This window comes from Evansella halocellulosilytica, assembly GCF_002335745.1.
Taxonomy (GTDB): Bacteria; Bacillota; Bacilli; order Bacillales; family Salisediminibacteriaceae; genus Bacillus_CA; species Bacillus_CA halocellulosilytica.
In genome coordinates, this window is record NZ_NIST01000001.1 from 1,460,039 (window position 1) to 1,575,381 (window position 115,343).

Sequence of the window (115,343 nt, forward strand, 5' to 3'; positions counted from 1 at the left end):
TGGATGATAGAGTTATTTTTCAAGTGGATTAAACAGCACCTAAGATTAACCAAAATTTGGAGTACAAAACCGCAAGGTATTTGGAACCAAATGTTTCTCTCTTTAATTGCATATGGATTATCTTTAATCGTCAAACTTCAAACAAACTCTAATAAGTCTGCTTGGGAATTCTTTAGACTCCTTCAAACTTATCTCTTTAAAACCGTTGGCTCATTTAAAAGAGCTTTAAAACGGAAAAAGAAAAGAACATCTAAGGGGAGACAAAAAGTGCCCATACCAAAGCCAAAAGTGAAGCCAGATTTTGGGGATGTAGCTCTAGATAAAACAGAATTAAAGAAGAAAAAGCACAAGTAACTTAATGATTTAGACAATTGTAAAAAAAAGGGAACAAGGTCGAAACACTACCTCGTTTCCCTTTTTTCTTCATAAGGACAAAAGTTACTTGAAAAAATTTACATATATTGAATTTAAAAACAATTGTGCAACACCATTGGGCACCTGGATATTTCTGGGTTTAGTTTGATGCTTCTTCTAGCTGCAGTTCTTCCCATTGTTCCATATAGGTTTCAATCTTTTGCTTCGCTTCTTCGATGTTTTCATTCAATTTCATTGATTTTTCATGATCTTGGTACACTTCTGGGTCACATAGCTCTTCTTCCCATTCGGCGATGTTCATTTCAGCCTGTTCAATCATTTTTTCAAGTTCGTCAATTTTCCGCTGGCGTTGGCGAGCTTTTTTCTTTAGCTCTTTCTCACGTTCGTAATCTTGTTTCGACTGCTTTTCGTTCGCGTCGAACCCTTCAACCGAAGCATCGACACGCTTTGAGGCTTCAAGCTCCTCCCATTCAGCTTGCTCAAGCTTTTTGGCAATATAGTAATCATAATCACCTAAATAGTTCGTAATCTCTGTTGAGGAGAGCTCGACGACACGGGTTGCCATTCGGTTCACGAAATAGCGGTCATGAGAGACGAAGAGCAACGTACCTGGATAGTCAATTAAAGCATTTTCTAGCACCTCTTTACTATCAAGGTCAAGATGGTTGGTCGGCTCGTCCAAAATGAGCAAGTTTGCATTTTTCATCATCAATTTTGCAAGCGCAAGACGAGATTTTTCGCCTCCGCTTAAGTCTGAGACAATTTTGAGTACATCTTCACCGCTGAACAAAAAATTGCCGAGGACAGTACGAATATCTTTCTCGATGGTTTGAGGATACTCATCCCAAAGCTCTTGGAGTACGGTTTTATTTGACGTAAGCTCTGTCTGTTCCTGATCGAAATAACCGATAGACACGTTGCTTCCGTACTGGATATGACCATCGAGCGGCTTTATTTTTTCAGATATCGCTTTAATGAGCGTTGATTTTCCGATCCCGTTCGGCCCGAGTAACGCAACACTTTCACCACGTGTCAACTTCAAATCGAGGTTTTCGACTAAAGGCTTACTATCATAGCCGATGGCTAAATTTTGGATCGTTAACACGTCATTTCCGCTTTGACGAGTAATATCAAAACGAAATTTTGCCGATTTATCCTCATCTGTCGGCTTGGTCATCAAGTCCATTCGTTCAAGCTGTTTTCGCCGACTTTTTGCTCGATTGCTTGTTGATGCCCGGGCAATATTTCGTTGGACAAAATCTTCGAGATTTTTTACTTCTTCCTGCTGCTTTTCGTACATTTTCATTTCGAGCTCGAGCCGTTTTGCTTTTTCCTCTAAATAAGTGCTGTAATTTCCTGTATATTTCACCGTTTGATTAAAAGAAAGCTCGTACACATAATCGACAATCCGATCGAGGAAATAGCGGTCATGGGATACGACTAAGATCGCACCAGGATATCCAGCTAAATAATTTTCCAACCATGTTAATGTGTCAATATCAAGGTGGTTCGTTGGCTCATCCAAGATGAGAAGGTCAGGCTTTGTTAACAGCAGTTTACCTAATGATAACTGAGTTTTTTGCCCGCCGCTTAAGCTGGAAATCGGTGTATTATAATCAAAATCGGAAAAGTTTAAGCCAGACAAAATACTGCGAATGTCAGCTTCATATTGATAGCCGCCTTGATCTTTAAAATCTTGCTGTAGCTGATCGTACTCACTTAAAATTTTTTCATAGTTAGGTGTGTTTGGATTACTCATCTTTTCTTCTAGCTGGCGCAAGTTTTTCTCCATATGTTTCAAATGAGAAAACACACTCAACATTTCATCCCAAATCGATCTGTCCGAATGAAGACCGCTATGCTGAGCTAAATACCCGATTTCAACATTTTTCGGAATGATTAAATCGCCAGAATCGTGAGAAAGCTCGCCTGCGATAATTTTCAATAGAGTAGATTTACCGGCACCGTTACGGCCGACGAGCGCAATTCGTTCACGGCTTTTCACTTCTAATTTCACATTTGATAATATCGTTTCAGCCCCGAAGGACTTCGTTATTTGCACACATTGTAGTAAAATCATCTTCGTTCATCCTCTTAGAATATTCCGTCATATCAATAATGTAAGTGTACATGACTCCTCGGTAAAGTAGCAACATTCTCACGCTACATACGTGCAAGTTTTTTATACTATAAAAATCTGATGAAAAATCGGATAACGCCAACTAAGGCTTGTACAAGAGGATAGGAGTTTCTAGGGAAGAATCCATTAGCATGCAGAGAAACTCTTTATCGATAAAGCCAAGTTTTTTTACGAAAAGTGTAGGGTTGTGCAGATTTTACAACAATGGTGTACAATAGAAGAAGACAATAAAGGGGGATCAAAATGGGTTCGTTCACACATTTTAATGACCAAGGCAGAGCGAAGATGGTCGACATTTCTGAAAAACAAGAAACGGTCCGAACCGCTATTGCAAAAAGCAGTGTCCAAGTGTCAAAAGAGATTTATGAAGGAATTACGGGCGGAACGATGAAGAAAGGCGATGTTCTATCCGTTGCACAAGTAGCAGGGATTATGGCTGCAAAAAACACATCACAGTTGATTCCGATGTGTCATCCTTTATCACTGTCAGGTGTGAATATTCATTTTGAATGGGAAGTAAGTGATGAGACATATGTTCTTCACATCGAGTCCAGCGTAAAAACGAAGGGTAGCACCGGTGTTGAGATGGAAGCGCTAACATCTGCATCTGCTGCGGCATTGACCGTCTATGATATGTGTAAAGCATTAGATAAAGGAATGGTCATTGGTGAAACCTATCTGCTTGAAAAAACAGGTGGAAAAAACGGTGATTATAAAAGATAAATAAAAAACTGCCAAAGGATGAGGAGGACAAAGAATGGATATCGATCAAGCAAAAATACCTCAAGCAACGGCAAAGAGACTGCCATTATATTATCGATTTTTAGAGAGTTTGCAAGCATCAGGAAAGCATCGCGTTTCTTCAACAGAATTAAGCGAAGCAGTAAAAGTTGATTCAGCGACAATACGTAGAGACTTCTCCTATTTTGGAGCTTTAGGAAAAAAAGGTTACGGATATAATGTCAATTACTTACTAACCTTTTTTAGAAAGACGCTGGATCAAGATGAAGTAACGAAAGTAATTTTAGTTGGAGTTGGGAATCTCGGTACCGCATTATTGAATTATAACTTTACAAAAAGCAATAACATGAGAATTGAAATGGCGTTTGATGTTGAAAAATCAAAGATCGGCCAAAATATTGGAAGCGTTCCCATTTATCACTTGGATGAATGTAAAGAGCGTATTTCCGGTGTAGCGGAAGTAGCGATCTTAACTGTGCCTGCCCCGGCTGCGCAAGGGATTGCCGACGAGTTAGTCAAATCAGGTATCAAGGGGATTTTAAATTTCACACCTGCGAGACTTTCTGTACCAGACAATGTCAGGGTGCATCATATCGATTTATCAGTTGAGCTTCAATCACTCATTTATTTTTTAAAGCACTACCCATTGTAATAACAATAAGCTGTTCCAAAAAGCGCAATATCTCGTGCTGATGGGACGGCTTTTTTATAAGGTAAGAAAGTATATAAAATTTCAATTTCTCGATTATTGTCTAGACTAGCAGGCACGAGCGTTTCCTACACGAGCTTCCACACGGATGTGGTGGCTTCGGCGTTCCCGCAGGACGCGGGGGTTTTAGCCGAAGATCTTATCTTACGAGTTGTCTCGACGGACAGGACGTCCTAATGCCGGGCATGCCACAGGACGTGGCGTATTGCCCGGTTGACGGATATAGCTTCAAAGTGATACTAGAAGTGGAAGAGACAGCGCTTTTCGCCGATAGGCGGGCGCCTTTCGCTTTTCTTGTAAGTTAAAGATTGATAAAACCGATGGGCGAGCGTATTAAAACGACTAAGCTTTGCACGAAAATATAAACGTTTCTAGAAAGTACAATTCGTTTGCCAAGAAACGCTTTAACGACAAGCCTAGTTTTGTTTATGGAAAAAATCGTTCCGAATATCAAAGCGAAATTCTCGTCGCACCGAGCCTGAGAATTTGGTATAGTAGAAGTAGATATTTCGAGTATCGAACTTTAGAGAAATCAGGTGAGAGAATGAGTAAAGTTCCACATAAATGGATCGTATTATTTTCCGTACTATTTGGGACGTTTACGGTCATATTAAATAACAGTATGTTAAACCCAGCAGTTCCGCATATTATGGAAGTTTTTGATGCGGATGCAGTCGCAGCAGGCTGGGTCATCACGATATTTATGGTAACAATGGGTATGACGATGCCATTAACTGGCTTTTTAAGTGATAAATTTGGCAAAAAAGAAGTTTATTTATTCGGTATCGCTCTGTTTATATTAGGGTCAATTCTTGGTTCATTATCTTGGAATCTATCATCTCTTATTTTTTTCCGTGGTCTTCAAGGAATAGGTGGCGGCTTCATTATGCCGCTTTCGATGGTGTTTATTTTTGAAGTATTTCCGAAAAAAGAGCGTGGAATGGCAACAGGAGTATGGGGAATCGCAGCGATGATGGCTCCAACCATTGGACCGACACTAGGTGGGACAATTATTGAGCTCGGTACATGGCAATGGCTGTTCTTATGTAATATACCAACAGGCTTACTCGGATTGACGTTATCAATCATTTATTTAAAACGGACGAAGAAAGCAGAGAACTTAATTTTTGACCGAGGTGGATTTGTGACCGTTACACTCGGTGTTGGTGCGATTTTACTTGGATTGGGCAGAATCAGTGAGCTTGCACATTTATATGACCCTATCAATCTGGCATTGTTAATTGTTGGTGTGGTCGCTCTCTTTGCTTTTGTTAAAATCGAAAACGGGAAACAACAGCCATTACTTGATTTGTCAATCTTTAAAATAAAAGCCTATACTTACAGCGTCTGGGTTGCAATTATTAGTTCGATCAGTTTATTTGGCGGTATTTTCTTAATTCCATTACTTGTTCAAAATGTTTACGGATATGGAGCGATTATGACGGGGCTCGTGTTTTTACCATCAGCTCTCTTATCAGGTATTTTTATGACGATTGGTGGACGAATTTTAGATAAGAAAGGTCCTTCAGTCGTTGTAACACTTGGACTTATTTTTACAACCGTCGGAACTGTATGGTTCGGATTTATTGATATGCAAACTGGACTTTGGATGCTCTTTTTCCTCAATGCTTTACGTGGAATCGGTATGGGCTTTAGTACGATGCCTGCCACGACGACAGGGATGAACTCTATACCTGAAAAATTCATTTCGCGTGGATCAGCGATGAATAATGTGTTAAGGCAAATGAGTTCGGCGCTAGGGATCGTATTTATGTCCGTTTATTTCGAAGTGCGGCGTGCACAAGTCATCGCATCCAACGGAATGACTATGGAGGAAGCGAGTCTTCAAGCAATAACGGAAGGGTTTCTCTTGATTGGGGTATTAACGCTCATATCGATTCCTGCAGGTCTCCTGTTAGGGAAAGAATATAAAAAGCAGCAAGAACAAGAAAAGCAAGAAGAAATGAAAGCTGAAGCTGCAAATGGATAAAACGGCCGCCTTTATTGGGGGCTTTTGAAATAATTTTTTCTGAATTAAGTAGGTTAAAGGATAGATAGATGAACGAATGTGAAGTTCGAAAGTGAAGGAGGGGAAAATATGAGTGACAATGGAAAAACTGATCATTTGCCATATTATGCAGTGATCTTTACATCACAACGTACAGAAGATGTTACAGGGTATGGGGAAATGGCAGATCGAATGGTAGAATTAGCTTCTCAGCAAGAAGGATTTTTAGGAGTAGAAAGCTCCCGAGATAACGAGCTTGGTATAACGGTTTCTTACTGGGAATCGTTAGAAGCTATTAAAAAGTGGAAAGATCATTCAACTCATCAAATTGCCCAAGAAAAAGGTAAAGAGCAATGGTATAAGCACTACAAGGTTCGAGTATGTAAAGTAGAGAGAGAATATTCTTTTACGATGTAAATTCATGTTTTACTTCAAAGAGGAAGTGAGGCTTTTTATGGAAGTAAACATAAATCCTTATTTAGGTCTGAAAAGAAAGAGGTTATATGAATGAATGCATCATTTCTCATCCGATTCAAAGCTTTTATGATCGATTACATTGTTATTCTCGTTTACTTACTCGTTATTGCGAACATCAATATCTTCCTGTTTCCATCGCTTCAACAATTCTTCCAAGGTTCATTAGTAACCGCTCAATTTACAGGTTTTTTAATGGTGACACTTCCTGTCTCCCTCTACTTTATTGTGTGCGATTCAAACATTGTCGGACAGTCTTTCGGAAAAAAGAAAGCAGGTATACGAGTTGTTCGACAAAACGGTGAAGCTATATCAGTGCTGCATAATACATTTCGGACAATCCTTAAGTTTTTACCGTGGGAGCTGTCACATTACTTTGTGTATCGTCTCGTTTATCTAGGTGATGGTGAGATGCCGTTTGCATATTATTTTATCGGTGGACTTATTTATGCACTCATCTTTGCTTATATATTGACTGCGATATTTACGAAAAAGAAACAATCACTCTACGATATCGTTGCGAAAACATCAGTAGTAAAAGTTTCTTCTTAGTAGTTGACGAAAGAAACCTTTACCTGAGTCCCTAAACAGTAGGCGGTTGAGTCAAATGAGGCAGTAGATAATATAGTTTTGAAGCAAAATAAATTCATGATAAAAACCTCTATTTAATTAATGGTTTCCGGAATGAAACGTGGGAAATGAAAAAATGATAGAATTGAATTGAACAAAAGTTAGCGTCGCATTTCCCTTCTAGGTGGAGGGGTTACTAACGATTTACTGAAAGTTGCAGAAAGGAACGTAAGCTGATGACACCTTTTACAGAAAAAGTGATTGATATTATTCGTCATATTCCTGAAGGCAGCGTAATGACATATGGGCAAATTGCCGGACTTGCAGGTAACCGCAGAGCTGCCAGGCAAGTCGTCCGAGTTCTTCATTCGATGAGCAGGAAGCATCGTCTCCCATGGCATCGGGTCATTAATGCGAAAGGACAAATTGCTATTCAACACGATGAAGCTTTTAATGAGCAAATGCTCCGCTTAAAAAACGAAGGTGTTGAAGTAGACGAAAATGGGAAAATTGATTTGACGGTTTATCAATGGCATTCTTAAAGCAGTATTATGCTTGTCGATAGTCATACACTTGATTTCACCGTAGTAACTTTGGGTTTGGTCATAGTAAAAAGTGTTTTAGTCATAGCAACTCCCCCTTTTGGGGCAACATCCCTGCTTTTCTACGCAACTTCTCTACTTTTTGGCGCAACATCCCTGCTTTTCTACGCAACTTCTCTATTTTTTGGCGCAACATCCCTGCCTTTCTACGCAACTTCTCTATTTTTTGGCGCAACATCTCTGCCTTTCTACGCAACTTCTCTATTTTTTGGCGCAACATCTCTGCCTTTTGACGCAAACTTCCCCATGCTTCCGCGCAACTTCTTCTCGTTTAGCCGCAACTTCACCTTTGTTCACCGCAACGACTATTTTGTCGTAAACATAACCTGCAGGTGAGGAGGTGGATCGGGCTCATAATCTGAAATATTGACCTCCATTACTGCTGGACAAGCTTCAATATAAAAATATTCTTCCTCGCATTGTACGACAATCGCTACTAAATACTTCTTTTCTCCATCTATGAAGCCATAACCAGTAACATGCTTGATCAATTTACGAGAAGGGAAATAACTGTTTTCCATTACGCTGATTCCATTATCGAGAGTAACGGAATCTATTTCATAAAAGGTATAGTTTAGAGGCTCTGGTGTTGCTCGATCGTGAAGTAAAAGAATATTATCGCCCATTTTAGTCTCTTTCCACTCTAAATACCAAAAACCTTCTTCTTTTAATGCTTGTGTATTTTCGTCATAAACAGCCCAATGTAAAAATGGCATTGAACAGAGGATTTGCAAAGTTTGTTCACCTTTCAAAATGCTAAATCGTTTACCTACAAGTTCAACTAGCATTTTTCCTTTCAAGCTCATCAGCTTTTCCCATTCTTTTTTCATCTTTATCTCCGCTCCTTTCAGCCACTAGCATTATCTATTCCTACATATCTTCATTAGTTTAATAAAGGGATTGCGTTAATGATCGGTTCCTCATAAGGATGAATCCTCTTAATGATCGTTTTTACTTCTTCTAGATCCTCATATAAACATCTAAATTCCATTTTACATTCAGTGCCATGAGAAACCTCACCGCTAATCCCGTTAAATGGGGAAGAGTTCGACAATGGTCTCCAATATCCTTTCACTCTAGAGTAAGAGATGACATGATCATAGTTTCCTACAGTTAAAAAGCCTGACTCGTTTAACTGATCTCTTAGCCTTACGACATATTCTTCTGGCAAAAGAACTTCTATTTTGACGAACGTAATTTCCATGTTTTCCCCTCCACTTTCTTAGTGTATCATGTTTCCATTAAATGGGTAATGCGTTTAACGTGTTTAGAGGACATGAGATCCGTTATGTAGAGGAAAAAACGTTATACGAAGGTGTTTGAGGACATCAGGTACGCTATTACTTGTAAATCATCAAAAATGAGGAGGAATATGCTAACATAACGGTACTGGTGTCCGCGAACATGCTGAAAGCATCGTTTTTTGATAAAATAACGGAACGAGTGTCCCCGTAGCGCTGCAGATCACAAATAGTCGTATTCATGATGACATAAATCACATACGAAAAAAGCCCCGGACTGTTTAAGGACCGGAGCTGTTGCTAAGTTAAAAAGCATCGTATTTTTCAAAGCGTTTTTCTAAATAGTTTTGTAAGACGGTCATGACTGAGCAGACTGCCCAGTAAATGAGCGCGACTAAAATAAACATCGTCATGTAATCCATTTCGCGGCCAGCAACGATCCGGGACATTTGAAAAATTTCCGGTACCGTAATCATCGCTGCGAGTGAAGAAGCCTTAATGAGATCAAGCATCACATTGGATAGCGGTGGAACAGCAATCCGAAACCCTTGCGGCAATATGACACGTCTCATCGTCATCCAATAAGATAATCCGAGAGAACGAGCAGCCTCCCATTGTCCTTTCGGAACCGCTGCGATCGCAGAACGATTAATTTCGGCCATGTATGCGGCACTGTTTAAACTAAAGCCGATAATGGCGGCGGTTACCGCATTAAATTCAATGCCAATATACGGGAAGCCGAAATAGAGTAAGAATAAGATAATGAGTATTGGGACTCCCCGCATAAAGGAGATGTACGTTCTTGCTGGCCAACGAAGCCACGTCCGAGAAGACGAACGGGCTAACGCTAAGAAAAGACTAATGAAGAGACCAATGGACATACTGACGAGAGAGATGAAGAGTGTATACCAAATGCCTTGCATGACATAGGGTAACGATTCGATCGCGAGCTGAGGATCAAAAATGTATTCCCATTGAATCTCACTCATGTTCATTCTCCTTTACTTTTCATCTGCGAAATCGATGTCAGGCTCCACTGAAACGTCCTGGCCACCGAAAAACTGTTCAGAAAGCTCCTGAATTGTACCATCTTCAAGCATTTCGTTAATAACCCGATTTAAGTTTTCCTGAAGTTCAGTTGAATCTTTTTTCATGATCATCGCCTGATTGTTTGGATGATAAAACAGGTCAGGGTGGATAACAACATCAATTTCAGGTAAAGCTTCGATTGCTAATGATTGTAAGTAATAGTCATTCATTACGACATCAAGACGACCGTTTTCAATATCGCGCAAGTATGTGTCATTTGTGACGTTCTCGTACGTGACTCCTTCAGCGCCATATTCTTCAGCAATTTGCATATAGATCGTCGTTGCAGCGCCACCGTGACGTTTTCCTTCAAGGTCTTCTAACGTTTCAATGCCAGAATGGTCATCAGGGCGAACGATCATCGCACCGTAAGAAAATTTATACGGATCTGAAAATAAGAAGTCTTCTTCACGACGTTCATTAATGTCGATATCATTTACAGCTAAGTCAACTTGACCGCTGTTAATCGACGTAAGCATACCGTCAAAGCCCATCTCTGTAAATTCAACTTCAAGGTCAAGGCGCTCCGCTGCTTCGCGAGCAATTTCAACTTCAAATCCAGTTAATTCATCCGTTTCATCTGAATGATAGGATGTTGGGTAAAGAGTGCCGGAAGTCGCAACTGTTAAAACGCCCTCTTCTTGTATTTCATCCCATTGGGAAGAGCCAGCTTCATCATTGCTGCCTCCGTCACCACATGCAGCTAGTATCATCGATACCGGTAAAATAGCCAATATGGACATTTTACGGATTTTTTCTCGTAACATTTGCATCTTTTTCCTCCTAGTTAAAAGTATCATTAGTGCATTAAAAACATAGCACGTAAAGGCTGACAATGGCAACGGCAATACTCACGAAAAGAATAAGTAAAAATCTTTCGTCAATTTGAGGGTGCTAATCATTTTTCAAGAAAGTATATGTTAATGGTAAGATGAACATAAGTGAATCATGTGCACGTTAGAAAACGAAGCAATATAATAGATTTATTCAATTGGAGATAATTAAGAACCTGGAACGACAGGAAACGATACATGTAAGTAGGTGAGCGAAATGGAAGAAGACGTTCGGATTTTGATCGTAGAAGATGAAGAACAAATTGCCCGTGTGATCAAGCTTGAGCTTGAGTACGAAGGGTATCAAACCGAGATGATTTATGATGGAAGTGAAGCTTGGCATCAAATACAAAGTCATCCTCAAAAGTGGAATTTAGTGTTGCTTGATGTGATGCTTCCGAGCTTGAGCGGGATGGAAATACTGAGAAGAATGAGAAAAGAAGGCATTGGCACACCTGTCATGATGCTGACGGCTCGGGATGCGATTGTCGATAAAGTGACAGGTCTTGATCAAGGAGCAGATGATTATGTCACGAAGCCTTTTGAAATCGAAGAATTATTAGCGAGAATTCGGGTACACCTTCGGAAAAATGGTGCAAGCTCTTCTGGGGATGGGCTCGATATGAATGAGACATTATCATTTGTTGATCTAAAAGTGAATATTTATTCTCGAGAAGTGACACGTGGCGGCACGATCATTGACTTAACTCCTAGAGAGTTTGATTTATTAGTCTATTTAATGAAAAACTTGAATCACGTCCTTTCTAGAGAACAAATTTTGGAACATGTTTGGGGTTTTGATTATTTTGGTGATACGAATGTTGTCGATGTATACATTCGTTATTTACGACAAAAAGTAGATCGTCCTTTTGAAACACCACTGATTCAAACTGTACGTGGGGTTGGCTATGTTATGAAGGAGTCGTCGGGATGAAGATCTCACAAAGAATTACGCTTTTTTCAACGATCATGCTGCTGATTCTATTACTCGTAGTGAATACGAGCATTTATTTTTTGTTTCAGCATTATACGGTCAATGCAGAAATGGACCGTGCTCAAGAGCAGTCAAGAACGATTGTCGAGGCACTTCAACCGACGTCTGCTGACTGGGCACCTGCTGAATATGTAAGAGCCTATGTTTCTGGTGAAGGGATGGTCCGGATCGTGACGGAAAATAATGAAGTCGCGATGTCTGTATCATCGAAAAATCCTCGATTAAATGAATTAGAATGGCAGTTTTCCACGATGGAAATGTCCGATCGAGTAACGTTTAACGGGACGTCATACGTCGTGGCACGAACACCAGTCATTTGGGAAAACGGAGATGTTGCAACACTTGAAGTGTATGAACCGATGACAATGCTAGAAGAGACATCAGCGAGGTTAAGAGTTATTTTATTGCTCGCTTCTCTGCTCATCCTCATTCCTTCCTTTTTTGCAGGCAGGTCATTAAGCCGGTTTATCCTTCATCCAATCCAGTCTCTCGTTCGAACGATGAATCAAATTCGTGAAGAAAAGACGTTCAAAAAAATTGATGTCGACGAAAAATCAACGGATGAATTGTCAGAAATGGGTCAAACATTCAATCACATGATTGATTTGTTAAAAGAAAATTATGAGAAGCAGCAGCAGTTTGTGTCTGATGCTTCACACGAATTAAGAACACCGTTAACAGTCATAAACAGCTATGCTCAATTGTTAAAAAGAAGAGGGCACGATAACCCGGAAGTGTTTGAAGAGGCTGTACATGCGATTACGTCTGAATCGAAACGAATGAAAGAGATGACGAATCAAATGCTTGCCTTAGCGCAAGGTGACGAAACGACAATGATGGAGCTCGAATATGTTAATGTGAAAAATGTGTTATTTGAAACGGCGAAACAAATGAAAGTTGCATATGGGCGTGACATCCATCTTCAAACGGGAGGCACTGGTGATTTTTCGATTCTTGGTAATGAAATGCAATTAAAACAGCTAGCTTATATTTTAATCGAAAATGGCTTAAAGTATAGCGAACGAGAATTGGATATCGATGTTACCCATGTACAAAACGTGTTAAGAGTCCGAATCCAAGATTACGGTATCGAAATGGCGAAAGACGACATTCCTCACGTTTTTGACCGTTTCTATCGAGTTGATAAAGCGCGAAGTCGGAAAACTGGCGGGAGCGGGTTAGGCCTTTCGATTGCGAAGAAAATCGTCAAAGCTCATCAAGGCACGATTCGAATAGAAAGTGAAGAAGGGAAAGGAACAACGTTTATCCTTGAATTTCCGGTGTTAACATCGAGAGGTGAGGCATGATGAATAAAAAAACAATTGTAATGATGATTAGCGGATGTTTACTCCTTTCGCTTGTTCTGATCTTTACATTTATCACTGATACGGAAGCAGCTCTGTCTGAAGCAGATGTTCAATCGATTTTAGAAGATCGTTATCGAGGTGAAGCAAAAGCAATTGCTCATAGCGGGTCATTATATGAAGTCGAGTTCCATTCTCCCTTCGGGCAATACTTGATTGAGGTCGATCAAAATGATGGCACAATCGTATCCTTTACACAGACGTCACAACAATCTGATTATGATGGATGGGAAGAAGGGCGAGATGGAGAAACACTTTCAGTAAATGAGATTAGGGATATCACTCGGCAAACGTTATCAGAGGATGTAGAAATACAGGAAGCGACATTACATGATGAGGCAGACAATCCGTTTTATCGTGTGAAAGTGGTGACGTCCGAAGGGGACGGATCGTTAGAAATTGATGCACGAACCGGAGAAGTTCTGTTATACACCGTTGAAGAAGAGGCTCCTCCTGAACCGATTTCAGAACAAGAGGCGATTAATATTGCTCTTTCTGAACATACTGGTGAAATTGATGACATTGATCTAGAAGAACAGGACGGGCGTCTCGTTTATGAAATCGAAGTTGAAAATGATGACACAGGCATTGATGCAGATATTATTATCGATGCGTATACAGGTGAAGTGTTGTCTGTCGAATATGATGATTAAAGTGACAAAAGAATGAACAGGAGCGAATGATACGAGAATGAGCCTAATTGTAGCTTGACCACACAAGTCCCGATTCTAGCTGGACATTCGTTCGTTAAACGGCGATAATTGCTCGAATTTATTCGTTTACGGACAGGGAGTACTCTATTGATTATTAGAGAGCGACAATAGAGTGATTTCGTGTAAATAAAGGAACCGGTATCCGCGAACCTTTGTAAAAGGTTAATTTTTGAGTAAATAACGGATTCAATGTCCGCACACAAAAAAGAGATGTACGATAGGCGCTTGGGAGATCCAAGCGCTTTTTATGTACGGAACGGTGCTGCTATGCAGATTCCCCTCTTTTTATATAAAATGGCGGATCCAATCTACGCCGTATATGAATAAGGTTTCTTGTTTTCTCATCAAATTCTCATTTTTCTTTAAAGGTCCTTTAAGATTTCTTGTTTATACTCATCAGTGAACAGAAAAAAGGAGGACATTTAACATGAAAAAATTAACGATGATTTTAACGGCAGCATTTGTCATAGGAGGAACGTCAGCGATGACGCTTGCATCAAACGATACAAGTGATGATGTTAAATCAGCACAATTAAACCCAGTTACTGAAGAGGAATATGAGTCTGCACCTTCACATTCAGAAGAAGGTTCCTCATCGAACGATGGAAAAATATCATCTGAAGAAGCAGTCGAAATTGCTAAAGGCGTGTTAGACGGAAAGTTGGATGAAGTTGAACTCGATACAGAAGATGGAATGCTCGTTTATGAAGTAGAGATTAAATACAATGGTGACGATTACGACTTTATCATTGATGCTCACTCTGGAGAGATCATTGAAATTGATGATGATTTACTGAAGACCCCTTTAAGAGATGAAATGAACGTTTCTGTCGAGCAAGCGAAAGAGATTGCTTTAGAGACAGTGCCGGAAGGGAAAATTAAAGAAGTTGAGTTAGAGAGGAAACGTGGCAGCTACGTTTATGAGATTGAAATGAAATATCGCGGTGATGATGGGGATATTTACATTGATGCAACTACAGGAGACATGCTCAAAATCGAAGATGATTTATTAAAGAAGCTAGATAAGGAACAACGTTCGTCTGCTGAAGGAAACAAAGCGAAAACAGAAAAATCAAGTAAGGATGAAAGAATTTCTCGTGAAGAAGCGGGTGAAATTGCTTTAAACTACATCGGTGAAGGGTATATCGATGAAATAGAACTTGAAAAAGAAAAAGGTCATCTCGTTTACGAAGTAGAAATTGAATATAGCGATGATGATGTTGATGTTTACGTTGATGCGTACACAGGTGAAGTCGTTTACGTAGATTAATATAGAAAATGTAAAAAAATAACAAGTGCCAGGCACCTGGAAATGACTTTCCAGGTGCCTGGCACTTTTGTTGTTTCTTATTTCTTTTGTTCTCCTTGTTTTTTCGCTCTTCCGAAATGGCGAAAAGCTAGCATGTAATCGACGGCTGCTACAGCCATAAAAAGAATCGTAAAAATGTCCCATCCTTCAGTCCGATTATTTTGATTAATCGCGAAAAAGACAAAAAACGAGGCCATGATAAAATAAAAATATCCTAAAAACTTCGGATTTCTACTCATTAAAAGAATCCTCCAATAATCATTTGCAGTTGCTCATATTCCTCAATGAAGCGCTGGATCTGCTCTCCGAAGACAACTTGTATGAGCATAACGAAAGAGTTAATACCTACGTGAGCCATAATTGGTACGATGATTCGCTTCGTTTTTGCATATAAGTACGCAAATACGATCCCCATTGCTAAGTAGACGAGTAAATGCTCGAAATCCCAATGAACAACAGCAAAGATAAACCCACTAAGTAATGCAGAAATCCAAAAGCCGAATCGCTTGAACAAGCTTCCGAATATAACCATACGGAAGACGATTTCTTCCATGACAGGAACGAACACAGCCACAACGATAATTAACCAAGGAACCGCGTTTGCCCAGTCAACAATGACTTGCGTATTTTCAGAGCCCGGATCAATATCGAAGACGAGCATCTCAATTAATGCGGCTACGTATTGAGCAGCAAAAGCCATAAAAATACCGAGGATCGACCATAAAATCGTCGTACCAACGTCAGCACGATCTCTCATAAAATGTTCATCAGGCTTCGCTTTTAAAGTTAGTAATACGATGATAAGAAATCCAATTGAGAACGTAATTAATATAGACATACCGAGCAGTTCTTCTTCTGTTCCGGAAAATCCAGAGCTAATTAATAGCGGTAATGTCACAACAGAAGTTGCAACCTGCATGATGATGAACGCCAAAAGTATCAGCCAATATCGTTTTGTCAACGCGCATATCTCCTTTTTACAATAAAATGTTTCGTATATAGCAGTATGAAAAACGCCTTTAAGTTTAGTGAACCTTACGACACTTCACCAATTTATATGTGTAAAATATGGAGAAGTATGTATTCCAGTTCGAAACGAACAAAGTTATGACGCTTTCATCACAACTGTTTCTTATTGTACCATAAGAAAGAACGAAAGTAAGAATAGAAGGCCTCTCCGGTTAAATGAAAATTGATATGCTATTCGATATGTCTGTTCGAAATCAGAATGTATAATATTACCTGTAATGGTTGATAGTAGAAGGTGGATTGTCGTCGTTTTATATGATCTCTTATAAAAAGGCTTGGCGAACCCCGCTAAAATGACCAATCCTGACCTTTTCCTTGAACGCGTTTTCATTGTAAAAATACCTTTGCTACGCTGTTGAAAAATTTTGTCGTTTTTTTTGAATGACTTTTTCTATGCAAAAGGGTTGCAAAAGGAAGTATGTTTGATTATTATAATAATTGTGTTAGCACTCATCATGAACGAGTGCTAATAATCAACCAAATTAAAAAGGCGCAGATCAGCTGTCATCGCATTTTGTATCGTTTGCAAAATGAAACTGAGCTGAGATGTCGCAATAAAAATTAAAGGAGGGTGTTTTCCTTGTTAAAACCATTAGGTGATCGTTTAGTCATTGAGTTGGTCGAGCAAGAAGAAAAAACGGCAAGCGGAATTGTTCTTCCAGATTCTGCGAAGGAAAAGCCGCAAGAAGGAAAGGTGGTTGCAGTTGGTACTGGACGCGTAACTGAAAACGGTGAACGTGTAGCACCAGAAGTGAAAGATGGCGATGCTGTTATCTTTTCAAAGTATGCAGGCACAGAAGTGAAGTATGAAGGCAAGGAATATTTAATCCTTCGTGAAAGCGACGTATTAGCTGTTATCGGCTAATCTTTGGCAGTTGCCTGACTTTTCAACAACCATAAAAGAAACTACATATAAAATAGGAGGTAGATGTACGCATGGCAAAGGACATTAAGTTTAGTGAAGACGCTCGCCGTTCAATGAAGCGCGGTGTTGATGCGTTAGCTGATGCAGTAAAAGTAACGCTTGGACCAAAAGGTCGTAACGTAGTACTTGAGAAAAAATTCGGATCTCCATTAATTACAAATGATGGTGTAACGATCGCAAAAGAGATCGAACTTGAAGATAACTTCGAAAACATGGGTGCAAAGCTTGTATCTGAAGTAGCAAGCAAAACAAACGACATCGCTGGTGACGGTACGACGACAGCGACTGTTTTAGCACAAGCGATGATTTCTGAAGGTCTTAAAAACGTTACTTCCGGTGCGAACCCAATGGGGATCCGCAAAGGAATTGAAAAAGCAACAAGTGTTGCTGTTGAAGAATTAAAGAAAATTTCTAAGCCAATCGAAGGCAAAGATTCAATTGCACAAGTTGCTTCTATTTCTGCAGCTGACGAAGAAGTTGGTCAATTAATCGCAGAAGCAATGGAGCGCGTTGGTAACGACGGAGTTATCACGGTGGAAGAGTCTAAAGGATTCGGCACGGAGCTAGAAGTAGTTGAAGGTATGCAATTCGACCGCGGATATGCTTCTCCATACATGGTAACGGACTCTGACAAAATGGAAGCAGTTCTTGAAGATCCTTACATCTTAATCACTGACAAGAAGATCGGAAACATCCAAGAAGTTCTTCCTGTCCTTGAGCAAGTTGTTCAACAAAGCAAACCAATCTTAATCATTGCTGAAGACGTTGAAGGGGAAGCTCTTGCAACATTAGTTGTGAACAAGCTTCGCGGAACATTCAATGCAGTAGCAGTTAAAGCTCCTGGATTCGGTGACCGTCGTAAAGCAATGCTTGAAGATATCGCGACATTAACTGGCGGTGAAGTGATTACAGAAGACTTAGGATTAGACCTGAAGTCAGCTAATATCACTCAGCTTGGCCGTGCAGCGAAAGTAGTTGTTACAAAAGACAACACAACAATCGTTGACGGTAATGGAGATGCAGCAGAAATCTCTGCACGCGTAAACCAAATTAAAGCACAATTAGAAGAAACAACTTCTGATTTCGATAAAGAAAAACTTCAAGAGCGCCTTGCTAAATTAGCTGGCGGTGTAGCGGTCGTAAAAGTTGGAGCTGCTACTGAAACTGAAATGAAAGAGCGTAAACTACGTATCGAAGACGCTCTTAACTCTACTCGTGCAGCAGTAGAAGAAGGAATCGTTTCCGGTGGTGGTACAGCACTCGTTAACGTCATCAACGCTGTTAAGGCCGTTGACACAACAGGTGACGAAGCAACTGGTGTAAACATCGTTCTACGTTCTCTTGAAGAACCAGTACGTCAAATTGCTCAAAACGCTGGCCTTGAAGGTTCAATCATCGTTGAGCGCTTAAAAGGTGAAAGCGTAGGAGTAGGATTCAACGCTGCAACTGGCGACTATGTAGACATGGTTGAAGCTGGTATCGTTGACCCAACAAAAGTTACTCGTTCTGCACTTCAAAATGCTGCGTCTGTTTCTGCAATGTTCTTAACAACAGAAGCTGTCGTTGCTGACCTTCCAGAAGAAAACGAAGGCGGCGGCGGAATGCCAGACATGGGCGGCATGGGTGGCATGGGCGGAATGGGCGGCATGATGTAATATAGGTGTAAAAACCTTGTTATATCAATGCTTATAAGCCTTTACACCTTTTATGGTGTCCGTAAAAGTGACCGATCTATAATTTTTAGTATTTTCATGAGCTTCCTACAATTATTTTGTAGGGGGCTTTTTATGTTTTATTTATTATCCAATTATTTGAAATGACTTAATGCTTAGTTTCCAAATATGTTAAAATGAAATTGAATGTTTTGGAAAATAATCGAAATACATAAAAATGTTCTACACTAATTACTACAAGTTAAAAATAATTAGCAAATATCCTTTTGTAATGAGAAATATACTTTTTTGTTGTTGTCTTGGAAAGGTGGATAAGTGATGGCGTATCAATCAGAGGCTAAGTTGGAGCAAAATATGGTCAAACAATTAGTTACTCAAGGTTATGAACCAGTTAAAATAGAGAATTATGAGGCACTGTTAGAGAATTTTCGTCATCAGATTAACCTTTTTAATAAGAAAAAACTTGAGGGTCAACCTTTAACGGATGCAGAATTTAATCGACTGATGACCAAGATCGACGGTAAAAGCATTTTTGAATCGGCAAAAATACTTAGAGATAAACAACTAATTCAACGAGATGACGGATCTGAACTTTATGTAGAACTATTTAATAAAAGAGAATGGTGTAAAAACCTTTTTCAAGTTACGACACAGACAACAGTAACAAACAGGTATACGAACCGTTATGATGTGACTATTTTAATTAACGGTTTGCCACTTATCCAAATAGAGTTAAAAAGACGTGGTTTGGATTTTAAAGAAGCATTTAATCAAATCCAACGGTATCGAAAACATTCTTTTAAAGGACTGTATCGTTTCCTGCAAATTTTTGTTGTCAGCAATGGGGTAGATACAAAGTACTTCTCCAATTCTGATGGTGAGATTCTATTCGGATTCACATTCTTTTGGGCGGATGAACAAAATAATTCAATCACTAATTTACAAGAGTTTACATCAGATTTTCTTGAAAGATGCCATATTGCAAAGATGATTTCTCGATACATGGTTCTTAATGATTCAGAAAAGATCTTAATGGTAATGAGGCCTTATCAGGTTTATGCGGTTGAAAAGCTCGTCCAACGTGCTTTAGAAACTCAAAATAACGGCTATGTTTGGCATACGACAGGCTCAGGAAAAACCCTAACATCATTCAAAGCAAGTCAAATCCTTGCAAATGAAGAACAAATTAAAAAGGTGTTCTTTCTTGTTGACCGTCAAGATCTTGATAGTCAAACGATTCAAGAGTTTAACAAGTTTCAGCAAGGCTCTGTTGATACGACTGACAAAACAGATGTGTTAGTCGATCAGATTAAAGATAAGGCTAGTCCATTTATTGTTACGACAATTCAAAAGATGGCAAACGCTGTGAAAAACCCAAGGTATGCAGATATTATGGCTCCTTATAAAGAAGAGAGAGTTATTTTTATCATTGATGAATGCCATCGAACGCAGTTTGGTAAAATGAGAAATGATATTGACAGACACTTTCAGAAAGCGCAATACTTCGGTTTTACTGGAACACCAAGGTTTGAAGAAAATAAAAGTCAGGATGGCCGTACAACAGCAGACCTCTTTGAAAAGTGTTTGCATACGTACTTGATTAAAGATGCTATTCGTGACGGAAATGTACTAGGTTTTTCAGTTGAATATATTCGAACGTTCAAATCGAGTTTGGATTATAGTGATCCTACTGAAGTTTATGGAATTGATACTGATGAGGTTTGGCATTCAGATGAACATATGAATTTAGTGACAGATCATATTCTAAACCACCATCATCGTCGTGCAAAAAGTAAGGGTTATACGGCTATTTTTACCGTGGATTCGATACCATCATTAATTAGATATTATGATCTATTTAAGCAAAGAGATCATAATTTTACTGTTGCAGGTATCTTTACTTATGGGGCTAATGAAGAAAGTGAAGAGCGTGAGGAACATTCAAGGGATGCACTTGAACGGATGATAAATGATTATAATGTTTATTTCGGCACAGACTATTCAACGGAAGTGTGGAATAGTTACTTTTCAGATGTGTCCAGAAGGGTGAAAGCAGCACAAATTGATATTTTAATTGTGGTTCGAATGTTCCTAACGGGGTTTGATAGTAAAACATTAAATACCCTTTATGTAGATAAAAACTTAAAACACCATGACCTTCTACAAGCTTATAGTCGAACGAATCGTGTAGAAAAATCAACAAAACCTTATGGAAATATTGTCTGTTACCGTAACTTAAAAGATGCAACAGATGAAGCCATACGGATCTTTTCAAAAACTGACTCTGTTGATGAAGTCTTAATGAAATCATATGAAGAGTACCATGAACAATTCCTTAAGGCTCAAGAACTTGTAAGACAAATTGCAGAAAATCCAGAATCTGTCGATGTACTTGAACGTGAAGAAGATCAAAAAAAGTTCGTTATGGCTTTTAAGAATATGACAAGAATGTTATTGAGGATGCAAAACTTCTCGGAGTTTGAATTTGACGAAGAAAAGCTAAAGATTGATGAACAAACGTACGAAGATTATAAAAGTAAATACTTTAAAATTGTTGATCGTACGAGAAATCAGGAAGAGAAGGTTTCTATATTGCAAGATCTTGATTTTGAATTGGAACTTATGCATACAGATCGTATTAATGTAAGTTATATTATGAATCTGATTCGTAACTTGGATTTTGAAGACCAGAAGAAGCTTGATAAAGAGCTTGCCTTTATTAAAGGAGAACTTGGACGTGCAACTGATCCTGAATTACGCTTAAAAGTAGAGCTCATAGAAGATTTCATAGAAAAAGTAGCACCGACTCTGACAAATGATGATTCAGTGGTTGATGCATATTACGATTTCGAAGAAAAAATGCGTGAAAAGGAAATTGGAAAGTTTGCCGAATTAGTCGGGATGGAAGATGATCACTTACGTGAGCATCTAGCTGTTTACGAATACAGTAACTTAATTGAGCAACCGAAAATCTATGATGAACTTAGTGGCAGCTTTATAAAGAAAAAGAAACTCGTTACAAAAGTTAAGGATTTTATAAAAGAGCATACGCAAAAATATGCATAGAGAGGGTATCCCTCTCTTTTATTTGTGTAATTTTATATAATTACATTGAAATTGTATTGTAATTTTATATAATTACACTTATAATGTGTTTATACTTAAAGAAGGGAGGAGTTCTCCATTATACTTCAAAACATTGCCTCGATTCATCAAGGGATCAATGTGACTCGGGTTGAATCGAAAGTCCGCCATCATGATAATCAGGAATTTCAAGTTCTGTCACTAAAGGAATTTAATGAAGTCTTAGGGGCGAACTACCGTGTTACAAAGGAGCGTTCTTCTGTCATTGAGGTAAAAAAGAGTCGTATTAAGAAACATCTTCTTATTGACCCTACTCGAGTGATTATTCATCTTTTATCTCAAAAGGCAGTTCGCTTTCCGAGCGACTATGAAGGGTATTTGATTCCACTTAATTTTGTCGCTTTGGATTTTGACGAAACAGCAGACCCTGATTATATAACGTGGTATTTTAACGAGCATCCTAAGATGAAGAAACAACTTATACTTGCTACTCAAGGATCAAGTGTAACTTCTTTATCACTCGTTAATTTAAAGGATCTGAAAGTTGAACTACCAGATATAAAAAAACAAAAACAAATTGGCAAAGCTTATCGCTTATCAAAAGACAAACAAAAACTTCAACAAGAACGAATTTCCTTAGAACAGGAAGCTATTAAACAAAAACTAATCAATGTGCTGGAGGGTACGACATGACAAAAACAGAAAAACAACGTCTGCATCAGGCAGAACTACATAAAAAATTATGGAACATGGCCAATGATTTACGAGGACAAATGGAAGCGTATGAATTTAAAAACTATATTCTTGGGTTAATCTTCTATCGATATTTATCAGAAAAGGTAGAGACACGAGCAAATAAGCTACTAGAGGAAGATGGTATTAGCTTTGATGAGGCTTGGAAGGATGAAGAATATCGAGAAGGACTAACTGAATATTTAATTCAGGAGCTTGGATATGTCATTGAAACACAATTTTTGTTTTCCCATATGATTCGAGAAATTGAAAAAGGAGATAATGGTGTGTTTGATGTTGAGATGCTTCAAAAAGGGATTAACTCTATTGAAGAATCAACATTAGGAGCTGAGAGCCAAGAAGATTTCCAACATCTTTTTGATGATATGGATTTATCTTCCTCACGTCTAGGAAGAGAAGTTAGTGCCCGTTCAAAGCTTATTGCAAAGATCATGGTCAGTATTAATGAAATTCCATTCTTGCATGATGATGTGGATATTGATGTATTGGGAGATGCTTACGAATATATGATTTCTCAATTCGCAGCTAGTGCTGGTAAGAAAGCAGGAGAATTCTATACGCCACAACAAGTATCTACAATTCTTGCGAAAATTGTCACTGCTGGGAAAGATGAAATCAAGCATGTGTATGATCCAACATGTGGTTCAGGTTCATTACTCCTTAGAGTTGCAAAAGAGGCTAAGGTATGGAAGTACTATGGACAAGAAAAAACGTCAACAACTTATAACTTGGCTCGTATGAACATGCTTTTACATGACGTAGAGTATCGAAGATTTGATATTCAAAATGAGGATACGTTGGAAGAACCGCACCATCTTGATATGCGTTTTGAAGCTGTTGTTGCCAATCCACCATACAGTGCTAAATGGAGTGCTGATTCAAAGTTCATGGATGATGAACGATTCAGTGCGTATGGCAAGCTTGCACCAAAATCAAAAGCAGACTTTGCTTTTATTCAACATATGATCCATCAGCTAGATGACAATGGTACGATGGCGGTTGTTCTTCCACATGGTGTTTTATTTAGAGGAGCTGCGGAAGGGACGATACGAAAGTATTTAATTGAGAACAAAAATTACTTGGATGCGGTGATTGGACTCCCAGCGAATATTTTCTATGGAACATCTATCCCAACATGTGTCCTGGTATTTAAGAAGTGTCGTAAAGAAAGTGACAACGTGATCTTCGTTGATGCATCCAGTGAGTATGAAAAAGGGAAGAACCAAAATTACTTAACTGATGAAAACGTGGAGCGAATCATTAAGACATATCTTGACCGTCAAACAGTTGATAAATTTGCTTACTCTGCAACATTGGAAGAAATCAAAGAGAATGACTATAACCTTAATATTCCTAGATATGTTGATACATTTGAAGAAGAAGATCCAGTAGATCTAGAAGCAGTATCCAAACGAATAGAAGAGATTGATAAAGAAATTTCTGAGATTGATCAGGAATTAGAGAAGTATTTTAAAGAGTTGGGGATGTAAGCTATGAAAACTCCTGAGTTGAGATTTAAAAATTACAAAGATAACTGGAAGTTAAGTTATTTAAATCAGCTATGTGAAATTAACCCCAAGAGTGGGGATCTTCCGTGGGAATTTATTTATATAAGCTTGGAATGCGTTAAACAAGGGGAGTTATTATCGCAAAATATTTTAGAGAAACATAATGCTCCAAGCCGAGCAAAAAGAGTTTTAGAATTAGGAGATGTGTTATTCCAGTCAGTTAGATCTTATCAGAAGAATCATTATATTTTATCTGAGGAATTTACTCTACCAACAGTTGCATCTACTGGTTTTTCACTACTTCGGGCAAAAGAAGATGAAAGATTTTTATATCACCTATTATTTACATCCCGTTTTTCACATGAAGTAAAAATACGAAGTACAGGGTCAAATTATCCTGCGATTAATGGCAGTGATTTATCAGATGTTGAAGTTAGTTATCCTTCCACGAGTGAACAACAAAAAATCGGTGAATTCTTTACACTCTTAGATGAGCGCATTAAAAAACAACATGAAAAGGTAGGTTTGTTAAAAGAGCAGAAGAAAGGTTTGCTGCAAAAAATCTTTAATCAAGAATTGCGTTTTATGAATGATGAAGGGAAGGAGTTTCAAAAGTGGAAGCGAGTGCAATTAAGTGAGGTAGCAAGTAAAGTAAAAGAGAAAAATAAATCATTAGTTACAAATGTAATCTCAAACTCAGCCTTGTATGGTTTAATTAAGCAAAAAGATTACTTTGACAAAGATATTGCAAATGCTTCGAATATTGCTGGTTATTATGTAATAAAAGAAGGAGATCTTGTTTATAATCCTCGAATTTCAAAAGAAGCACCGTATGGGCCAGTTAGTGTTTATCCTTTTCCTGAAGCTGGAGTAGTTTCCCCATTGTATTTATGTTTTAGAGTTAATAATAACTCAGTCAACTCAAGGTTTCTCCATTATTACTTTAAATCTAGCCAATGGCATAAGCATATTTATACTCACGGTGATAAAGGGGCGAGGCATGACAGAGTTAGTATAAAAGATGTTGATTTTTTCAAATTGCAAATAAACCTTCCCGTTGAAAAAGAACAAAACAAAATAGCAAAGGTATTGGATCTTTTCGAGAAAAAGGAAATAATGGAAAAAGAGAAACTGCGGTCTTTACATGATCAAAAAAAAGGGTTTCTGCAACAGGTCTTCATCTAACCAACTGAAAAAACTATATCCACGGCTGATAATTGGAGAGGCGATTTATTATGAGTACAACTAAAACAATTAATTACAGGAAATTCAAAAGAGATAGATTTGGTATATGTAATATTTGCTTAGAAAAAAAGCCTCTGAGTTGGGATCATGTTCCCCCTAAAAATGCAGTTAATATTACTGAAACAGAAATTTATGAAATACAAGAAGTGCTCGTGAAAGGTATAGAAGGAACTAAACCACATTTTTCTCAAAACGGGTTAAAGTTTAGAACGATTTGTAGTCAATGTAACTCTATACTTGGAACAGAATATGATCAAGAGTTTGGGGATTTAGCTAAAAATGTTACAAATTTAATGAAGTCAAGTTTATTTTTACCAGAATCATTGACGGTTACAGTTAACCCTTATAAAGTTTCTAAAGCAATTATAGGGCATTTATTAAGTGCTAAAACACATACGGATAACAATTTAATTGAAAAGAAATTGCGGTCATACTTTCTGTCTAGAGATCAAGAGTCATTAGATGGTCTTTATATACACTATTGGGTTTATCCGTACAATGATACAAAGATACTCCATGACTTTTGGTTAAAAGATATTGGTGATGATTCAATGTCTATTAATGGGGGAAGCATATTAAAATTTTTCCCCCTTGCATTTATGATTCATGATAAGTCGGAATATGCAAATTTAGAAGAAATAACTTCAAAGATCGTTTCAAAAGAAGACACATGCCAACTACCGATATTTGTAAGACAAAATAGAGGGAATGATTGGCCTGAGGCTATTAAAAATAAAAAGGTGATGTTGGTTGGACAAGGCTTTAATAATTCTGTTTTTGCAAAACAGAGAACGAAAAAGAAGTAATTTTTACTTTTACGAATCATATAGGTTTTTAGATATACCTAACATAAACCCATGGAATTTATCTACAGCTTCTTTTTTAAGGTTTTTCGTCATATGTGCATAAATGTCCATGGTAGTATTTATATCACTATGTCCAAGTCTTTCTTGAATCTCTTTTATGTGCACATTAGCCTCAATTAGAAGTGATGTATGTGTATGTCTAAATGAGTGGGGTGTTATGTGCTTATCGATTGATGTGTTTTTCAAAACCCTTTGAAGTCTTATGGCTACAGCTTTAATTGTTTTTGGATACCCTTCGTTTGTTGCAAAAATGAACCCGTTGTCTTTATAAAAGGGTTCATTTTCTTTTTTTAGTGCGCCCAGCATGGGTGTAATCTATAGGGTGAAAGTCCCGAACCACGAAGGCAGAAGTAGTGGTTAGCCAAACGCAAGGGTGTCCATGGTGACGTGGAATCTGAAGGAAGCGAGCGGCAGACCTCCGGTCTGAGGAACACGAACTTCATATGAGGCTAGGTATCACTGGATGAGTTTGCTAAACAAAACAAAGTCCGTTCTGCCGAAGGTGGTACAGAGTAAATGAAGCAGATAGGTGGAGGGAAAGATTGCACTCTTACCTGGGGAGGCCTGGCTGTAACGCCAAGCTCACTTGGTAACCTATTTAGTGATAAATAGCTGAACAGTCAGGAGTCAGCAGAGGCCATAGTACTTTGAATGATCTAGAGATTTAAGGGAAGGGCCGAATCATTTAAGAAGAATTAGCGCTTGGCGTACGTATTACTCAATGAAGCAGAAACATATAATCCTTCCTAATGGAGGACGTGGTGAATCCCACAGGGGACATAAGAAGGGCTGAGAGTAATACCACACAAGAAGATGATCTAATTCACGTAGGAGATTGATAAGAATGTTGGAACGAGTTCTATCACGGCAAAATTTAAATCGCGCACTCGAAAGAGTGGAGCGTAATAAAGGAAGTCACGGTGTAGATGGGATGAACGTACAAAACCTACGACCTTATCTTCATGAACACTGGGCATCCCTGCGAGCTCAGCTCGAAAGTGGTACCTATCAACCTCAACCTGTTCGCCGAGTCGAAATCCCGAAACCGAGCGGAGGTAAGAGGAAATTAGGAATCCCGACTGTGATAGACCGTTTCATACAACAGGCTATTGCACAAACACTGAGTGAGGTTTATGACCCAACATTCTCCACCAAAAGTTTTGGGTTCCGACCAGACAAACGTGCTCACGACGCTGTTCGACAAGCTAGGGGGTATATTAAAGAGGGTTGTCGCTGGGTCGTGGACATTGACCTAGAGAAATTCTTCGATAAGGTAAACCATGATAGATTAATGAGAACAATAAGTTATCGAGTGGATGACCCCATACTACTTAGGTTGATACGTAGGTATCTTCAATCTGGTGTGATGGAGAAAGGCCTTGTCAGTCCTAATACTGAAGGGACTCCGCAAGGAGGACCGCTTAGTCCCCTCCTGTCTAACATTGTTCTAGACGAACTTGACAAGGAACTGGAGGAAAGAGGTCTTGCCTTCGTACGCTATGCCGACGATTGTAATATCTACGTCCGCTCTAGAAGAGCAGGTGAACGGATAATGGAAAGTATTACAACGTTTATTGAGAAGAAACTCAAACTGAAGGTGAACAAAGAGAAGAGTGCAGTAGACCGACCATGGAGAAGAACATTCCTAGGCTTCACTTTCACCAACAACATTAAACAACCGAAAATTAGAGTATCCAAGCAAAGTATTCAACGTTTTAAACTGAGAATACGAAAACTCACCTCGAGGAAATGGTCAATTTCTATGGGGGATAGGATAGAGAAAATCAACCGCTATCTGATCGGTTGGATGGGCTATTATCAACTAGCCGAAACTACCTCAGTCTTTAAAAGGATTGATGGTTGGCTTCGAAGAAGGTTGAGGATGATTCGATGGAAAGAGTGGAAGAAGATTAAAACGAAACAAAAGAATCTTAGGAAGCAAGGAATCAATGAACAACAGGCATGGGAGTGGGCTAATTCTAGACTAGGATACTGGCGTATAGCTAAAAGTCCTATATTAGATAGAGCCCTTGATAACCGATATTGGAATAATCAAGGGCTTAAAAGTCTACTTTTGAGATATCAATCGTTACGTTGGACTTAAATGAAACCGCCGTGTACCGAACGGTACGCACGGTGGTGTGAGAGGTCGGGGGTTAGTCACCCCCTCCTACTCGATTCTGGTCTTGTTCAGCTTTATGTTTTTTCAGGAGTTCTATAACTAAGGGATCAATGGTTATTGTTCGGATTGATCCATCTGTTTTAGGTGTTAAAAGCTTATATTTAGTCTTGTTATTCGTAGGGTTGTAATAAGTTTTTACTATTCGTACTGTATGTTTTACAAAATCAATGTCTGGCCACTTTAATGCCACCATTTCTCCAACTCTCATTCCCGTATAAGACAGTAGAGTGAACGTTAACAGATCACCTTCTAATCCGATTTCTTTAGTTTTCTTAAGAAACTCTTCTAATTCCTCTTTTTCTAGGAACTTTTGTTGTATTGTATGTTGGTTTTCTTCAAGTTCATCTACTGTCTTTCTCTTCTTAGGTAACCTTATGTCTTTTGTGGGTACTTCATTTACTAGTTTGTTATGGAGTGCATAATCAAAAAACATATGAGCAGATGAATGAATGCTAGAGATATAATTTGAACTGAATTTTTCAGCTAACTCATCAATGACGTCTTGATAAGCTTTCTTATTGATTTTTTGAATGGGTGTATTTGAAAATTTGTTTAATACGTGTTTAAAAGCAATTCTACGAGCTCTCACACTGCTTTCTTTTGCCCCCTGTGAAGCATAATGTTTTTCCCAGTCAAGGTACACTTTTTCAACGGTAATGTTTGATGGTTGTAGAAATTCACCTCTATGCGCTTGTCTTTCTACTAATGCGGCTGCAAGTTTAGCATCTTTTTGAGTTAAAAACCCTTCTTTCGCTTTTTTGAGCTCCTTGTTTGTTACAGGGTCTTTTCCGAGATAAACTCTATACCCCCATCTAATTCCCTTTTTGGTTTTCTTTTTGTATATTCTTGCCATGATATTCACCTTTTTCTAACAAGTTGTTTAATCAGATATTTTAGACTCAAATTGTGTCTGAAAAGGGTCTAATCCAATATCGAAATCAAACAATTCATGTACTTCTTTGATAATAAGGTCTGTTAAGTGTTCAAAGATATAATTTTCAACAACGAACGGTATACTCATCTTTTTAAATTGACTCTTTAAAGAGTTATCAAATTCTATGTTAATATTCATTACTAAACTGCTGGAGAATTTACTATCTAGAAGTACAGGCAATCCAAATTCAAATTTTCCCTCATTGTATTTTAGTTTAACTATCGTATTTAGCTGAGTCCTATTTATTAACTCTGACCAATCTTCACCTGTTTTTAGTTGGTGATACAAACTTTCAACATTCAAACCATTAACAATATTGTCTGTTTCAATTTCAATTTCAACATCATAAAAAGTTAACAAATCTCCAGGTTGACAATCAAGGAAAGTACAAAGTTGACTAAGTGTCTCGTACTTCACACCATTAGCGTAATTATTATATAAATTAGAAATGGTTGTGCGGGAAAGTGATGTATTTTCAAATATGTCTTTAATATTCATATTTTTCTCTGCCATTAAAACTCTTAGGTTACAATGTATAAATCCCATTTTCAAACCTCCTTATAAACTTTATACATTATACCATAGAAACCATATAGTAACCAATAAAGTTTTTATAATAATTAATAAAATATCTGTAATTTTAGTTGATTTTCAAATTAATTTAATTATAATTAAAGTATACTATATAACCAATAAAGTTTTCATTATTAAACTTTATTTTGTGAGGAGGGGTAAGTATTGATCGTGTTGAAATCAAAAAAAGATTTTAATCAGAGGTTAATTAGAGAAGGTTTTTCTAAATGTAGCTTCGCAAAGATTAATGGAATTTCTGGCGCTACTTTAATTCAGATTTCAAATGGAAAGCAGTATCCTAGGCCAGAAACAGCTAAGAAATTTGTGATGGCTTAGGGGTGGAATTTGATGACTTGTTTGAAATTAAAGAATCAGAAAGAGAATTTGCGAAATAAAAGGTGGTGAAAAAAATGCTTGATATTAAAGTTGATGATAAGACGGTAAATGAATTGTTGGAGAAAGCGATTAACCAAAAAGTCGAAGAATTAGCAGTTGAAAAATACTTCATGACATACAACGAGTTAGCTAGTTATTTAAATATAAGTAAACCTGTGATAGAAGAAAGGCTTATTAAGAATGGTCTCACCTTTTATAAAGTTGGGAAGAAATACCTTTTCAAAAGAAATGAAGTCGAGGATTTTCTGGATAATATCACTGCCCAAATGAGTGTCACAAATAATGATTTCATGTTCTTTAATAGGCTTAAAGATGGAGCGAGAGATTGGAGTAATAATCGTGAAGAAGAGTAAGCGAAAAAATGCCCTCCCCCTAAAGCCTGGCAGCAAATAAGAGAGAGGGAAGCAAAAGCTTACTCACATAATACCAAATATTTACGTGAGGTAGAATAATGTTGGATAAGAATTTTGAAAATAATAAAGATGCAGACCAAATGTTTGTGATTAAAAAAGGCAAGAAAAAGAGTCGAGATGAATTAATGTTACCTCCACTTTATTTCGTATCCATGACTGATTGGGAGAAAAAGTTAGGGAGTGATACGTTAATTAATTGGTTAAAGCTACTTACGCTTGTTGATAGAACAGAAGAAGCACTTGATAAATATGGGAACAAATCTACTATTCCTAGATCACTTAGGAAACTAATGGTTGAATTTGGGTTATCAAAAGCAACCTTTTATCGAAAAGTCATCAGGCCACTTTGGGAATATGGATTTATAGATGTTATTACTTGGAATGGTTCAAGTAATGATGGGCACAAGCCGAAAAACATTATGGTTTATGAGTATCCACAAAATGAATTTCATTTAGCTGTAAAACCACTACAAAAAATAAGAGACTATGACAGAGATTATAATTCCGTACAGGCTATCTTCGGAAGGAAGGGAGCTAATAAAAGAAAAGAGACTGATATGAATAAATCATCAAAACGGACATATCAGGGCAATGGCGAAGAAGAACATAATAATGATGGTTTAAAAAATGAAACCACCATGGTATCAGAAATTGAACCACCCCTTGTCTCAAAAATGAAACCTATTAATTATACAAATAATAATTTAACTGAAGAAGAAGAAATAAATAATATAATAAACGCGCGCTCGCACGAAAATAGATCTGATCAAAATAATCAAATAAAAAACCAAGTCAAAAGCATTGTGGCTGAAAACTTCATATTTGAGTTTCTAGGTGACTTTCTGTATGAAAAAGGGGTAAACCCTGAAACAATTAATAAAACTATTCTAGCAGTTTTTAACGAAGGGATAGACCTATTCAGAATGGAAGATATTGAAGGACAGTATCAGTTCATGATGGACAAGCTACATACTAGAAGTGTAGACAATCATAGAAACTTTGCTGTTTACTTTGCGAACGGTTTAAAAGATCGAACAGAACAATCAATCATGAAAGATCAGTACGAGAAAGAACGTCAACGGCAATATGAACTACATCAACAACAACTGCAAAAGAAGCGTGAAAATAAAATGAAACATCCTTCTTACAATTGGCTTGAAGAGGAATAATCATATGACCTCTCGAATGGTCAAAATGATCATTCGGATGAGAAGAAAGGAAGAGACATAAAAAGGTTCAAAGTTTGAATAAAATAACGGAGTCTATCATTTATTTACTAAAGCATAATAAAAATGAAATGATGAACTTATTACTGCCTTTCTATAAATGAGCAGTAATAAGTTCAATCTAAATTTAACTTTTTTATAAATATAGTGTTTTATTTTTCAAGAAAACTTGTCGTCTATGTTGAACGTCGAGTTTAAAAATTCACAGAGTGCCCACTTACATACCATCAAAGATTGTATGCGTGGCAGTCGGGCAGAATCATCCCGACATTCGTTTGCTTTGCAAATAGCACTTCGTGGATTACAAGGAAAGAATAAAAGATTGGCGGTGTGTTCCTTGGCTGTAGGTTACTATCACTTATCAGTTAATACTATTTCAAGAGGAAAAGGACAGTCTGCTGTCGCAGCTTCTTCCTATCGTTCCGGTGAAGCGTTATATTCCAATGACGATCAAGAGATGAAATTTTATGGTCAAAGAGATGTGCAGCCTGAGACATATATTATTGCCCCCGAGCATGCACCCGATTGGGTTTATGATAGAGAAAAATTATGGAATGAGGTTGAACATAAAGAGGCATCTATTAATAGTCGTTTAGCAAGAGAAGTGAGGGTTGCTTTACCGACTGAATTGCCATTAGAAGAACAAACTAAATTAGTAAAATCTTTTGTAGTAGAGAATTTCACAGATAAAGGAATGGTTGCTGATATTGCGATTCATCGTGACGTTGAACATAACTCCCATGCACATATCATGTTAACTGTCAGGCCTTTTGAAGAAGATGGTTCTTGGGGGCAAAAACAACGTAAAATATATTTGTATGATGAGGAAGGTAATAAGTTAAAAACAGAGAAAGGTAATGTTAAATCTAAAACGGAATTCTTGACCAATTGGGATAAAAAAGAAACGTTAGAAATTTGGCGTGAAAATTGGGCTGAAAAAGCTAATGAGGCTTTTAAAGAAATTGGATCCGATGTACGTGTTAGTCATAAATCTTATGAAGAAACCGATATAAATAAGATCGCTAGGCATCGTTTGACCTGGGAAGAATATAAAGCTGAAAAAGAAGCACAAATTCAAGCGCAAATACAAGGTAAAGAATATGAGCCTGTCACCCACATGGGTGAAGTGAATAAAGAAATAGAAGAAACCAATGAATTATTAAGTGAGATTGATGAAAGAGTCGTTAGTTTAGAAGAGTATAAGAAGTCTCTTGAAAAGGAAATAGATAAACAGTTTATTCCTAATGTACGTGAAGAATTTCCATTATCTGAAGAGCAAGTAGATGCACTGAAATATGTCTCCAATCGTGTTCATGGGTATGTAACTTATGAAAATGCAAAGGAGAATCTTGAGAAGGTTGAAAATTGGGGTATTTCAATTGAGAAAGAAGCTAGAAAGTTAGATGTTGAGGGTCATATTTTAGGTAGAGTTCGAGACAAATATAAGGATGATCCTAAAAGTGTACTCTATTACGGATTTTTACCGAGATCCTTTGAGCAAGAACATAAAATAAGACAAATAGATTACACGAACAGAGCAAATAACTTCACTCAAAAAATGTCTAGTTTTGATGAAGCCTTAATAAAAAGTCTTATTGCTTATGAAGTACAAAAAGAAATCATTCACAGGGAGTTTTCCTATATTTATCCTCAATATAGCCATATAACAGAAGGTTTCAATGAAAGCATTATAGACTTGAAACATGCTTATGTTCAAGAATATCTGAGAAGTGGCATAAAATATGAATACATCGAAGAATTTGAAGAACCACAGCTAATGAAAGATTATTCAGTTGAGAAAGTATCTGATCAAACTTTATTGAAAGAGTGGAGGGAGAATCAAAGTAGTTTACTAATTGCAAACAGAGCTGTTTCTAAAGCTAATAGCGAGTTCACCGTAATATGGAAAGAATATAAAGATACAGAGAGTGTTTATAATGTTCACGTGAAGCTAGAAACTGCTAAAGAGCAGGTTAAAGATCGCGAATTCCAAAAAGAAAAGCTGAATGAACGTATGACTCGTTCTTTAGCAGACAAATATACTAATCAACCAAAAGAAATAATAGAAGCTATTCCAGCTAAGATGCAAGCCAAACTGATTGAATGGCATTTAGACAACCGTTCAACTGGTAAACTTTCAAAAGATCTTAAACTGATTGAAAAAGATCTCCAAAAAGATGGTAAGTCAATTAATGATTTGTATGAAATGAAGGATATTAAAACAAGTGGAATAGCAGTGACTCAGTTATTTAGTAACTTAGTAAATTCATCATCACCAAACGATAAAGGGCAGGATTTGGATGAAATTAAACGTAAGCAAAAATCTAAATTGCTGCGTAAAGACCATTCTAAAGAAATAGAGTTAGGGCAATGATTTGATCCTATGGCTGTTACCATTAAAATAGAAAGGGGATGGGCTTAGGATTGGGTGGTCATTTGCTATCTCAATATTAGCATTAATAATTTGCATTACAGCACTTGTCTTAATCAAAAAATCGCAATGAGTATCCCTATGAATCTCGGCTGTTGTGGATGTGTGTGAAGAGACTGTAACTATTTATTGTGAGGAAGTCGATCTTTTAGAGGGTGTGAACAACACAAGGGGGCGTTAACATGGACTCAGTACGCTTTGAGAAGCTCTTTGAACAAGCGAAATGGCAACTAGAGGTGGAAGGATTCAAAGTTACAGAAGAAGATAAAGAAGCTGTTCGCAAGGTTATTATGGGCGAGATGAGTCGAGAGCAACTTATCGAACAACTTAAAAATGAAAGCACTTCATGATATAATAACATTGATGTTAGGAAGGGGAACCCCTTCCTCTTGGCTAATTGAACTCTCACCGTCTGTACGGTAGGGGAGGGGTGGTTCTTTATGAGCCACCCCTTCTTCCGTTGTGGTGATATCTCCCACATATAAACTATTGAGTTGATTACGGTAAAATAACGGTAAAAGAATTTTCTTAAATGAAAATAACGTTAAAATAACGGTAAATCAAAATAGGTATATGGTAGAATACCGTTAAAATAACGGTATTTAAAATTCTTGATATCTATTAATTTTGGTTAGATTAGAAGTAACAAGCAAGGTTAAAATAAATTCATTTGTTGCAATATATGTCCGTTTCCTCATGTTTTGATTGAGATAAGATTCGGCTTTCTAGGGTGGGTTTTTTTGAATGAAAAGAATACTTATAGTATTTATATTTGAAAGGGTTTAATTAGTTTCTTGATTACTCAAAAAACCTCTTTAAATGATAGTTACTAATACTTCCTTTTTAGCTACGACACGACTGTCTTTTATGATACTTACATTCATCGAGTGAGTTCCTTTATATGAAGTTCCTTCCCAATGATAGTTCCCTTCGTAATGCTTATAACTTGTTGAATGTTCTAAATCGTTAATATCGTGTGCCTCATCCCCCTTGTTATTGACCTCCCATACAATTTCATATGGGGCAGGTACATTATGATTTGCTTCAAAAAACAAACTACAATATTTCGGATTAATCCTTTCGTTTCTTCTATTAGTTTTATATGAAAGTTTATTGGATTTGTTTCGATTATATAATTCATATCTAACGTCTAAACGATAAGCAACGGGGTATTGTGCTCTTTCCGCATAAAATTCTCTTTCCGCAGATTTTGAAACCTCTTCAGGAGCCCAATAATCATGGTTGAAAAATTTCTTCCATGCTTTTTTTCCTTTTTCACCTGTACAACCATGCTCAAACAGAACATCTAGATTGGTGAGTTTGTCTTCTAAATAATCCTTTAATCTAGTTACTTTTCTTTTGTGGTTTTCTTTAGGTGTCAAGGAAAGAGATCGTTCTGTTGGATTGTTTACATTATTAGATAAAACAATACGATTCTTAATGGCGACTATTGTATCGTAGAATGACTTGTCATCTCTTTCGTTGTTGGGTACATAACATTCATCTACCAATGTAGTTAGAATGACTCCTCCTGGTAAACTCCAATTAGAGCGAGAACGGGCAAACATTTTTAAGAGTCTTGTAATTCTCCTCATTTGATTTTTCTTTACATATACCCCTTCATCACTTTCTTTTGGACTTTCTTCTCTGATTTGCTGATTAAAATAGTCTCTTATACCTCTTGGGTGCCTTAAATTCCATGAAGGTCCTGCATGTTCAAAAATAAAATCCTGATCTTCATCCTTTTCTTTGTATCTCCTGTATACTGCAAAGTCAATGTGATACCCAGCTTGATATTGCACTCTAATAGCATTCTTTCCTGCTGTCGGGGCAATAACAAAATTAGTACACTTTCTACATAAAGCATCTTCTATTAGTTTTCTACTATCTAATGCAGAAGCGGGTAAATTATTTTTATCAAAAATGACCGCAACGTCGATATCATAATCATTTTCATCATTTTGAGTGACAGTACTTATTGCAATACTCCCTTGAACTATATTATCCACAAGGACGTATTTTTTATTTTTTTCTTCATTTATCTCTAACAAGCCATTTTTTAGTCTGTTGATGTTAGTTTTTTTTAACTTTCTTAATTTATTGGCCTCTGCCCCCGATAATCTTACTTCATTATCATGAAAAGCCTTCATTTCATTGTGAAGATTTAACATCATACCCCACCTCATGAATTTCAATATAGGAATTAATATTGTTAGGATTTGTCTTTTTATGAACCTTTAAAGCCCAAGGATAATTAATGGTATTCTTGCCTTCAAAATTATAAATGAACACATCTTTGTCATTTCGAGTAATTGCACTTCCGATATTAAACACAAGAGAAGTCTGAGCAGATATAAATATATTTACTCTTTGTAAGTTGTTGGAGTATAGTCGGTTTATATCATCTAATAACGAACGGAATTGTTGTTTGTATTCACTTAACTGAGTTTTACTTTTAATTGCATGTCTTTTACAATTTCGAAGCTTAAGATGGTAGTTATCGTTATTGAAAGCAGGGATACCGCTCAACTGACTTCTTTTAATCTCTTCAGTCAAGGAGATTAGAATATTAACCTCCGACGAAGATTCGAAATTCTTAGATACCAAATCTTTTACTAATTCTAATTTAGGATAATTGATTTCTTCAGGTAAAACCTCCCACTTAAGATTGTTTTCATCCCATTCAGAAAAAGTAAAATTTCTTTTATTCGAAACCTGATATCCTAATAAAAAGACATAGGGAATGTGAGCTAGACCTTCATATTGTGATTCAGGTTGGTCCCATCTCTCAGCAACATAAAAATAATCTTCTATTGATTCTCTTTGTTTAATAAGACTGTTTTTCATCCACTCTAAATTTGTTTCATTATTTTTGGGCCTTTGGTCTAATGTTACATATACCTCCTCTTTGATGTTTCCTGGTGTATTATTTTTTTCAGAAGAATCAATAGAAAACTGTTTAAATACAACCTTGGATTTTCTATTTAATCCTTTTTCTCTATTTACCATTTGTCTATGAATCCAATATAAAGCGAATGTAATTAAGCTAATAGAAATAATTATAGCTATAATATTTATGTAATCACCGTATTCGCTTTGCGAAAAAAGAATTTGTATTAGATATGGAAAAAGCCCAAAACTAGGAAAGATAGAGATACCAAGAGCGAGAATAACTAATGGAGTTTTGTTATAAGCTCTATTCTTGAAATAAATTATCAAATAAGGTAAAGCTTTGTACTTGATAAAACGATTAATTTGCAATAAGTTCCCCCCCCCCTAAACCAATTTTTGATAAAATTACCATAATAGATATATAGTACCACATTTGATAAACGTAATATGTTAAGGAATTACAAAATTCGATTATATGCTTGATTTATCTTGCTACATGGGAGAAAGGGGATTATGGCATCTATGAAAGGGGAGGAGTACAATGTCGATAACTACTAGCGAGTATATTAAAGAGAAAATCAATGACTATAAAAACTTAATTCCATTGGAAGTAAGTGATATGAAGATATCTAATCAAATTCATTTAGATATAGTCGAAATCAAGGATTTCTTGAAATTTGCGAGTGATTCTAATTCTGAGTATGTCTACTACTATTACACTTACTATAATCCTGAAGAATACATAATTCCTCATGATTGGTACAGTAAGTATTCGAAAGAATTTAAAATAGAAGTTCTTCAACATAATCGGAATATAGAATCACTAGATTTTAACTCACCGAAGAGTTTGACATTATTTGTTCTTCAGAATGGTACCTTTGTTGGGGTGAACCTAGAGAACCATTGGATAGAAAGTAAAGGTATTAGTGTAGCAGATGAAACTATAGAAATTATTGAAAATAAGTTCTCCCGAGAAGTAAAAGAAATAAGTGATTACAAGAAAGATCAACAAAAAAATGATGAAAATAAGTTGAGGGAAATTATCTTCAGTGACCCAGAATTTAGATTCTGTAAAAATCAACAACTTAGATATTCGTACTTAGTAGAATTGCTAAAAAAGGATAATATGATGAAGTTCGAGTATTTGGTTGAACCGTATGGAGCACCACATATTGGTAAGATAAAAATGTTTATGGATAAAACTTGGATGCTTTACAAAGATCGATATAAATAACTGTTTTGGAATATGTAATTTGACCAAATGTTTACAGCTATTGAAAATGTAGCACCTCTGACATAGTAATTGCCACCAAATATAAGAGGTTTGCCAAAGAATGAGTGACGTTTACCACTACAGTCCATCTGGTAACTTATCTAATCAGTAAGAGTAATTTTTGTTAGAACGGATAACTGAAACAATAACTTTGATAGAACATAAAGAGGTAATTGGTAAATTATGTAGAAAAGCTTATTAGTGGAGAAATACAAAATAAGAGGTGGAATTAATGTTGAAATTGCAAGGTAGTTCACTCGATTGGGCTTTAAAACATATTGAGAATTTTGGTGATACAAATATATTTCCAGTTCCATTTGAATATGAAGCAATTCGCTATATTTGGGATGAAGACACAAAAGAATTACCGAATGGTAAAAGCTTCAAAGAGTATTTACGAAACCAGGATATATTAAATTGGGCAGTAAGAAGTTTTAAAAGGAGTCTTACTCCAAAACATAAATATGGATTTCGATTATCAACGCAACTTGATCCTCTTGATACTATAATATATACTGCGTTAGTTTATGAAATTGGTGAGGATATCGAAGCAAGAAGGGTACCCATTGAAAAAAATGTGAGTTTTTCATATAGATTTAAACCAAATAATGAAGGTAGAATGTTTGATCCAAATATAAACTATAGAAATTTTCTAGAATATTGTTCATCTAAAGTAGATTTGTTTTTAGGAGATGACTCTATACAATATGTGGTGGTTGCAGACATTGCAGATTTTTATCCTAGAATGTATTTACACCCTTTAGAGAATGCATTAAGTTCAAGTACTGCAAAGACAAATCATGCTATTGCTATTAAAAAATTACTTAACAGTTGGAACTATAGCATTTCTTATGGTATTCCTGTAGGTCAATCAGCTTCAGCTTTATTAGCAGAGTTGACGCTAAATGATATTGATGAAGGGTTACTAAGTGAGGGTGTCGATTTTTGTAGATATGTTGATGATTTTCGCATTTTTTGTAAAACAAAAAAAGAAGCTTATGAGCAACTTGCTTTATTAGCCAACATGTTGTTTGATAATCATGGCCTTACATTACAACAACATAAAACAAGAATTCTTTCAGTTGAACAGTTTAAAGAAAATTACTTAAAAACTGAGGAATCAATGGAAATAGACAGTTTAAATAAGAAATTTTCTGATATTCTAGGTGAATTTGGAATAGATGATCCCTACGCTTCAATTTCTTATGAGATGTTGCCTAAAGATTTACAATTAGCGATTGATTCGATGAATTTAGAAACTATACTTAAAGAACAATTAGAATTAGAAAATATAGATACAAGAATAGTGGGCTTTATTTTAAAAAGAATGGCACAACTTAATAATACAGATATCCTGGATCTGATATTAGATAATTCTGAAAAACTCTATTCTGCTTTTAAACATGTATTTAATTATCTAAATGAAGTTCAATTAACTGCAGTCCAAAAAGAGGAAGTAAGTGTAAAGTTGTATAAAATACTTGACTCTTCAATAATTGGCCATTTGGAATTCCATAGAATGTGGATTTTTAAAACATTTTCAAATGGAAGCGGATGTAATACTGAAAGATTAACATCATTTTATAATGAATATTATGATGATTTTTCGAGAAGAGAAATTATTCTTGCATTAGGGACAGCTAATCAACAATCGTGGTTTAGACCCAAAAAAAGGAATGCTATGGAATTTCCAACATGGCAAAGAAGGGCATTTATTAAAGCTGCAAAGTGTTTACCAGGTGATGAGGCAAGTCATTGGTACCGTTCAATTCTGACAAGGTTAGATCCACTAGAAATTGCAGTGGTTAAATGGTCTCAAAAATAAAACCGAGTAGGGAAATTTCAATTTTCTAACTATGTTTTACTATAATATCATTATTTATTAGAAAGTGATTTTATAGAGATGAAATTATTTGAAACATAATTAAACAAGATAGCAGTTAGAGTAAAGTGGGAACATAACCACCTAGAGAAGTGGTTAATAGCTGAACAACAGAGGTGATACGAAATGCAAAAAGTAAACAGAAAGACATTTAATGAAGGTGAGCTAGAGACGCTTTGTAGGATAATAGCTGATACCAATGATGGTCTGACTGGATCACAAATAGAGTATTTTTTAAGAATGTTAAATTTTAAGGATATTGATCCGACACTTACTAAGTGGAAGAGATTGTATAATGCTCTAGCTAATCGACAAAATCAAACTAATTCAGGAAACTGTGTTTTATCTTTTATTTCTAAATCATTTGCTCCAAGTCGATATATAGGAAATAAGGACTTTTACGATGTCAAACTAGAAAAAATCAACACGATACTTCTGTTTCATGGATTGGAATTTAAAGATGATGGGAAATTTCATAAGGTACGATCAACAAATACTTTAACTGAAGCGGAAAATAGGGCATCTCGGCTTACGGAAAGAATAACTTCCCGACATCTACATCCTCATTTGCTTAAGTATTGTAAAAAAGAGCTTCTTCAAAATAACTATTTTCATGCTGTTTTAGAGGCAACAAAAAGTATTGCTTCTATGATCAGGACTAAGACTGGATTGGAAAGTGACGGAGCGAAATTGGTTGAGGAAGCTTTTGGAGGAAGTAATCCCTTGCTAAAAATCAACTCTTTAAAAACTGAATCTGAAATTAGTGAGCAAAAGGGATTTGTAAATCTAGCAAAAGGATTGTTTGGTACGTTTAGAAATCCAACAGCCCATGCAGCAAAAATTGAATGGAATATGTCGGAAGAAGATTCAATTGATTTATTTACTTTAGCCTCTTATGTTTTACGAAGAATCGAAAATAGTAATTAAGTGACAACGAGAATTTTAGAGCTATGTGCTGTGTTTTTATTCTTCCATAAACGGTGCGCTATTCTTAACAGATTATAGAGCTTGGTTTTACTAACTTATAATATGAAATACACAGACTTAGTAGATTCTTTTTGGGAGGAATCTGTATGATTAAAGAGAAAATAAATAATTTATTAGAAGAGGGTTACGAATGTGATTTTTTAGATTATAAACTAAAACAATATCCTCCAAAATTAAATCCAAACTTTATTAAAGATGTAATGGCGATGGCAAACTCTCATTATGATGGAGATAAATTCATTATTATTGGTGTTAACGACAACGGTGAAATTATCGGTATTGATAAAAATGAAGTTTTTGTAGATTCCGCTATCTACCAGGATATTATTTTAAATTATGTAGAACCTGATATAACAATTGATTATTTTAAACATAGTTATGAAGGGAAAATCCTTGGGGTTTTAAAAATCGCTGGTGGTAATAATAATAAACCTTACTTAATAAGGAAAGAAATAGATTCTTTAAAACTAGGAAGTTGTATTATCAGAAAAGGCAGCAAAAATTCTTCAGCTAATAGAAGTGACTTTGATAACTTCTATTATAATAAAGAAAATTTTTATATTAGTATTTTAACCCCGATTTTGCGAGCGGTAAATGACAATGATGGACTTGCCTATCTTCAAGTTTCTATAAGAAATCATACATCATTACCAGTAACTATTATCAGTGGTGCATTATATGTATTAGATAATCATAATACCATCATATCAAAGCACTCAGTTTATGGCTTGGATAATTATGTTGGTGCAGATTTTAAATTAGCTTTGAGCCCTATGTCAGAGAAAGTCGGAGATCTCCATCTAGGGTTCACCTCTACTGATTGTTTGAGGTTGGGGTTAGATCAACATGGGACTACAGAAAAAGAATTCCTATTTAAAATAAAATTTTTTGATACCCTTAATAATGAATATACTGTTGATGAAAAAGATTGTGTGGTAATCGCTAAAGGTGAGTTTCTATGGAAAGTGAAATAAAAAGATAATAATGATTAAACAGGTAACAAAGTATATTCAACAATTGGGCGCACAATTGCGGAAAACCAAAAGCCTAATCCTCGGTGAAAATAAGGAGGATTAGGCTTTTTACTGTTGAGTCTGTAATAAACGAATAGCAATAATAGATTCCTGTGCTTGAAGATTTTTATATGTGAAAGTAGGGTTTGCTTTATATAATTTTTGTCAAGGACTATTAGGGAGAATAATAGAAAAGAGATGTATATTATGTTTGAAAAAGTATGTCAATTTTGCGAGGAAAAGTATTTAACGGAGAAAAAAAGCAAAAATACTGTTCGTCAAAGTGTTTCGGTAGTTCTATTAGAAAAAGAATAAAAACACAATGTGCTTGGTGTGGTAAAGAGATTGAAGTGATCGAATTTAATTATAAGAATTACAAGACAAATCATTGTAGTAACCAACATAGAGCATTTTCTAGTACGACTAATAGAGGATACAAGGTAAAGCAAATTGCAGCAGAATTATTTAATATTGTTTGGAATAATGAAATATCTTATTTACTCGGTATAATTGCTACCGATGGAACATTAAATAAAAATCGTAAATTAATTAAAATAGTGAGTGCAGATAAAAGTTATTTGCAAAAATTATCTGAAATCGTAATCAAAATCACTGGTAGAACTCAACCTATACATCATGGAACTACGAAATTTAGAAATAAAATATATAACTACTATAGTTTACAGTTTACCTCTAACGCTTTATATGATTTTTGTATTGAAATTGGGATAACCCCAAATAAAACTTATATGATGTCAGAAGCCATATTAAATGACGGTTCTTTCGGAAACGTCACTGTCGTTGACTAACTTCCTTCGGAACCGCCATTTCGTTTTCCTTCTTTTAACCGCCACTTTTTTGTCAGCTATAAAAAATCCCCGTCTTTAAGACGAGGGAGATAATTATAATAATAATTTCATTTCTATATGCTCTCTATGCTTTTAAATTGCTTTGATTAACTCTTTGTTTTGCTTCTTTAATTCTTCATTTTCTTTTTCTATTTGTTTAAGCAGTTCCATCTTGTCATCCATGCTCATGCTTTTTATGGTAATGGTACTTAATTTGGTCTCCATTAAATTAACCCTTTCCGAAGTCAAATTGTTTATTTAATATCTCTGGTCAGCGATTACTCTTTCTACGGTATCTTCGTCAACTAACTTATCTTTTCTCGCAACGCAATCTAATAAACACTCTGTACATAAACGATTTGTTAATCGTAAAATTCCTTTTGTGTACGTATAAATATTCTTCATGGCAGCTTCCGTAAATATTTGTCTTTCTTCGCCTGCAACTTTCAAATGATGCTCTATATATTCTTTCATTTCATCATACGTTAATCCTACTAAATGAAAACGAGTTGTAATTCGTTGAGAAATAGCTTCTAGACTTCGAAGGCGTATTTTATCACGTAATTCTGGTTGCCCCACTAAAATAAGTGCTAAAGGGGATAATGAGTCAATTTCAAAGTTTGTTAAGAAACGAATTTCTTGCAACATTGTAGGCGATAAAAGGTGTGCTTCATCGATCACTACAATCGGTGTTTTTTCCTTGTTTTGATATAAGTCTAGTAGAGCGGCTTTGAATTGTCTTTTCAGATCACTTGCTAAAAACATTGGTTCAATCCCAACTTGCACAAGCATCTCTCGGTAAAAATCCCTTGGTTTTAAAGATGAATCTGATAAATAAAGAAAAACATGTTCACTTGATACAAGACGGTCATGCAAAGCCCGTAGGGCGGTTGTTTTTCCTGCACCAACTTCTCCTGTGATAAGGCCGAATTCTCTTTGGTTAATCATGAATTCGAGTCTTGCTTGCATTTCTTCGAACTGTTCGGATTGGAATAAATCATGCGTTAATATTTGTTTTTGAAAAGGGGTTTTTTCCCACCCAAAATAAGCTGCTATCATTTGTCTTCACCTCTTATAATGGAACTGTAACTTAAGCGTCCCAATTGCTCTTTCTTTTTCTTTTCATGCTCAGGAAGGATGAGTTCTAAAAAGTTATATTGTGTTTTTATTTCTTCTTGTGTTTCTTCTTCCATAATGAACCGTCTATCAATTGTTCGATGAACTTCCAAAGCGTTTGCCATACCAAAGCTTTTTCCATCGTGCCACACTTCAAGATGATTTAAATCGATTGGGTCGTATCGAACAATAATTTCACTGCCACTAAGCACAGAATCTACTTCATATTTATTATTTTGAAAGGATATACACCCTGTCTTATCTACCTTTCTCTTTTCCTCCCATAAGAATGCTTGCTTCATTTCTTCTAATGTGGGAAAAACGAGTGGATGATCATTTTCTTCAAAACGCTCTCTAGGTGTTTGCTTTGTTTCTCCATGTTTGCGTTCATGATAGAACGTACCTAACCAAATTTGAAAATAATGATTTAGTTCCTCAATGGTTTGTATTTTTCCAGATTCGATTAAGTCATAAGCTTCAACTTTAAAAGAGGTATCGACAAACTGGAAAAAGCGCTCTAATTTCCCACGTCCTTCAGGACGTCCAGGTTTAGAGTGGGAAAGTTTAATCCCTAACTTTGCACATGCAAGTTTTAAAATATCCGATCGATATACTGCTCCGTTATCGACGTAAATTTGTTCAGGCTTCCCTTGAGAAATCATTGCTTTTTGTAAACAGTCTTCTAATTGTGGTCCTCGTTCCTGAAAGTAAAATTCGCCATGGACGATGGACCTTGAATAGTCATCCATGAATGCAATGAGTTTCGCAGTGAGTCTACGCTCTGGTTTATTAGGATCTGGAAGATAAAGTGTATGTTGAACATCCCCTTGCCAACATGCATTTCGATAAGGGAACTCAAAACGACGATAACTCCCCGACTTTGATCCTCTTAATTTCTTTCTCGTAATATTTAGCTTTCTTAATTGTTTCGATAACGTACTCTCTGATATTTCTCCTTGTTTAATAACACCTGCTAACTCTAGAATACGAATGATTTGCTCGACAGAGCGTTCAGGCTTTTCCTTTTTCAATCTAATCGCTTTCGTTAATACTTCTTCTCCAATCACTCTTGATGTACATGTTGCACGTTTACTAGGTTTTAGTGCTTCGAAGCCTCCTTGACGATAAAGTTGAAGATAACGTTCGAGTGTTCGTTTGCTAATGGTTTGCTCTTCTCCATATGCATTGATGTGCTTTTGATTGGATATAGATCTTAGATGTTGTGATAATTCTCCTTTTTCCAAGGTTCTGGTTACAACGTTTGATATTAAACCAAACCGAAATAGTGCGATGTTTGTTCTCAGTTGTTCGTCCATCTCCTGCCTCCTTTAAATAAAATGTCTTTTCTATTTTCTTATAAAGGGGCTCAATTGAAGAGGGGACAAGTTCTGTGGGATTTCACGACCCTTATTGGAACTTTATGGTTATTATTAGCCGTATTTTAGGCGAATACAAAATGGCATTGATGATGTCGGTGAAAGACTTCCTGAAGGAAATTCCATTGCGAGGCATTTATTCTTGTATAAGCAAATTTATCCATGGGAGAAAACCGTAGAAGGGGTAAGGATTCGAAGGATGAACTTTTTTCCAAACGGTTAAGATGAGTTGAATAAGAGTCTCCGCCACATTCGGGTGACGGACCTTTGATCCAACATTGAAGGCAGGATACACCCTTAATAACATTTTTAACATTTGCTGGGTGAGACGTTGAAGTTGTTTATTACATTGTCGTTTCCAACGTTTCAAGGTTCCCTTTGGTATAAGATAAGGGTAGCCACGTGTTATCTTTAGATTAGCACTTTGATACGTTTCTCTTTTATGAAAAATCCTCAAAAAGAAACTCTCATAGATCAATGTGTAATGAGCTCGATATGGTATTAAAAAGTCAGGGAGAATAGAGATTGTTTGTCTACAAGTTTGATTCGAGCATCTCCAGCGATAAATCCGAAGGATATAACTCTTTGACTTTGTAAGGACTGTTCTTTTGTAATAACCATGTTTATGAAGGTTACTTCCACATAATGGGCATGGTTCATTATAGACGGGTGGTACTTCATGGTAATTCCTCAAGTACCCCTTGATAGATTTAGAGATATGTTTTATGATAATCATGGTTTTTGAAAATGTTTTTGCCTCAAAGAGACGGTCATCTCTTTGGGGCTTTTATTTTGCCTTTCTTCCGTAATGGATATTTTTCTCAAAAATCCATTGTCACATATAATCTACCTCATGTAACGTCAATATTAATTCCTAAAATGTCAAAATCCGCCGTCATTGGAAATGGCGGCGGACAATATGAATTCATCACTAAAAGTACCAGATGATTATTTCCCTTCTTTCTTAGAGGAGTAATAGATGGAGATGGTAATTTTAATAAAAAGAAGGACTTTCGTGTAAATATTCGTATTTACTCTGGATCGTTAGGCTTTCTTCGTTGGATAGATGAAAAATGTAAAAAAATCTACAAAATAAGTGGAGGGGAATTTTACAGTAATAGTAATGAGCTTGGGAGTAAACATATTTTAAATTTTTGTAGAGCTTATGATAACCTCCTTATTATAGAAAGTATATATAATCAAGCAGGTTACTATTATGAAAAGCGGATTAATCAAATTGGTTTTCCAATTGAAGATTTAAAATGGTTAAAGCAAAAATTTGCATATACTTACTTAGATGGTAATGAGGTTAAGTGTAAGAATTTATCATGTAGTTGTTATTTTGTAAAAAAACATTATAAATAAAAATATTGTTCAGCAAAGTGTCGAATAAATAAGGGATAATAATTAAAGGTTTCAATATTCGTACCTCGAAAAGTGTCCTAATTAGTTTTTTAATACTAATAAGCTGGTAAGGATATTAATTTAAAACAAGTGATTCATAAAAGCACCGAGATGGTGCTTTTTTGGATTTTGAATAAGTTAATGGGGAAAAGAATGCATACTTAAATTAATTAAAGGTGAGTTCAAAAGGAAAAAACACAGCAGTACGAATATGGGAAGGAACATTTTATCTCTTGACTTGATTAATATAAAATTATAAACGATTATGTTATATAAAAGATTCGAGAAATGATCTTACAAAGTTTCCTTTAGCATCACAAGTTATTTTAGGGAACAACTGTATATGTATGGTTTTAGAAGAAACTAACATTTTATCTATTTATTTGATTTACTGCTAGGGTTCCCTAGTTTGCTAATGGTATCTCACCGTCTTGAACGGTGGGGTCTTTTTTTATAATTATATAGTGTGATGTGATTAAGGTATTTTTAAGTTATTAGAAAGTTTCTATTAGTAATATATGGTAAAATAAAATAGTGTTGTGCTAAGTAGGATTATTATTGCAGGCTATTATGACCACAGCTCCGTTTGAAGCTGTATTATTCATTGATTTACATAGGATTAAATACCAATACACATAACAAAAGTTATTTTATGTATGATTTCTTATTTAAAAAAGTTTAGGAATAGAAATTTTAATTCCGATGATAGTATTGTGAAGATTTGGTATAAGAAGGGAACTGTTGATAAGGTAATATTTTTCCCGAGTAACCAAAAGAACATAAAAGGAGTGGGAATAATGTATAACATTATAAACCCTTATTCTATTTTCCATGTGATTTCTTGGTTAAATCAAAATCAAGGTGCTGTTTTAGCAACACTAACCTTTATATATGTTGTAGCTACTATTTTAATATTTCGTGCTAACTATAGTTCTGTAAGAGAAATGAAAAAAGCAAGAGAAGAAGAGAATAGACCGTATATAATTGTATTTACTGAATCAATAGGGAATGGCGGTATTAATTTGATTGTAAAGAATATTGGAAAGACTTTAGCGACCAATATAGAAATATTATCAACTCCAGAAATAATGCACCCTAAGGAAAGGCCACTTAATAAATCTAACTTATTTCAGTCTATTATTCCTAACATGGCCCCTAACTTTCAATACACAGGATTTCTAGGCATGGGTTGGAATTTGAAAGATAGTAGTAATAACTTTCCTGTTTACAATGTGGTAGTTACATATAGAGGCAGTCATACAAAAGAGTATAGGGATGAATATATTTTAGATTTAAATACAAGTTCTAAATTATTATATATGGTGGAAAGGGATATTAATGATTTAGTCAATGAGTTTAAAGATTATAAGAATAAACATAATAGGGAAATGTCAGAGCTTAATAACAATTTAACTGAGTTGATTAATTCACATTCATTACCAAATAGAACTGAAAGGGCTAGAAATACACTCAAGAAAAGAAAAGCATCTATTGATAACTATTTTTGAATATTATGAGAGTTGATTAGAAGAAAGGTATTTAATTTCTTAGGACTGTAATATCTTTATAAAACAATTAATTTTCACCACTGTTTTATTCAATAAATAAGCAGGAAAAGATAATAAAAATGAATATATTGTTTTTAAAGGGATAAAAGTTATTTAGTGTGAGGTGTTTTTATTGGGATTAAAAGATTTAGAAGATGTTTTAATGCAGGAAATCGACAGAATTCTAGTTGAAAAAAAGCAACAGGGAAAAGAGATTAGTGAAAGTAAATTCGACTCTGCTATTAAGAATATTTATTCAAAAAATTCTATAAATCAACAAGCAGAACTTATTTTTAAGAGCTTGAAAGAGTCTGCCCCAAAAATGGTTGAAGAAGAAAGATTGGTACATCAAGAGTTTAAGTCTCGTCTTCAGTTACAATGGCTCAATCCAATGCACAACTTAGCATCTCTCATAAAAATTGCAGAGGAAACTGGCATCGATATAATTGACGATTATTTAGAAAGTACTAACCAGCAAAATTTCGAAAGTTACAGTGTGTCAGAAACATTTGATGTTTTAATTAAAATTTATGCGAAAGCTATTGTTATTAGTAAAGAAGTATATACCTTGCTTAATTCTGGTTTTTCAGATGGAGCAATGTCAAGGTGGAGAAGTCTTCATGAACTTAATGTATACTTTCAAAATTTAACAAAACATTATGGTGATGAAGACTTTACAAAGAAGGTAATACGATTATATAAAGATTATTCGGCAGTTGAATTTTATCAGGAACTTAAAAATTATCATAAGAAAGATAAAAATTTTAAAATAGATCAAGAGGATTACAATAAAATAATAAAAGACTATAAACTGGTTTTACAAATTCACGGCAATGAATTTATGAAGCCGTATTCATGGGCTAGGCTTTTACTCGAAAAAAAAGGAAAAATTTATTTTAGTGATCTTGAAAAAAATGTAGGAGTAGATCATTTAGCAGTTTATTATAAACAAGCGAATTATCATATCCATGCTAGTCCAACTGGTTTATATGAAAGCTTAGGTGATATGAAAATAAATGGTGAAAGTCAATATGGTGCTGTATTTGGGCCCAGTAATTATGGTCTTTCTATACCTGGACAATTGACTGCAATATCTTTAGTACAGATTACATCTTCAATACTCTTGTTAGAATCTAATATTGACAGGTTAGTTAGATGTGTAATTTTACAGAAGTTTTTGGATATAACCTTAGATGAGTTTGATGAAGTTCAAACAAACATGGAAGATAAAGAACTTAGTAGATATACATCCAATACAAATAATGGTTGTGAATAGCCTTTTAGTGTCCGAAAAGTGTCCGATCTAATTCTAAAACAGATATTTTGATATTTCGGTTGATTTAAAGAACCCTTAAATATCAACGTTTACGACTGATGTTTTACAATATTTTTTTACTGGTAATATGGGCGGCATGATGTAATAAGCCGTTCCAACCCTTGATTTATAAAGGTTTGCCTGCGATTTGCTAACAAAATGCTAACATCAGGTATATAAAAGAGGTTTCTCATTAGTTGATTAAACTTTTGAGAAGCCTCTTTCTATTTTAGTGAAACCAGTTCTTATGCACTCATATCTTATGAGAATTACTTAAAAAAATTTCCCTATAACAGTTAAATTGATTGCCTAGAGCCAGATTTGTTACGCAGTAGACGTATACTATTCACTAGAAAATCTCTTCCGCAATGAGTGCGATTGCGGTAGTAGACCGAAGCATAATAACACTTCAATACCAGATGGGAATGATTTGAGTAAACGCGAGAATTTGTCTATTATTAAAGATAATAACACTGGAATTAGGAGGGCAACATTGTTACTAAGAAAATTTAAAATGCGTACAGTAATACTATGGCTCGTATGTGTTGTTGTGCTTCTTTCCTTGGTTATTACGGATGTGTTGGTAAGTCGTTCCGTAAACGAAGCCAGCGTACAGCAAAAGGAAGAAACGGCACTCACCGTTGCCAGAGTTGTAGGACAATCGGACATTGTCCAAAGAGGGTTAACAGAAGAAAATGCGGAGGAAATTCAGCGGTATGCTAATGAGGTTCGCCAGTTAGCAAATGTTCTTTTTGTTGTTGTGATGGATATGAATGGCATTCGTTATTCTCACCCTAATCCTGAACTTGTAGGACACCCATTTGAAGGAGGAGACGAGGATTCGGTTCTCTTCGGGGAAGAATACGGCTCAATTTCAGAAGGGAGACTAAGCCCTTCCTTACGTTCCTTTACTCCAGTAATCAATGATAATGGTGAACAAATAGGTGCTGTTGCGGTTGGTATTTCCCTCGAATATATTCAACAAATCACCAATCAAAATCATCGGAATATTATTATTGGATCCTTGATTGGTCTGCTAGTTGGTATTATTGGAGCTTTTTTCATTGCGAATTACATAAAGAAAACATTATATGGGCTGGAACCACCGCATATTGCAAAAATGCTGGAAGAAAGAAACACGATGTTGCATTCCGTTCATGAAGGAGTCATTGCAGTGGACCGGGATGAAAAGATAACTCTAGTTAATAAGTCGGCTAAAAAGCTATTCCAAAAAGCAGGTCTGCCAGATAATCCTATTGGTATGGATATCAGTAACTACTTACCGATGACCGGACTCGACAGGGTTTTAAGAACAGGCGAGATGGAGCTTGGCGAAGAGATAACCATTAACGAGATATCGTTAATAGTAAATCGTGCCCCGCTCATAGTGGAGAATGAAGTGATTGGGGCCATTTCTACTTTACGGGATAAGACTGAAGTAAAAGAGTTGGCGCAACAGTTAACAGGTGTAAAGATGTATGTGGATGCTCTGCGCGCACAGTCACATGAAGTAAAGAACAATCTCCATGTTATATTAGGAATGGTGCAACTGGGGACTTATGAGCAGTTAAAAACGTATATTCATGAATTAGTTAATCATAAAAACCATGAAATTGATCAAGTAGCAGAGATTAAGGATGCTGTTTTATCCGGTTTTTTATTAGGAAAACTAAGTTATGCCAGGGAATGTGGTGTTGATTTATCCATTAAGAGTAAACATGAAATTCCGAAAGCCAAATCAGCGGATGTTATTCATGAGCTAATTACCATTTTAGGCAATTTGATCAATAATTCTATCGAAGCAATAGATGATTCGTTTTTTAAAAAGGTGGATGTACTGTTTATCCTAAAGGGCGGTCTCCTTACCGTACAAGTGAAAGACACAGGACCAGGTATAAAGACGAAAGACTTGGAAGAAATTTTTGATAAAGGTTTTTCTACAAAAGGAGAAGGGCGCGGCTTTGGATTAGTGCTCGTGAAGTCAAGTATTGACACTCTACAAGGGAATCTCACAATTGATACTTTTGAAGGTGGCGGGACGACCATCATTGTGGAAATACCATATGAAGCAGAGGAGAATTCAGGTGATTAAAGTAGTCATATTAGATGATGATCCTATGGTGGCAGAATTTAATAAACGTTATTTACAAGAAATTGAAGGCTTCCAATTAACAGCAATCACAAAGTCTTTTAACGAAGCACTTGAGGTGATTAAATCCGAAGTGGTCGACTTAATCTTACTGGATATTTATATGGCGGGAAAAAATGGTTTAGAGTTATTGCAGCATATTCGCTCGGAAAACAAATGGAGTGTTGATGTTATCTTAGTAACAGCTGCCGACGATGTTGAATCAATTCAAACCGCATTACGGTACGGGGCTGCAGACTATATCATTAAACCTTTTGAATTTGAACGATTCAACCAAGCACTAACCACATATAAGGAAAAGTATTATTATTTCAAAAAGCAAACGTTCTTAAAGCAGGAGGAGTTGGACAGGAAGTTTCTTCTGCAACAGGAGAAAAAGCAGATGTCCTTACCTAAAGGATTGACATCCAATACTTTACAGCTTGTTGTAGAAGCCATACTTGAAAAGGGCGACGAAGCCTTTTCTACTGATGAAATCGCTGAACGTATTCAAGTATCTAGGGTTTCTGTTCGAAAGTACATTAGATATTTAAAGGAAATAGGTGCCCTTGGTGAAAGAATGACATACGGTGCTGTTGGAAGACCCGTATACCAATATATTAATAAAGATTTAAGTAAATCAACATTTCAGCATCTTTTTTAAAATAACAGAAGCGGCCACTGGTCGCTTTTTTAAATTACAAAAGTTTTCTTTAGTTTCATAATCTGTCACAAAAAAGTCAAATTTAATACACTTGATGTACATAATTGAAACCGCTTTCAACTAGGAGGACAAGAAATGAAAATGAAAAACTTAAAAGAACAAGCGATAGAGTTGCATCGAAAACATATGGGGAAAATTGATGTTGCCAGTAAAATAGAGATTCATAGTCAAGAAGATTTAAGTTTAGTATATACACCAGGTGTTGGTGATGTATGTAAGGAAATTGAAAGAAAACCAGAGGAATTAAATCAACTTACTTCACGAGGAAACATGGTAGCCGTTGTCACAGACGGAACGGCCGTACTAGGTCTTGGTGACATTGGACCAGGTGCCGCCATGCCGGTAATGGAAGGGAAATGCATGCTGTTTAAGAATTTTGCCAATATAAACGCCTTCCCGCTTTGTTTAGATACAAAAGAAGTTGATGAAATAGTAGCTATTGTGAAAGCGCTTCAACCTACCTTTGCAGGAATTAATTTAGAAGACATCTCAGCCCCGCGCTGTTTTGAGATTGAAGAACGGTTAAAAAAGGAGCTTGATATTCCAGTTTTTCACGATGATCAACATGGCACTGCAATTGTAGTGCTTGCTGGACTGATAAATGCCTTAAAAGTAGTGGGAAAACAAATGAAACAAGTAAAAATTGTCATTAATGGAGCAGGTGCTGCTGGCATCTCTATTGCCAAATTATTATTAGAAGCGGGCTTCTCCAATATTACTCTTGTTAGTTTAGAAGGTGCGGTCCATCATCGTGAGCCTTGGTTAAACTCAAGTCAGCAAAAAATCGCGAAAGTAACGAATAAAGGTGATATTAGAGGAACATTAGATGACGTGATACAAGGGACAGATGTATTTATTGGTGTATCTGGACCAGCGGCATTGAATAAAGAACAAGTCAAACGCATGGAAAAGGATCCTATTGTATTTGCAATGGCCAATCCAATTCCTGAAATTCATCCAGAGGATGCCTTTGCAGCAGGGGCAAAAGTAGTTGGCACAGGGCGATCTGATTATCCAAATCAAGTAAACAACTTGCTGGCATTCCCAGGTATTTTTCGCGGGGCAATTGATTCTGCTGCTTCGGATATAACGGTAGAAATGAAAATTGCTGCAGCTTATGCCATTGCGAAAGTAATTCCGGAAAAAGAATTATCTGCCAAATATGTGATTCCGAACGCATTAAACAAAGATGTACCAAAGGTCGTTGCAGATGCAGTTAAAAAATGCGTTTTAGAAAAGGGCGATATCAATGCAAGAACTAGTTAAGTTCATATACATGAAGGAGTGTTTAGCATATGGGACAAACAGCAAGGGAACTTGAAAATAATCAAACGACACAGCCTGAGATGAATATGCATGAGCTACATCAGAAAAAACAACCAACGGTTATGGGCCTTCCAATTGCTTGGTTTGCCATCTTTCTGTTATTAACAATTGTTACCGTTTATACAGGAACCCTTCCAACAGGAATGATCGGAAGCTTGCTCGTAATGGTGGTGTTTGGTGAAGCCCTCGGATGGATTGGTGACCGCTTGCCGGTTATCAAATCCTTTCTTGGTGGTGGAGCCATTGTGGCAATTTTTGGTTCGGCTTACATGGTTTACAGTGGTATACTTCCAGAGAATGTTGTAGTGGGCGTAGACAGTTTCATGACTTCTGGAGGGTTTCTGGACTTCTATATAGCTGCGTTAATTACTGGAAGTATTTTAGGAATGAATTCAAAGGTTCTAATGAAAATTGGCGTTCGTTACTTTATCCCGATTTTCGGAGCTGTTGTCGGAGCTGTTGTAATTGCAGGAATCGTCGGTTTACTTGTGGGTTTCACATTACAAGAGGCTATCCTCGTAATCGCAATGCCTATATTAGGAGGCGGAATGGGGGCTGGAGCGGTTCCAATGTCTCAAGTATATTCACAGTTTCTAGGACAGCCTGCAAGTTATTATATTTCAATACTAGTTCCTGCATTAGCACTAGGGAATGTATTTGCAATTGTACTTGCTAGTCTTTTAAATAACCTGGGAAACAAGTTCCCATCCTTAACAGGTAACGGACAGCTTATTCCGGGTTTTAAATTAGAAGAAACAAAATCAAAACTTGATATTTCCAAAATGGGAATCGGTTTATTAGCAGCATTAGTATTCTTTGCTTGCGGACAGTTATTAGGGGGGGTTGTTCCACTTCACCCTTATGCATTGATGATTATTTTAGTAGCAGTGGCTAAAATAGCAAACCTCATTCCAGAAAATGTCGTGGAAGGTGCGAGTCAATGGTACCAGTTCGTAGCCAAAACATGGACACTTGCATTGTTGTTCGGAATTGGGGTTGCATTTACCGACTTAGAGGCTGTATTAGCCGCGTTAAGCTTACAATATATTTTACTCGTTGCCGGTGTTGTAGTTGGTGCAGTACTAGGTGCTGCTTTATTAGGTCGGCTTGCCGGGTTTTATCCAATTGAATCCGCGATCTCCGCAGGTTTATGCATGGCAAACATGGGAGGTACTGGTGATGTTGCCGTATTGTCTGCAGCAAAGCGTATGCAGTTAATGCCATTCGCACAAATTGCCTCACGACTAGGCGGTGCTTTAATATTGCTCTTAGCAGGATTAATTATTCCCTTATTCCTTTAATATTAAAGATTGTTATTGTATGACGACTATGAGTTGAAGTGCCTGCCCCCAATACGGTAAAGTGCTACCGTGCCGGGGGCAGCACCAAAACACAATTTAGTATATACTTTTAGAAACCTTTGAAATAAAAATGATTGGATTTTAACAATTGATCCCTTAGCTAGCAACTTGTAGATATATTAATTAAGAAAAGGGGTTCGTGTGGAAATGAAGACGTTACAAAACACAAAAACAATCGTTCGCTATAAGTATCACGATACCGTGTCTTATGGAATTGTTGAGTATGATGAAATTATACAATTGTCTAGTAATTTTACGGAAGTTACTAACAATGAACTAAAATATGATGGTGTAAGGGTTAAATTTAGTGAAGTTGAGATTTTGGCGCCAGTAGCCCCATCGAAAATCGTTAATTTTGGTTGGACATATGCTGATCAAGCTAAAGAGACTGGGGGAGAGGCGAATCGTGCTGAACCATTTCTTTTTTTAAGCCAACATCTTCTATTATTCCAGATCAAGGGGAAATCATTCTTCCGCCGACTGATTTAACTAAACAGGTAGAATTGGAGGAGGAAGTAGCACTTGTTATTGGGAAAAGTGGTAAAAATATAAAAGAAGAAGATGCATTAGGTTATGTTTTTGGATATACTATTTTAATGATGTAACAGCAAGAGACCTTACTAAATCCGATCTACAGTTTACTAGAGAAAAAGGTTTCGATACTTTTGGGCCGTTGGGTCCGTATATTGTGACAGGTATAGATCCAACGAACTTAAAAATTGTCACAACTTTAAACGGGAAAGTTGTCCAAGAAGGGAATACTAATGAGATGTCACTTTCAATTCCTTTCCTTATCAGTTGGATTTCACAGGTTATGACACTTGAACCGGGTGATGTTCTAGCTACTGGTTCACCTTCAGGGAGTTGTAAATTAGGAGATACTGTATTAGTTGAGGTGGAGCATATTGGTAAACTTTGCAACTATGTAAAGTGATATCATACCAAGAACTAATCTTCTATTAATGTATATATTCTACTCCTTCTAAAAACATTTCTTAAATGAAAATATATAGGTGGAACATCAAATGGCCCCTATTATTCCGTGTGGAACTTGTGGATTAGAACAAGCCGATTTTCCTATAGAAATCAGTTTTTCTTTTTCATTGGAATATTAGCATTAATAGATTTCCATTCTCTAGTGATTATGTCATATGGGACATTGCTGAAGAAGACGCAGTGCACACAAATAGTAATGAAAAAGATTAAAATTTCTCATTGAGGTAAGAGATGTCTTATGTTTAAGGCTAATAACTAACAAAAAACAATTTATTTGCTACACTGTACAACAATACTATTCAATAAAAAATGATATTTAACAATTGTCGCGTTTGTTGCGAAAGACCAAAGCCTAATTGTAAGATTAGGCTTTATTATTTCAAAATCGCTGTCGTTCTTCTATTGGTAAACAAAGTGGCACCCTGTGGTAGGTTTCGTGGCAACTGCTGGTAAAAAACATGGCACAGATGGTAAATTCTTGTGGCCGTAACCATAAGAATATAGTGCTAACATTTTGCTAACGCAATCCAGTGAAAAACGATAAAATCCTGTTAAAGATGTTACAGTAAGAATTTAACAAAACCTTGATATACCGGACTCTACGCACACAGCGTGTAAGATATTACACACTCTCACCATAAGGCGGCATGATGTAATCTTCCCTCATAAGCGTTGATGTATCAACGTTTTAGAGCCTAGAAGGCATAAATTGTCCGCAGTTTTGTCCGCAAAATTTTAAAAAAGAAAAACCAACATTACGAGAGAAGGTCTATCATCAGTTTACTAAACTGTTGAGAGACCTTTTCTTTCATGTTGGCGGTCATATGTGCATAAATGTTCATTGTCGTAATGATATCACTATGCCCTAAACGCTGCTGGATCTCTTTTACCCCGACACCAGCCTCAATCAGAAGGGTGGTGTGCGTGTGGCGGAATGAGTGAGCGTGATGTTTTTCTCTATGCCTGCTATCCTTAACAGCCGTTTAAGCTGTGTCTCAATTACTTTCCGCATCCGTCCTCGCGAGCAAATATATAATTGAGCTTCTTGTAAATCATTCTATTTCTCATCTTGATCTCATTCTGTCTCACTCGATGCATTTTTAACATAGCGATAAGCATAACATCGATCCGGATCGTCTGGACGGATCCGTTCGCCCTACGTGCGAGCAGCTCGTCATTCTCCATAGTTGTTATTCTGATTGTATAGTGTTTTGGTGACCCGGATCCGCTTTTCTTCTATATCAATATCTACCCACTTCAAAGCTAGCAGCTTCCCGATCCGGACTGAAAATTAATTGAGAATCTTCTGAATATTCATTGACTTAAGAAAGTTTGTTTACTAAAATGAAGTTAACGTTCAAGATACAGAAAACGAGTTTTATATTATAAAACTATATCCGTGCGTATACTTAGAATTTAAGCATAAAGGGTTCAGCTAATTGATAGGATGGAGGGGAGTGATGGCGAGCACCCTATATTCAGAATTGGGAAGCGGATTCCGGTCCAGTGCAGTGCCATCGTGAAAGCACTGATTGCTTTAAGAAAGAAGAGAAGATGCTGGAAGGATAGGATTTTAGCCGGAAGGCGGAGCACATCATTTCGGATAAAGAAGCCTTTTTTGTCGGGGTTAAAAAAGATACGGGTAGCGTGGTACGCCCGGGATAATAAGGAGAATGAACTGCATCGCCGCACTGTAGCCGACCATACTGGGGAGTTTGTTGCAGAAATTAGTTTCTCGAGCGCGGTCATGTGGTTTACAGAAAAGGAATTGGCGCAGCGGATTGACTTGTTAAAAAAGTGAAGGCGTTATCTGAAAACTTGGTTACGGATATCATTAGAAAGCTGCTAGTTGTCTTAATAAATGGATAATCAAAGCATCTCTCATACTCTATATTAAGAACTAAGTTTTATAATATAAAACTAATTTTGCATTTAAAAAAAAGTTCCAAACTAAAGCTAACGGAGGGGATTTTATGCGCATTATCCGATACAAAGAGAAGAAAACAGATAAAGAGGTTCTCGGTACTGTCACTGATAACAATGAAGTGTATCCATTACCTTATGACAGTTTGCTAGATTTAGAAGGAAACGCGAAACAACGGGATATCTCCATCACTGCCCTGACAAAGGAATTGATCCAAGGCAGTTTGCCTTTGGAGGAGAGCTTAGAAGAGTTGGATCTCCTCGTTCCAGTTGAAGCACCGGAGATATGGGCGTCTGGAGTGACGTATCAAAAAAGCAGAGAAGCCAGGAATTACGAAGCAACCGATGGCAAGCTAGGTGCTACAACGTTTTACGACAAGGTCTATGATGCGGAGCGTCCTGAAATTTTCTTGAAATCTACGAAAGAACGGACGATCGGCACATGCGATCACTTGTATTTGCGGACCGATTCCAGCTGGCAAATCCCAGAACCGGAACTCGGTCTCGTTTTAAATGGAAACGGGGAGATCATCGGATATACAGCTGGAAATGATATGAGCTGCCGTGATATCGAAGGGGAGAATCCCCTTTATTTACCGCAAGCTAAGCTTTGGAACAGGTCTTGCTCGATCGGTCCGGCGGTTCTCCTGGCGGATGTGGTGGATGATCCTTACCAGTTTACGATCACTTGCTCGATATATCGGGATGGAGAACAAGTTTTTGAAGGCTCTGCAAATACTGATCAGTTAAAACGAAGCTATGAAGAATTAGTCCAATATTTAAAACGGGATAACATTGTTTTTCCAGGGACGGTGTTATTAACCGGAACATGTATCGTTCCACCAAATGAGTTTACACTCGAAGACGGGGACGAAGTTGAAATCGTGATTTCCGGGATCGGGAAACTGAAGAACAACATTAAAAGCCAAGTAAAAGGGGAAGTAACTGCCAAGCAGTAAATATCAACATTAGTTTTTAACAAAGCCAAATTTTAAATAAATACTGTTATATAGGGGGAATCAAGAATGACGACGAAAACAGAAGTAACAACTTACTTAAATTTTATTAACGGAGAATGGGTCGGGTCAGAAAAGGGAGAAGTGGATGCAAGCATCAATCCGGCGGACCGTAATGAAGTTGTTGGTTATGTACAAAAATCTACAGCGTTGGATCTGGATAAAGGGGTCCAAGCGGCAGAGGAAGCAAAAGCGGATTGGAGTGCCCTTTCTGGAGCGGAGCGTGGAAACTATTTATATAAAGTTGCTGACATCCTTGAATCCCGTCTTGATGAAATAGCTAAAACAATGACCCGTGAAATGGGAAAAACATTCCCGGAGGCCAAAGGAGAGACAGCCCGAGGTGTTGCGATTTTGCGCTATTACGCAGGGGAAGGGATGCGTAAAGTGGGGGATGTGATTCCATCGACGGATGCAGGTGCACTCATGCTTACAACCCGTGCCCCATTAGGTGTAGTTGGAGTAATTACGCCGTGGAATTTTCCGGTGGCAATCCCAATCTGGAAGATGGCTCCGGCACTGATTTATGGAAACACCGTAGTGCTAAAACCAGCTCAGGATACTGGGGTGACTGCGGCGAAAGTCATCGAATGCTTTGAAGCAGCACAGCTTCCAGCAGGAGTAGTGAATATGGTAACCGGACCTGGTTCGGTGATCGGGCAAGGACTCGTGGAGCACGAAGGTGTTAACGGAATCACGTTCACTGGTTCGGACACTGTAGGGAAGCGTGTGGGTCAAGGAGCATTGGCACGTGGTGCCAAATACCAACTTGAAATGGGTGGGAAAAATCCGGTAATTGTAGCAGAAGATGCAGACTTAGATTTGGCAGTGGAAGCAACAATAAGCGGCGGCCTTCGTTCTACTGGCCAAAAGTGTACTGCAACGAGCCGTGTGATCGTCCATAGAGACGTTTATGATGAATTTAAAGAAAAGCTTTTAGAAAAAGTAGCGGAAATTAAAGTTGGAAACGGCTTAGAGGATGGCACCTGGATGGGGCCATGTGCAAGTGAAAGCCAGCTTAATACAGTCTTGCACTACATTGAAAAAGGAAAAGAAGAAGGGGCAGAACTTCTTTATGGCGGGAAAAAGTATGTTGGGGAAGGCTGCGATACTGGATTCTATGTGGAACCGACCGTGTTTGACTCGGTGGATAACAACATGACGATTGCCCAGGAGGAAATTTTCGGTCCTGTTCTTGCCCTCATTAAAGTAGATTCTGCAGAAAAAGCGATTCAAGTGGCAAATGATGTGCAATTTGGCTTAAGTGCATCGATTTTTACAACAAATATCCAGAAAATGCTAGATTTCATTAAACATATGGATGCGGGACTCGTCCGAATCAATGCGGAAAGTGCAGGGGTAGAACTGCAGGCGCCATTCGGCGGAATGAAACAGTCCAGTTCCCACTCCCGAGAGCAGGGGCAAGCAGCAATTGAGTTTTTTACATCTATTAAGACAGTATTTGTTAAAGGGTAATCTGACCATGACTAAATTAAAATCAATGATGGCAGTATCAGAAGAAGTGTTTACAGAACTGAAATCGAGTTCTCCAGGCCCTGAAGGGGAGCTGCCGCTTACATCGCAAATGCTTTTAAATTGGCCGAGCGGTGATTTATTCGGCTTGTCACAAAATGTGGGGATGGGCTGGGATCCGAAAAAGCTTATTGGGCAGGATATTTTAATCCTCGGTACACAAGGAGGAATAAAGGAGGAGGATGGTTCTCCTCTTGCCCTCGGTTATCACACGGGACATTGGGAAGTGGACCTGTTGATGAAAGCTGCAGCAGAAGAAGTTAAACGGAATGGCAATATTCCGTTTGCTGGATTTGTAAGTGATCCGTGTGACGGGAGATCCCAAGGGACGAATGGGATGTTTGATTCCCTCCCATACCGGAATGATGCTTCAATCGTCATGCGCCGGCTGATCCGTTCATTGCCCCGGGGAAAAGCGGTGATTGGGGTAGCCACATGTGATAAGGGGCTTCCAGCGATGGTGATGGCCCTTGCGACGATGCATGAAAAGCCGACTGTTATCGTTCCAGGGGGAGTTACCTTGCCGCCGGAAAACGGAGAAGATGCGGGGAAAATCCAGACGATCGGTGCTAGGTTTGCAAAAGAAGAGATTACGCTGAAGGAAGCGGCGGAACTTGGCTGCCGCGCTTGTGCCACACCAGGGGGAGGCTGCCAGTTCTTAGGTACTGCAGCGAGTACGCAAGTGGTAGCGGAAGCTTTGGGGATGTCTGTACCCCATGCTGCCCTTGCACCGTCGGGTCAGCCGATTTGGAAAGAGATGGCACATCAGTCAGTCCGGGCTGTAACTGCAGCGATTGAATCAGGGATAACGACGAAGGATATTGTCACCGATTCGGCCGTCCGCAATGCTATGGTTGTCCACGCAGCGTTTGGGGGTTCGACGAATCTGCTGCTTCATATCCCGGCCATCGCCCATGCAGCGGGCTGCCGTGTTCCAGATATTACAGACTGGGAGAAAATCAACCAGATGGTACCCAGACTAGTCAACTGCCTTCCTAATGGACCGGAAGATCATCCGACGGTTCGGGTATATTTAGCGGGTGGTGTCCCAGAAGTCATGCTTCACATACGAAAACTCGGGTTATTGGATGTGAATGTACTGACGGTTACTGGTGAGAAGCTTGGGGATGTCCTTGATTGGTGGGAAACTTCGGAGAGACGCCAGATTGTGAGAGACCGTTTACGGGAGGATGGCATTGATCCCGATGAGATTATTATGAGTCCAGAAAAGGCAGCAAAAGCCGGGATGACCTCGACGATTACTTTTCCGACTGGAAATATTGCTCCAGAAGGGGCGGTTGTGAAATCAACTTCCATTGACCCGGAAATGTTGGATGAAAACGGAGTCTACCATCATAAGGCACCGGTGAAAGTATTCACAGAGGAAAGTGATGCAATTCGTGCCATTAAAGCCAATGACATTGTCGCAGGAGATATTCTTGTCTTAATGGGTTGCGGCCCATCGGGAACAGGAATGGAAGAAACGTATCAGGTTACTTCTGCACTGAAGCATTTGCCATTCGGAAAATACGTAACCTTGATTACCGATGCCCGCTTTTCTGGCGTTTCAACAGGAGCTTGTATCGGCCACGTCGGTCCGGAAGCCTTAGCCGGAGGGCCGTTAGGAAAACTGCGGAACGGTGATGTAGTCGATGTGACGATCGATTGCAGACAATTAAAAGCTTCTATTAACTTTGTGGGAGCGGAAGAGAGTGAGTTGTCTCCAGAGGAAGGAACACGTGTGCTTGAGGCACGAACGCTCCACCCGGACATGGCGGCACACCCTGATCTTCCAGATGATACGAGACTGTGGGCAGCACTGCAGGCGGTCAGCGGGGGCACGTGGAAAGGCAGCACTTATGATGTAGACCGGATCATAGATGTGCTCCAGAAAGGTCTGGAAAAAATCGAAGAGGAATCTTTGAAAGGAGCCATTAAAAAGTAAAAGTGCTTTAATACGAAAAAACGATGTGCCTGATGGGAAAAGGTTTCCTTTATCTATCAGTGCTATTATCCACTTAATAGTATAACAGAAGGGTTGTTACCCTTTGTATAAAGATAAGAATTTATAAAATATCAATCTCTCGATTGATGTCTAGACTTCAGGCACAAGCGTTTACTACACGAGCTTCCATACGGATGTGGTGACTTCGGCGTTCCCGCACGACGCGGGGGTTTTAGCAGAAGATCAGATCTAGCGATTTGCCTCGACGGACAGGACGTCCTAATGCCGGGCATGCCACAGGACGTGGCGTATTGCCCGGTTGACGGATATAACCACAGAACGATGCTAGAAGAGGAAGAGGCAGAGCATTTCGCCGATAGGCGGGCGCCTTGCGCTTTTCTTATGCAATTCAAAAATACAGCTCAAGATTATCAAAGCTATCTTGTTGTGGATTTGTGGAAAAGGTTCATTCCAGCAAGAATTGCTAAGCTTCAGACTTTGGACCATATCATAGATAAGCCGTGGAAAGCCGCAGAGGGTTTCCAAAACCTTATCCACAATTATTCCCACAACAACAATTCTAAGCCACAATAAACTTTACCACAAGCTCCACAACCAACCACTGCTACTGCTGTTTAAAATAAAAAATGGTAATAAAAATCCCTAATTGATTTCCAATTTTAAGGTGGGATATAGAAACACCTGGTGAAAGCCAGTGAAATAAAGGTTTTGGTCAAAATTCATTTAGAATTTTGATACTACGTAAACCAGAGGGGGGTATGTAGAAGGGAATGAAACAGAAATACATTTTTTTGAAAGGGGGTACATGCGGACAATAATGTATGCGGTTTCATAGTTGGTATGAATGATCAACCAGAGTATTCCGTATAAATCCGAAATGTGATAAGACCATCAGAATTAGTTATTGTATCAATTAGTAATCTACCATCAAAACATCGAATGACCAAAGAGATTAAATCTATGAAAGGGATGAATTTAATTGAAGAAAAAAACTAGAAATCTATTGACGTATTTTTTAGCGCTAGTTTTTACCTTAAGTCCTTTTACCACTACCGCAATGTCAGACATTAATGCTTCAGCAGCAGAGAATGACAATGATTCACGGGAAGAGGTTGTGCCACTGAAAGAAGTCTACAAGGACTATTTCATGATCGGCAATGTAGTAAGTCCGAACGACTTAAATCCAAACAATGCAGAGAAGTATGAATTTATGAAGTTCCATTATAACGCGTTGACGCCTGAAAACCATACGAAACCGGACAATATATGGCGCGATTCAAATGGAGATCCGAATTTCACAGCAGCCGACAACATGTTAACTCAAGTAAAAGCCGACGGTTTCTATACGAAAGGACACGCGCTGGCTTGGCATAACCAGTCGAGTGGATGGCCGCCGAGTGGGCTGAATTATGAAGAGGCAAGGGCCAGCTTGGAAATGTATATTTCGACAGTCGCCGGGCACTTTAGTGAGGGCGATAATAAGCTCGACGCCTGGGACGTTGTTAACGAAGCATTTAGGGATAATCCGGAAAATCCGACCGACTGGCGAAACGCGCTTCGATCCGGCATTAATCCAATAGAACGTCCGGCCAGATGGTTTGAAGCTTACGATAATGGCGGAAACGGGTGGGATTATATCTATGATGCCTTCTTGTTCGCCCGTGAGGCTGCCCCGGATGCAACTCTTTATTACAATGACTTTAACGACGAAGAACTCCCTAACAAAGCAATTGCGATTGCCTCAATGGTCAATGAGCTAAACGAAAGGTATGCAAATGAACACCCTGAGGCAAACGGTAGGAAACTGATCGAGGGCATCGGGATACAGGGGCACTACAACACAAGACTCAATGTAGATAATTTAGAGGAAGTTTTAAAGATATATAGTGAAACAGGGACTCAGATCAGCATAACCGAACTCGATGTACAACTTAACGGCACTTCACAAAGCGTTCCTCCTACTAAGGAGCAATTGAATGAGCAGGCGGTAATGTACGCCAAGCTGTTCACTTTATTTAAGAAGTACTCCGATAATATAAACCGCGTTACATTCTGGGGCGTGTCCGATGCCCACAGCTGGCGCAGATGGGGTTATCCGCATCCATTCGACTCCAATCTTGAACCAAAAGAAGCATATTGGGCCATAAAAAATCCGGAGGCCTATCTCGGGATCGATGAGTTGCCGCCAAAACTCACGTCGTTTAACTTCGGCGACGAAGATTTCAATGTTGCAGGCCAAACGGAGTTTGATGTTAACGTGCCTAAGGACGTGTCAAACATTAACTTCTCTGCTGAGAACGTCACATACGAATACCCCGACGATGATGTGGAGGTCAGCGTTACGCTCAACCCGGAAAGCGGCAAGGTGAGCGCAGGGGAGCCAGCCGTGGCGACGGTTGAATTAGCCTGGAAGGAATCCCCGAATATATCAACGACGTATACGGTAAACTTCGGGCATATGACCGCCGAATGGGAGAATGACATAAACTACCAGGATACGGGCTACCGTTCATCGGTCAATATCCGCTTCAGCGACGGTGAAACCAAACCTAAACTATTTCAGGCGTTCTATAATCTGGACGACGGTAAACTGGAAAGACTCAACAATAAGGAATTCGATCCCTTACCAAAACATACAGGTGGCACGCTCACTATTAATACAGATAATAAAATAAAAGATGATGATTTGAAAACCTTAACATTAAAGAAATCTCTGTGGGATCAAAACTGGACTCCGATTATGCCGACGCTTGTTACAGACTTAAATAAGCCGCAAAGTTATTATAGATTGGCCAAAACGATCGAATCCGGTAAAACTTATATCGCTATCTCCGTCGACTCAGGTCTGGCTCTGACCAATATGAACGTAGAAACTGTCGAGCCGACCGACAAACGAGGACTTGCGGGTACTCCTGTCACTATAGATGATGACATTATTACAGGACCTGAAGTCATCCAGGACAATACGAGATTTATTTTTAATGAGAAAACCAGCCCTGATCCGGGAACATACGAGGGAAACACTGGGTACACAATGTTAAGCCTGGTTCACGGCGGCCTTGTCGCTCCCTCTATTATGTATCGAGATTTGAGCAATGACGACACGGCTGCTTTACGTACAGACTCAACTATTGCAGATAGTGCATTAGACCGAGCGGTATGGTTTAATACGGATATTGATCCGGAAACAGGGGAGACGACGCTCTTTTCACATACTGGATCCACCGATGAAACTTATGCGCTACACGGAAACGAACACGGTTTCGTGACCAAAAAAGTTGACGATCCGCTGAAGGACGATGCAGCCCTTCGTGTTAAGCTGTATGAGTACGTGACCGATTATGTATACGAGGACTTAACGAGTCTTGGTGTAGAAATAAGCCTTTCCACTGTGGAGAGTATCGTGAGTGAGCGTGACGCCGATCTCCCCGTCACGGCTGATGTCCCTGATGGTTCCGAAGCTGTGTTGAAAAAGGACGGCATTTCAGTGGCTTCCGCGACATTCGCAGACGGACAGGCGGTGATTAGTGCTAAAGGTAGCGATATTGACGCAGACGCGAATTATGCAGTCGTTGTTTATGATGGTTCCGAAATACTTGGCACGGTAATTCTCCCGGTAGTCACTGTCGACAGCGCGACGCCGGCGGCTACGGTAGAGAGACTCAATGGTAGTGAAAACAGTCTGACAGTTGTCGTTACTGAGTTATACTCCGATGGTTCGACGGAGGAGGCTTTCACTGAAGAGATACTGATTAGGAACAACGCGGCAGACGTCTATCAAGTGGGACCATATAAGGTTTATGTGGACACTAAGGGCAACGACCAGATCCGTGAATGCTATATTGTGTGGGAATAATCAGCAACTGACGAAGCAACATCTGATGATGATGACAGTCGGATAGCTCCCTTTGTAAGCACATAACACCAATGCCAGTAAAAAAGGCTGTCTCAGGGGATTAAGTGTACCCGAGTAAATAGATAGATATAAAAGAGCATGTCGTAGAAATAGAAGAATTACGAAGCGAGACGCCGTTCTTCAAGTGGCGTCTGCTTTGTTTTAAGATGAAGACGCTTTTGAGAGTTTGTTTAACAAGGTGGGTATTTGAGGAGGACAAAAAATGGAGAGAGTATCAACAATTCAGGGGATTATTCCGCCGGTGGTTACATTATTTGATTCAGAAGGAAATATTGATATTGAATCTAATAAAAAATTTACAGATTGGTTAATAGGACAAGGGGTTCACGGGATTTTATACTTGGGAAGTATGGGAGAATTTTCTGCTCTAACTCTAGAGGAACGAAAGATGTTTACAGAGGAAATGATTGCTCAAGTTAACGGACGTATTCCTGTTTATATAGGTACAGGGACTACTAACTTAAAGGATACGATAAATCATTCAAAACATGCATCGGAAACAGGGGCAAATGGAATTCTGGTTGTTAACCCATTTTATTGGAATTATCCAGAAGAGCAGCTCTTTGACTATTTTATCTCTATTGCTGACAGCGTGGATATTCCGGTATTAATCTATAATATTACGATGCTTACAGGTCAAACGTTATCTCCGGACCTCATACAACGCTTAGCTGCTTCACATAAAAATATTGCAGGTATGAAAGATACGATCAATGATATAGGCCATGTCAGGGAAGTTCTTACTGCAGTGAGTAAAGACAGGCCAGATTTTGCCATGCTGACAGCTTTTGATGACCATTTGTTACCTGGTTTACATTTGGGGGCTGCTGGTAGTATTAACGGGATTTCAAATTTTGCACCTCATCTTGCCGTAAACTTATTTGAAGCTTATAAAGCAAAAGACTATGAAACGGCAATCCATCTTCATAAGAAGCTTACAAAATTAATGGATTTGTACAAAATAAATCCATTGCTATTCATGACCGTTAAAGAAGTATTATATCAGCTTTCAATCATACCGGAGCGAACCGGGGGGCGTGCACCAAGTTCGGTTTTTGAAGAAAAATTAATCAGCGATGTGAAAACATTTTTAGAAACTCATGATTCTACTTTAGATTTACTTCAGACAGGATTCAAAGTCGAGCCATAGCCCTTAGAGAAGCTGGTGAAGTGTTTTGACACTATTTAGCTCTTTTCCGTAACTTTTCTTGTAATCTTTTTTCAAAATCAATAATTTCCTGATATTTTTTTCTAAATAAATAATAAGACAGTAGAAATGCAGGAATAGCAAAAATAGTCCAGCCAGTAACTTCGATATGAGGGCTTGATAGAGCAGTAATTAAGCCGATACCGAGAAAGATTGCAACAGTTAAATTTAGATACATGGAAATTTTATAAATGTTTTTCATCAATACCCTCCTATATTAATTTATAGAATGGATAAATTTAGACTCTCTTTTTTCGATAGCTTTGTGCAGCCATGGCAGCATCAAAAATTTAATTCATTATAGCATATAAACTGATAAGCATTTGTTTGAGAATGAGTTATATAGTGAAAAGACTATCTACGATTTACATAACTCATAAAGATTTATTTATTTTATATCCCTAAAAATTGATGGATAATTCAGAATTATTTTACATTAAGCACTTTAATTATTTCCCGGGGTGTTTTATAATGTATGTAATTATCTAAATATTCAGAACTCTGTTTTATATTATAAAACATTAATAATCCATATTACTAGAATGGGGGAAGTCGATGGTTATGAAATTCATTCGATGGCTGGATAAACATTTAGAAGAATATTTTCTTGTTTCAGCTACTGGAATTGCAGTAGTCGTACTTACTTATCAAGTATTCATGCGAAGTATAATGGGAGATTCATCTAGATGGTCAGAGGAACTGGGGCGTTACTTGTTTATTTGGATAATTTACATTGGTATAAGTTATGGAGTAAAGAAACAACGGCATATTTCCGTTGATGCATTTGTTATGCTGTTTCAAGCTCGGGGGAAAGTAATCCTCAACATAATTGCAAACGCTCTCTTTTTATTCTTCGCTGTTTATATGGTTTATTACGGGTATGTAGTAGCCAGTCAAATATTTATGAGAGGTCAGGTGTCCGCTGGTTTGGGCATTCAAATGGGGTGGGTTTATCTAGCCGGGCCTGTCGGAATGGCTCTCACATCGATAAGGATTATACAACATATTATTTTCCAAGTTAGGAATCTGATTAAAGGGGATCTTGAAGGGGTTGAAAAAGAATTTGAAGAAAAGGTTAAACAGGAAGGTGTATAGGACATGACGATACTAATATTGTTCGGTTCACTTGCTATTTTACTTATGTTAAGTGTACCAATAGCGATAGCATTGGGATTATCGACAATGATTACATTGTTATACACAGAAACGATGTCACTAACCTTTTTAGCCCAAGGACTTATTACTGAAACAGATTCTTTTCCCCTCATGGCTGTTCCTATGTTTATTTTAGCTGGTGAAATAATGACCAAGGGTGGCATATCGAGACGATTATTTAATCTCGCTAACGTTATGGTTGGAGGAGTAACCGGGGGATTTGCAATCGCTGCTGTTGTAACTTGTATGTTTTTCGCTGCTATATCTGGTTCCAGTCCGGCAACCGTTGCAGCGATTGGGGCAATTATGATTCCAGAGATGGTGAGACAAGGCTACGATAAAAAGTTCGCTACCGCCACTGTAGCTGCTTCAGGTTCAATTGGAGTTATTATTCCACCAAGTATACCTATGATTATATATGGTGTTTCATCGAGTACATCCATTGGAAATATGTTTATTGCTGGGATAGTACCAGGTGTTTTAATTGGTGTTTTGTTGATGGTGTGGGCTTACATATATTCGAAGCGAAAAGGATACAAAGGGAGAGACGAAAAAGTTTCAATTAAAGATTGGGGACTGGCCATTTGGGATGGAAAATGGGCAATCATCATTCCTTTTATCATTCTTGGCGGAATATATGGAGGATTTACAACACCTACTGAAGCAGCTGTTATTGCGGTGGTATTAGCGTTGTTTATAGGAATGGTCTTATATAGAGAGTTGAAAATAAAAGATTTAATCCCTGTCTTTAGAAATGCTGCTCTGACAACTGCTACAGTCCTCATCATTGTAGGTATTGCATCAGCATTTGGAAGGTTACTCATGATTGAACAAATTCCGAACCAAATTGCAACAGCGATAACAAGTATATCGGGCAGTATGGTCGTTACATTGCTTTTAATAAATATTTTATTGTTAGTCGTTGGGATGTTTATGGAAACGGTTGCAGCAATTATTATTTTGACGCCGATTTTAATGCCGATTGCATTACATCTCGGTATCGACCCAGTTCACTTTGGCATGATCATGGTTGTTAACCTGGCAATTGGATTTATTACACCGCCTCTTGGAGTTAACTTATTTGTCGGTTCAGGGATATCGGGTGTTTCAATACTATCCTTGTCCAGATCTATTTTTCCGTTTCTTATAGCAATGCTTATAAGTTTATTAATCATTACTTATATTCCGGAAGTTTCAACTTGGTTAGTAGAAATGCGTAACAGGTAAGAGAAAACGAAATTTCTTCAAGAAGGGGGGCTCATAAAATAAACGATATTAAACGTCGGATTTACTAGTTTCATGCAGGACATTTACTAATCAAAAGGGGGAAGTAATGTGAGTAAAGCGATGAAAAAACTAATTCTATTATTAGCATTGTTGGGGTTTGGACTATTAGCTGCATGTGGTGGGAATGATGATACTACTGCAGCTGGAGAAGGAGAAACAGCTGGAGATGAAGATGAAGCAGCTGAAGGTGAAGCAGATGGAGGTGAAGGTGAAGCAGCTGGAGATGCGCAAATTTTACGTATCAGTTTAGGACTTAATGACCAACACCCTCTATACCATTCAGCTGTACACTTTGGTGAATTATTAGCGGAGAAAACGGATGACTTTAAAGTAGAAGTCTATCACTCTGCTCAAATCGGTGACGACCGTGTAGCGACAGAGATGTTACAAATGGGAGATTTGGAGATTACTATTCCATCTACATCTCCGTTAGTAAACTTCCTTCCAGAGTTTGGTGTCTTTGATTTACCGTTTATGATTCCAAACGAAGAGGTTGCTGATGCAGTATTGGATGGACCATTCGGAGATAAAATGCTAGAGTTGTTAGATTCTCAGGATTTAGTCGGTTTAGCCTGGTATGAAAATGGTTTTAGAAATTTAACAAACAGTGAAAATCAGATTTATTCTACTGCAGATTTAAATGGTATGGTTGTGCGTACAATGGAAAACTCTATTCACTTAGATGCTTGGGAAGCTTTAGGTGCGAACCCTACTCCGATGTCATTTGCAGAATTATTTACAGCAATGCAGCAAGGAACTGTTGATGGGCAGGAAAACCCATTCACTACAATAAACTTAGAAGGATTCCATGAAGTACAAGATTATTTAACTGGTACGAACCATGTTTATACCCCATTTGTGTTCTTATTCAGTAAACCAATTTGGGAAGAATTAACGGAAGAGCAACAAGGCTATATCTCAGAGGCAGCTATGGAAGCACGTCTATTTAACAGAGAAGAAAATCGTAAAGCAAGTGATGAAGCGCTAGAATCATTAAAAGAAGTAATGGATTATAACGCAATTGAAGGGGAAGTATTCGAAGAATTCCAGGATGCTATTCAAGATGTAATTACAAAGCACTCTGCTAACATTGGTGAGGATATTGTAGATGAGTTTATTGAAGCCATTGAAGCTGCACAATAATTATTAATATCGAACTAAAGAGGAGACTGGGACAAAAGTATTTTTTATTATTAAAATCCGAACGAATGTATCCGCTTCGGAAATATACTTCGCTTTCCTCGGGCGGCTGGTGAGCCTCCTCGTGCTAAGTCGCACTGGGGGTCTCACCTTTAGCTTTGCTCCTGCAATGAATCAGCCTCCTCGAGATTACCCAAGCACGAAGTGAATGCGTATGTATTCCCGAGGAGTCTGCGTATATTTCCTCTTCTAAGATAGTGAATTGTTCGTACCTTTAGAAAAACACTTCAGTGATCTCCCAGCATCAACCTTAGGTCTTCCTTATTTGGAAGATGTAAACGATGAAAAGGTATTGATTTTCATGGGCGTGTAAATACGCCTATAGCAAAATTGTTAGCGAAACAATTGGAGCAATGAATGTATAAAATTGCGACGATAGCAGAGGCCTATGATGTAGCCCTTGCTCTCCATTGTCCGTTAGGACCAATTGCTCTAGCCTCATCGTTACACATGGACGTAACTTCATATAACTCATTAATTCAGGAACAAAGCTTAGGTATACATTATAACAAAGGAAATGTCTTACTGGATTACATTACAGATCCTTCGGTATTTACTTATAAGGTCAACATGTACATATTCCAGATTGACTAGGTCTGGAAATTACAATAAATGAAGAAAAAGTTCGGGAAATGGCTGGGGAAAGGCAATAATTAAAAAAATTCAAATTTGGAGACATAAGGACGGCCAGTTGCGTAGCGGTAAAAAGGGTGGAAAACAATAACCATTGTCAATTGGAGTAAGTGGCATTAATAGGGGGGGGATTTTATGAGTAAATTTAAAGTAGTTATAACAGATTATGAGTTTTCTACACTGGGTCCAGAAGAAAAAGTTCTATCGGCGGTGGACTGTGAATTCATTAAAACACAATCAAGTACAGAGGAAGAGGTTATTGCAGCAGCAAAAGACGCAGATGCCCTTATCAATCAGTATGCACCAATCTCAAGGAAAGTAATAGAAAGCCTTCCAAACTTGAAAGTGGTAGCAAGATACGGCGTTGGGGTAAATACAATTGACGTTGATGCTGCCACAGAGCGTGGTGTTGTAGTTAGCAATGTTACTGATTATTGTATGGATGAAGTATCTGATCATGCTTTTTCCTTGATTATGGCATGCTCCCGAAAAGTTGTTCTCTTAAATAATGAAGTGAAGGCAGGGAATTGGGACTATAAAGTAAGCACACCAATCTATCGCTTAAGAGGCCGGGTTTTAGGGCTTGTCGGCTTTGGACGTATTCCCAAAACGCTTGCAAATAAAGCACAAGCTTTTGGCATAAAGGTGATGGCATATGATCCTTTTGTGTCTGAGGAAGTAGCAGAGAATGCAGGAGTTCAATTAGTAGATCTTAATACCTTATGCGAGCAATCAGACTTTGTATCCTTACATGTACCACTAATGAAAGAGACATATCATATGATTAGTGATGAGCAATTTAAGCTTATGAAGAAAGAAACATTTATTATTAATACTGCCCGGGGTCTAGTCATTAATGAAAAAGCTTTGATAAGAGCATTAGAAGCGGGTGAAATAGCTGGCGCAGCTTTAGATGTAACTGAGGAAGAACCAATTCAAAAAAATAATCCATTACTAAAAATGGATCAAGTAATTATTAATCCTCATACAGCATGGTATTCAGAAGAAGCTCAGCTAGAGTTAAAAATTAAGACAGCGCAAAATGTCACTGATGTTTTATCAGGATACTATCCGACTTATATTTTCAATAAGGAAGTAAAAGACAAAGTCGCTCTAAAAGAAAAAAACGAGGAAAGTGTTTCTATAAGAAATTAAGGAGGGATTAAACTTGGCCGTTAAATATCCTAAGATTAATAACGCAATAAATCCTTATCGGGATAATGTGCAAGGAAAAGCAAATGAACCTATTACTGTAGCTGGTTTACTAGACCGTTCAAAGCAAATATTAGGTTCGGCTTATGAAGGACCAGCACCAGATTGGACACTAGAGGAAATATACAATCGTTTAGAAGAAAACGCTCCGCGTATAGCAATTATTGGAGGGTCCTCGGACCATCCAGCACATATTATGGATTTTAAAACTTCTGCACATGCAGCAATACGAATTTGGCAAAATGGAGGAGTTCCTTTTTACTTTTCAACACCGGTTATGTGTGATGGAACTGCTCAAAGTAATCAAGGGATGAGTTACTCGCTTCAAAGCCGTAATGCAGTTGCTCAAATGATTGTTAATCAAATGGAAGCCCATAGCTATCATGGAGCATTTGTCATTCAAGGATGTGACAAGCAGCCTCTTGGGGTAGTCAGTGCGATGGCCCATCTTGATAGAATTCGTCAATATCGGGGAGAAGCTCCGTTTTTTGCTACTTTTGCTCCTGCCCATGTTTTACAGGGAGGAACAATACCAGAGGCTCTTTTCCAAGAGCTGGAGGAGGTTGCTGTCTCTGCAGAAAAGCTTGGAGCAGCGGATATTGCCGATGATCTTAGAGACGCAATGGCGTATATATTACAATGTTCTTCTAATACGGCTTTTCAAGGTGTATTTGATCGTGCTGCGGACCGGGGGATTATTTCTAAAGCCACTCATAAGGAATACGAAAAGCGACTGGCTGTAGCAACCTGTGATGGTGCAGGTGGAGTATGTGCTTTTAACGGTACCGGTAACAGTTCCCGCCACCTTGTTGCAGGGCTCGGATTAGTTCATCCTGCTGTAGAACTTTTAACAGAATCACCTAATCAGTTTCAAGTTAATCAATCGTTGGATAGTTTTAGAAATATGATAAATGATCCGGTTTATGGGGCAGCTAATATAATGGCAACTAACATTCGAAATGCGATCCGAATTCATAGTGCTTCCGGTGGCTCTACAAATTTAATGATGCATATTGTTGCAGGGATGCTTTATGGAGGTTACAAGTTTAGTTTATGGGATTTAGATGAGATTCATCATTCACACCCTATCCCAGATTTGTTTGACTACAGCCTGACAGAAGGACGGGATATTTACTCTTTGGCAATCCAGTGCTGTGATAGTGCAAGTAGAGGGATGGAAACATTATTCTATGAATTATTAGAAAATGGAGTTCCAATGGACATAGACGTACCCACCGTTACGGGTAAAACATGGAGAGAACGATTAGTGAAAACCGATAACCTTCCGGCAGCTAATGTAAAAGATAATCCTGTTATCTTATCAAAACCTAGAAGACCATTCAGCGGAGTAGATGTATTAACAGGTAATTTCTTTGAAAGTGCTGTCGTTAAAATAAGCGGAATGTCAACTTTGCAGCTCGATCAATTCGATAAGAAAACAGCTTTCGTTTTATATTACGAGAACGAAGATGATGCAAACCGCGGCTTACTTGATGAAGAACTCTTGCCAAAATTAAAAGCGAAACAAAGCTTTAGCCATAAAACAATGCTGGCTTCCCTTAAAGAAAATGCTCCTGAACATTACGAGGAGTGGAAGGGATTAGTCTATGAAGGTCTATTCGATAAGATGGTGGAAGAAGGTGTACTTAAAATTGCTATCATTATTTCAGGTCAAGGTCCAGTAGCGTTTGGTATGCCGGAAATGTTTACACCAATGCAGCATATTAATGCTAACCGAAAATTAAAACGTTTGGCCACGCTTATTAGTGATGGACGATATTCTGGTGTATCTTATGGAGCAGCAATAGGACATATGACGCCCGAAGCAAAAGAAGACGGAGGAATATTATATCTTCAAACAGGAGACTTGCTTTACTTGAACTTAAGAGATAGAGAAATTCAGTTCATTGACTCGGATGCATTCTTAGACGACAGACTAGAGTTTGAATTTGATAGTATTCGAGAAGAAAGAAAAGACCTTGCAACAAAAAGACTTGAAACGATTAAAAAGCGTCAGCGTCAAGTCGCCTCAAGCAATCGAATGGTTGGTCACACCGATGCAGCAAATGGAGTTGTACCTCTCCCGGTGGCTGAAGAGGCTCACTTAGACTTTAGAACGGATATTTTACTAGAATCCAAAAAAGTTAGTAACTAAAAGGAGGAAGTATGGTGGAAAGAACTCGTCACTTTATTGAAGAATTAGGTTTTCCAAGCGGTGATTGTCATGATCTTCCAACGTCTACAAAGACTTTTCCTGACGGAGCACAATATCGGGTTGAGATTCCTAGTGTTGAGGGTCCTGCTTCTTTTGAAGCGGTTGTGGAAGCATGTGAGGAATATGATGTTTATATTCAAAGAATTTCTCAAGGGAGCGGAATCATGCTCCTAACAGATAATGAATTAAAGAATATGGCGGAGATCGGCCAACGGGAAAACTTAGAAGTAAGTTTGTTTGTTGGACCGCGGGGCTCGTGGGATATTACTCCAATGCAATTAGCTAGTGCAGGGAAAATTGCCGGGTTACGTTCACAGGGAATGGATCAATTAGTATATGCGATAGAAGATGTAAAACGAGCTTGTAATTTTGGAATTCGTTCTATTTTAGTAGCTGATGAAGGACTATTGTGGTTAGTTAAAGAATTTAAAAAAGCAGGAGAACTTCCCTCTGACTTAGTAGTGAAAATTTCTGTACAAATGGCCCAAGCAAATCCAATTTCCATCAGACTGATTGAAGAAGCTGGGGCAAACACTTATAATGTACCGACTGATTTAACACTGGCTCGTTTAGCTGCTATACGTCAGGCAATTGATATTCCAATTGATATTTATGTGGAGGCACCAGACGATATTGGCGGTTTCATACGCCATTATGACATTCCAGAAATTATCCGTGTAGCTGCACCTGTTTATATTAAGTTTGGATTAAGGAATTCGCCAAATATATATCCATCTGGAACACATTTAGAGAGTACTTCTATTGCACTTTGTAAAGAGCGTGTGCGCAGAGCAAAAATTGGACTTGATTTGTTAAAGAGGTATGCCCCGCAATATAAGACATCAGAAAAAGGTGCTGAAGGGTTAGGTGTTCCTGTAAATAGTGTAACTGCATAATAGAATGAAATCCCCCCTGAATTTCTTAGCTTCAGGGGGGGATGTTAATAGATTCAATCGAAGGAGAGGGTGTATGGTATTTATTTTCGGATAAAATTGTTTAGGTCACCGGAAGCAGTACAGGGATTGGAAGGTCTGCAGCGATTGCTTTTGCAAAGCATGGTGCAGGTGTTATCGTTCACTGAAATGGCAGTGTGGAAAAAGCAAGAGAAGTGGTTAGCGAAATAGAAAACCTCGGGAGAAGGATTTTCCTTGTTCAAGGGGATGTAGCAAATAAAGCTGAAATTTCCAGAATGGTCGCTTTAATTAATGAGAAGTTTGGGCGAGTCGATGTATTAATGAATAATGCCGGTTCCCTCATTAGAAGAGCAACGCTGGAAGAATTAGATGAAGAATTATGGGATCGTATTATGGATGTAAATTTAAAATTTCTGTTTTTAGTTACAAAAGCTGTGTTTCCATTAATGAATAAGCAAGGGGGAGGAAAAATCATTAATGTTACTTCCATTGCTGCACGAAAATGGAGGAGGTGAAGGCTCTATTGCTTATGCCGCTTCGAAAGGAGGAGTTAGTACACTTACACGTGGTCTTGCTAAGGATTTAGTAAGATATAACATTTTAGTAAATGCAATATCGCCGGGAATCATATCAACTCTTTTCCATGATCGTTTACACCAGAAGAGTTAAGGAAAAAACAGCTTTCTAATATCCCAATAGGACGTGAAGGAACACCAGAAGAGACTATTGGTGCGGCCTTGTTTTTAGCCTCAAACAAAGCAGATTATATAACAGGAGAAATTATAGAGGTAAATGGTGGTCAATTAATGGATTAGATTTCTTATCAGTTTTACCACCAACGCATCAGCATAATTTAAAGGGGGAACGTATATGCCAATTATTCAGTCTGTTAATAGAGCATTAAAAATACTTGATTTATTTGATGAATATAATAAGGAATTAAAAATTACGGAAATCAGCGAGAAAATGATGCTCCATAAAAGTACAGTCCATTCCCTTTTAAAGACACTTGAAAAGCATCATTATATTGAACAGGACAAGGAAAGTAACAAATACAGGTTAGGATTAAAGTTATTTGAGCGGGGGAATTTTGTCGGCTACACGTTAGATATTAGGGGGCTGGCTAAAGAATATTTACATTCCCTTGCTCAAAAAACAAACCTTACTGTTCATCTGGTTATTTTAGATGGAAAAGAAGGGCTCTACATTGACAAGGTGGAAAGTCATACGGCTTCCATTCTTTACTCCAGAATCGGAAGAAGAATACCTATCCATTGTAGTGGAGTAGGAAAAGCGTTAGTTGCAGATAAGTCAGATAAAGATCTAGAAAGCCTCCTGACAGATTATGAATTCATCAAACGAACGGAAAATACCATAACGGAAAAAGAGGAATTTTTACAAGAAATAGAACTAGTAAGGCAAAGAGGCTATGCAATTGATAATCAAGAAAATGAGCCAGGTGTATATTGTATAGCAGTACCAGTCAGAAATTATTCGGGAGAAGTCGTCGCGGCTATCAGTATATCTTCACCAGTAATGAGAGTAACAGATGAACAAAAAACGAAAAACATTGAATTGTTAAAGCAGGCAAGTAATGAACTATCGCAGAAATTAGGGTATGAATTTAATAATATAAAATTCCCTTATCATTCCTAAGTCACTGTGGGAGGTGCTAAATCGACCTTTGCAATCGGAATAACAAGACGTGGGCTTAGAGCAGGGTTGGTTAGAATTTACTATTTCCCGAAAAGGTTCATCAGCAAGCCAGGTAATAAATCAGATTTAAATCGAGAATATTTTAAGAGCAATGCATCTTCTTATATCATGAATTCCCCTTGCCTTCGGTGAAATGACATTTGAAGCAATTAAGCTCAAATACGAATCTAGACCCTAATAAAGGGGAAATGGTTATTTTTAGCATAGATAAGAATACTAGTTCATCTAAAGCATCAGGACTCAACTTGATTGCAGATGATATGATTGTCCATTCTTTTGAAGAATCTGAAAATATTAAGCCAGAATGGTGCAGATAACAGAAAATTCTATGAAAAATTAAGGAGTTTGCTTATTATGAAAATAACTTCATTTGAACTTTTTCAGGTACCACCCCGTTGGTTGTTTTTAAAGGTTAATACTGATGAAGGGGTTTCAGGGTGGGGAGAACCCATTATTGAAGGTAGGGCAAAAACAGTTAAGGCTGCAGTAGAGGAATTGATGGAATATTTAATAGGGAAAGATCCTATGGCTATTGAAGATCATTGGAATGTTATGTATCGTGGTGGTTTTTATCGTGGCGGTCCAATCTTAATGAGTGCTCTTTCAGGAATTGATCAAGCCCTATGGGATATTAAAGGTAAGTATTTTAACGCTCCTATCTACCAATTGTTAGGAGGAAAGTGCCGTCATTCTATTAAAGTATATACATGGATAGGAGGGGACCGACCTTCAGAGGTTCGTGAAGCTGCCCAAGCTGCTGTTGACGCAGGCTTTACTGCCGTAAAAATGAATGGAGGGGAAGAACTTCAATATATTGATTCTCACCAAAAAGTGGAAAAAACCATTGCTAACGTTGCAACAGTAAGGGATACTGTAGGACCTCAAATTGGAGTAGGAATTGATTTCCATGGAAGGGTACATAAGCCAATGGCAAAAGTATTAGTAAAAGAATTGGAACCGTTTAAGCCTATGTTTATTGAGGAGCCGGTACTTCCGGAAAATAACGAAGCTCTCAGGGAAATTGCCCACCTCACCTCTATTCCAATTGCCACGGGAGAACGAATGTTTTCGAAATGGCAGTATAAGTCGTTGTTGATGGACGGATATACGGATATCATTCAACCAGATTTATCGCATGCCGGTGGTATTACGGAGTCTAAAAAAATCATCTCCATGGCAGAAGCTTTTGATGTTGCGGCAGCTCCACACTGCCCTCTTGGCCCTATTGCATTAGCTGCCTGTCTTCAAGTTGATGCTACATGTCACAATGCCTTTATCCAAGAACAAAGCCTTGGTATTCACTACAATCAGGGTAGTGACTTACTAGATTATTTAACAGATAAAAGTGTGTTTCATTATGAAGATGGCTATGTAAAGATTCCTGATGGTCCGGGACTTGGTATAGTGATTAATGAAGAATACGTAAAATATATGGCAGAAACAGGTCATAATTGGAGAAATCCAATTTGGAGGCATAAAGATGGGACAATAGCAGAATGGTAAATCGAATGAGGTGAAATTTGACATTAAAGATTGGAATCATTGCAGAAAATTTAATAGGGAGCTTAACGCTTAGTCGATAGCTAAGTCCATTAACTGTTCCCTTTGTTCCTCGGTGAGATTTAACTCTTCCAAATTCTCTCGGGAGTTTCGTGTTCTTCTACATCTTCTACATACAGCTGATTTCCCTATTCATTTGCTTCTAGGTCCATTAAGTTATACATTCTTATCCAATTAATATTTTGCATGACTATTCCTTCTCCTTCCAGGTGGACAGGAGTATTGTGGATTTAAATTAAACATATTAATCGTTTCTATTGTCAGTAAGGGCGGTCGTTGGGCTTTGGAAACAGTAAGGAAAGTCCACTTATCAAAAATTCAGATGCCAGAAATATGTACCAAGCACCGAACTTTGGCACAGCAGTAAAAGACGCCCTGGAACAATCCTACTATACATTAGTATACGTAAATAAATTGAAACATTTTGCTAACCGAATGCAATGAAAAACGGTAAATACACGTTAAAGATGTTACAAACAATAAATAACAAAAGCTTGATATACCGCACTCTATGCACACAGCGTGTATGATATTACACACTCTCAGCATAATGGCGGCATTTAATCATTGCCCACGAAGCCCTTGCTGTATAAGGAATTGTTAGTAAGATGAGAGTGGTTTGCTAACATAATGAAAATAAAAGAAGCTTTTCATAAGTTAACCAAACTTGTGGGAGGCTTCTTTTTTCACTGTCATATGACGATTTTTCTTTTTTGAGTGAATGTAAAAAATATAGACATCGGTTTACAAAGAAAAAATACTATGGTAAATTAAAAACATTAAAAATGTTAAATAAAAATTTAACAAAATTAATTAAGGGGATGCGATGTTAACTTCTGTTCAGGATAAATAAAAAGACATTACCCATATTTCACAGAGGTCCGTGTAGGAGGTATAAAGTTCGGTTTTGACCAGATTAGGCAAATCCAGATTGGAAGATATATAGAAGCAAAACATTTTTATTGCAATCTCAACCCTGAGCCACTAAATGGATTTATGTAAATTATGATCAAACTATTAAACTATTAACTATTTTCAATGAATGGAGGAGGAATTTTAATGAATGATTTTAATATTGCTTTAATCACGTCATTCAATTCTCAACATTCAAGGAGGTCTGTAAGATGAATAAAAAATATGACATTGTAATCATTGGCGGAGGTAGTGCAGGTTCTGTACTAGGGAACCGTCTAAGTGCAGATGGGACACGCGATGTTCTTGTGTTAGAGGCAGGACGTAAAGATTTTTCTTGGGACCTGTTGATCCAAATGCCAGCAGCTTTGCCGTTCCCAGCAGGGAAATCATTATATGACTGGAAATACGCATCTGAACCTGAACCTCATATGAAGGGACGACGTATTAAGCATGCACGTGGTAAGGTGCTAGGTGGTTCAAGTTCAATCAACGGGATGATTTATCAACGCGGTAACCCAATGGATTATGAACGTTGGGGAGCAGACCAAGGTATGGAATCATGGGACTTCGCACATTGTCTACCGTATTTCAAACGATTGGAAAATGCTTTAGGTTCGGAGCCAGATGATGAGCTTCGCGGCCACGATGGGCCTCTCAAATTGGAACGTGGGCCGGCTAAAAACCCTCTGTTCCAATCCTTCTTCAACGCAGCTGTTGAGGCAGGATACTCACGAACTCCTGATGTGAATGGGTTCCGACAGGAGGGCTTCGGTCCGTTTGATAAACATGTGTACAAAGGCAGAAGGCTGTCTGCTTCACGTGCTTATTTACATCCGGCTATGAAACGTAAGAACCTGACTGTTAAAACTCGTGCTTTTGTTGCAAGTATTGATTTCGAAGGTACGAAAGCTAAAGGTGTGACTTATCAACGAAATGGGAAGATGCATCAAGTTATTGCAGATGAAGTTATACTCTCTGGCGGTGCAATCAATACGCCTCAGCTACTTCAATTATCAGGTGTGGGTAGTGCAGAGCACTTACGCTCACTTGGCATTAAACCGATCGTTGATCTACCTGGTGTAGGAGAAAACCTTCAAGATCATCTAGAAACTTATATCCAATACGCTTGTCCACAACCGGTCTCTCAGCAGCCTAATATAAATAAAACGCGTATGCCTTGGATTGGGTTGCAATGGTTACTCGGACGTAAAGGTCCTGCAGCAACGAACCATTTTGAAGGTGGAGGATTTGTCCGTTCGAACGAGGACGTTGAATATCCAAATTTAATGTACCACTTCCTTCCATTAGCAGTGCGTTACGATGGACAAAAAGCAGACACGAAACACGGATTCCAGGTACACGTCGGACCTATGTACTCTGATGCTCGTGGCTCATTAAAGATTCGTTCAAAAGATCCAAGAGAGCATCCGAGCATGATCTACAACTATCTTTCAACTGAACAGGATCGACGTGAGTGGGTTGAAGCGGTACGAATTACAAGAGAAATTATGTCTCAGCCAGCAATGGCACCATATAATTCAGGAGAAATTTCACCTGGCCCTTCTGTTCAAACAGATGAGGAGATTTTGGATTGGGTAGCAGAAGATGCCGAGACTGCACTTCATCCGTCATGTACGGCGAAAATGGGACCTGCTTCAGACCCAATGGCTGTTGTAGATCCAGAAACGATGAAAGTACATGGACTTGACAATGTACGAGTAGTCGATGCGTCTGCTATGCCATATGTCACGAACGGTAATATCCATGCACCGGTATTAATGCTGGCAGAAAAGGCTGCGGATATCATTCTTGGACGTAAGCCTCTGGAGCCTATTCATGCTGACTTCTACCGTCATGGTGTACACCCAGCCGACGCAGGTACGGTGAAAGGCTAATTTAAAATGATTTTCTTAGAAGGTCTCTTTCAAAAAAGTAGTAGATTTGGAAGAGAGCCTTCTTTTTTTACGTTGGGCTATGCTAATGTTGACTTTATGCTCCGTTTTCTGTGGACGCCTTTACCACAGGCACAAGTACGGCTGTACTTTGCTTGCATTCACGGTGTCTTCTTTGCCGCGGTCACAACCTCAACTTTCGGAAACTTCTACCTGCGTTTCAGAGGATTTTCGGTTATCCTACTTCTTCCTCTACTAGCTTTGCTATAAAGTTAGGTCCGTCGAAGCAGCTCATAGCGTTTTGGAGAAGCTTTCTTCGTTGCTCCTGCGATTACTCGTCGCAGCTAGAATGTTGTTCGATGATGTATGATCGTTGCTCCTGCGATTACTCGTCGCAGCTAGAATGTTGTTCGATGATGTATGATCGTTGCTCCTGCGATTACTCGTCGCAGCTGGTGTGAAGTTACAATAAAGTCATTTAATTTTAACTACTCCAAACACACAAAACACCGTTCAAAATGGAACGGTGTTAAAAATACCGTTGTTTAACTTTCTTCATCCAATCCTCTTTTTCTCAAAATAAACAACAATACTGGGGGATCTCCAAAAACGGCCAAGGATATGGAAAAAAATGAAAATATGTGGCGTCGGGTAGGACAGAAAGGCTGTCTTCAACTTTCCATTTTGATGTTTGTGCTTTTACTTCTACTGAACTGGAAATAGTAAACTAATAGAATCATTAGATGCAAAGCAGCAAGAACAAAATAGATATTGCTATAAATAAAACCATTTGAGGGGATATTTATCGGGTTCCAGTGGACATTAGAGCCAAGATCCACTATTCTACTGTAAATACCGGTAGCTATTGCTTGCACAATGAAATTCAACATCTGTAACATACCCATCCCCACACCGACCTGGTTCTTTGGTAATGTCTGTGAAATTGAATTGTTCATCGCAATAAGCATGAAGGATTGCCCTACATTACCAAGGATCAGAAATGCAGCAATGAACAAAGGGGAACTTCCTGTAAAGGTAGAGAGTAAAACAAAACAGGTAAATAACAAGCTTGATGCTATAAAAAATAGATACGAGCTTCCTTTTAGGTCTGCCAGCTTTCCACCCTTTCGACCGAAAATGGCGGAGGCTGCTGCCGCAGGAACCATCGCAAAGCCAATCAAAGAAGCTGGTAGTTGTTGTACATGAGACAATAACAGTGGACTGAGGAAATAAAGCGAAGTACCAATCCCATTGATAAGAATAGCAATTGTTAATCCGAGTGTATATCTTTTGTTTGTAAAGATCTCTGGTTTAATAAACGGTGCCTCAGCTAAACGAATTCGGATGATGAATAGTCCCAAAGTGAGCAAACCGCTGATCATAAACCACCAAGTTCCATTGGTAACGCCAAGCAGAAGGAAAGCGATGGTAGCAGCTAGCAAACTTCCACCCATCCAATCAAATTTTCCAACCACTACTTGCTGCTCATCTCCCAAATATTTACGGTAAAAAGGTAGCGTGATTAAAATGAGGAGTGGTACAGCGAATAACCAACGCCAATGAGCAACACTGACAATCAATGCTGAAATAACAGGACCAAGAGCACCACCAAGAGCCAAACCTACTGCCATCATTCCTAAAGCTTTTCCTCTACGCTCAGGAGCGAAATAACGCACTGGAATCAGTACTGCTGTTGCAGGAACAGCACCAGCTCCTATTGCTTGTAAGCACCTTCCTATCAGTGCCATCCAGAATGTTTGGGAAACAAGGCCTATTAGGGAACCAATCGTAAAAACAAGTAAGCCAAACGTCAGCAAATTTTTAAGCTTGTATCTGTCTGATAACTTCCCATATGTTACCGTTCCAATAGCGTAAATCAATCCATATGCTGAAGAAAGCCAGCTTACCTGTGCGATAGTAAGATTAAACTCTTTACTAATGTCGGGGAGTACATAGATGAACATTAGTACACTCATCGATGAAAGCGTAACAGTAAACATCACAATGCGCATTAATATTTCTCCTGTTTGTTCTTTTGCTTTTGTTTCCATTATGATGAATACCTCCAAGTGGATAAAGATGATAAATCATGCTTGTAAGCTAGTTAAAATTGAACACTACTTGAGCAAGCCCCCACTTAATGAGTCGAAAGAAATATGGCAATGACCATACCTCTTTCGACTTCAAAGTGAACCTACCTCAGCGGAAACGATGGAAGAACGCTCGTAGATCTCCCGTAAACAAGTCAGGAACTTCCATTGCTGCAAAGTGACCACCATGGTCAAACTCGGTCCAGTGAACAATGTCATACTGACGCTCAGCGAGGCTGCGTACAGGCAAGACTAGATCGTGTGGGAAAACTGCTATTCCCATTGGTACAGGACAAGGCAAGGGTCGACCTTTAGATTGAGCACTTTCATAATATAAACGAGCTGACGACCCAGCAGTTCCTGTGAGCCAGTAAAGCATCACATTAGTAAGTAGATGGTCAATTGAAACGGAAATTGCTGGATCCGTCCATTCATTGAACTTTTCAGCGATCCACGCTAACTGTCCAATAGGTGAATCCGTAAGCGCATAGGAAAGTGTCTGTGGCTTTGTCGACTGAAGCACCATGTAGCCAGCTGGAGCAGCTAAGTAACGCTTCATCTGTTCTATTCTAGCTTCCTCTTCTTTAGACAGATTACTAAGTCCATCAGTCGGGATAGTGGGTAGAAAGAAGTAGTTGAGGTGAACACCACAGACGTGTTTTGGATCTACTGTAGCTAACGTTTCAGAAATCGCAGAACCGAAATCTCCTCCCTGAGCCCCATACCGAGTATAGCCTAGCCGTCTCATCAATTCAGCCCAAGCAAGAGCGATTCGATTTACATTCCAACCCGGTTCAGGAGTAGGACCAGAAAACCCATAGCCAGGAATTGATGGAATCACTACATGAAAGGCGTTAGCCGGATCTTGACCGTAAGATCGCGGATCGGTAAGTGGGCCAATAATATCAAGGAATTCTATAATAGAACCCGGCCAGCCATGAGTGAGAATTAATGGGAATGCATTTTTTTCGGGCGATCGCACATGTAAGAAGTGTATATTTGCACCATCAATCGTTGTGGTGAATTGAGGAAACTCATTCAGCCTAGCCTCCTGTTTACGCCAATCGTATGAAGTAAGCCAGTACTCCACTAATTCCTTCAATTGCCCAAGCGGAACACCATAGCTTGCACCTATTCCTGGTAGCTCGTCGGGCCAACGAGTATGGGTCAGGCGAGTTTGCAAATCATCTAGATCACTTTGGGGGATCGCGATGCGAAATGGTCGGATCAAAGTGTCACTGTTACTCATGTTGTTACCTATAAAATCGTGTTTTGACGTATTCATCTTTTATCGGCTCCTTTAATAATAGTTGACTTATCAACTTTATTGAAAGTATAGCCTTATATAGTTGATTAGTCAACTATATAATTGCTTGTTATTTTATGTATTTGAAAGAGGCTGGGACAAAACCAGTAAATGGTAAATAAAAATGGTCATTTCTAACCGGGTGTTAGAGATGACCATTTTTTACGTTTTTTTCATTATTAAAGCAGAAAAAAAGGACTCCCTCTGCTATGATTAAAGTACCACCAAAAACCATGGGAGGGATCCTTTTGTTTAAACAGTATAACATGAATCAAGTGATTTTGCCTTTAGATATGGAAAGAAAATTACATAAAGATGATATTGCGTTTACGATCCATGAGATGATCGAAGGTATTCCAGAGGAAGCATTCGAGCCGTTTCTTCGCGAAACGGGTACCCCTTCTTATCATCCTAAAATGATGATGAAAGTTATCTTATGCGCTTACACCCAATCCGTATTTTCTGGAAGAAAAATCGAAGCCCTAGTGCAGGACAGTGTGCGCATGATGTGGCTAGCACAAGGCTACGAACCAAGTTATCGCACCATTAACCGGTTCCGAGTGAACCTCCATGTACAAGACCTTCTCCGTGAATGCTTCGTACAATTCCGCAGTCAGCTAGTCGAAGAGAAGGTCATTGATCAAGAAGCGGTTTTCATAGATGGTACAAAGATCGAAGCAAACGCCAACAAGTACACGTTTGTCTGGCGTAAATCGACCGAACGACACAGTCAGAATTTAATTGAGAAATCAAATACGATGTATGAAGAGCTGTTGGAACAAGAGGTCATCCCTGCGATGGAACGGGAAAGTTCAGACGAACTTTCGACAGAAGAACTTCAATCCGTGGTGAATAAGCTGGATGACCACATTGAGGATTTCAATCAAAAGATTGAATCGAGCGATGATACAGCGGTACGGAAACAGCTCCGTTCCGATCGAAAAAAGCCTAAAGAGTATCAGAAACAGTTCAAGGATTTTCTTCAACGAAAACAAAAATATCAAACCGATATGGAGATATTTGGTGAACGCAATAGTTACTCCAAAACGGATCATGATGCGACATTCATGCGTATGAAAGACGATCACATGAGAAATGGTCAATTAAAGGCAGGGTATAACGTTCAACTTGCGACCGAAAACCAGTACGCTCTTGCTTATGATGTTTTTCCGAATCCAACGGACGTTAGAACATTGATTCCTTTCTTAGACCGTATAGAGAACGATTTTTTTGAATTACCTCGATATATTGTAGCGGATGCAGGGTATGGCAGTGAACAAAATTATCAAGATGTGCATGAAAATCGTGAACGGGAAGCTCTGATTACTTTCAACACGTATCGTAAAGAAAAGACCAAGAAATATCAAAAGGACCCTTCCAATTCGGCCAACTGGGCTTATGACGAAGAAAAAGATGCTTTCACTTGTCCCAACGGACAACAAGTCTCCTTTCTATATACATCGCAGAAAAAAGATCGATATGGGTTTACGAGAACCGTTAAAGTCTATGAGTGTGAGGACTGTTCTTCCTGTCCGTTACGGGCTGAGTGCAATAAGAGACAAAGTGGACGCAACCGAAGAATCTACTTTAATCCGACATGGGAAGAACAAAAAGCTTATATAAGAGAACAGCTTTCGGAAACGAAAACAGGTGAACTTTATGGTCAAAGAAAAATTGACGTTGAACCTGTATTCGGTTTTCTGAAGGCGAATTTGCGTTTCTCTCGAATGTCAGTGAGAGGAACTGACAAGGTGAAAAATGAGTTAGGGTTTGCATTCATGGCTGTGAACCTAAGAAAATACACCTCAAAACCCCAGAAGGTGTCCGGTAGGACACCTTACCATTCACAGAAAAAAGATTCGGATGATCAAAAAATGATCATCCGAACCTTTTTTTATTCGTAGAAACTAGTTTTGTCCCAGCCTCTCCGAGAAGCCGCAGAGCAAACCACCAGTTCACACTGGTGGTTCTGATTAACATTAAAAAGTAGAAATCATTTCAGTAGCTCATAAGTACCCGAATGTATCATTCATCTCCTTTTATTTCATCCAGCGCATTCATAGTCATCTTTTTTATCTTTTGGACTAAGTCATCCGCTTCTGCTGTCGTTAAGCCGGATGAAATCGTTTCGGTCCAATAATTCAGTTTGGTTTTAATAAAATTGCGCATCTCTAATCCTTTAGCTGTCAATGTGACCAAATACGCTCTGCTGTCATTTGGATCTCGGGTTCTTTTTACATAACCGAGCTTTTCAAGATTTCCGATAGCACGCGTTGTAGCAGCTTTGTTAATAAATAGATTGGTGGACAGCTGCTCTTGGGAAATACCATCTTTTTCATACAGATTGACCAAAAAGATGTATTCAGACGAGTTAATATCGTAATCCTTCAATTCCCTGTTCAGATAAATTTGAAATTGACGGTGCAGTACAGAAATCCATCTGGCGATACTTTCATTTTTCATCTATCTGCTCCTTTGCAAATATTTGACTAATATATTATATGAAAAACATACTGTTTATTTGTTGATTAGTCAACCGATTATATTAGATATTCTCTTAAAGAGCCTTTACTTGAATAATGACTATTTGCTTAAGTGGAATAATATTTTTTCAAAATGTTAAAATGATGTTGTTCATGGATAGCAAGTAATTGTACACTTTGTATTAGATTTGGATATTTACCAACTGGATCAGGATAATAGATTTGTCCTGCCAAATCTTGTTCGATATCATTGAGATTTGCCATGAGTTTATCAGTCTCATGTTTAAGAAGTGCTTTTATTTCGCTAAAAGTCCATTTTTCTTCTAAACCAGACGGAGGTTTTATTAGAAACGGTGCATTCATTGATTTTTTTTTCTTATCTTGAAATTCCTGATAAATATTATGTATTTCTATATTATATGGCTTCTTCTTCCGTATGAATGCCAGTGGAAGCATAATCGGTATATAAATATTTGAAAACCTTCTGAATAATCTAGTCATTAAAACAAGGTGGTACAATGTTTCACCAATAGACCATTTCTCTGGCATTGTCCTTGTCCAAGCACTTTCAAAATTTATACTGTCATCAGTATAAAATTCATCTCTTTGTTGTTTCAGTTTTATAAAATGGTTATGGATTTGTTTGCTTTTCAAGAAAATGCAGCTCCTTTAATTTAATCTAGATACTCCAATTACTTATGACTATTACTTTTTACTATTGCTTCTGCTTGTCTACAAAATATCCCTGCTTTTATTCCACAATTGTTGAATACAGATCAGGTAGCACTCTCTAATCATCTTGATAACATTCCTCCACAAAATGGCCCATTTTATGAAGAAAGACGCTTTCCTTATTTCAGAAAAGCGTCTTTTTAAGAGTAGGGAATGTTGCAGCAACTCCCTTTCTTATAATCAACAAACGGGTTAGTCCAATAAGCGAGTAGTATAAGAGAATATTATTAGTAGGCGATACCTACACGTGATTTTATATAATCGCTACTTTTTATCTGGTTAAATGTAAATTCTGCTGTATCCGGTACGGATATTTTAACTCCACCCTCCGGCAAAAAATTAATGTCTACACGATATTTACCTAAACTTTCTCCATCCGGCAAATACGTTGGACAGACAATAGTCCATTCGAGTGTTGATTGTTTAAGTATATAGTAAACCTTATGATGTTCTTTCGCTGCACGGGTTGACTTACGCTTTGATTCACTTGACTGATAACGCAGTGAATCTGGGGTGGTTCTACTTTGCAGGATACCTGCAGTTCCTATAGTTATAATTCGTTGTATACCTTCGTTTTCCATTGCTTCGATAATGAGTGGCATACTTTCTGATAAAGTAGTTGTCCCATCAGTATTAAGTGCACTAATAACTACATCAATCCCATGCATTGCACGTACGATATCCTCTTTATTTAAAACATTACCTTGAATAATAGTTAAATTTTCATTATTTATTTGAATCTTCTCTGGAGTGCGAACTAATACAGTAACATGATGTCTGTCATGAAGGGCATAAGTAACTATTTGACCTCCAACTCGTCCAGTCGCACCTAAAATTAAAATATTCATGAGAAAGAACCTCCTTTTAGGGATACAAATATTACCCTACACTATATCAGTTTTTTTCTATTCATAAAAAGCCGCAATTTTTTTGGAAAGAGCTAATAAAAAAGAAGTTAGTCTCTCCAAATATGAGAGACCAACTTCTTTAGTGCGCCCAGCATGGGTGTAATCTATAGGGTGAAAGTCCCGAACCACGAAGGCAGAAGTAGTGGTTAGCCAAACGCAAGGGTGTCCATGGTGACGTGGAATCTGAAGGAAGCGAGCGGCAGACCTCCGGTCTGAGGAACACGAACTTCATATGAGGCTAGGTATCACTGGATGAGTTTGCTAAACAAAACAAAGTCCGTTCTGCCGAAGGTGGTACAGAGTACATGAAGCAGATAGGTGGAGGGAAAGATTGCACTCTTACCTGGGGAGGCCTGGCTGTAACGCCAAGCTCACTTGGTAACCTATTTAGTGATAAATAGCTGAACAGTCAGGAGTCAGCAGAGGCCATAGTACTTTGAATGATCTAGAGATCTAAGGGGCGGGCCGAATCATTTAAGAAGAATTAGCGCTTGGCGTACGTATTACTCAATGAAGCAGAAACATATAATCCTGCCTAATGGAGGACGTGGTGAATCCCACAGGGGACATAAGAAGGGCTGAGAGTAATACCACGCAAGAAGATGATCTAATTCACGTAGGAGATTGATAAGAATGTTGGAACGAGTTCTATCACGGCAAAATTTAAATCGCGCACTCGAAAGAGTGGAGCGTAATAAAGGAAGTCACGGTGTAGATGGGATGAACGTACAAAACCTACGACCTTATCTTCATGAACACTGGGCATCCCTGCGAGCTCAGCTCGAAAGTGGTACCTATCAACCTCCACCTGTTCGCCGAGTCGAAATCCCGAAACCGAGTGGAGGTAAGAGGAAATTAGGAATCCCGACTGTGATAGACCGTTTCATACAACAGGCTATTGCACAAACACTGAGTGAGGCTTATGACCCAACATTCTCCACCAAAAGTTTTGGGTTCCGACCAGACAAACGTGCTCACGACGCTGTTCGACAAGCTAGGGGGTATATTAAAGAGGGTTGTCGCTGGGTCGTGGACATTGACCTAGAGAAATTCTTCGATAAGGTAAACCATGATAGATTAATGAGAACAATAAGTTATCGAGTGGATGACCCCATACTACTTAGGTTGATACGTAGGTATCTTCAATCTGGTGTGATGGAGAAAGGCCTTGTCAGTCCTAATACTGAAGGGACTCCGCAAGGAGGACCGCTTAGTCCCCTCCTGTCTAACATTGTTCTAGACGAACTTGACAAGGAACTGGAGGAAAGAGGTCTTGCCTTCGTACGCTATGCCGACGATTGTAATATCTACGTCCGCTCTAGAAGAGCAGGTGAACGGCTAATGGAAAGTATTACAACGCTAATTGAGAAGAAACACAAACTGAAGGTGAACAAAGAGAAGAGTGCAGTAGACCGACCATGGAGAAGAACATTCCTAGGCTTCACTTTCACCAACAACATTAAACAACCGAAAATTAGAGTATCCAAGCAAAGTATTCAACGTTTTAAACTGAGAATACGAAAACTCACCTCGAGGAAATGGTCAATTTCTATGGGGGAGAGGATAGAGAAAATCAACCGCTATCTGATCGGTTGGATGGGCTATTATCAACTAGCCGAAACTACCTCAGTCTTTAAAAGGATTGATGGTTGGCTTCGAAGAAGGTTGAGGATGATTCGATGGAAAGAGTGGAAGAAGATTAAAACGAAACAAAAGAATCTTAGGAAGCAAGGAATCAATGAACAACAGGCATGGGAGTGGGCTAATTCTAGACTAGGATACTGGCGTATAGCTAAAAGTCCTATATTAGATAGAGCCCTTGATAACCGATATTGGAATAATCAAGGGCTTAAAAGTCTACTTTTGAGATATCAATCGTTACGTTGGACTTAAATGAAACCGCCGTGTACCGAACGGTACGCACGGTGGTGTGAGAGGTCGGGGGTTAGTCACCCCCTCCTACTCGATTATTTTTTCTATTATTCACTTAGACTTTTATTTTACCCATTCATCAATCAATTCTTGATTCTCTTCAATCCATTTTCTAGCTCCATCAAGAGGGTCTTCGGTACTCTCTACATAGTCGATTAGTTCGCCAATTTCTTGGTCATCCATCTTCCAATTATTAAACCACTCGCTCACTTCTGGATAATCATCTTCAAATCCATGTCTTGTTGCGTGGTGAATTTTTTCTACACCGCCGTAGATGTTTTGTGGGTCCTCTAGGAATTTTAAGTCATAACTGGAAAATACCCAGTGTGGAGTCCAAAGTGGTGCCACGATTGGTTCTTCATCTTCAACCGCATTTCCAATCTCAGCTAACATCGCAGGTTCAGAGCTTGGCAGTAGTTCAAACTCAAGATTATAATCTTCAATTAATTGTTCCGTCACTTCCATCGTACCTGCGCCAGAATCAAAACCAGTAATTTCTCCATTAAAAAGTTCTTTATGCTCATTTAAATCTTCTATACTATTAACTTCTTCTAAATAGGCTGGAACAACAAGTCCTACTTTTGCATTATCAAACCAAGTAGATTCTGAGAAATTAACAGTATCTTGATATTGCTCTAAATAATTTGCATCTTGGACTGGTAACCATATTTCTAAGCTAGCATCTAGTTCACCACTTTCTAAAGCCTCCATCGTAAAACCCATTTCCAATAAGTTTAACTCCACGTTATAACCTTTATCTTCTAAAATTGCTTTCCACATATTTGTTACTGCAATATTTTCAGCCCAGCTAATTTGGGCAATCGTTATATCTTCTGCTTTTGTACCTTCTTGTTCACTACTTGTTCCATCACTAGCGTCTCCGCATGCTGTCAGTACAGCAACTATTAGCAACGCTAATATTAAACTAAGTTCCTTTTTCCATTGGTGCATGTTGAAAATCCCCTTTTTCTATAATTTTATATATTACAAACGTTAAATATGTTAAGAAAAAATTTAACGTTATAACTATGCTAACACATATCCTATCTTAGATGGGATATGTGAAACATTTTATTTGCTAGATAGTCTATAGCATATATAGAATACCTAATAACTTCTTTTCAAATTAATCTTGCTGATCTTTTGGTAAAAACTCAAATATCTTACCATTTTTTATACTTGAAACTAAGTCTTCCAACCAGTGATAGTATGTTTTAGATTCTTCTAATTGATCATAGTATTTTTTTGCCTCAGCAACAGTTTCTGGTGTGCTAGTGGAATCCTTTATGGCATCTATTAAGTCTTTTTGTGCTTCCTCAATTGCTTCCATATTCATTTTTACTTCCCGTTCCCACATTTGACAATAAAACACCATAAATGAACGGAAGAAATTTTTCTCTGCTACATAGGTATGTTTCCTAGAACCGCGTGTAAATGTTTTTTTCACCATTTCTATTTCTTGCAGTTTGCGGACACTAGTACTCATACTCGGTTTACTCATTTCAAGCTCTGTACGCATTTCATCAAGAGTCATTTGATCTTTAAAGTACATTGTTGCATATAAATTTGCAGCAGCTGGTGTTACACCATATAAATCCATTGTCTCTGCAATGGCACCAATGACTTTATCTTTTGCTTCTTCTATTTTGATTCTGGAATTTTCAGTAGGTTCACTCATAAAGTCACTCCTTCAATATAAAGTGAATTATATTAAATGGTTTTAAAATATTTTTTACAAACTTTATGTTACCGAATTCAGATGAAATGTCAAATGGAAAACGTCATTTTAACTAATTGCAATGGCTATTAACTTCGTAATCAATTTTAGGTCTTTCTAAACTTTTATGTTATACAGTTATCTTTGACAGCCATAAAAAGACATGTTATCATTCGAAATATTAAATATATTTTTAACAAACTTAATACATTTAAGAAATTGGAGTTGATAGATATGAATATAAAACAACAACAATACATTAATGGTAAGTGGGTAGGTGCAAACTCAGGTAATACGCGTGAAATTATTAATCCTTTTAACCAGGAAGTGATTGCTACTGTCCCAGAAGGTGATGAATCTGATACAAAAGAAGCAATCGCTGCAGCAAGAGCAGCATTCGATAATGAAGAATGGTCTTCAACTCCAGCAACAGAGCGAGGGGCGATCGTAAGGAAGATTGCTGAATTAATAGAAAGAGATAAAGAAGAGCTTGCTAGATTAGAATCATTAGATACGGGTAAAACCGTAGAAGAAAGCCGTGGAGACATGGTTGATATTGCTGGCGTATTTCGTTATTATGCAGAGCTTGCAGATAAAAATGGCGGCGAGCTGATTGATTCTCCAGTGCCAAACTCTATTAGTAAAGTGGTTCACGAACCAGTAGGTGTTTGTGGTCAAATTACACCGTGGAATTATCCATTACTTCAAGCGTCTTGGAAATTAGCTCCAGCACTTGCGACAGGAAATACGTTAATCATGAAGCCAAGTGAAATTACACCACTTACTACTATAAAAGTATTCGAACTAATGGAAGAGGCGGGAGTGCCTGCTGGTGTTGCTAACCTAGTACTTGGTGCTGGTAACACGGTAGGTGCAGAATTATCTAGTAACACTGATGTGGACCTTATCTCCTTTACAGGTGGAATTGTTACTGGGAAGAAAATTATGCAAGCGGCTAGCAGTAACGTAAAGAAACTTGCACTTGAACTTGGCGGGAAAAACCCTAACATTATCTTTGCTGATGCAGATTTTGAGACAGCTGTTGACCAAGCATTAAACGGGGTATTCTTCCACGCAGGACAAATCTGTTCTGCTGGTACAAGACTAATTGTAGAAGAAAGTATTCATGATGAGTTCGTTCATGCACTTGTTGAGCGAGTGAAAAAATTTAAGCTTGGAAGTGGATTTGACGAAGATACACAAATGGGTCCACTTATTTCAGCTGAGCACCTTGTGAAAGTAGAAGAGTATGTTGAAACAGGTATTAAAGAAGGTGCTACATTAGCAGTTGGTGGAAACCGTCCAGAAGATCCAGAACTACAAGATGGATTTTTCTACCTACCGACTATTTTCACAGACTGCACAACAGACATGAGCATTGTTCAAGATGAAGCTTTTGGTCCTGTTATTACGGTTGAGAAATTCCGTTCAGAAGAGGAAGCAGTAAAGCTTGCTAATGACTCTATCTATGGACTGGCTGGTGGCGTTTGGACAAATGACATTGCAAAAGCTGAACGTTGTGTAGCAAAGATGCGCATGGGTACTGTTTGGATTAATGAATTCAACCTTTACTTCCCACATGCACCATGGGGTGGATTTAAGCAGTCTGGGATTGGACGTGAACTAGGAAGACTAGGTATTGAAGAATATACAGAAACAAAGCATATCTTTCAAAACCTTAAACCTGAACCTATTAACTGGTTCTAGCTATCAATCTTGTGTTTTCTTTTTCTAGTAAGCGGGACTGTCCCGATATAAAGCAAATGGATTATCTTTCAATTAACTGACTTGTTCTTTCGAAAGTATTGTGCTTGATTAGGATATTTGGCTTTTAAATCAAAAAATAGTGGATTTATATAGGATTACAGGGGAAATCGGTTCATCATTTATACGATTTCCTCTTTTTTTATGGAGTGATGGTGCAAATGTTTGGTATTAGAACTCTAGTAATTGTTCAATTAGGAATTCAGAACCTTTTATTAATGAATGAAAATATAGTAAATGCGACTATGACTGATATGTTGTTCTTATAGTTTGATAAATAGGAATCATTACGATATAATGCAAATCGTAATGATTTCTATTTAGGAGGAGTTCCCTTGAAAAAAAGTAATCTTTTATTATACATACAGAAGCAGAAACGTATATTTTCATTTGTTGCTTTGTACATGTTTATTAGTTTACTAGCTGGTTGTGGTGGTTCAGACGCAGCAAGCGATGAGGATAGTAATGGAGAAGATAAACATATTCATTTTCTATACAATTTCTCGACAAATTCTTTGGATCCACACGTCGATACTAGTTATGTTCCACTAAGAGCTGGAATTACCGAAACTTTAGTTCGTTTAGATGAAGAAAATTTAACAGTCGAGCCGTGGTTAGCGGAAGGCTGGGAAGGGGAAGATGGCATCAATTGGACTATTGAGCTTCGAGAAGATGTCTCCTTTCATAATGGTAGAGAGATGGATGCAGCCGCTGTAAAAGCTTCGTTGGAAAGAGCGATTGACGAAAGCGTCGCAATGAGAAATGCTTTGAAAATTGATGAGATCAAAGCTGACGGTCATACATTAGAAATCACAACAACTGAACCTTTTCCAGAGTTTATATCAGAACTTGTAAATCCGAACGTTTCAATTATTGATGTGTCAGAAGAGGATGTTTTGAACAGACCAATAGGGACAGGGCCGTTTGAATTAGAAGAATTTGTACCAGGAAGTCGACTTGAGCTAACTCGCTATGATCATTATTGGGACGGGGCTAGTAACTTAGATGGAGTCACATTTTCTTTTAATGAAGATGCCAATGCGCGTTCTCTTGCGCTAAGATCTGGTCAAGTTGATATTGTGTATCGTCCAGAGGTTGAGAGCTTAGAAACTTTAGAACAAGAAGAAGGTATTCATGTAGAGTCAACGGCAACGTTTCGAGTTCATCAAATGACGATGAACGTGCAACGCGAAAGCTTGAAAGATGTGAATGTACGTCGTGCTGTTGATGCGTTAATTGATCGTCAAGAAATTGTCGACACTATTTTACTAGGGCATGCGGAAGTTGCTGTTGGTCCGTTTCTACCGAGTCTTCCATTTGCTCCAACATACGAGCAACGCCCAAGCGGTGCTGATGTCGCAGTCGAGTATTTGGAGGAAGCGGGTTATACACTTGAAAATGGAATGATGCAAAAGGATGGAGAACCTCTTACACTTACGCTTTTAACGTATCCGGCAAGAGCAGATCTCCCTCTAATTGCAGAAGTGTTTCAATCGGATGCGAAACAAATAGGTATCGATGTAGAAATTAAACAAATTGATATTCCAGAAGAATATATGGCATCTAATCGTGATTGGGATATAGCTACTTATAGTAATTTGACGGCTCCTCGTGGAGATGCTGGATATTATTTAAATGCAACGTATCATCCAAAAGGAGCGCTCAACTTTAGTGGGGCCGAAGAAGAAGAACTTACGGAAATGATCGATGAACTTAATCAAACAGTTAACCAGGAAGAGAGAGCTATACTTGCGGAGCAAGCAGCAGACTATGTGAACGAGAACGTCATTAATTCATTTGTATTGCATCCATCGACAATTGTTGCTTATAACGACAATAAAGTGAAAAATTGGGAAACGACTCGAAGCGAATATTATATGATTACGAATAAACTGGATGTGAAGTAAATTGCTGCGAATCGTCACTCGTAAATTCTTTGAAGTGCTAGTTTTCATATTATTGATTACTTTTGCTAGTTTTTTGTTTGTTCGATTAGCACCTGGTGACCCAGTGTTAACGATATTAAATGTTGATGAATTATCAGTGAGCCAGGAACAAGTAGAACAATTGAGAGAGGAAATGGGGTTCAATAACCCCCTCCTCGTTCAATACGGGCATTGGCTTATGAACTTTGTTCAACTTGATTTTGGTTCGTCATATGTGACTGGACAACCTGTCATGGAAATGATCTTACGAGGTCTTCCTGCTACTCTTGAATTAACGTTTGGAACCATGCTAGTGATGTTTTTGGTCGCTATTCCACTTGGATCTTTGTCCGCACTTTATCGAGATAGTTGGATCGACCAATTGAGTCGTATCCTTTCCATTATAGGAGCAGCAGTACCAAGTTTTTGGCTTGGTCTCATTTTTATTGACTTATTTAGCGTCCGTTTAAATTGGTTTCCTACCATGGGTAGGGACGGCTACTCGACATTAATTTTGCCAGCATTAACACTTGGGTTAGCCATTTCGAGTGTTTATGTTCGCTTACTTCGATCTAGTTTACTAGATTCATTTAATCAGGAATTTATCCGAGCAGGTAGAGCAAGAGGATTGCCTGAATATCGTATTTTCTTCGCTCACGCCTTTCGTTACAGCCTACCTCCTGTTATTACTGTTTTTGGTGTTAGTTTCGGAAGCTTAATAGGTGGAGTGGTTGTGATAGAAGTATTGTTCGCTTATCCTGGGATTGGTAAAATGGTCGTTGATGCGATTCGTCAACGCGACTATCCTCTCATCCAAGGGTACATTTTAATTATGGCTGTGATCGTGTTTATCGTAAATACATGTGTGGATCTTTCTTACCGCTATTTAAATCCGGAACTGAAAATAAAAGAAAGAGAGTCAAAACGATGAGTAGGTTCGCTGTACGTTTTCCAAAGAAAAGAAAACAAACGATACAAGTAAGCATCGGCATTATTTTCTTTGTCATGATATTAATCAGTGTCATCTATGCTTTTTTCATTTTAAAACATGATCCATATTTAACAAATCTAGGTGGCACGCTTCAAAGCATGAGTATGCAACATCCGCTTGGTACTGACCATTTAGGGAGGGACGTGTTAACTCGTCTTTTGCTTGGGGGGCAACAGACAATCGGCTACAGTTTACTAGCACTTTTTGCAGCTGTGATCATTGGAGTTCCCTTTGGTATCATCGCTGGCTATAAGGGAGGCATCGTTGACCGGTTATTTATGAGAATGGCTGATGGGTTTCTAGCATTTCCGGACACAATCGTTGCCATTGTATTAGTAGGGTTGCTTGGACCTAGTATTAGTAATTTAATCCTCGCTATTATTTTAGTCAAATGGGTGAATTATGCTAGGTTAGTAAGAAGTACTGTTTTATCAGAAGCTCAAAAAGAGTATATACTCATTGCTCACATTAATGGATTGCCTGCTAGAAAAATTATGACGAAACATTTATTTCCGCATATCATTGGCCATGTTCTAGTCATGGCAAGTCTTGATTTAGGGAAAATTATTTTACTTATCTCTGCATTTTCATATATTGGTCTAGGTGCTCAACCACCTATGCCTGAATGGGGAGCAATGTTAAATGATTCCCGTTCGTATTTTGATTCGAAGCCAGAATTGATGGTTTACCCTGGACTTGCTATCGTACTCGTTGTCTTAGTTACGAATATGTTAGGAGATTATTTAAGAGATCGCTTTGATGTAAAGAAAGAGGTACAACAATGATTTTATCGATGAATGAAATGACCATTCGCAGTCAAAAGAAAAAGATCGTAGACCAAGTCTCTCTTTCTATCCGTGAAGGAGACTGGTATGCATTAGTTGGACAAAGTGGCAGCGGCAAAAGTATTCTTTCTCAAAGCATTGGGCAGATGTTGCCTTCTCACTTATATGTAGAAGGCAGTGTTATGTTCAAAGAACAAGATTTGCTTAAACTGTCGGATAAAGAGATTCGAACTGTTCGTGGCAAAGAATTGTCTTATATTTTTCAAGATTATCAAGGCTCATTTACACCATTTAGAAAAATTGGTCAACATTTTGATGAATACTTAAAAGTCCATGGTGTTCCTTTAAAAAGAAAACGCTATGACAAGGCGATAGAGGCCCTTGAATCTGTTGGGTTAACTGAAGTGTATTATCATCGTTATCCTTTTCAACTTAGTGGAGGACAACTTCAAAGGGCTGCAATCGCAATTTCTCTACTACTCTCTCCTAATTTAGTCATTGCTGATGAGATTACAACAGCACTTGATAGTGTATCAGGACACCGGGTATTAGAGATGTTAGCCAAAAAACAAAAGGAAATGGGTTGTTCCATTTTATTTATCACTCATGATTGGCGCCACGTTAGGCGATATGCGAACCGTTTAGCGATTATGAAGGACGGTAAAATAGTTGAATCAGGGGGGAAACATCGGATTCTTGACCATCCGAAACACGAATATACAAAACAATTAATAAAAGCAGCCCCTATTTTAGACAAAGGGATGCCATCTGGGTTAGATAAGGAGAGCAAGTTATGAACCTACTCACCGTTGAAGAGTTAACAAAATCATACGATAAAGCAAAGCCTGTTATTTCTAACGTGAACTTTGTTTTAAACAAAGGGGAGTGCCTTGCCCTTGTAGGAGAAAGTGGCTCTGGAAAAAGTACACTTGCTCGTTGTTTGCTTCGCATTGAGTCCATTGATAGTGGCAGAATCAACTTTAATGGAACGGCACTCGAAAAGCTAACTGAACGTCAACTGAAGCCTTATCGTAAAGATATACAAATCGTTTTTCAAAATCCAACAGCTGCCTTGAACCCTAAACTTAAGATTAAAGATTCTCTCATTGATCCATATGCACAGTACAGCAATGAATTGAGTCTTGCGTACTTCTCGTATGAGTCAAAGGATGCTTATATGAAGCAACTGTTAGAAGCTGTCGAGCTTCCAACGAACTTAGCGGATCGATACCCACATGAGTTAAGTGGAGGACAACGTCAACGAGTGACGCTTGCTCGTGCAATTAGTATTGAACCGGAACTCATCATCCTTGATGAACCGACAGCAAGTTTAGATGTCGTCTCCCAAGATGGTGTTCTACAATTATTGACGGACCTTCGTAAAAACTTGAATCTATCTTATTTGTTTATCTCCCATGATTTAGCCGCTGTGAATCGTGTGAGCCAGCGTATGATGGTGATGAAAGATGGTGAGATTGTCGACCAGTTTAATCAGCAGCATTTATTAGATAAGAGTCGTCATCCTTATACGAAAGAACTAGTTTCGATCTATTGATGTAAACATTTTACTAACGGAATCTCATTAGAAATAGAAAATCTCGTTAAAGAAGTTAAGGCAAAATTTAGATTTACAGCATTTTATGCAATGAGGGTAAGTTTCAATCGATAGGACGTTTTCGTAAAGTGATCCTACATTTACGGAAGCGTCATTTTGGTGGAATTAAAAACAATACGGCTATTCCTGTAATTTTGCGGTTGATGAATTCCAAACAGAAATGATTAAAGCGTTAGAACAAGGAGATCTTACGTAGTAAACTCTATAAAATTCTGAGTATGATATTAGAAGTCTATTCACAGTAGCAAAAAACTCATTATTTTAACTAAGAAGAAACATGAAAAGTTATTAATGGATCAAGTGTGGGAGTTGGCTAAAGGAAGAGATAACAGATGTCATCTAAAAACTACTAGCTAACCCTATCACTTTAGAGTTACAATTAAAATGTTAGGTTTTTAATATTAAAAACAAGTAGGTGCCTTTATTGTATAAAGGTTAAAAGGGAAGTTGGTGAAAGTCCAACACGGTCCCGCCACTGTAATCGTTAACTAAAGCTACCGAAAACCACTGTACGTATAGTATGGGAAGGGGTAGTAGAGACGTAAGTCAGGAGACCTGCCTATTTGTTACTTTCGTGTTCTTCGAGGAAAAGGATGCTTAAGGGAAAAAGTGTTTAAACTTTTTTAAATAGAGGTTCTAACTTAGGGCTTTTCCTGGTTATATCGTAATCTCATTTTACCCTTAACGTCTTTCTAAGAAGAAAGGCGTTTTTATGTGTGCCCCGCAGTCACACAGTCTAAGTGGTTCAAATCCACTCAGTAACTTTACCCTTTAAAGTACTGTAGCCGAAGCAACATCCTCCCTCTAATGAGAAGGATGGACAGGGTGCCCTCTGAGAAGGGGGATCTGAAAGGTCTGCAGGCAAAGTCCAGCCCGGAACAAAATGTGAACCAGAGGTGGCGGCAGTGTTGGGTGACCCGCCATCAAAACGGGGAAACCTGTGCAGACGCACACTTTATAGGAAAATACGAAAGGGACATGACCTATAAAGCCCACTGACGTGATTAGGGTCAGGATGGATGGAACAGAAGGTGTGATGACCGGGGGAAGCACTGTAGGTTCCTTCGTGTAAACATACGGAGGTAGGGGAGGTATAACCCAAAGGGGAAAACCAAACCGATGACACTGCAGGTGGCGGATAGATTCGTAGTAGTGACGAAGTTTGAGCCAATGAACTCTGGCAACAGGAGGGAGGATAAAACTCAAACGAGGAAGCGCTGGTCGCTTCACCCACCATCAGGCCAAAAGCCGGATGATGGAGGCGAAGGAATCTAACTTCATTAACATTGTGAATGAACGTGAGTGGATAATGTAAGCGCCTTAATGAAAAGAGGTCTCCCGAGTAGGTGCGACCTTGCCAACCGTGAAACCCACGCGAGGAAGAGGGAACCGGCGACCTGAGTACACAAGGAAGAAAAGGAGCGATTGGGACATCCTAGACACGCATTTCTGACTTGATGGAAACAGAAAGGAGTCATTCTCTGTAGCGGACATAAGACCAATGTGGTGAGAAGCGCAGAAGGTGGTGATAACAATGACACCAACGCGTAAATATTATTCCATTATCGATAAAGTGTACACCATGACAAATCTACATGATGCTTGGAAAAAGGTGAAAGCGAACAAGGGAAGTGCAGGAATCGACGGTGTAACCATCGAATGGTTTGACGTCAACCTGAAGCAGAATCTCGAAGAGATTCAACGGCTACTAAAGGAAAAACGTTACGAACCTACTCCGGCTCTAAGACATTATATTCTAAAAGATAACGGGGAAAAACGACCGCTAGGAATCCCAATCATCCGCGATCGTATTGTCCAACAAGCTGTTCGTCAAATGATTGAGCCACTATTTGACCGAGACTTCTATCCTCATAGTTACGGGTTCCGAATCGGACACTCGCAACATCAAGCACTTGATACAGTCATAAGAGCGAAAAAGGCGGGATACGAATACGTCGTTGATCTAGATATTCAAGCTTATTTTGACACCATCCCCCATGACAAGTTGATGGAAAAGGTGAGAGGAAAAATCGCTGATGGGCGAATTCTAGACTTAATCGAAGGATGGTTAACAGTCGGAATCATGGAAGGTGATCAGTTTCATGATTCTGAGAAAGGATCCCAACAGGGCGGAGTGATTTCACCGCTATTAGCCAACATCTACTTGGACGAATTTGATTGGGAGATGAAAAAGGCAGGGTTCCCCGTTGTTCGTTTCGCAGATGATGCTTTAATTATGTGCAAGACGAAGAAGCAATCACAGAAGGCACATAACTTAGCAAAGAAAATCATAGAACAGAATCTAGATCTGACCATGCATCCAGAGAAAACAAAAGTGGTTCACTTCGATGAAGGTTTCCGTTTTCTAGGGTTTGAATTCTGGAAAGACTTTCTCGTTCTTCCGGAGAAAAGAATGATGAAATTCAAAAAGAACATCAGGCTTCTCACAAGAAGACAACAAGGGAAGAATCTTGAGCAAGTGATTTCAAGATTAAACCAAACCATCAGAGGTTTCGGAAACTACTTCGGCATTGGAAATACTAAAAAGAAGTTCCAAAGACTTGATGAATGGATTCGCATGAGGCTTCGTGCCTTCATGAGGAAGAAGAAGTCAACACTATCGAACCAAAGAATACCGAACAAGTTCTTCGAAAAATCAGGACTGATTTCGTTGGAAAGTCTTCTCACCGCTCGTTCCTAACTTAAGAGTGAAATTAATCTCTAACTCACTCCCGGGTATGGGGAACTAACGAAGGGAAAGCCGGATGCGGGAAATCTGCACGTCCGGTTTGATGAGGGGTCCGAGGGCGAAAGCCCTCGTCCTACTCTACTTTATTTTCACAGTATAAGATCAAATTTACTGGAGGTATTAAAATGAATAAACGTAAAGAAAAACAGAGGGGATTAACGTTCGTTTATACAGGTGATGGAAAGGGGAAAACGACGTCCGCAATAGGACTGGCTTTAAGAGCTATTGGTAGAGGATTGAACGTGAAAATATACCAATTTATAAAGTCACCAGAAAGAACATATGGAGAAAAAATCGCTATGAAAAAGCTAGGAATAGATATTATACAACTTGGAATTGGCTTTACATGGACAAAAACACCTGAAGAACATAGAGATGCTCTAAAAAAAGGTTGGCCGCTCGCACGAGAAGCTGTCATGAGTGGGGAATATGAGTTAGTTATTCTAGATGAATTAAACAATGCCCTTGCAATAAATCAATTTCCAATTGATGATGTTTTGCCCCTGCAGGAGGTAGTGGACTTAATCAAAAACAAACCTCCTCATGTTCATCTCGTCATTACGGGAAGAGATGCAAACGAGAAAATAAAAGAACTAGCAGATCTCGTATCAGTTATTGAACCTGAAAAGCATTATTATGACGAAGGAATTCCTGCTGTAAAGGGAATCGAGTATTAACGTGTAAATGGAGGTCCTATAAATGTCTAATCGCCGATTAGTAATAGCAGGGACAGGCAGTAATGTTGGAAAAACGACCGTAACCATTGGTATAATGTCTGCCCTTCAACAAATGGGGTACATCGTTCAAGGCTTTAAATGTGGTCCTGATTATATTGATCCATCTTATCATACGGCAGTAACAGGTAGGCGCTCACGTAATTTAGATAGTTGGATGCTATCTTCCTCCGTTTTAAAAGAGGTTTTACACCGAGGTGAGGAAGGAGCGGATATATCTATTATTGAAGGAGTAATGGGATTTTACGATGGAAAGGATCCGACTAGCAATGAAGGAAGTACAGCAGAGGTAAGTATGCTGGCAGATAGTCCTGTTATATTAGTGGTCGATTGCTCAGGGATGGCACGAAGCGCTGCAGCGATTGTCCGTGGGTTTCAAGCACTTTCCAATGATGTAAATATAGTAGGTGTCATTGCAAATAAAGTTGGTGGGAAAGGTCATTTTCAGTTAATAAAAAAAGCAGTTGAACAGGAGTGCAACATTCCTGTTATCGGATATTTAAACTATGCAATGAATATTGAAATGCCAGAACGTCACTTAGGATTAATTCCCTCAATTGAAAGGGGAGAATTAGATTCTTTTCTTACGAAGCTAGGGGAACTAGTCATAGAATCCGTTCATATGACTCAACTTTATGAATTAGCGGAAACAACTCCTTTAAGATTAAAAGATTCTAGTTTATTTAAGCAGGAAAAACCTACGCAAGTTAGGATTGCTGTTGCCCGTGATAAGGTATTTAATTTTTATTATGAGGAAAATTTAGAGCTGTTAAAAGCATATGGTGCAGACCTAACCTATTTTTCACCATTAAATGGAGAGTTACTTCCCACAAACACGGATGGACTTTACATAGGTGGAGGCTTTCCGGAGGAATATGCTGCTAAATTATCTGAGCAAACAGAGGTTCATCTTTCCATTAAAAGAGCCATTGAAAAGGGCTTGCCAACCTTTGCGGAATGTGGTGGGTTTATGTATTTATGTGAGTCCATCACCACGCTAGACGAAAAATCACACCCTATGGTTGGGGTTATTCCAGGGGTTGTAAGAATGGAAACAAGATTAGCTGCCATTGGCTATCGAGAAATTGCTGGAGAAAAAGGAAATTTTCTTTTAAGAGAAGGAGAAACGGCGAAGGGACATGAGTTTCATTATTCTACTTTTCACTCAATGCTCAAGGAAGAAATGCCGGTTGCTTATGAAACAATAGGTATGCGAGGGACTCAAAAGGAAGGATACCTCCATGAAAATGTTGTTGCTGGATATACACATATTCATTTTGCGTCCTGCACTACGATCGTAGAGAATTGGATAACAAAATGTTTGGAGTGGAGGAAATCCCATGTCTAAAGCAATTCCTATTATGATTCAAGGTACACATTCCGATGCTGGAAAAAGTGCCATTGTTTCAGCGTTATGTCGGATATTTGCACAGGATGGTTATTTAACAGCCCCCTTTAAATCACAAAATATGGCCTTGAATTCCTACATTACTGTAGATGGAAAGGAAATTGGCCGCGCACAAGGTGTTCAAGCAGAAGCTGCAGGGACCACTGCAACGACAGATATGAATCCAATTTTAATTAAACCTAGTGGTAGCTATAAGTCTCAAATTGTGGTACATGGAAAAGTATATAAAAATATGAAAGCTGGAGATTACCGGACAAGCTTTTATGATCAAGGTATTAAGCTGATTGAAGAGTCTTATACAAGACTTAAAAATAATTTTGAACGCATCGTCATTGAAGGGGCAGGGAGCCCCGCTGAAATTAACTTAAATGATAGAGAGCTTGTAAATATGCGAGTAGCTCGAATGACCAATTCCCCTGTTATATTAGTAGGTGATATTGAGAAAGGAGGAGTATTTGCAAGTTTAGTAGGCACTTTACAGCTCCTGGAAAAACAAGATCGTCATAGAGTTATAGGTGTCATTATTAATAAGTTCAGAGGAGATGTATCCTTATTAGAACCGGGGTTGTCTTGGTTTGAGGAATATACAGGAGTACCCATACTTGGAGTTATACCTTATATCGATAATTTAATGATTGAAGCAGAAGACTCTGTTGTCTTAAGTCAATATACATCAAAGGAGGACACGTCTAAGGACATTGATATTGCAGTTATCAGGTACCCTTTTATCTCAAACTTTACTGATATTGATCCCTTTTTTGAAGAGCTCGATTGTCATGTTCGCTTCGTAAAAAGTGCTGAAGAAATAGGAAATCCAGATATTGTTATTCTACTTGGAAGTAAAAATACGATTAAAGATATGGTGTTTTTACATAACAGTGGTTTGGCAAATCGTATTTTAGAGCTGGCTCAAGAAGGAAAATTCATTTTCGGGATTTGTGGTGGATACCAAATGCTTGGAAATGATATTGAAGATAGGATGGGGGTGGAATCCTCGAGGCAAAAGACGAGTGGATTAGGGCTTATCCCAATGAAAACATCCATCAAAGCGAAAAAAACAACCACTTTATCGGAAGGACTTGTTACATATAAGGGGAAAGATATGTCTGTTAAAGGCTATGAAATTCATATGGGGGAATCTGATTATGAGAAGGCTTGTGATCCCTTCGTTCAAATAAAAGAAAAGAACGATGGATTTATGAGTAAGGATAATAAAATTATCGGAACTTATTTTCATGGGATTTTTCATAATGACCTTTTCAGAGAAGTATTTATCAATGAAGTAAGAGCTAATAAAGGATTAAATCCGATTATAGAAAGGGTGGATTTTTCCAAAAAGAGAGAGGAAGCCTTTGACCGCTTAGCAAAAGTAGTTAGAGAAAATATTCAACTAGATGAGATTTATAGAAAAATGGATGAGTATCATCAGCAAAGTAAGGGGACAAAAGGATATGAAGTGGCAAATGAGAGAGATAATTGAAGCTATTCAACCGGTAGATACGGTTAAAGGAAATGATGTTCAGGCATATTTACATACATTAACAAAGCCAAAAGGAAGCTTAGGAAGATTAGAATCACTAGCAGTTCAACTAGGTGAAATTACTTCCAACAGCTTTCCTGTTGTCTATCCGCCAGCAATAATAGTGTTTGCTGCAGATCATGGTATAGCAGCGGAGGGGGTGTCATCCTATCCTCAAGAAGTAACCTCTCAAATGGTACATAATTTTTTAGAAGGGGGAGCTGCCATTAATGTTCTTGCAGAACAAATTGGGGCAATGCTACAAACTGTAGATGTTGGTATTTGTAGTTCTATCGATAATGAAAAGCTAGTAATGAAAAAAATACGTAACGGGACAGCTAACTTTTTATATGAAGATGCTATGAGCAAAAAGGAAGCTGTTGACGCTATAGAGGTAGGAATGGACGTCGCAATCAAACTGATCCAGGATGGTGCGAAATGTATCATTCCAGGTGAAATGGGTATTGGAAATACTACTAGCAGCAGTGCGATCCTAGCGGTTCTTTCACAAAGCAATATAAGTTCGGTTGTTGGAGCAGGGACGGGAATATCAGAAGAACAAAGAAAACATAAAGAAGAGATTATCCAAAGAGCAATAATGAACCGAAAACCAAATCAAGAAGATGTCCTTGATATACTAGCTAAAGTAGGAGGTTTAGAGATTGCAGGAATGACCGGAGCTATATTAGGCGCAGCCAGTAAAAAAATACCCATTTTAGTTGATGGCTTTATCAGTACTGTTGCAGCTCTAGTGGCGGTAAAGCTATGTAAACATGTCAAAGATTATATAATTATTGGCCATCAATCAGAGGAAAAAGGACATCAAACCGCTGTAGAGATGTTAGAGAGTAAACCAATACTTGATTTACAGTTAAGGCTTGGGGAGGGGACAGGTGCAGCTTTTGCTTTCCCACTTCTTAATTCCTCTGTGAAAATATTACAAAGCATGGCTACTTTTTCATCTGCTGGAGTTACAGAAAATGAAACATAAACCTGAATCCGTTACTGGTGGACGCTTTCACTCCAAAGCACAAGTTCGACATCTACTCATGTAGCCGTGCCCGCGAAAAGCGAGCAGATGGAAGGCATATCAACATCTATTATCACCGATTCAGGATAAAATCAACATTTAAAATATTTACAAAAAAATAGCCCTACTTTATACTTATCTTCAGAACAAAAAAACGAATATAGAACAACTTGGTTTCTTACATACAATGTAAGATGAAAAGGGAAGTTGGTGAAAGTCCAACACGGTCCCGCCACTGTAAACGTTGAGGTAAGCTAATAACTCTCCACTGTGAGAAATCATGGGAAGGAGTAGCTAACTGATGATTCGTAAGTCAGGAGACCTGCCAAGATTGTTTTTAAGCTCCTTCGAGGAAAAGGATGTTTAAACGTACATAGTAGTTTATGAATAATAAATTACTCGTCTGTTGTGCTGTCAAATCAAAGACAGTCGATATATACATATGTGCATTTACATTCACCGCTTTTCCTTTAGGATTAGCGTTTTTTTTGTGGGCGAATTAAGGAGGAAATAAAAATGACGAAACATATCTTAAAAAATGGGGGAGTAGCAAGTATTATACTTTTCCTGACGATCGTATTATTAGCTGCTTGTGGTGAACCTAATGAAGAAGAGCCAGCTAATGCTATTACTCAGGAAAATGAAATTGAACAAGCAGAGGGAGAAGGTCAATCGGAGGAAACAGCTGAGCAACTAGAGGTACAGTTTCCAGTAACCATTGTTGATGATGCGGGAAATGAAATGACGATTGAAGAAGAACCGCAAAGTATCGTTTCTATTCAAGCAAGTATTACAGAAATTTCATTTGCACTTGGCTTAGGGGATAAAATGGTAGGGGTATCTGATTTTTGTAATTATCCTGAGGAAGCATTATCCGTTGAAAATGTTGGCGGACAAGATATGAATGCGGAACTCATTGTAGACCTTCTTCCGGATATTGCTCTTGTTACAGACTATCATTATGATAATCATGGTGAAGTTTTATCTCAATTTGAAGAGGTTGGTATCAATGTAGTTGTCATAGGAAGTAAATCCAGCTTCGATGAAGTATATAAGTCTATTGCTTTAATCGGAAAAGCGACAGGGAGGTCTATTGAAGCAGAAGAAATTATTTCTGACATGAAGGAACGTCATGAGACAGTAAAGGAAAAGGTAGAAGATATTACGGACAAAAAGAGGGTATGGGTAGAGGTTTCTCCTGCCCCAGATATTTATACAACAGGAAAAGGGACATTTATGCATGAAATGCTAGAATCGATCCAAGCAATTAATGTAGCAGAAGATCATGAGGGTTGGGTAAATTTAACAGAAGAAGAAACTGTCCAACTTCAACCAGATGTAATTATAACAACCTACCATTCAGAAGATCTTAAAGGTGAAGTATCCTCTCGTGATGGATGGACAGAAGTACCTGCTGTAAAAAATGAGCAAATTTTCGATGTAGAAAGTGATACAGTAGTTCGACCAGGACCGCGATTAATCGAAGGAGTGGAAACTCTTGCAAATCTCATCTACCCGGAAATTTTCCAGTAAATAATTTGTTTTGCTTTATGTATTCAGTGGAGGGTTTGTACTAGGTACACCCTCCTTGGTCTATTAGTAAGCAGTGTGAGTGTGAGGAGCGAATTAGAAAGGGTGCGAAATAAACCATGACACCTAATTATAAAGAGACAAATAAGTCGATGAATTTTTCTCAATCTTTTTCGATAGAACAAAATGAAAACTACATTCACCTACAATTCAATCACCCTCTACGTACCATATCGAATGGAGTAATCGGGGAAGGGATACAATGGATCAAACACTTTTGTAACTTTCATGTAGAGAAGCACTACAATTGTTCTGAACCTGCAAAGGACATTTACAGTTGGATGAAAAAGTATCACATTAACCATGAACAATCTGTTGGAATGATGACTGCCGTAAAGTTAGAAGATATGGTTGTTTCTACAAAGCATATGGATGACATTTCCATTATGGCAGTAGTTACTGCTGGGGTAGGAAATGCGGTAGATATATCTTCTAAGGACGAGGCAAGAAAAGATGTAAAAATAGGCACGATTAATACGATGGTGTTCATTGATGCCCATTTTAATGACGGGGCACTTGTAAACGGGATAATGTCAGCAACAGAAGGAAAAGTAAAAGCACTTCAAGACCTTCAAGTAAAAGATCCCCTTTCTAACACGTTAGCTTCCGGGACATCGACTGATTGCTTGCTCCTAGCAGTAACACAGCATGGTGAAAGGACGCCCTATGCAGGTTCAGGAACACCTGTTGGGAAAGGGATTGGAGAAGTGGTTTATGAAGCAACCGTGAAGGCAGTAAAAAAATATGTGAAAAGAGTAAAAAGAAATGATATTTCATAATTTGTTTTTGTTTAGTGAATTAAGTTTATTAGGCTTTATTACTGTCGTTATTTTGGTTGCTATTGTCATAGATTTAATAATTGGTGACCCGATGTGGCTTCCCCATCCAGTCATTCAGATGGGAAAGCTCATCTCCGTCCTAGAAAAGAGATGGAATCAAGGAAATGCAAGGAAAATAAAAGGATTTTTCCTAACATGTACTGTACTTAGTCTTGTTTTTAGCCTTACTTTAGGCGGGATTTATCTTGCATATGAAATCCACCTTGCCATTGGTGTAGTTGTAGAAATATATCTCATTTCAACAACTATTGCGATAAAAGGGTTGTACTCTACTGCGATAGATGTATGGTTGCCGTTGACTCAAGGGAATATGGAGGAGGCAAGAAAGAAGTTAAGCATGATAGTTGGACGGGATACAGAACAACTGCAAGAAGGTGAAATTGTGAGAGGAGCGGTAGAAACCGTTGCTGAAAATACAGTAGATGGCATTACTGCACCACTTTTTTGGGCAGTGATTGGTGGGGCCCCTCTTGCCATGGTGTATCGAGCAATAAATACGATGGATTCCATGGTAGGTTATAAAAATGAGAAGTTTGAGAAGTTTGGTTATGCTTCAGCAAAGCTGGATGATATTATCAACTGGTTTCCAGCCCGTATAACAGCATGTACGATGCTCCTCACCTCTATTTTCATAAAAGGCTCCAACAGAAAGGACGCAATACATATAACATGGAGAGATGCTAAGAAGCACCCCAGTCCAAATAGCGGCTGGCCAGAAGCAATGGTTGCAGGATTGATTGGTATTCAACTAGGCGGTGTAAATTTTTACAACGGTATAAAGTCAGAACAAGAAACAATGGGGGAGCCGAGGAAGGTACGGACAGTTTCCCACATTAAACAAGCAATACAGTATATGCATGGAGGCTGGATTGGATTTGTTTTACTTTTAATCATTATTACATTTTGCATTAGCAAATGATAGCGGAGGTGAAAGGAATGCAGTGGCCAAGTCATGGGGGACAACCAGAAACAATGAAAGGGTTATTTAATATTAATAGGGAGAAAGAAATTCTCGATTTTAGTGCCAACCTAAATCCATTAGGTCCTCCCTCCTGGTTAAGGGAGGCAATGTTTCATTCATTTAATCATCTTACAGTTTATCCAGACCCAACCTATTCCATTTCCGAAGCGGCGTTATCTGAGTATGAAATGCTGTCAAAGAAGGAGGTGCTCCTTACAAATGGGGGAGCAGAAGCAATTTTCTTAGCTGCTAAATTATTTGAAGGTGGTAAAGGGTTGATCGTACAGCCTACCTTCGTGGAGTATGAACGTGCTTGTAAGCACTATCATATTCATACGGAAGACGTGTTTTTAGAGAGAAGCAATGGATTTCAGCTTCCTCTACAGCTGATTTTAAATAAAATGAGTGGTGTTGACGTTATTTTTCTCTGCCGTCCTAATAATCCTACTGGTACGGTTGTTGATGAAGAAAGTTTACACAAAATCCTTGAAAAAGGGCTCCAAACGAATACTTACATTGTGGTGGATGAAGCCTTTGTAGATTTTCTTCCTTCCCCTACATTTTCTCTTTCAAGCTGGCTGTCCTCCAATGCTAATTTAATTTTATTACGTTCATTAACGAAAATGTTTACGATACCGGGTCTTCGAATCGGATATGTGTTAGCGAATGATACGATCATTGGAAAAATGAAGGCTAGCCAGCTTCCGTGGAGTATTAATGCATTAGCGGATAAGGCAGTTCCTAAGTTACTGAAGGATCGAAGCTTTGTGAGAAGAACGCGCGAATGGTTAGCGAAGGAATCTGTCCATGTTATAAAAAAATTAACTGAATTAGATTATTACGTGTCCGATTCTAAGGTAAACTTTTATCTCCTTCAAGACAAAAAAAGGCCTGAAGAAACAGAAGAGTTGCTAAAATACTTATTTAAAAGTGGGATCTTAACGAGACATACTCATAATTTTAAGGGGTTAAATGGTGATTTTTTACGTATTGCCATTCGTTCGTCAGAAGATAATCAACAATTAATAGATAAACTTCAGAAATGGAGAAATAGGCAATGATTATATTTGTGTCTGGTGGTGCCCGTTCAGGAAAAAGCAGCTTTGCGGAAAAGCTGGCGAAAAAATCGTATCGTACGATAAAGGAAAGCTGTTTATATTACGTTGCTACTGCAAATCATCTCGACAAGGAAATGGAACAGCGGATTACCATTCACCAGCGACGTAGAAGCGAGGATTGGAAAACGATAGAAGAACCAAACGATATCTTACAATTTTTATTGGGGACGAAAAAAGGAGATGTGGTTTTGTTCGACTGTTTAACAATATGGTTGAGTAATAGAATGTTTCATTTAAATGATTCGCTGGAACAAATAATTGAAACAATTCATACGTGGCTGGAGATTGTAAAGGAGAAAGAGGTTGTTTTATTTATTGTTTCTAATGATTTAAATGAAGGGGTTCCACTTCCTTATCAAACGGTACAAAACTATATGTATAATCTAGAGAAATTACATCAAGAGATCATCCTTTATTCAGATCAAGCGATACAAATGATTGCTGGCCTTCCAACCTATTGGAAGGGGGAAGGAAGATGAAAAACAGCATGTATGGTTTTTTATTGGCAATTCAATTTTTGTCAAGAATACCAATTCCCTTTTCATGTCCATGGAATAAGGAGACAAGTAAGTGGGCTCTTCGCAGCTACCCTGTTGTTGGCTTGCTTTTAGGCACAATCATCACGGTAATCGCTCTGTCCCTTCACTCTTATTTGCCAGAGGTTATGCTTGTATTATTAATCATGACATTGTGGGTATGGCTGACAGGCGGTTTGCACTTAGATGGCTGGATGGATGTTGCAGATGCGGTTGGCTCAAATGCACCAGTAGAAAAAAAGTGGCAAATTATGAAAGACCCGCACGTTGGTAGCTTCGGTATTCTTGCTCTCGTATTTTTACTTTCTTGGAAAGGGATGTTCATTTATACAATATTGGATATATCCTATGAGCTTATTTATGTATTGTTCGTTATCCTGCCTTTATCCAGGGTTAGTGCAGTACTGTTGCTTGTTATGATACCAACTGCAAAGCGAGAAGGACTAGCTTGGGAATGGAAAAAGCATGTAAAGAGCTTAGATGTTTTTCTCGCTTTTTTACCTATTTTAGTCGTTTTTCTTTTTTTACCAAGTTATTTATTTTTATTTCCAGCTTACCTACTATTTATTGTTTTGTTTGGGTTATGGGTAAAGCATATTTTTAAAGGGATTAATGGGGATTTACTTGGAACCGTTATTGAAGGAGGAGAGTTATGGGGACTTGCAATAGTATGGATCTACTTCTCATTCGCCATGGGGTAACGGAATGGAATTTACAAAAGCGATATTTAGGACATACCGATATAGGGCTTGCAGAGAGGGAATTATCAAAGCTTAACCTATTAAAGCGAGAGTTAAAAAAGCAATCCTTTCATACGGTGTTTACTAGTGATTTAAGGCGTTGTAAAGAAACGATTCATTATCTAGGCATAGGAACACAGTTCAAGGAAGATACTAGATTACGAGAGATGAATTTTGGCGATTGGGAAGGGAAAACATATGAGGAATTAAAAGCTAATCTTGAATATCAAAATTGGTTGAATGATTGGGAAAATTACACAACGCCAAACGGGGAACCTTGGACCGAGTTCACCTCGAGACTGGATTCATTTTTTAAAGATTTAATCCAATATGGTGAAACAGCAAGAATAAATTATACGCAAAAGCCTATTGTTATCATGACTCACGGCGGAGTTGTTCGATATTTTTTATGGAAGTTAAAAGCTGTCCCTTCACTTTGGGAGTTGCCGGTAAGACCCGGGCAAGCATTTCAATTATCCGTAAGCAATGAAGGAGGTGTTTGGATATGCAACTCATTGTTGGAGGTGCCTACGCAGGAAAAAGAAAGGTAGTGAAATCAACCAATAAAGAGTTTAGTTGGATGTCAGCATACAAGGGAGATTCACTCCATGACTGGAAAAAGCAATGGGAAGCAAACACGACGTTAGTTTTGGAAGGCTGGGAGAAATGGATTGAAGAGGATTTAAAGGAAGATGCTGACGATTTGGTCATTCAAAATAGACTAAGAGATACGGTTCACAAACTAAAAGAAGAGGAAGAAAAAAGAAACGAAACGATTGTTCTCATTATGATGGAGATCGGAAGGGGAATTGTGCCATTAGAACAACCTGAAAGAAGGTTGAGGGATTTAGCAGGATGGCTGTTACAGGACGCAACTCAAGCATCAGATGATGTTCAATACGTATGGCATGGATTGTCGAGAAAAATTAAATAACAAAAATCGTTAAAGAAGTTCTGTGATTGTGGAATCGATCATGACAATTAACGAAGGTTTATTAGTAATGTGAGAGTGTGATGTTAACA

General features: G+C 38.2%; 102 protein-coding genes, 2 pseudogenes and 2 riboswitches. Of the genes and pseudogenes, 79 read left to right on the plus strand and 25 right to left on the minus strand.

The window, feature by feature from the left end:
• On the plus strand, nt 1-354 hold a 354-nt coding region (locus CD001_RS07045; RefSeq protein ID WP_407081096.1), incomplete at its 5' end, for a transposase.
• 160 nt (nt 355-514) lie between these two features.
• On the opposite strand, the gene CD001_RS07050 is transcribed toward CD001_RS07045, so the two are convergent.
• Nucleotides 515-2,455: an ABC transporter ATP-binding protein gene (locus CD001_RS07050; protein WP_096186830.1), complete on the minus strand. Its 1,941-nt coding sequence runs from the start codon at nt 2,453-2,455 to the stop codon at nt 515-517.
• Between the two features lie 303 nt (nt 2,456-2,758).
• Here CD001_RS07050 and moaC point away from each other — a divergent pair, with 303 nt between their 5' ends.
• The 6 genes from moaC to CD001_RS07080 all read left to right on the plus strand — a co-directional run bounded on the left by moaC (nt 2,759) and on the right by CD001_RS07080 (nt 7,559).
• A complete protein-coding gene (moaC, locus tag CD001_RS07055; RefSeq protein ID WP_096186831.1) occupies nt 2,759-3,238 on the plus strand; it encodes a cyclic pyranopterin monophosphate synthase MoaC in 480 nt (159 codons plus the stop codon).
• Nucleotides 3,239-3,272: 34 nt separating this feature from the next.
• The gene (locus CD001_RS07060) at nt 3,273-3,908 is read left to right on the plus strand and encodes a redox-sensing transcriptional repressor Rex (protein WP_096186832.1); all 636 of its coding nucleotides are present in this window, start codon (nt 3,273-3,275) and stop codon (nt 3,906-3,908) included.
• A 601-nt stretch (nt 3,909-4,509) separates the two neighbouring features.
• Nucleotides 4,510-5,955 (plus strand): MDR family MFS transporter, encoded by a 1,446-nt coding sequence (locus CD001_RS07065; protein ID WP_096186833.1) that lies wholly within the window; start codon nt 4,510-4,512, stop codon nt 5,953-5,955.
• Between the two features lie 108 nt (nt 5,956-6,063).
• Nucleotides 6,064-6,390 carry an antibiotic biosynthesis monooxygenase family protein gene (locus tag CD001_RS07070; RefSeq protein WP_096186834.1) on the plus strand — a complete coding sequence of 109 codons (327 nt, stop codon included), beginning with the start codon at nt 6,064-6,066 and terminating at the stop codon, nt 6,388-6,390.
• A gap of 90 nt (nt 6,391-6,480) precedes the next feature.
• The gene (locus CD001_RS07075) at nt 6,481-6,999 is read left to right on the plus strand and encodes an RDD family protein (RefSeq protein WP_096186835.1); all 519 of its coding nucleotides are present in this window, start codon (nt 6,481-6,483) and stop codon (nt 6,997-6,999) included.
• Nucleotides 7,000-7,253: 254 nt separating this feature from the next.
• Nucleotides 7,254-7,559 carry an MGMT family protein gene (locus CD001_RS07080; RefSeq protein ID WP_096186836.1) on the plus strand — a complete coding sequence of 102 codons (306 nt, stop codon included), beginning with the start codon at nt 7,254-7,256 and terminating at the stop codon, nt 7,557-7,559.
• Between the two features lie 82 nt (nt 7,560-7,641).
• Here the strand turns inward: CD001_RS07080 and CD001_RS07085 are convergent, their stop codons facing one another.
• From CD001_RS07085 to CD001_RS07105, 5 genes are all read right to left on the minus strand, one after another.
• The gene (locus CD001_RS07085; protein WP_096186837.1) at nt 7,642-7,857 is read right to left on the minus strand and encodes a hypothetical protein; all 216 of its coding nucleotides are present in this window, start codon (nt 7,855-7,857) and stop codon (nt 7,642-7,644) included.
• 67 nt (nt 7,858-7,924) lie between these two features.
• Nucleotides 7,925-8,449 carry a hypothetical protein gene (locus CD001_RS07090; RefSeq protein WP_096186838.1) on the minus strand — a complete coding sequence of 175 codons (525 nt, stop codon included), beginning with the start codon at nt 8,447-8,449 and terminating at the stop codon, nt 7,925-7,927.
• A gap of 53 nt (nt 8,450-8,502) precedes the next feature.
• Nucleotides 8,503-8,823, minus strand: coding sequence for a divalent cation tolerance protein CutA (gene cutA, locus CD001_RS07095; protein WP_096186839.1), 321 nt, complete (start codon nt 8,821-8,823; stop codon nt 8,503-8,505).
• Between the two features lie 342 nt (nt 8,824-9,165).
• Nucleotides 9,166-9,849: an amino acid ABC transporter permease gene (locus CD001_RS07100; protein WP_096186840.1), complete on the minus strand. Its 684-nt coding sequence runs from the start codon at nt 9,847-9,849 to the stop codon at nt 9,166-9,168.
• A 12-nt stretch (nt 9,850-9,861) separates the two neighbouring features.
• Nucleotides 9,862-10,722, minus strand: coding sequence for a transporter substrate-binding domain-containing protein (locus CD001_RS07105; RefSeq protein ID WP_257009733.1), 861 nt, complete (start codon nt 10,720-10,722; stop codon nt 9,862-9,864).
• A 277-nt stretch (nt 10,723-10,999) separates the two neighbouring features.
• Here CD001_RS07105 and CD001_RS07110 point away from each other — a divergent pair, with 277 nt between their 5' ends.
• The 4 genes from CD001_RS07110 to CD001_RS07125 all read left to right on the plus strand — a co-directional run bounded on the left by CD001_RS07110 (nt 11,000) and on the right by CD001_RS07125 (nt 15,123).
• A complete protein-coding gene (locus tag CD001_RS07110) occupies nt 11,000-11,716 on the plus strand; it encodes a response regulator transcription factor (RefSeq protein ID WP_096186841.1) in 717 nt (238 codons plus the stop codon).
• Nucleotides 11,713-13,083, plus strand: coding sequence for a sensor histidine kinase (locus CD001_RS07115; RefSeq protein ID WP_096186842.1), 1,371 nt, complete (start codon nt 11,713-11,715; stop codon nt 13,081-13,083). The genes CD001_RS07110 and CD001_RS07115 overlap by 4 nt, the downstream gene beginning before the upstream one ends.
• Nucleotides 13,080-13,793: a PepSY domain-containing protein gene (locus tag CD001_RS07120; protein ID WP_096186843.1), complete on the plus strand. Its 714-nt coding sequence runs from the start codon at nt 13,080-13,082 to the stop codon at nt 13,791-13,793. The genes CD001_RS07115 and CD001_RS07120 overlap by 4 nt, the downstream gene beginning before the upstream one ends.
• Nucleotides 13,794-14,280: 487 nt before the next feature.
• Nucleotides 14,281-15,123, plus strand: coding sequence for a PepSY domain-containing protein (locus CD001_RS07125; RefSeq protein WP_096186844.1), 843 nt, complete (start codon nt 14,281-14,283; stop codon nt 15,121-15,123).
• A gap of 77 nt (nt 15,124-15,200) precedes the next feature.
• Here CD001_RS07125 and CD001_RS07130 read toward each other — a convergent pair whose 3' ends face one another.
• Together CD001_RS07130 and CD001_RS07135 are read right to left on the minus strand one after the other, a co-directional pair.
• Nucleotides 15,201-15,401, minus strand: coding sequence for a YdiK family protein (locus CD001_RS07130; protein WP_096186845.1), 201 nt, complete (start codon nt 15,399-15,401; stop codon nt 15,201-15,203).
• Nucleotides 15,401-16,123, minus strand: a complete 723-nt coding sequence (locus tag CD001_RS07135; protein ID WP_096186846.1) for a CPBP family intramembrane glutamic endopeptidase — start codon at nt 16,121-16,123, stop codon at nt 15,401-15,403. Before CD001_RS07135 ends, CD001_RS07130 begins: the two co-directional genes overlap by 1 nt.
• Nucleotides 16,124-16,771: 648 nt before the next feature.
• Between CD001_RS07135 and groES the strand changes: the two genes are divergently transcribed.
• The 7 genes from groES to CD001_RS07170 all read left to right on the plus strand — a co-directional run bounded on the left by groES (nt 16,772) and on the right by CD001_RS07170 (nt 26,185).
• The gene (groES, locus tag CD001_RS07140; RefSeq protein WP_096186847.1) at nt 16,772-17,056 is read left to right on the plus strand and encodes a co-chaperone GroES; all 285 of its coding nucleotides are present in this window, start codon (nt 16,772-16,774) and stop codon (nt 17,054-17,056) included.
• A gap of 71 nt (nt 17,057-17,127) precedes the next feature.
• Nucleotides 17,128-18,771, plus strand: coding sequence for a chaperonin GroEL (gene groL, locus CD001_RS07145; RefSeq protein ID WP_096186848.1), 1,644 nt, complete (start codon nt 17,128-17,130; stop codon nt 18,769-18,771).
• A gap of 336 nt (nt 18,772-19,107) precedes the next feature.
• Nucleotides 19,108-21,855, plus strand: coding sequence for a type I restriction endonuclease subunit R (locus tag CD001_RS07150; protein WP_096186849.1), 2,748 nt, complete (start codon nt 19,108-19,110; stop codon nt 21,853-21,855).
• 159 nt (nt 21,856-22,014) lie between these two features.
• Nucleotides 22,015-22,566: a restriction endonuclease subunit S domain-containing protein gene (locus CD001_RS07155; RefSeq protein ID WP_096186850.1), complete on the plus strand. Its 552-nt coding sequence runs from the start codon at nt 22,015-22,017 to the stop codon at nt 22,564-22,566.
• The gene (locus CD001_RS07160) at nt 22,563-24,116 is read left to right on the plus strand and encodes a type I restriction-modification system subunit M (protein ID WP_096186851.1); all 1,554 of its coding nucleotides are present in this window, start codon (nt 22,563-22,565) and stop codon (nt 24,114-24,116) included. The genes CD001_RS07155 and CD001_RS07160 overlap by 4 nt, the downstream gene beginning before the upstream one ends.
• Nucleotides 24,117-24,119: 3 nt before the next feature.
• A complete protein-coding gene (locus tag CD001_RS07165) occupies nt 24,120-25,319 on the plus strand; it encodes a restriction endonuclease subunit S (protein WP_096186852.1) in 1,200 nt (399 codons plus the stop codon).
• 50 nt (nt 25,320-25,369) lie between these two features.
• On the plus strand, nt 25,370-26,185 hold the full coding sequence (locus CD001_RS07170; RefSeq protein ID WP_096186853.1) for a hypothetical protein: 816 nt from the start codon (nt 25,370-25,372) through the stop codon (nt 26,183-26,185).
• A 9-nt stretch (nt 26,186-26,194) separates the two neighbouring features.
• Here the strand turns inward: CD001_RS07170 and CD001_RS07175 are convergent, their stop codons facing one another.
• Complete coding sequence (locus tag CD001_RS07175) at nt 26,195-26,551, minus strand: tyrosine-type recombinase/integrase (RefSeq protein ID WP_257009734.1); 357 nt, start codon at nt 26,549-26,551, stop codon at nt 26,195-26,197.
• A gap of 538 nt (nt 26,552-27,089) precedes the next feature.
• On the opposite strand from CD001_RS07175, the gene ltrA (CD001_RS07180) reads away from it, so the two are divergent.
• Nucleotides 27,090-28,349 carry a group II intron reverse transcriptase/maturase gene (ltrA, locus tag CD001_RS07180; protein ID WP_096186737.1) on the plus strand — a complete coding sequence of 420 codons (1,260 nt, stop codon included), beginning with the start codon at nt 27,090-27,092 and terminating at the stop codon, nt 28,347-28,349.
• Nucleotides 28,350-28,401: 52 nt separating this feature from the next.
• Here ltrA (CD001_RS07180) and CD001_RS07185 read toward each other — a convergent pair whose 3' ends face one another.
• Both CD001_RS07185 and CD001_RS07190 read right to left on the minus strand, forming a co-directional pair.
• Complete coding sequence (locus CD001_RS07185; protein WP_096186854.1) at nt 28,402-29,280, minus strand: tyrosine-type recombinase/integrase; 879 nt, start codon at nt 29,278-29,280, stop codon at nt 28,402-28,404.
• 27 nt (nt 29,281-29,307) lie between these two features.
• Complete coding sequence (locus CD001_RS07190) at nt 29,308-29,907, minus strand: helix-turn-helix domain-containing protein (protein WP_096186855.1); 600 nt, start codon at nt 29,905-29,907, stop codon at nt 29,308-29,310.
• 192 nt (nt 29,908-30,099) lie between these two features.
• Between CD001_RS07190 and CD001_RS07195 the strand changes: the two genes are divergently transcribed.
• The 5 genes from CD001_RS07195 to CD001_RS26320 all read left to right on the plus strand — a co-directional run bounded on the left by CD001_RS07195 (nt 30,100) and on the right by CD001_RS26320 (nt 34,750).
• Nucleotides 30,100-30,270 (plus strand): XRE family transcriptional regulator, encoded by a 171-nt coding sequence (locus tag CD001_RS07195; RefSeq protein ID WP_257009735.1) that lies wholly within the window; start codon nt 30,100-30,102, stop codon nt 30,268-30,270.
• A 74-nt stretch (nt 30,271-30,344) separates the two neighbouring features.
• Nucleotides 30,345-30,683: a helix-turn-helix domain-containing protein gene (locus CD001_RS07200; RefSeq protein ID WP_096186856.1), complete on the plus strand. Its 339-nt coding sequence runs from the start codon at nt 30,345-30,347 to the stop codon at nt 30,681-30,683.
• A gap of 98 nt (nt 30,684-30,781) precedes the next feature.
• A complete protein-coding gene (locus CD001_RS07205) occupies nt 30,782-31,912 on the plus strand; it encodes a hypothetical protein (RefSeq protein ID WP_096186857.1) in 1,131 nt (376 codons plus the stop codon).
• 394 nt (nt 31,913-32,306) lie between these two features.
• The gene (gene mobQ / locus CD001_RS07210) at nt 32,307-34,343 is read left to right on the plus strand and encodes a MobQ family relaxase (protein WP_179298643.1); all 2,037 of its coding nucleotides are present in this window, start codon (nt 32,307-32,309) and stop codon (nt 34,341-34,343) included.
• Nucleotides 34,344-34,582: 239 nt separating this feature from the next.
• A complete protein-coding gene (locus CD001_RS26320; protein WP_179298644.1) occupies nt 34,583-34,750 on the plus strand; it encodes a hypothetical protein in 168 nt (55 codons plus the stop codon).
• A 465-nt stretch (nt 34,751-35,215) separates the two neighbouring features.
• On the opposite strand, the gene CD001_RS07215 is transcribed toward CD001_RS26320, so the two are convergent.
• Nucleotides 35,216-36,574 (minus strand): nucleotide-binding domain-containing protein, encoded by a 1,359-nt coding sequence (locus CD001_RS07215; RefSeq protein WP_218839243.1) that lies wholly within the window; start codon nt 36,572-36,574, stop codon nt 35,216-35,218.
• Nucleotides 36,552-37,661: an SAVED domain-containing protein gene (locus CD001_RS07220; RefSeq protein WP_096186860.1), complete on the minus strand. Its 1,110-nt coding sequence runs from the start codon at nt 37,659-37,661 to the stop codon at nt 36,552-36,554. The genes CD001_RS07215 and CD001_RS07220 overlap by 23 nt, the downstream gene beginning before the upstream one ends.
• A 172-nt stretch (nt 37,662-37,833) precedes the next feature.
• Here CD001_RS07220 and CD001_RS07225 point away from each other — a divergent pair, with 172 nt between their 5' ends.
• The 5 genes from CD001_RS07225 (at nt 37,834) to CD001_RS07245 (ending at nt 43,256) form a co-directional block, all read left to right on the plus strand.
• Nucleotides 37,834-38,526: a hypothetical protein gene (locus tag CD001_RS07225; protein WP_096186861.1), complete on the plus strand. Its 693-nt coding sequence runs from the start codon at nt 37,834-37,836 to the stop codon at nt 38,524-38,526.
• A 271-nt stretch (nt 38,527-38,797) separates the two neighbouring features.
• Nucleotides 38,798-40,390, plus strand: coding sequence for an RNA-directed DNA polymerase (locus CD001_RS07230; RefSeq protein ID WP_096186862.1), 1,593 nt, complete (start codon nt 38,798-38,800; stop codon nt 40,388-40,390).
• Between the two features lie 183 nt (nt 40,391-40,573).
• Nucleotides 40,574-41,374, plus strand: a complete 801-nt coding sequence (locus CD001_RS07235) for a TIGR02391 family protein (protein ID WP_096186863.1) — start codon at nt 40,574-40,576, stop codon at nt 41,372-41,374.
• A gap of 146 nt (nt 41,375-41,520) precedes the next feature.
• Nucleotides 41,521-42,408, plus strand: a complete 888-nt coding sequence (locus CD001_RS07240; protein ID WP_096186864.1) for an AlbA family DNA-binding domain-containing protein — start codon at nt 41,521-41,523, stop codon at nt 42,406-42,408.
• Nucleotides 42,409-42,677: 269 nt separating this feature from the next.
• Complete coding sequence (locus tag CD001_RS07245; protein ID WP_142303554.1) at nt 42,678-43,256, plus strand: hypothetical protein; 579 nt, start codon at nt 42,678-42,680, stop codon at nt 43,254-43,256.
• Nucleotides 43,257-43,553: 297 nt separating this feature from the next.
• Here CD001_RS07245 and CD001_RS07250 read toward each other — a convergent pair whose 3' ends face one another.
• From CD001_RS07250 to CD001_RS27250, 3 genes are all read right to left on the minus strand, one after another.
• Complete coding sequence (locus CD001_RS07250; protein WP_096186330.1) at nt 43,554-44,354, minus strand: ExeA family protein; 801 nt, start codon at nt 44,352-44,354, stop codon at nt 43,554-43,556.
• Nucleotides 44,351-45,727 carry a DDE-type integrase/transposase/recombinase gene (locus CD001_RS07255; RefSeq protein ID WP_096186329.1) on the minus strand — a complete coding sequence of 459 codons (1,377 nt, stop codon included), beginning with the start codon at nt 45,725-45,727 and terminating at the stop codon, nt 44,351-44,353. The genes CD001_RS07250 and CD001_RS07255 overlap by 4 nt, the downstream gene beginning before the upstream one ends.
• A gap of 196 nt (nt 45,728-45,923) precedes the next feature.
• Complete coding sequence (locus tag CD001_RS27250) at nt 45,924-46,523, minus strand: DUF6431 domain-containing protein (RefSeq protein ID WP_407081092.1); 600 nt, start codon at nt 46,521-46,523, stop codon at nt 45,924-45,926.
• A gap of 1,465 nt (nt 46,524-47,988) precedes the next feature.
• Here CD001_RS27250 and CD001_RS07265 point away from each other — a divergent pair.
• From CD001_RS07265 to CD001_RS26850, 8 genes and pseudogenes are all read left to right on the plus strand, one after another.
• Entirely contained in the window at nt 47,989-48,699 is a 711-nt protein-coding gene (locus CD001_RS07265; protein ID WP_142303555.1) for a hypothetical protein, read from the plus strand.
• A gap of 172 nt (nt 48,700-48,871) precedes the next feature.
• The gene (locus tag CD001_RS07270) at nt 48,872-50,014 is read left to right on the plus strand and encodes a DUF5677 domain-containing protein (protein ID WP_257009736.1); all 1,143 of its coding nucleotides are present in this window, start codon (nt 48,872-48,874) and stop codon (nt 50,012-50,014) included.
• Nucleotides 50,015-50,546: 532 nt separating this feature from the next.
• A complete protein-coding gene (gene dcuS, locus CD001_RS07275) occupies nt 50,547-52,145 on the plus strand; it encodes a DcuS/MalK family sensor histidine kinase (protein WP_257009737.1) in 1,599 nt (532 codons plus the stop codon).
• Nucleotides 52,138-52,845 carry a response regulator gene (locus CD001_RS07280; RefSeq protein ID WP_096186867.1) on the plus strand — a complete coding sequence of 236 codons (708 nt, stop codon included), beginning with the start codon at nt 52,138-52,140 and terminating at the stop codon, nt 52,843-52,845. Before dcuS ends, CD001_RS07280 begins: the two co-directional genes overlap by 8 nt.
• Nucleotides 52,846-52,980: 135 nt before the next feature.
• On the plus strand, nt 52,981-54,171 hold the full coding sequence (locus CD001_RS07285) for an NAD(P)-dependent malic enzyme (protein ID WP_096186868.1): 1,191 nt from the start codon (nt 52,981-52,983) through the stop codon (nt 54,169-54,171).
• Between the two features lie 29 nt (nt 54,172-54,200).
• A complete protein-coding gene (locus CD001_RS07290) occupies nt 54,201-55,532 on the plus strand; it encodes a 2-hydroxycarboxylate transporter family protein (RefSeq protein ID WP_096186869.1) in 1,332 nt (443 codons plus the stop codon).
• Nucleotides 55,533-55,739: 207 nt separating this feature from the next.
• Entirely contained in the window at nt 55,740-56,081 is a 342-nt protein-coding gene (locus CD001_RS26845; RefSeq protein ID WP_257009738.1) for a DUF2437 domain-containing protein, read from the plus strand.
• Nucleotides 56,060-56,526: pseudogene (locus CD001_RS26850) on the plus strand (fumarylacetoacetate hydrolase family protein). The gene CD001_RS26845 and the pseudogene CD001_RS26850 overlap by 22 nt, the downstream one beginning before the upstream one ends.
• A gap of 817 nt (nt 56,527-57,343) precedes the next feature.
• On the opposite strand, the gene CD001_RS07300 reads toward CD001_RS26850, so the two are convergent.
• Complete coding sequence (locus CD001_RS07300) at nt 57,344-57,499, minus strand: tyrosine-type recombinase/integrase (RefSeq protein WP_407081139.1); 156 nt, start codon at nt 57,497-57,499, stop codon at nt 57,344-57,346.
• Between the two features lie 527 nt (nt 57,500-58,026).
• On the opposite strand from CD001_RS07300, the gene CD001_RS27255 reads away from it, so the two are divergent.
• The 7 genes from CD001_RS27255 to CD001_RS07335 all read left to right on the plus strand — a co-directional run bounded on the left by CD001_RS27255 (nt 58,027) and on the right by CD001_RS07335 (nt 68,092).
• Nucleotides 58,027-58,389 (plus strand): IclR family transcriptional regulator domain-containing protein, encoded by a 363-nt coding sequence (locus CD001_RS27255; RefSeq protein ID WP_455423363.1) that lies wholly within the window; start codon nt 58,027-58,029, stop codon nt 58,387-58,389.
• Between the two features lie 172 nt (nt 58,390-58,561).
• A complete protein-coding gene (locus CD001_RS07310; protein ID WP_096186871.1) occupies nt 58,562-59,470 on the plus strand; it encodes a fumarylacetoacetate hydrolase family protein in 909 nt (302 codons plus the stop codon).
• A gap of 66 nt (nt 59,471-59,536) precedes the next feature.
• Entirely contained in the window at nt 59,537-61,003 is a 1,467-nt protein-coding gene (gene gucD / locus CD001_RS07315; RefSeq protein ID WP_096186872.1) for an alpha-ketoglutaric semialdehyde dehydrogenase GucD, read from the plus strand.
• 7 nt (nt 61,004-61,010) lie between these two features.
• Nucleotides 61,011-63,005 (plus strand): YjhG/YagF family D-xylonate dehydratase, encoded by a 1,995-nt coding sequence (locus tag CD001_RS07320; RefSeq protein ID WP_096186873.1) that lies wholly within the window; start codon nt 61,011-61,013, stop codon nt 63,003-63,005.
• 282 nt (nt 63,006-63,287) lie between these two features.
• Entirely contained in the window at nt 63,288-63,599 is a 312-nt protein-coding gene (locus CD001_RS07325) for a hypothetical protein (protein ID WP_096186874.1), read from the plus strand.
• Nucleotides 63,600-64,005: 406 nt separating this feature from the next.
• Nucleotides 64,006-66,882: an endo-1,4-beta-xylanase gene (locus CD001_RS07330; RefSeq protein WP_096186875.1), complete on the plus strand. Its 2,877-nt coding sequence runs from the start codon at nt 64,006-64,008 to the stop codon at nt 66,880-66,882.
• A 262-nt stretch (nt 66,883-67,144) separates the two neighbouring features.
• Complete coding sequence (locus CD001_RS07335) at nt 67,145-68,092, plus strand: dihydrodipicolinate synthase family protein (protein ID WP_096186876.1); 948 nt, start codon at nt 67,145-67,147, stop codon at nt 68,090-68,092.
• A 31-nt stretch (nt 68,093-68,123) separates the two neighbouring features.
• Here CD001_RS07335 and CD001_RS07340 read toward each other — a convergent pair whose 3' ends face one another.
• Nucleotides 68,124-68,351: a hypothetical protein gene (locus CD001_RS07340; protein ID WP_096186877.1), complete on the minus strand. Its 228-nt coding sequence runs from the start codon at nt 68,349-68,351 to the stop codon at nt 68,124-68,126.
• Between the two features lie 353 nt (nt 68,352-68,704).
• On the opposite strand from CD001_RS07340, the gene CD001_RS07345 reads away from it, so the two are divergent.
• From CD001_RS07345 to betA, 14 genes and pseudogenes are all read left to right on the plus strand, one after another.
• Nucleotides 68,705-69,244 carry a TRAP transporter small permease gene (locus CD001_RS07345; protein ID WP_257009739.1) on the plus strand — a complete coding sequence of 180 codons (540 nt, stop codon included), beginning with the start codon at nt 68,705-68,707 and terminating at the stop codon, nt 69,242-69,244.
• Between the two features lie 3 nt (nt 69,245-69,247).
• Nucleotides 69,248-70,531, plus strand: coding sequence for a TRAP transporter large permease (locus CD001_RS07350; RefSeq protein ID WP_096186878.1), 1,284 nt, complete (start codon nt 69,248-69,250; stop codon nt 70,529-70,531).
• A gap of 108 nt (nt 70,532-70,639) precedes the next feature.
• Complete coding sequence (locus CD001_RS07355; RefSeq protein ID WP_306454062.1) at nt 70,640-71,734, plus strand: TRAP transporter substrate-binding protein; 1,095 nt, start codon at nt 70,640-70,642, stop codon at nt 71,732-71,734.
• A 414-nt stretch (nt 71,735-72,148) separates the two neighbouring features.
• Nucleotides 72,149-72,385, plus strand: coding sequence for an enolase C-terminal domain-like protein (locus CD001_RS07360; protein WP_407081097.1), 237 nt, complete (start codon nt 72,149-72,151; stop codon nt 72,383-72,385).
• A 174-nt stretch (nt 72,386-72,559) separates the two neighbouring features.
• Nucleotides 72,560-73,579 (plus strand): C-terminal binding protein, encoded by a 1,020-nt coding sequence (locus CD001_RS07365; protein ID WP_096186879.1) that lies wholly within the window; start codon nt 72,560-72,562, stop codon nt 73,577-73,579.
• Nucleotides 73,580-73,592: 13 nt separating this feature from the next.
• On the plus strand, nt 73,593-75,791 hold the full coding sequence (locus tag CD001_RS07370; protein WP_096186880.1) for a dihydroxy-acid dehydratase domain-containing protein: 2,199 nt from the start codon (nt 73,593-73,595) through the stop codon (nt 75,789-75,791).
• Between the two features lie 11 nt (nt 75,792-75,802).
• Entirely contained in the window at nt 75,803-76,747 is a 945-nt protein-coding gene (locus CD001_RS07375) for a U32 family peptidase (protein WP_096186881.1), read from the plus strand.
• Nucleotides 76,748-76,941: 194 nt separating this feature from the next.
• Nucleotides 76,942-77,280: an SDR family NAD(P)-dependent oxidoreductase gene (locus CD001_RS26855; protein WP_257009740.1), complete on the plus strand. Its 339-nt coding sequence runs from the start codon at nt 76,942-76,944 to the stop codon at nt 77,278-77,280.
• Nucleotides 77,243-77,434, plus strand: a complete 192-nt coding sequence (locus CD001_RS26860) for an SDR family oxidoreductase (protein ID WP_257009741.1) — start codon at nt 77,243-77,245, stop codon at nt 77,432-77,434. The genes CD001_RS26855 and CD001_RS26860 overlap by 38 nt, the downstream gene beginning before the upstream one ends.
• 2 nt (nt 77,435-77,436) lie before the next feature.
• Nucleotides 77,437-77,580: pseudogene (locus CD001_RS26865) on the plus strand (SDR family oxidoreductase); the annotation flags it as partial.
• Between the two features lie 55 nt (nt 77,581-77,635).
• Nucleotides 77,636-78,421: an IclR family transcriptional regulator gene (locus CD001_RS07385; RefSeq protein WP_096186882.1), complete on the plus strand. Its 786-nt coding sequence runs from the start codon at nt 77,636-77,638 to the stop codon at nt 78,419-78,421.
• A 200-nt stretch (nt 78,422-78,621) separates the two neighbouring features.
• Nucleotides 78,622-78,798, plus strand: a complete 177-nt coding sequence (locus tag CD001_RS26325) for a hypothetical protein (RefSeq protein WP_179298647.1) — start codon at nt 78,622-78,624, stop codon at nt 78,796-78,798.
• Nucleotides 78,799-78,835: 37 nt separating this feature from the next.
• Nucleotides 78,836-79,984: a galactonate dehydratase gene (dgoD, locus tag CD001_RS07390; protein ID WP_096186883.1), complete on the plus strand. Its 1,149-nt coding sequence runs from the start codon at nt 78,836-78,838 to the stop codon at nt 79,982-79,984.
• A 1,181-nt stretch (nt 79,985-81,165) separates the two neighbouring features.
• Nucleotides 81,166-82,851 (plus strand): choline dehydrogenase, encoded by a 1,686-nt coding sequence (betA, locus tag CD001_RS07395; protein ID WP_096186884.1) that lies wholly within the window; start codon nt 81,166-81,168, stop codon nt 82,849-82,851.
• Nucleotides 82,852-83,519: 668 nt separating this feature from the next.
• Here betA and CD001_RS07400 read toward each other — a convergent pair.
• Entirely contained in the window at nt 83,520-84,899 is a 1,380-nt protein-coding gene (locus CD001_RS07400) for an MFS transporter (RefSeq protein WP_096186885.1), read from the minus strand.
• A 148-nt stretch (nt 84,900-85,047) separates the two neighbouring features.
• Nucleotides 85,048-86,187 carry an epoxide hydrolase family protein gene (locus tag CD001_RS07405; protein ID WP_179298648.1) on the minus strand — a complete coding sequence of 380 codons (1,140 nt, stop codon included), beginning with the start codon at nt 86,185-86,187 and terminating at the stop codon, nt 85,048-85,050.
• Nucleotides 86,188-86,492: 305 nt separating this feature from the next.
• On the opposite strand from CD001_RS07405, the gene CD001_RS07410 reads away from it, so the two are divergent.
• Entirely contained in the window at nt 86,493-88,148 is a 1,656-nt protein-coding gene (locus CD001_RS07410; protein ID WP_096186249.1) for an IS1182 family transposase, read from the plus strand.
• A 121-nt stretch (nt 88,149-88,269) separates the two neighbouring features.
• Here CD001_RS07410 and CD001_RS07415 read toward each other — a convergent pair whose 3' ends face one another.
• The 3 genes from CD001_RS07415 to CD001_RS07425 form a co-directional block, all read right to left on the minus strand.
• Nucleotides 88,270-88,707, minus strand: coding sequence for a MarR family winged helix-turn-helix transcriptional regulator (locus CD001_RS07415; RefSeq protein ID WP_096186886.1), 438 nt, complete (start codon nt 88,705-88,707; stop codon nt 88,270-88,272).
• A gap of 128 nt (nt 88,708-88,835) precedes the next feature.
• Nucleotides 88,836-89,381 (minus strand): DinB family protein, encoded by a 546-nt coding sequence (locus CD001_RS07420; protein ID WP_096186887.1) that lies wholly within the window; start codon nt 89,379-89,381, stop codon nt 88,836-88,838.
• Nucleotides 89,382-89,686: 305 nt separating this feature from the next.
• Nucleotides 89,687-90,307: an NAD(P)-dependent oxidoreductase gene (locus tag CD001_RS07425; RefSeq protein ID WP_096186888.1), complete on the minus strand. Its 621-nt coding sequence runs from the start codon at nt 90,305-90,307 to the stop codon at nt 89,687-89,689.
• 693 nt (nt 90,308-91,000) lie between these two features.
• Between CD001_RS07425 and ltrA (CD001_RS07430) the strand changes: the two genes are divergently transcribed.
• Entirely contained in the window at nt 91,001-92,260 is a 1,260-nt protein-coding gene (ltrA, locus tag CD001_RS07430) for a group II intron reverse transcriptase/maturase (protein WP_096186889.1), read from the plus strand.
• Nucleotides 92,261-92,362: 102 nt separating this feature from the next.
• Here the strand turns inward: ltrA (CD001_RS07430) and CD001_RS07435 are convergent, their stop codons facing one another.
• Both CD001_RS07435 and cudC read right to left on the minus strand, forming a co-directional pair.
• Nucleotides 92,363-93,250 (minus strand): glycine betaine ABC transporter substrate-binding protein, encoded by an 888-nt coding sequence (locus CD001_RS07435; protein WP_096186890.1) that lies wholly within the window; start codon nt 93,248-93,250, stop codon nt 92,363-92,365.
• A gap of 175 nt (nt 93,251-93,425) precedes the next feature.
• Nucleotides 93,426-93,977 (minus strand): choline uptake/conversion transcriptional regulator CudC, encoded by a 552-nt coding sequence (cudC, locus tag CD001_RS07440; protein WP_096186891.1) that lies wholly within the window; start codon nt 93,975-93,977, stop codon nt 93,426-93,428.
• Between the two features lie 273 nt (nt 93,978-94,250).
• On the opposite strand from cudC, the gene betB reads away from it, so the two are divergent.
• From betB to CD001_RS07535, 19 genes are all read left to right on the plus strand, one after another.
• A complete protein-coding gene (betB, locus tag CD001_RS07445) occupies nt 94,251-95,723 on the plus strand; it encodes a betaine-aldehyde dehydrogenase (RefSeq protein WP_096186892.1) in 1,473 nt (490 codons plus the stop codon).
• A gap of 461 nt (nt 95,724-96,184) precedes the next feature.
• Nucleotides 96,185-97,687 carry a nickel ABC transporter substrate-binding protein gene (gene nikA / locus CD001_RS07450; protein WP_096190523.1) on the plus strand — a complete coding sequence of 501 codons (1,503 nt, stop codon included), beginning with the start codon at nt 96,185-96,187 and terminating at the stop codon, nt 97,685-97,687.
• Nucleotides 97,688-97,691: 4 nt separating this feature from the next.
• Entirely contained in the window at nt 97,692-98,636 is a 945-nt protein-coding gene (nikB, locus tag CD001_RS07455) for a nickel ABC transporter permease (protein WP_407081140.1), read from the plus strand.
• Between the two features lie 74 nt (nt 98,637-98,710).
• Entirely contained in the window at nt 98,711-99,481 is a 771-nt protein-coding gene (gene nikC / locus CD001_RS07460) for a nickel transporter permease (protein ID WP_407081141.1), read from the plus strand.
• Nucleotides 99,478-100,278: an ABC transporter ATP-binding protein gene (locus tag CD001_RS07465; protein ID WP_096186895.1), complete on the plus strand. Its 801-nt coding sequence runs from the start codon at nt 99,478-99,480 to the stop codon at nt 100,276-100,278. Before nikC ends, CD001_RS07465 begins: the two co-directional genes overlap by 4 nt.
• Nucleotides 100,275-101,036 (plus strand): ABC transporter ATP-binding protein, encoded by a 762-nt coding sequence (locus tag CD001_RS07470; protein WP_096186896.1) that lies wholly within the window; start codon nt 100,275-100,277, stop codon nt 101,034-101,036. The genes CD001_RS07465 and CD001_RS07470 overlap by 4 nt, the downstream gene beginning before the upstream one ends.
• A gap of 456 nt (nt 101,037-101,492) precedes the next feature.
• A riboswitch (cobalamin riboswitch) is annotated at nt 101,493-101,673 on the plus strand.
• A 957-nt stretch (nt 101,674-102,630) separates the two neighbouring features.
• Nucleotides 102,631-103,797 (plus strand): group II intron reverse transcriptase/maturase, encoded by a 1,167-nt coding sequence (gene ltrA / locus CD001_RS07475; protein ID WP_096186806.1) that lies wholly within the window; start codon nt 102,631-102,633, stop codon nt 103,795-103,797.
• A gap of 173 nt (nt 103,798-103,970) precedes the next feature.
• On the plus strand, nt 103,971-104,522 hold the full coding sequence (locus CD001_RS07480) for a cob(I)yrinic acid a,c-diamide adenosyltransferase (protein ID WP_096186897.1): 552 nt from the start codon (nt 103,971-103,973) through the stop codon (nt 104,520-104,522).
• A 22-nt stretch (nt 104,523-104,544) separates the two neighbouring features.
• On the plus strand, nt 104,545-105,927 hold the full coding sequence (locus tag CD001_RS07485) for a cobyrinate a,c-diamide synthase (RefSeq protein ID WP_096186898.1): 1,383 nt from the start codon (nt 104,545-104,547) through the stop codon (nt 105,925-105,927).
• Nucleotides 105,920-107,467, plus strand: a complete 1,548-nt coding sequence (locus CD001_RS07490; protein ID WP_096186899.1) for a cobyric acid synthase — start codon at nt 105,920-105,922, stop codon at nt 107,465-107,467. The genes CD001_RS07485 and CD001_RS07490 overlap by 8 nt, the downstream gene beginning before the upstream one ends.
• Entirely contained in the window at nt 107,439-108,497 is a 1,059-nt protein-coding gene (gene cobT, locus CD001_RS07495; protein ID WP_096186900.1) for a nicotinate-nucleotide--dimethylbenzimidazole phosphoribosyltransferase, read from the plus strand. Before CD001_RS07490 ends, cobT begins: the two co-directional genes overlap by 29 nt.
• 193 nt (nt 108,498-108,690) lie before the next feature.
• Nucleotides 108,691-108,880, plus strand: a riboswitch (cobalamin riboswitch).
• A 172-nt stretch (nt 108,881-109,052) separates the two neighbouring features.
• A complete protein-coding gene (locus tag CD001_RS07500) occupies nt 109,053-110,069 on the plus strand; it encodes an ABC transporter substrate-binding protein (RefSeq protein ID WP_096186901.1) in 1,017 nt (338 codons plus the stop codon).
• Nucleotides 110,070-110,185: 116 nt separating this feature from the next.
• Nucleotides 110,186-110,905, plus strand: a complete 720-nt coding sequence (locus CD001_RS07505) for an adenosylcobinamide amidohydrolase (protein WP_096186902.1) — start codon at nt 110,186-110,188, stop codon at nt 110,903-110,905.
• Nucleotides 110,892-111,884, plus strand: a complete 993-nt coding sequence (gene cbiB / locus CD001_RS07510; RefSeq protein WP_096186903.1) for an adenosylcobinamide-phosphate synthase CbiB — start codon at nt 110,892-110,894, stop codon at nt 111,882-111,884. The genes CD001_RS07505 and cbiB overlap by 14 nt, the downstream gene beginning before the upstream one ends.
• Before the next feature lie 17 nt (nt 111,885-111,901).
• Entirely contained in the window at nt 111,902-112,987 is a 1,086-nt protein-coding gene (gene cobD, locus CD001_RS07515; protein WP_096186904.1) for a threonine-phosphate decarboxylase CobD, read from the plus strand.
• Nucleotides 112,984-113,523, plus strand: a complete 540-nt coding sequence (locus CD001_RS07520; RefSeq protein WP_096186905.1) for a bifunctional adenosylcobinamide kinase/adenosylcobinamide-phosphate guanylyltransferase — start codon at nt 112,984-112,986, stop codon at nt 113,521-113,523. The genes cobD and CD001_RS07520 overlap by 4 nt, the downstream gene beginning before the upstream one ends.
• Nucleotides 113,520-114,281, plus strand: a complete 762-nt coding sequence (gene cobS / locus CD001_RS07525) for an adenosylcobinamide-GDP ribazoletransferase (protein ID WP_096186906.1) — start codon at nt 113,520-113,522, stop codon at nt 114,279-114,281. The genes CD001_RS07520 and cobS overlap by 4 nt, the downstream gene beginning before the upstream one ends.
• Nucleotides 114,233-114,871: a histidine phosphatase family protein gene (locus CD001_RS07530; RefSeq protein WP_096186907.1), complete on the plus strand. Its 639-nt coding sequence runs from the start codon at nt 114,233-114,235 to the stop codon at nt 114,869-114,871. Before cobS ends, CD001_RS07530 begins: the two co-directional genes overlap by 49 nt.
• 29 nt (nt 114,872-114,900) lie before the next feature.
• Nucleotides 114,901-115,254: a bifunctional adenosylcobinamide kinase/adenosylcobinamide-phosphate guanylyltransferase gene (locus CD001_RS07535; protein ID WP_257009742.1), complete on the plus strand. Its 354-nt coding sequence runs from the start codon at nt 114,901-114,903 to the stop codon at nt 115,252-115,254.
• Nucleotides 115,255-115,343 lie beyond the last annotated feature (89 nt).

What these genes read in the sequence shown, in the direction of transcription:
- CD001_RS07050 (WP_096186830.1), bottom strand. Translation starts at nt 2,455, where the DNA reads ATGATTTTACTACAATGTGTGCAAATAACGAAGTCCTTCGGGGCTGAA.
- moaC (WP_096186831.1), top strand. Translation starts at nt 2,759, where the DNA reads ATGGGTTCGTTCACACATTTTAATGACCAAGGCAGAGCGAAGATGGTC.
- CD001_RS07060 (WP_096186832.1), top strand. Translation starts at nt 3,273, where the DNA reads ATGGATATCGATCAAGCAAAAATACCTCAAGCAACGGCAAAGAGACTG.
- CD001_RS07065 (WP_096186833.1), top strand. Translation starts at nt 4,510, where the DNA reads ATGAGTAAAGTTCCACATAAATGGATCGTATTATTTTCCGTACTATTT.
- CD001_RS07070 (WP_096186834.1), top strand. Translation starts at nt 6,064, where the DNA reads ATGAGTGACAATGGAAAAACTGATCATTTGCCATATTATGCAGTGATC.
- CD001_RS07075 (WP_096186835.1), top strand. Translation starts at nt 6,481, where the DNA reads ATGAATGCATCATTTCTCATCCGATTCAAAGCTTTTATGATCGATTAC.
- CD001_RS07080 (WP_096186836.1), top strand. Translation starts at nt 7,254, where the DNA reads ATGACACCTTTTACAGAAAAAGTGATTGATATTATTCGTCATATTCCT.
- CD001_RS07090 (WP_096186838.1), bottom strand. Translation starts at nt 8,449, where the DNA reads ATGAAAAAAGAATGGGAAAAGCTGATGAGCTTGAAAGGAAAAATGCTA.
- cutA (WP_096186839.1), bottom strand. Translation starts at nt 8,823, where the DNA reads ATGGAAATTACGTTCGTCAAAATAGAAGTTCTTTTGCCAGAAGAATAT.
- CD001_RS07100 (WP_096186840.1), bottom strand. Translation starts at nt 9,849, where the DNA reads ATGAGTGAGATTCAATGGGAATACATTTTTGATCCTCAGCTCGCGATC.
- CD001_RS07105 (WP_257009733.1), bottom strand. Translation starts at nt 10,722, where the DNA reads ATGCAAATGTTACGAGAAAAAATCCGTAAAATGTCCATATTGGCTATT.
- CD001_RS07110 (WP_096186841.1), top strand. Translation starts at nt 11,000, where the DNA reads ATGGAAGAAGACGTTCGGATTTTGATCGTAGAAGATGAAGAACAAATT.
- CD001_RS07115 (WP_096186842.1), top strand. Translation starts at nt 11,713, where the DNA reads ATGAAGATCTCACAAAGAATTACGCTTTTTTCAACGATCATGCTGCTG.
- CD001_RS07120 (WP_096186843.1), top strand. Translation starts at nt 13,080, where the DNA reads ATGATGAATAAAAAAACAATTGTAATGATGATTAGCGGATGTTTACTC.
- CD001_RS07125 (WP_096186844.1), top strand. Translation starts at nt 14,281, where the DNA reads ATGAAAAAATTAACGATGATTTTAACGGCAGCATTTGTCATAGGAGGA.
- CD001_RS07130 (WP_096186845.1), bottom strand. Translation starts at nt 15,401, where the DNA reads ATGAGTAGAAATCCGAAGTTTTTAGGATATTTTTATTTTATCATGGCC.
- groL (WP_096186848.1), top strand. Translation starts at nt 17,128, where the DNA reads ATGGCAAAGGACATTAAGTTTAGTGAAGACGCTCGCCGTTCAATGAAG.
- CD001_RS07150 (WP_096186849.1), top strand. Translation starts at nt 19,108, where the DNA reads ATGGCGTATCAATCAGAGGCTAAGTTGGAGCAAAATATGGTCAAACAA.
- CD001_RS07160 (WP_096186851.1), top strand. Translation starts at nt 22,563, where the DNA reads ATGACAAAAACAGAAAAACAACGTCTGCATCAGGCAGAACTACATAAA.
- CD001_RS07165 (WP_096186852.1), top strand. Translation starts at nt 24,120, where the DNA reads ATGAAAACTCCTGAGTTGAGATTTAAAAATTACAAAGATAACTGGAAG.
- CD001_RS07170 (WP_096186853.1), top strand. Translation starts at nt 25,370, where the DNA reads ATGAGTACAACTAAAACAATTAATTACAGGAAATTCAAAAGAGATAGA.
- CD001_RS07175 (WP_257009734.1), bottom strand. Translation starts at nt 26,551, where the DNA reads ATGCTGGGCGCACTAAAAAAAGAAAATGAACCCTTTTATAAAGACAAC.
- ltrA (WP_096186737.1), top strand. Translation starts at nt 27,090, where the DNA reads ATGTTGGAACGAGTTCTATCACGGCAAAATTTAAATCGCGCACTCGAA.
- CD001_RS07185 (WP_096186854.1), bottom strand. Translation starts at nt 29,280, where the DNA reads ATGGCAAGAATATACAAAAAGAAAACCAAAAAGGGAATTAGATGGGGG.
- CD001_RS07190 (WP_096186855.1), bottom strand. Translation starts at nt 29,907, where the DNA reads ATGGGATTTATACATTGTAACCTAAGAGTTTTAATGGCAGAGAAAAAT.
- CD001_RS07200 (WP_096186856.1), top strand. Translation starts at nt 30,345, where the DNA reads ATGCTTGATATTAAAGTTGATGATAAGACGGTAAATGAATTGTTGGAG.
- CD001_RS07205 (WP_096186857.1), top strand. Translation starts at nt 30,782, where the DNA reads ATGTTGGATAAGAATTTTGAAAATAATAAAGATGCAGACCAAATGTTT.
- CD001_RS26320 (WP_179298644.1), top strand. Translation starts at nt 34,583, where the DNA reads ATGGACTCAGTACGCTTTGAGAAGCTCTTTGAACAAGCGAAATGGCAA.
- CD001_RS07215 (WP_218839243.1), bottom strand. Translation starts at nt 36,574, where the DNA reads ATGATGTTAAATCTTCACAATGAAATGAAGGCTTTTCATGATAATGAA.
- CD001_RS07225 (WP_096186861.1), top strand. Translation starts at nt 37,834, where the DNA reads ATGTCGATAACTACTAGCGAGTATATTAAAGAGAAAATCAATGACTAT.
- CD001_RS07230 (WP_096186862.1), top strand. Translation starts at nt 38,798, where the DNA reads ATGTTGAAATTGCAAGGTAGTTCACTCGATTGGGCTTTAAAACATATT.
- CD001_RS07235 (WP_096186863.1), top strand. Translation starts at nt 40,574, where the DNA reads ATGCAAAAAGTAAACAGAAAGACATTTAATGAAGGTGAGCTAGAGACG.
- CD001_RS07240 (WP_096186864.1), top strand. Translation starts at nt 41,521, where the DNA reads ATGATTAAAGAGAAAATAAATAATTTATTAGAAGAGGGTTACGAATGT.
- CD001_RS07250 (WP_096186330.1), bottom strand. Translation starts at nt 44,354, where the DNA reads ATGATAGCAGCTTATTTTGGGTGGGAAAAAACCCCTTTTCAAAAACAA.
- CD001_RS07255 (WP_096186329.1), bottom strand. Translation starts at nt 45,727, where the DNA reads ATGGACGAACAACTGAGAACAAACATCGCACTATTTCGGTTTGGTTTA.
- CD001_RS27250 (WP_407081092.1), bottom strand. Translation starts at nt 46,523, where the DNA reads ATGATTATCATAAAACATATCTCTAAATCTATCAAGGGGTACTTGAGG.
- CD001_RS07265 (WP_142303555.1), top strand. Translation starts at nt 47,989, where the DNA reads ATGTATAACATTATAAACCCTTATTCTATTTTCCATGTGATTTCTTGG.
- CD001_RS07285 (WP_096186868.1), top strand. Translation starts at nt 52,981, where the DNA reads ATGAAAATGAAAAACTTAAAAGAACAAGCGATAGAGTTGCATCGAAAA.
- CD001_RS07290 (WP_096186869.1), top strand. Translation starts at nt 54,201, where the DNA reads ATGGGACAAACAGCAAGGGAACTTGAAAATAATCAAACGACACAGCCT.
- CD001_RS26845 (WP_257009738.1), top strand. Translation starts at nt 55,740, where the DNA reads ATGAAGACGTTACAAAACACAAAAACAATCGTTCGCTATAAGTATCAC.
- CD001_RS07310 (WP_096186871.1), top strand. Translation starts at nt 58,562, where the DNA reads ATGCGCATTATCCGATACAAAGAGAAGAAAACAGATAAAGAGGTTCTC.
- gucD (WP_096186872.1), top strand. Translation starts at nt 59,537, where the DNA reads ATGACGACGAAAACAGAAGTAACAACTTACTTAAATTTTATTAACGGA.
- CD001_RS07320 (WP_096186873.1), top strand. Translation starts at nt 61,011, where the DNA reads ATGACTAAATTAAAATCAATGATGGCAGTATCAGAAGAAGTGTTTACA.
- CD001_RS07325 (WP_096186874.1), top strand. Translation starts at nt 63,288, where the DNA reads ATGCCGGGCATGCCACAGGACGTGGCGTATTGCCCGGTTGACGGATAT.
- CD001_RS07335 (WP_096186876.1), top strand. Translation starts at nt 67,145, where the DNA reads ATGGAGAGAGTATCAACAATTCAGGGGATTATTCCGCCGGTGGTTACA.
- CD001_RS07340 (WP_096186877.1), bottom strand. Translation starts at nt 68,351, where the DNA reads ATGAAAAACATTTATAAAATTTCCATGTATCTAAATTTAACTGTTGCA.
- CD001_RS07345 (WP_257009739.1), top strand. Translation starts at nt 68,705, where the DNA reads ATGGTTATGAAATTCATTCGATGGCTGGATAAACATTTAGAAGAATAT.
- CD001_RS07350 (WP_096186878.1), top strand. Translation starts at nt 69,248, where the DNA reads ATGACGATACTAATATTGTTCGGTTCACTTGCTATTTTACTTATGTTA.
- CD001_RS07360 (WP_407081097.1), top strand. Translation starts at nt 72,149, where the DNA reads ATGTATAAAATTGCGACGATAGCAGAGGCCTATGATGTAGCCCTTGCT.
- CD001_RS07365 (WP_096186879.1), top strand. Translation starts at nt 72,560, where the DNA reads ATGAGTAAATTTAAAGTAGTTATAACAGATTATGAGTTTTCTACACTG.
- CD001_RS07375 (WP_096186881.1), top strand. Translation starts at nt 75,803, where the DNA reads ATGGTGGAAAGAACTCGTCACTTTATTGAAGAATTAGGTTTTCCAAGC.
- CD001_RS26860 (WP_257009741.1), top strand. Translation starts at nt 77,243, where the DNA reads ATGTTACTTCCATTGCTGCACGAAAATGGAGGAGGTGAAGGCTCTATT.
- CD001_RS07385 (WP_096186882.1), top strand. Translation starts at nt 77,636, where the DNA reads ATGCCAATTATTCAGTCTGTTAATAGAGCATTAAAAATACTTGATTTA.
- dgoD (WP_096186883.1), top strand. Translation starts at nt 78,836, where the DNA reads ATGAAAATAACTTCATTTGAACTTTTTCAGGTACCACCCCGTTGGTTG.
- betA (WP_096186884.1), top strand. Translation starts at nt 81,166, where the DNA reads ATGAATAAAAAATATGACATTGTAATCATTGGCGGAGGTAGTGCAGGT.
- CD001_RS07400 (WP_096186885.1), bottom strand. Translation starts at nt 84,899, where the DNA reads ATGGAAACAAAAGCAAAAGAACAAACAGGAGAAATATTAATGCGCATT.
- CD001_RS07405 (WP_179298648.1), bottom strand. Translation starts at nt 86,187, where the DNA reads ATGAGTAACAGTGACACTTTGATCCGACCATTTCGCATCGCGATCCCC.
- CD001_RS07415 (WP_096186886.1), bottom strand. Translation starts at nt 88,707, where the DNA reads ATGAAAAATGAAAGTATCGCCAGATGGATTTCTGTACTGCACCGTCAA.
- CD001_RS07425 (WP_096186888.1), bottom strand. Translation starts at nt 90,307, where the DNA reads ATGAATATTTTAATTTTAGGTGCGACTGGACGAGTTGGAGGTCAAATA.
- ltrA (WP_096186889.1), top strand. Translation starts at nt 91,001, where the DNA reads ATGTTGGAACGAGTTCTATCACGGCAAAATTTAAATCGCGCACTCGAA.
- CD001_RS07435 (WP_096186890.1), bottom strand. Translation starts at nt 93,250, where the DNA reads ATGCACCAATGGAAAAAGGAACTTAGTTTAATATTAGCGTTGCTAATA.
- cudC (WP_096186891.1), bottom strand. Translation starts at nt 93,977, where the DNA reads ATGAGTGAACCTACTGAAAATTCCAGAATCAAAATAGAAGAAGCAAAA.
- betB (WP_096186892.1), top strand. Translation starts at nt 94,251, where the DNA reads ATGAATATAAAACAACAACAATACATTAATGGTAAGTGGGTAGGTGCA.
- nikA (WP_096190523.1), top strand. Translation starts at nt 96,185, where the DNA reads ATGTTTATTAGTTTACTAGCTGGTTGTGGTGGTTCAGACGCAGCAAGC.
- nikC (WP_407081141.1), top strand. Translation starts at nt 98,711, where the DNA reads ATGATATTAATCAGTGTCATCTATGCTTTTTTCATTTTAAAACATGAT.
- CD001_RS07465 (WP_096186895.1), top strand. Translation starts at nt 99,478, where the DNA reads ATGATTTTATCGATGAATGAAATGACCATTCGCAGTCAAAAGAAAAAG.
- CD001_RS07470 (WP_096186896.1), top strand. Translation starts at nt 100,275, where the DNA reads ATGAACCTACTCACCGTTGAAGAGTTAACAAAATCATACGATAAAGCA.
- ltrA (WP_096186806.1), top strand. Translation starts at nt 102,631, where the DNA reads ATGACACCAACGCGTAAATATTATTCCATTATCGATAAAGTGTACACC.
- CD001_RS07480 (WP_096186897.1), top strand. Translation starts at nt 103,971, where the DNA reads ATGAATAAACGTAAAGAAAAACAGAGGGGATTAACGTTCGTTTATACA.
- CD001_RS07485 (WP_096186898.1), top strand. Translation starts at nt 104,545, where the DNA reads ATGTCTAATCGCCGATTAGTAATAGCAGGGACAGGCAGTAATGTTGGA.
- CD001_RS07490 (WP_096186899.1), top strand. Translation starts at nt 105,920, where the DNA reads ATGTCTAAAGCAATTCCTATTATGATTCAAGGTACACATTCCGATGCT.
- cobT (WP_096186900.1), top strand. Translation starts at nt 107,439, where the DNA reads ATGAAGTGGCAAATGAGAGAGATAATTGAAGCTATTCAACCGGTAGAT.
- CD001_RS07500 (WP_096186901.1), top strand. Translation starts at nt 109,053, where the DNA reads ATGACGAAACATATCTTAAAAAATGGGGGAGTAGCAAGTATTATACTT.
- CD001_RS07505 (WP_096186902.1), top strand. Translation starts at nt 110,186, where the DNA reads ATGACACCTAATTATAAAGAGACAAATAAGTCGATGAATTTTTCTCAA.
- cbiB (WP_096186903.1), top strand. Translation starts at nt 110,892, where the DNA reads ATGATATTTCATAATTTGTTTTTGTTTAGTGAATTAAGTTTATTAGGC.
- cobD (WP_096186904.1), top strand. Translation starts at nt 111,902, where the DNA reads ATGCAGTGGCCAAGTCATGGGGGACAACCAGAAACAATGAAAGGGTTA.
- CD001_RS07520 (WP_096186905.1), top strand. Translation starts at nt 112,984, where the DNA reads ATGATTATATTTGTGTCTGGTGGTGCCCGTTCAGGAAAAAGCAGCTTT.
- cobS (WP_096186906.1), top strand. Translation starts at nt 113,520, where the DNA reads ATGAAAAACAGCATGTATGGTTTTTTATTGGCAATTCAATTTTTGTCA.
- CD001_RS07530 (WP_096186907.1), top strand. Translation starts at nt 114,233, where the DNA reads ATGGGGACTTGCAATAGTATGGATCTACTTCTCATTCGCCATGGGGTA.
- CD001_RS07535 (WP_257009742.1), top strand. Translation starts at nt 114,901, where the DNA reads ATGTCAGCATACAAGGGAGATTCACTCCATGACTGGAAAAAGCAATGG.